Annotated in this window: 111 protein-coding genes and 1 pseudogene (1 of these 112 running past the window's edge); 55 read left to right on the forward strand and 57 right to left on the reverse strand. The window is 68.6% G+C overall.

The genetic code is table 11. From position 1 onward, the window contains the following. Positions 1-132 carry the 5' end (the start) of an MBL fold metallo-hydrolase gene (locus OIE13_RS29140; RefSeq protein ID WP_326646513.1) on the reverse strand. The gene continues 615 nt to the left of window position 1, outside the view, so only the first 132 of its 747 coding nucleotides appear in the window; it begins with the start codon at positions 130-132; the stop codon falls past the left edge of the window. 110 nt (positions 133-242) lie between these two features. Between OIE13_RS29140 and OIE13_RS29145 the strand changes: the two genes are divergently transcribed. Next, positions 243-1,073 carry a putative RNA methyltransferase gene (locus tag OIE13_RS29145; RefSeq protein WP_326646512.1) on the forward strand — a complete coding sequence of 277 codons (831 nt, stop codon included), beginning with the start codon at positions 243-245 and terminating at the stop codon, positions 1,071-1,073. Between the two features lie 176 nt (positions 1,074-1,249). After that, positions 1,250-3,016, forward strand: a complete 1,767-nt coding sequence (locus tag OIE13_RS29150; protein WP_326828996.1) for a S9 family peptidase — start codon at positions 1,250-1,252, stop codon at positions 3,014-3,016. A 160-nt stretch (positions 3,017-3,176) separates the two neighbouring features. On the opposite strand, the gene OIE13_RS29155 is transcribed toward OIE13_RS29150, so the two are convergent. Continuing rightward, entirely contained in the window at positions 3,177-4,715 is a 1,539-nt protein-coding gene (locus OIE13_RS29155; protein ID WP_326646510.1) for a PP2C family protein-serine/threonine phosphatase, read from the reverse strand. Between the two features lie 120 nt (positions 4,716-4,835). Here OIE13_RS29155 and OIE13_RS29160 point away from each other — a divergent pair, with 120 nt between their 5' ends. Both OIE13_RS29160 and OIE13_RS29165 read left to right on the forward strand, forming a co-directional pair. Continuing rightward, positions 4,836-9,011 carry a HAMP domain-containing protein gene (locus tag OIE13_RS29160; RefSeq protein ID WP_326646509.1) on the forward strand — a complete coding sequence of 1,392 codons (4,176 nt, stop codon included), beginning with the start codon at positions 4,836-4,838 and terminating at the stop codon, positions 9,009-9,011. Between the two features lie 3 nt (positions 9,012-9,014). Then, the gene (locus OIE13_RS29165) at positions 9,015-9,647 is read left to right on the forward strand and encodes a response regulator (RefSeq protein WP_326646508.1); all 633 of its coding nucleotides are present in this window, start codon (positions 9,015-9,017) and stop codon (positions 9,645-9,647) included. A 60-nt stretch (positions 9,648-9,707) separates the two neighbouring features. Here OIE13_RS29165 and OIE13_RS29170 read toward each other — a convergent pair whose 3' ends face one another. Then, on the reverse strand, positions 9,708-10,958 hold the full coding sequence (locus OIE13_RS29170) for an NYN domain-containing protein (RefSeq protein ID WP_326828997.1): 1,251 nt from the start codon (positions 10,956-10,958) through the stop codon (positions 9,708-9,710). Positions 10,959-11,281: 323 nt separating this feature from the next. After that, positions 11,282-13,633, reverse strand: a complete 2,352-nt coding sequence (locus tag OIE13_RS29175; protein WP_326646506.1) for a zf-HC2 domain-containing protein — start codon at positions 13,631-13,633, stop codon at positions 11,282-11,284. Between the two features lie 159 nt (positions 13,634-13,792). Between OIE13_RS29175 and pyrE the strand changes: the two genes are divergently transcribed. Then, on the forward strand, positions 13,793-14,329 hold the full coding sequence (gene pyrE / locus OIE13_RS29180; protein WP_326646505.1) for an orotate phosphoribosyltransferase: 537 nt from the start codon (positions 13,793-13,795) through the stop codon (positions 14,327-14,329). A gap of 144 nt (positions 14,330-14,473) precedes the next feature. On the opposite strand, the gene OIE13_RS29185 is transcribed toward pyrE, so the two are convergent. Next, complete coding sequence (locus OIE13_RS29185) at positions 14,474-14,896, reverse strand: hypothetical protein (protein ID WP_326646504.1); 423 nt, start codon at positions 14,894-14,896, stop codon at positions 14,474-14,476. Positions 14,897-15,228: 332 nt separating this feature from the next. Here OIE13_RS29185 and fbaA point away from each other — a divergent pair, with 332 nt between their 5' ends. The 4 genes from fbaA to OIE13_RS29205 all read left to right on the forward strand — a co-directional run bounded on the left by fbaA (position 15,229) and on the right by OIE13_RS29205 (position 19,387). After that, entirely contained in the window at positions 15,229-16,251 is a 1,023-nt protein-coding gene (gene fbaA / locus OIE13_RS29190; protein WP_326646503.1) for a class II fructose-bisphosphate aldolase, read from the forward strand. A gap of 168 nt (positions 16,252-16,419) precedes the next feature. After that, a complete protein-coding gene (locus OIE13_RS29195; protein ID WP_326646502.1) occupies positions 16,420-16,839 on the forward strand; it encodes a DUF3151 domain-containing protein in 420 nt (139 codons plus the stop codon). A 152-nt stretch (positions 16,840-16,991) separates the two neighbouring features. Further along, positions 16,992-18,275, forward strand: a complete 1,284-nt coding sequence (locus OIE13_RS29200) for an adenylosuccinate synthase (RefSeq protein ID WP_326646501.1) — start codon at positions 16,992-16,994, stop codon at positions 18,273-18,275. A gap of 185 nt (positions 18,276-18,460) precedes the next feature. Next, positions 18,461-19,387 (forward strand): glycerophosphodiester phosphodiesterase family protein, encoded by a 927-nt coding sequence (locus tag OIE13_RS29205; protein WP_326646500.1) that lies wholly within the window; start codon positions 18,461-18,463, stop codon positions 19,385-19,387. Positions 19,388-19,394: 7 nt separating this feature from the next. Here the strand turns inward: OIE13_RS29205 and corA are convergent, their stop codons facing one another. Next, the gene (corA, locus tag OIE13_RS29210; RefSeq protein ID WP_326646499.1) at positions 19,395-20,513 is read right to left on the reverse strand and encodes a magnesium/cobalt transporter CorA; all 1,119 of its coding nucleotides are present in this window, start codon (positions 20,511-20,513) and stop codon (positions 19,395-19,397) included. A 451-nt stretch (positions 20,514-20,964) separates the two neighbouring features. Between corA and purD the strand changes: the two genes are divergently transcribed. The 5 genes from purD to OIE13_RS29235 all read left to right on the forward strand — a co-directional run bounded on the left by purD (position 20,965) and on the right by OIE13_RS29235 (position 26,579). Further along, a complete protein-coding gene (gene purD / locus OIE13_RS29215) occupies positions 20,965-22,197 on the forward strand; it encodes a phosphoribosylamine--glycine ligase (protein ID WP_326646498.1) in 1,233 nt (410 codons plus the stop codon). Positions 22,198-22,228: 31 nt separating this feature from the next. Continuing rightward, positions 22,229-22,378, forward strand: a complete 150-nt coding sequence (locus tag OIE13_RS29220) for a hypothetical protein (RefSeq protein WP_326646497.1) — start codon at positions 22,229-22,231, stop codon at positions 22,376-22,378. 143 nt (positions 22,379-22,521) lie between these two features. After that, positions 22,522-23,790 (forward strand): UDP-N-acetylglucosamine 1-carboxyvinyltransferase, encoded by a 1,269-nt coding sequence (gene murA, locus OIE13_RS29225; protein WP_326646496.1) that lies wholly within the window; start codon positions 22,522-22,524, stop codon positions 23,788-23,790. Positions 23,791-24,015: 225 nt separating this feature from the next. After that, the gene (locus tag OIE13_RS29230) at positions 24,016-25,305 is read left to right on the forward strand and encodes a GTP cyclohydrolase IIa (RefSeq protein WP_326646495.1); all 1,290 of its coding nucleotides are present in this window, start codon (positions 24,016-24,018) and stop codon (positions 25,303-25,305) included. A 329-nt stretch (positions 25,306-25,634) separates the two neighbouring features. Next, positions 25,635-26,579 carry an EamA family transporter gene (locus OIE13_RS29235; RefSeq protein ID WP_326646493.1) on the forward strand — a complete coding sequence of 315 codons (945 nt, stop codon included), beginning with the start codon at positions 25,635-25,637 and terminating at the stop codon, positions 26,577-26,579. A 70-nt stretch (positions 26,580-26,649) separates the two neighbouring features. On the opposite strand, the gene hisC is transcribed toward OIE13_RS29235, so the two are convergent. Beyond that, entirely contained in the window at positions 26,650-27,711 is a 1,062-nt protein-coding gene (gene hisC / locus OIE13_RS29240) for a histidinol-phosphate transaminase (protein ID WP_326646492.1), read from the reverse strand. A gap of 62 nt (positions 27,712-27,773) precedes the next feature. Here hisC and OIE13_RS29245 point away from each other — a divergent pair, with 62 nt between their 5' ends. Beyond that, a complete protein-coding gene (locus OIE13_RS29245) occupies positions 27,774-28,436 on the forward strand; it encodes a Uma2 family endonuclease (RefSeq protein WP_326828998.1) in 663 nt (220 codons plus the stop codon). Between the two features lie 102 nt (positions 28,437-28,538). Here the strand turns inward: OIE13_RS29245 and OIE13_RS29250 are convergent, their stop codons facing one another. From OIE13_RS29250 to OIE13_RS29270, 5 genes are all read right to left on the reverse strand, one after another. Next, a complete protein-coding gene (locus tag OIE13_RS29250; RefSeq protein ID WP_326828999.1) occupies positions 28,539-29,207 on the reverse strand; it encodes an NUDIX hydrolase in 669 nt (222 codons plus the stop codon). A 19-nt stretch (positions 29,208-29,226) separates the two neighbouring features. Further along, positions 29,227-31,077: a DUF4434 domain-containing protein gene (locus tag OIE13_RS29255; protein WP_326646490.1), complete on the reverse strand. Its 1,851-nt coding sequence runs from the start codon at positions 31,075-31,077 to the stop codon at positions 29,227-29,229. Positions 31,078-31,137: 60 nt separating this feature from the next. Then, positions 31,138-32,226, reverse strand: a complete 1,089-nt coding sequence (locus OIE13_RS29260) for a glycosyltransferase (RefSeq protein WP_326646489.1) — start codon at positions 32,224-32,226, stop codon at positions 31,138-31,140. 19 nt (positions 32,227-32,245) lie between these two features. Then, on the reverse strand, positions 32,246-33,511 hold the full coding sequence (locus tag OIE13_RS29265; protein WP_326646488.1) for a nucleotide sugar dehydrogenase: 1,266 nt from the start codon (positions 33,509-33,511) through the stop codon (positions 32,246-32,248). 129 nt (positions 33,512-33,640) lie between these two features. Beyond that, entirely contained in the window at positions 33,641-35,272 is a 1,632-nt protein-coding gene (locus OIE13_RS29270) for a glycosyltransferase family 4 protein (protein WP_326646485.1), read from the reverse strand. Here OIE13_RS29270 and OIE13_RS29275 point away from each other — a divergent pair. The 4 genes from OIE13_RS29275 to OIE13_RS29290 all read left to right on the forward strand — a co-directional run bounded on the left by OIE13_RS29275 (position 35,229) and on the right by OIE13_RS29290 (position 40,849). Then, a complete protein-coding gene (locus OIE13_RS29275) occupies positions 35,229-35,696 on the forward strand; it encodes a hypothetical protein (protein WP_326829000.1) in 468 nt (155 codons plus the stop codon). The two genes, OIE13_RS29270 and OIE13_RS29275, sit on opposite strands and share 44 nt — an antisense overlap. 49 nt (positions 35,697-35,745) lie before the next feature. Next, positions 35,746-36,915, forward strand: coding sequence for a non-hydrolyzing UDP-N-acetylglucosamine 2-epimerase (wecB, locus tag OIE13_RS29280; protein ID WP_326646483.1), 1,170 nt, complete (start codon positions 35,746-35,748; stop codon positions 36,913-36,915). Positions 36,916-36,977: 62 nt separating this feature from the next. Beyond that, positions 36,978-39,035, forward strand: coding sequence for a glycosyltransferase family protein (locus OIE13_RS29285; RefSeq protein WP_326646482.1), 2,058 nt, complete (start codon positions 36,978-36,980; stop codon positions 39,033-39,035). Between the two features lie 815 nt (positions 39,036-39,850). Then, positions 39,851-40,849, forward strand: coding sequence for a Fic family protein (locus tag OIE13_RS29290; RefSeq protein WP_326646481.1), 999 nt, complete (start codon positions 39,851-39,853; stop codon positions 40,847-40,849). A 101-nt stretch (positions 40,850-40,950) separates the two neighbouring features. Here the strand turns inward: OIE13_RS29290 and OIE13_RS29295 are convergent, their stop codons facing one another. Continuing rightward, positions 40,951-41,478, reverse strand: a complete 528-nt coding sequence (locus tag OIE13_RS29295) for an NUDIX hydrolase (RefSeq protein ID WP_326830318.1) — start codon at positions 41,476-41,478, stop codon at positions 40,951-40,953. Between the two features lie 150 nt (positions 41,479-41,628). Between OIE13_RS29295 and OIE13_RS29300 the strand changes: the two genes are divergently transcribed. Beyond that, entirely contained in the window at positions 41,629-42,084 is a 456-nt protein-coding gene (locus OIE13_RS29300) for a helix-turn-helix domain-containing protein (protein WP_326646480.1), read from the forward strand. Between the two features lie 427 nt (positions 42,085-42,511). Here OIE13_RS29300 and OIE13_RS29305 read toward each other — a convergent pair whose 3' ends face one another. Beyond that, complete coding sequence (locus OIE13_RS29305) at positions 42,512-42,799, reverse strand: hypothetical protein (RefSeq protein ID WP_326646479.1); 288 nt, start codon at positions 42,797-42,799, stop codon at positions 42,512-42,514. Positions 42,800-43,026: 227 nt separating this feature from the next. On the opposite strand from OIE13_RS29305, the gene OIE13_RS29310 reads away from it, so the two are divergent. Together OIE13_RS29310 and OIE13_RS29315 are read left to right on the forward strand one after the other, a co-directional pair. Next, the gene (locus tag OIE13_RS29310) at positions 43,027-43,929 is read left to right on the forward strand and encodes a helix-turn-helix domain-containing protein (protein ID WP_326829001.1); all 903 of its coding nucleotides are present in this window, start codon (positions 43,027-43,029) and stop codon (positions 43,927-43,929) included. Between the two features lie 48 nt (positions 43,930-43,977). After that, positions 43,978-44,184: a DUF397 domain-containing protein gene (locus OIE13_RS29315; protein ID WP_326830319.1), complete on the forward strand. Its 207-nt coding sequence runs from the start codon at positions 43,978-43,980 to the stop codon at positions 44,182-44,184. Between the two features lie 203 nt (positions 44,185-44,387). Here OIE13_RS29315 and OIE13_RS29320 read toward each other — a convergent pair whose 3' ends face one another. The 3 genes from OIE13_RS29320 to OIE13_RS29330 form a co-directional block, all read right to left on the reverse strand. After that, on the reverse strand, positions 44,388-44,660 hold the full coding sequence (locus OIE13_RS29320) for a GlsB/YeaQ/YmgE family stress response membrane protein (protein WP_326646476.1): 273 nt from the start codon (positions 44,658-44,660) through the stop codon (positions 44,388-44,390). Positions 44,661-44,819: 159 nt separating this feature from the next. Continuing rightward, a complete protein-coding gene (locus OIE13_RS29325) occupies positions 44,820-46,313 on the reverse strand; it encodes an SPFH domain-containing protein (RefSeq protein WP_326646475.1) in 1,494 nt (497 codons plus the stop codon). Between the two features lie 28 nt (positions 46,314-46,341). Continuing rightward, positions 46,342-46,542 carry a hypothetical protein gene (locus OIE13_RS29330; RefSeq protein ID WP_326646473.1) on the reverse strand — a complete coding sequence of 67 codons (201 nt, stop codon included), beginning with the start codon at positions 46,540-46,542 and terminating at the stop codon, positions 46,342-46,344. 455 nt (positions 46,543-46,997) lie between these two features. Between OIE13_RS29330 and OIE13_RS29335 the strand changes: the two genes are divergently transcribed. Then, a complete protein-coding gene (locus OIE13_RS29335; protein ID WP_326646472.1) occupies positions 46,998-48,995 on the forward strand; it encodes an FAD/NAD(P)-binding protein in 1,998 nt (665 codons plus the stop codon). A gap of 5 nt (positions 48,996-49,000) precedes the next feature. Here the strand turns inward: OIE13_RS29335 and OIE13_RS29340 are convergent, their stop codons facing one another. Then, positions 49,001-50,029: an acyltransferase family protein gene (locus OIE13_RS29340; protein ID WP_326646471.1), complete on the reverse strand. Its 1,029-nt coding sequence runs from the start codon at positions 50,027-50,029 to the stop codon at positions 49,001-49,003. Between the two features lie 202 nt (positions 50,030-50,231). Beyond that, a complete protein-coding gene (locus tag OIE13_RS29345) occupies positions 50,232-51,038 on the reverse strand; it encodes an SDR family NAD(P)-dependent oxidoreductase (protein WP_326646470.1) in 807 nt (268 codons plus the stop codon). A gap of 159 nt (positions 51,039-51,197) precedes the next feature. On the opposite strand from OIE13_RS29345, the gene OIE13_RS29350 reads away from it, so the two are divergent. From OIE13_RS29350 to OIE13_RS29365, 4 genes are all read left to right on the forward strand, one after another. Continuing rightward, on the forward strand, positions 51,198-53,666 hold the full coding sequence (locus OIE13_RS29350; RefSeq protein WP_326646469.1) for a sensor histidine kinase: 2,469 nt from the start codon (positions 51,198-51,200) through the stop codon (positions 53,664-53,666). Further along, positions 53,663-54,070 (forward strand): roadblock/LC7 domain-containing protein, encoded by a 408-nt coding sequence (locus tag OIE13_RS29355; protein ID WP_326646468.1) that lies wholly within the window; start codon positions 53,663-53,665, stop codon positions 54,068-54,070. Before OIE13_RS29350 ends, OIE13_RS29355 begins: the two co-directional genes overlap by 4 nt. A gap of 67 nt (positions 54,071-54,137) precedes the next feature. Continuing rightward, positions 54,138-54,485: a DUF742 domain-containing protein gene (locus OIE13_RS29360; RefSeq protein ID WP_326646467.1), complete on the forward strand. Its 348-nt coding sequence runs from the start codon at positions 54,138-54,140 to the stop codon at positions 54,483-54,485. Then, positions 54,466-55,041, forward strand: a complete 576-nt coding sequence (locus OIE13_RS29365) for a GTP-binding protein (RefSeq protein ID WP_326646466.1) — start codon at positions 54,466-54,468, stop codon at positions 55,039-55,041. The genes OIE13_RS29360 and OIE13_RS29365 overlap by 20 nt, the downstream gene beginning before the upstream one ends. 72 nt (positions 55,042-55,113) lie before the next feature. Here OIE13_RS29365 and OIE13_RS29370 read toward each other — a convergent pair whose 3' ends face one another. From OIE13_RS29370 to xylA, 6 genes are all read right to left on the reverse strand, one after another. Further along, positions 55,114-55,482, reverse strand: a complete 369-nt coding sequence (locus OIE13_RS29370; protein WP_326646465.1) for a DUF742 domain-containing protein — start codon at positions 55,480-55,482, stop codon at positions 55,114-55,116. After that, positions 55,479-55,868 (reverse strand): roadblock/LC7 domain-containing protein, encoded by a 390-nt coding sequence (locus OIE13_RS29375; RefSeq protein ID WP_089210923.1) that lies wholly within the window; start codon positions 55,866-55,868, stop codon positions 55,479-55,481. Before OIE13_RS29375 ends, OIE13_RS29370 begins: the two co-directional genes overlap by 4 nt. 112 nt (positions 55,869-55,980) lie before the next feature. Beyond that, the gene (locus OIE13_RS29380; protein ID WP_326646463.1) at positions 55,981-58,197 is read right to left on the reverse strand and encodes a sensor histidine kinase; all 2,217 of its coding nucleotides are present in this window, start codon (positions 58,195-58,197) and stop codon (positions 55,981-55,983) included. Positions 58,198-58,338: 141 nt separating this feature from the next. Beyond that, entirely contained in the window at positions 58,339-58,998 is a 660-nt protein-coding gene (locus OIE13_RS29385; protein ID WP_326646462.1) for a DUF998 domain-containing protein, read from the reverse strand. A gap of 3 nt (positions 58,999-59,001) precedes the next feature. Beyond that, positions 59,002-60,465: a xylulokinase gene (xylB, locus tag OIE13_RS29390; RefSeq protein WP_326646461.1), complete on the reverse strand. Its 1,464-nt coding sequence runs from the start codon at positions 60,463-60,465 to the stop codon at positions 59,002-59,004. Further along, positions 60,462-61,613, reverse strand: coding sequence for a xylose isomerase (gene xylA, locus OIE13_RS29395; protein WP_326646460.1), 1,152 nt, complete (start codon positions 61,611-61,613; stop codon positions 60,462-60,464). The genes xylB and xylA overlap by 4 nt, the downstream gene beginning before the upstream one ends. A gap of 76 nt (positions 61,614-61,689) precedes the next feature. On the opposite strand from xylA, the gene OIE13_RS29400 reads away from it, so the two are divergent. Then, positions 61,690-62,838: an ROK family transcriptional regulator gene (locus tag OIE13_RS29400; RefSeq protein ID WP_326646459.1), complete on the forward strand. Its 1,149-nt coding sequence runs from the start codon at positions 61,690-61,692 to the stop codon at positions 62,836-62,838. 209 nt (positions 62,839-63,047) lie between these two features. Here OIE13_RS29400 and OIE13_RS29405 read toward each other — a convergent pair whose 3' ends face one another. The 3 genes from OIE13_RS29405 to OIE13_RS29415 are packed head-to-tail and all read right to left on the reverse strand — an operon-like array spanning position 63,048 to position 64,538. Then, on the reverse strand, positions 63,048-63,287 hold the full coding sequence (locus tag OIE13_RS29405; RefSeq protein ID WP_326646458.1) for a hypothetical protein: 240 nt from the start codon (positions 63,285-63,287) through the stop codon (positions 63,048-63,050). After that, positions 63,271-63,702, reverse strand: coding sequence for a hypothetical protein (locus OIE13_RS29410; protein WP_326646457.1), 432 nt, complete (start codon positions 63,700-63,702; stop codon positions 63,271-63,273). The genes OIE13_RS29405 and OIE13_RS29410 overlap by 17 nt, the downstream gene beginning before the upstream one ends. After that, a complete protein-coding gene (locus OIE13_RS29415; RefSeq protein WP_326829002.1) occupies positions 63,699-64,538 on the reverse strand; it encodes a hypothetical protein in 840 nt (279 codons plus the stop codon). The genes OIE13_RS29410 and OIE13_RS29415 overlap by 4 nt, the downstream gene beginning before the upstream one ends. Positions 64,539-64,769: 231 nt before the next feature. Between OIE13_RS29415 and OIE13_RS29420 the strand changes: the two genes are divergently transcribed. After that, positions 64,770-66,044, forward strand: a complete 1,275-nt coding sequence (locus OIE13_RS29420) for a helix-turn-helix domain-containing protein (protein ID WP_326646455.1) — start codon at positions 64,770-64,772, stop codon at positions 66,042-66,044. A 262-nt stretch (positions 66,045-66,306) separates the two neighbouring features. On the opposite strand, the gene OIE13_RS29425 is transcribed toward OIE13_RS29420, so the two are convergent. Then, complete coding sequence (locus OIE13_RS29425) at positions 66,307-66,501, reverse strand: DUF5999 family protein (protein ID WP_326646454.1); 195 nt, start codon at positions 66,499-66,501, stop codon at positions 66,307-66,309. 366 nt (positions 66,502-66,867) lie between these two features. Then, on the reverse strand, positions 66,868-68,178 hold the full coding sequence (locus tag OIE13_RS29430) for an ISAs1 family transposase (protein WP_326638736.1): 1,311 nt from the start codon (positions 68,176-68,178) through the stop codon (positions 66,868-66,870). Between the two features lie 164 nt (positions 68,179-68,342). Between OIE13_RS29430 and OIE13_RS29435 the strand changes: the two genes are divergently transcribed. Continuing rightward, positions 68,343-68,507 (forward strand): hypothetical protein, encoded by a 165-nt coding sequence (locus OIE13_RS29435; RefSeq protein ID WP_326646453.1) that lies wholly within the window; start codon positions 68,343-68,345, stop codon positions 68,505-68,507. Positions 68,508-68,948: 441 nt separating this feature from the next. Here the strand turns inward: OIE13_RS29435 and OIE13_RS29440 are convergent, their stop codons facing one another. Next, the gene (locus OIE13_RS29440; RefSeq protein ID WP_326646452.1) at positions 68,949-69,401 is read right to left on the reverse strand and encodes a MarR family winged helix-turn-helix transcriptional regulator; all 453 of its coding nucleotides are present in this window, start codon (positions 69,399-69,401) and stop codon (positions 68,949-68,951) included. Positions 69,402-69,473: 72 nt separating this feature from the next. Between OIE13_RS29440 and OIE13_RS29445 the strand changes: the two genes are divergently transcribed. Together OIE13_RS29445 and OIE13_RS29450 are read left to right on the forward strand one after the other, a co-directional pair. Then, positions 69,474-69,983 (forward strand): VOC family protein, encoded by a 510-nt coding sequence (locus tag OIE13_RS29445; protein WP_326646451.1) that lies wholly within the window; start codon positions 69,474-69,476, stop codon positions 69,981-69,983. A gap of 72 nt (positions 69,984-70,055) precedes the next feature. Further along, positions 70,056-70,202 carry a hypothetical protein gene (locus OIE13_RS29450; protein WP_326646450.1) on the forward strand — a complete coding sequence of 49 codons (147 nt, stop codon included), beginning with the start codon at positions 70,056-70,058 and terminating at the stop codon, positions 70,200-70,202. Between the two features lie 270 nt (positions 70,203-70,472). Here the strand turns inward: OIE13_RS29450 and OIE13_RS29455 are convergent, their stop codons facing one another. After that, positions 70,473-71,435 carry an asparaginase gene (locus tag OIE13_RS29455; RefSeq protein ID WP_326830320.1) on the reverse strand — a complete coding sequence of 321 codons (963 nt, stop codon included), beginning with the start codon at positions 71,433-71,435 and terminating at the stop codon, positions 70,473-70,475. 155 nt (positions 71,436-71,590) lie between these two features. On the opposite strand from OIE13_RS29455, the gene OIE13_RS29460 reads away from it, so the two are divergent. From OIE13_RS29460 to OIE13_RS29480, 5 genes and pseudogenes are all read left to right on the forward strand, one after another. After that, the gene (locus tag OIE13_RS29460) at positions 71,591-72,043 is read left to right on the forward strand and encodes a sensor domain-containing protein (protein WP_326646449.1); all 453 of its coding nucleotides are present in this window, start codon (positions 71,591-71,593) and stop codon (positions 72,041-72,043) included. Further along, the gene (locus OIE13_RS29465; RefSeq protein ID WP_326829003.1) at positions 72,028-72,384 is read left to right on the forward strand and encodes a histidine kinase dimerization/phosphoacceptor domain-containing protein; all 357 of its coding nucleotides are present in this window, start codon (positions 72,028-72,030) and stop codon (positions 72,382-72,384) included. Before OIE13_RS29460 ends, OIE13_RS29465 begins: the two co-directional genes overlap by 16 nt. Before the next feature lie 8 nt (positions 72,385-72,392). Next, positions 72,393-72,806 (forward strand): hypothetical protein, encoded by a 414-nt coding sequence (locus OIE13_RS29470; RefSeq protein WP_326646447.1) that lies wholly within the window; start codon positions 72,393-72,395, stop codon positions 72,804-72,806. A gap of 99 nt (positions 72,807-72,905) precedes the next feature. Then, positions 72,906-73,535 carry a TetR/AcrR family transcriptional regulator gene (locus OIE13_RS29475; RefSeq protein WP_326646446.1) on the forward strand — a complete coding sequence of 210 codons (630 nt, stop codon included), beginning with the start codon at positions 72,906-72,908 and terminating at the stop codon, positions 73,533-73,535. Positions 73,536-73,557: 22 nt separating this feature from the next. Beyond that, positions 73,558-73,799, forward strand: a pseudogene (locus OIE13_RS29480) (family 1 glycosylhydrolase); the annotation flags it as partial. Positions 73,800-74,016: 217 nt separating this feature from the next. Here OIE13_RS29480 and OIE13_RS29485 read toward each other — a convergent pair. The 3 genes from OIE13_RS29485 to OIE13_RS29495 form a co-directional block, all read right to left on the reverse strand. Further along, positions 74,017-74,562: a COG4315 family predicted lipoprotein gene (locus OIE13_RS29485; RefSeq protein WP_326829004.1), complete on the reverse strand. Its 546-nt coding sequence runs from the start codon at positions 74,560-74,562 to the stop codon at positions 74,017-74,019. 273 nt (positions 74,563-74,835) lie between these two features. Next, the gene (locus tag OIE13_RS29490) at positions 74,836-75,984 is read right to left on the reverse strand and encodes a hypothetical protein (protein ID WP_326646444.1); all 1,149 of its coding nucleotides are present in this window, start codon (positions 75,982-75,984) and stop codon (positions 74,836-74,838) included. A gap of 1,150 nt (positions 75,985-77,134) precedes the next feature. Then, positions 77,135-77,602, reverse strand: coding sequence for a hypothetical protein (locus tag OIE13_RS29495; RefSeq protein ID WP_326646443.1), 468 nt, complete (start codon positions 77,600-77,602; stop codon positions 77,135-77,137). A gap of 369 nt (positions 77,603-77,971) precedes the next feature. Here OIE13_RS29495 and OIE13_RS29500 point away from each other — a divergent pair, with 369 nt between their 5' ends. The 3 genes from OIE13_RS29500 (at position 77,972) to OIE13_RS29510 (ending at position 79,319) form a co-directional block, all read left to right on the forward strand. Continuing rightward, positions 77,972-78,172, forward strand: a complete 201-nt coding sequence (locus OIE13_RS29500) for a hypothetical protein (RefSeq protein ID WP_326646442.1) — start codon at positions 77,972-77,974, stop codon at positions 78,170-78,172. 239 nt (positions 78,173-78,411) lie between these two features. Continuing rightward, positions 78,412-79,050: an HNH endonuclease family protein gene (locus OIE13_RS29505; protein WP_326829005.1), complete on the forward strand. Its 639-nt coding sequence runs from the start codon at positions 78,412-78,414 to the stop codon at positions 79,048-79,050. Beyond that, positions 79,047-79,319 (forward strand): hypothetical protein, encoded by a 273-nt coding sequence (locus tag OIE13_RS29510; protein ID WP_326646440.1) that lies wholly within the window; start codon positions 79,047-79,049, stop codon positions 79,317-79,319. The genes OIE13_RS29505 and OIE13_RS29510 overlap by 4 nt, the downstream gene beginning before the upstream one ends. A gap of 25 nt (positions 79,320-79,344) precedes the next feature. On the opposite strand, the gene OIE13_RS29515 is transcribed toward OIE13_RS29510, so the two are convergent. The 9 genes from OIE13_RS29515 to OIE13_RS29555 form a co-directional block, all read right to left on the reverse strand. Further along, positions 79,345-80,520, reverse strand: coding sequence for an acyltransferase family protein (locus tag OIE13_RS29515; RefSeq protein WP_326646439.1), 1,176 nt, complete (start codon positions 80,518-80,520; stop codon positions 79,345-79,347). A 159-nt stretch (positions 80,521-80,679) separates the two neighbouring features. After that, positions 80,680-81,609, reverse strand: coding sequence for an urease accessory protein UreD (locus OIE13_RS29520; protein WP_326646438.1), 930 nt, complete (start codon positions 81,607-81,609; stop codon positions 80,680-80,682). Beyond that, the gene (gene ureG, locus OIE13_RS29525; protein ID WP_326646437.1) at positions 81,606-82,241 is read right to left on the reverse strand and encodes an urease accessory protein UreG; all 636 of its coding nucleotides are present in this window, start codon (positions 82,239-82,241) and stop codon (positions 81,606-81,608) included. The genes OIE13_RS29520 and ureG overlap by 4 nt, the downstream gene beginning before the upstream one ends. An 11-nt stretch (positions 82,242-82,252) precedes the next feature. Beyond that, on the reverse strand, positions 82,253-82,963 hold the full coding sequence (locus OIE13_RS29530) for an urease accessory protein UreF (RefSeq protein WP_326646436.1): 711 nt from the start codon (positions 82,961-82,963) through the stop codon (positions 82,253-82,255). Further along, positions 82,963-84,684, reverse strand: a complete 1,722-nt coding sequence (gene ureC / locus OIE13_RS29535) for an urease subunit alpha (protein WP_326646434.1) — start codon at positions 84,682-84,684, stop codon at positions 82,963-82,965. Before ureC ends, OIE13_RS29530 begins: the two co-directional genes overlap by 1 nt. 6 nt (positions 84,685-84,690) lie before the next feature. Then, positions 84,691-85,125: an urease subunit beta gene (locus tag OIE13_RS29540; protein ID WP_326646433.1), complete on the reverse strand. Its 435-nt coding sequence runs from the start codon at positions 85,123-85,125 to the stop codon at positions 84,691-84,693. Then, positions 85,077-85,847, reverse strand: a complete 771-nt coding sequence (locus OIE13_RS29545; RefSeq protein WP_326646432.1) for a sirohydrochlorin chelatase — start codon at positions 85,845-85,847, stop codon at positions 85,077-85,079. The genes OIE13_RS29540 and OIE13_RS29545 overlap by 49 nt, the downstream gene beginning before the upstream one ends. Beyond that, complete coding sequence (locus OIE13_RS29550) at positions 85,847-86,155, reverse strand: urease subunit gamma (RefSeq protein ID WP_326646431.1); 309 nt, start codon at positions 86,153-86,155, stop codon at positions 85,847-85,849. Before OIE13_RS29550 ends, OIE13_RS29545 begins: the two co-directional genes overlap by 1 nt. Positions 86,156-86,176: 21 nt before the next feature. Beyond that, on the reverse strand, positions 86,177-87,079 hold the full coding sequence (locus tag OIE13_RS29555; RefSeq protein WP_326646430.1) for an urea transporter: 903 nt from the start codon (positions 87,077-87,079) through the stop codon (positions 86,177-86,179). Between the two features lie 389 nt (positions 87,080-87,468). Between OIE13_RS29555 and OIE13_RS29560 the strand changes: the two genes are divergently transcribed. Together OIE13_RS29560 and OIE13_RS29565 are read left to right on the forward strand one after the other, a co-directional pair. After that, on the forward strand, positions 87,469-88,644 hold the full coding sequence (locus tag OIE13_RS29560) for an ammonium transporter (RefSeq protein ID WP_326829006.1): 1,176 nt from the start codon (positions 87,469-87,471) through the stop codon (positions 88,642-88,644). 401 nt (positions 88,645-89,045) lie between these two features. Then, on the forward strand, positions 89,046-89,558 hold the full coding sequence (locus OIE13_RS29565; RefSeq protein ID WP_326646428.1) for a hypothetical protein: 513 nt from the start codon (positions 89,046-89,048) through the stop codon (positions 89,556-89,558). Positions 89,559-89,573: 15 nt separating this feature from the next. Here OIE13_RS29565 and OIE13_RS29570 read toward each other — a convergent pair whose 3' ends face one another. The 5 genes from OIE13_RS29570 to OIE13_RS29590 form a co-directional block, all read right to left on the reverse strand. Further along, positions 89,574-89,720, reverse strand: coding sequence for a hypothetical protein (locus tag OIE13_RS29570; protein WP_326646427.1), 147 nt, complete (start codon positions 89,718-89,720; stop codon positions 89,574-89,576). 200 nt (positions 89,721-89,920) lie between these two features. Further along, on the reverse strand, positions 89,921-90,892 hold the full coding sequence (locus OIE13_RS29575; RefSeq protein WP_326646425.1) for an NAD(P)-dependent alcohol dehydrogenase: 972 nt from the start codon (positions 90,890-90,892) through the stop codon (positions 89,921-89,923). Further along, positions 90,889-91,122, reverse strand: a complete 234-nt coding sequence (locus tag OIE13_RS29580; RefSeq protein WP_326646424.1) for a helix-turn-helix transcriptional regulator — start codon at positions 91,120-91,122, stop codon at positions 90,889-90,891. The genes OIE13_RS29575 and OIE13_RS29580 overlap by 4 nt, the downstream gene beginning before the upstream one ends. Continuing rightward, the gene (locus OIE13_RS29585) at positions 91,116-91,544 is read right to left on the reverse strand and encodes a hypothetical protein (RefSeq protein ID WP_326646423.1); all 429 of its coding nucleotides are present in this window, start codon (positions 91,542-91,544) and stop codon (positions 91,116-91,118) included. The genes OIE13_RS29580 and OIE13_RS29585 overlap by 7 nt, the downstream gene beginning before the upstream one ends. 241 nt (positions 91,545-91,785) lie before the next feature. Then, a complete protein-coding gene (locus OIE13_RS29590; RefSeq protein ID WP_326646421.1) occupies positions 91,786-92,379 on the reverse strand; it encodes a leucine-rich repeat domain-containing protein in 594 nt (197 codons plus the stop codon). Positions 92,380-93,141: 762 nt separating this feature from the next. Here OIE13_RS29590 and OIE13_RS29595 point away from each other — a divergent pair. Continuing rightward, positions 93,142-94,659 (forward strand): hypothetical protein, encoded by a 1,518-nt coding sequence (locus OIE13_RS29595; RefSeq protein ID WP_326829008.1) that lies wholly within the window; start codon positions 93,142-93,144, stop codon positions 94,657-94,659. 193 nt (positions 94,660-94,852) lie between these two features. Continuing rightward, positions 94,853-96,061, forward strand: a complete 1,209-nt coding sequence (locus OIE13_RS29600) for a methyltransferase (RefSeq protein ID WP_326646419.1) — start codon at positions 94,853-94,855, stop codon at positions 96,059-96,061. Here the strand turns inward: OIE13_RS29600 and OIE13_RS29605 are convergent. After that, complete coding sequence (locus OIE13_RS29605; protein ID WP_326646418.1) at positions 96,051-96,221, reverse strand: pyridoxamine 5'-phosphate oxidase family protein; 171 nt, start codon at positions 96,219-96,221, stop codon at positions 96,051-96,053. The two genes, OIE13_RS29600 and OIE13_RS29605, sit on opposite strands and share 11 nt — an antisense overlap. Positions 96,222-96,223: 2 nt before the next feature. Continuing rightward, complete coding sequence (locus OIE13_RS29610) at positions 96,224-96,388, reverse strand: hypothetical protein (protein WP_326646417.1); 165 nt, start codon at positions 96,386-96,388, stop codon at positions 96,224-96,226. Between the two features lie 15 nt (positions 96,389-96,403). On the opposite strand from OIE13_RS29610, the gene OIE13_RS29615 reads away from it, so the two are divergent. After that, complete coding sequence (locus OIE13_RS29615) at positions 96,404-96,721, forward strand: hypothetical protein (RefSeq protein WP_326646416.1); 318 nt, start codon at positions 96,404-96,406, stop codon at positions 96,719-96,721. 29 nt (positions 96,722-96,750) lie between these two features. Here the strand turns inward: OIE13_RS29615 and OIE13_RS29620 are convergent, their stop codons facing one another. After that, complete coding sequence (locus OIE13_RS29620; RefSeq protein WP_326646415.1) at positions 96,751-97,701, reverse strand: helix-turn-helix transcriptional regulator; 951 nt, start codon at positions 97,699-97,701, stop codon at positions 96,751-96,753. 91 nt (positions 97,702-97,792) lie between these two features. Between OIE13_RS29620 and OIE13_RS29625 the strand changes: the two genes are divergently transcribed. The 4 genes from OIE13_RS29625 to OIE13_RS29640 all read left to right on the forward strand — a co-directional run bounded on the left by OIE13_RS29625 (position 97,793) and on the right by OIE13_RS29640 (position 100,323). Beyond that, entirely contained in the window at positions 97,793-98,200 is a 408-nt protein-coding gene (locus OIE13_RS29625; protein ID WP_326646414.1) for a VOC family protein, read from the forward strand. Positions 98,201-98,231: 31 nt separating this feature from the next. Continuing rightward, complete coding sequence (locus OIE13_RS29630) at positions 98,232-98,375, forward strand: YdeI/OmpD-associated family protein (RefSeq protein WP_326646413.1); 144 nt, start codon at positions 98,232-98,234, stop codon at positions 98,373-98,375. 307 nt (positions 98,376-98,682) lie between these two features. Continuing rightward, positions 98,683-98,988, forward strand: coding sequence for a hypothetical protein (locus tag OIE13_RS29635; RefSeq protein ID WP_326646412.1), 306 nt, complete (start codon positions 98,683-98,685; stop codon positions 98,986-98,988). A 1,083-nt stretch (positions 98,989-100,071) separates the two neighbouring features. Continuing rightward, positions 100,072-100,323: a GntR family transcriptional regulator gene (locus OIE13_RS29640; protein WP_326646411.1), complete on the forward strand. Its 252-nt coding sequence runs from the start codon at positions 100,072-100,074 to the stop codon at positions 100,321-100,323. 425 nt (positions 100,324-100,748) lie between these two features. Here the strand turns inward: OIE13_RS29640 and OIE13_RS29645 are convergent, their stop codons facing one another. Next, positions 100,749-101,534: an ABC transporter permease gene (locus OIE13_RS29645; RefSeq protein ID WP_326646410.1), complete on the reverse strand. Its 786-nt coding sequence runs from the start codon at positions 101,532-101,534 to the stop codon at positions 100,749-100,751. A gap of 24 nt (positions 101,535-101,558) precedes the next feature. After that, positions 101,559-102,488, reverse strand: coding sequence for an ATP-binding cassette domain-containing protein (locus tag OIE13_RS29650; protein ID WP_442816018.1), 930 nt, complete (start codon positions 102,486-102,488; stop codon positions 101,559-101,561). Positions 102,489-102,611: 123 nt separating this feature from the next. Here OIE13_RS29650 and OIE13_RS29655 point away from each other — a divergent pair, with 123 nt between their 5' ends. Further along, positions 102,612-103,361 (forward strand): TetR/AcrR family transcriptional regulator, encoded by a 750-nt coding sequence (locus OIE13_RS29655; protein WP_326646396.1) that lies wholly within the window; start codon positions 102,612-102,614, stop codon positions 103,359-103,361. A 117-nt stretch (positions 103,362-103,478) separates the two neighbouring features. Here OIE13_RS29655 and OIE13_RS29660 read toward each other — a convergent pair whose 3' ends face one another. After that, the gene (locus OIE13_RS29660) at positions 103,479-103,910 is read right to left on the reverse strand and encodes a hypothetical protein (RefSeq protein ID WP_326646395.1); all 432 of its coding nucleotides are present in this window, start codon (positions 103,908-103,910) and stop codon (positions 103,479-103,481) included. A 61-nt stretch (positions 103,911-103,971) separates the two neighbouring features. Here OIE13_RS29660 and OIE13_RS29665 point away from each other — a divergent pair, with 61 nt between their 5' ends. Continuing rightward, entirely contained in the window at positions 103,972-104,280 is a 309-nt protein-coding gene (locus OIE13_RS29665; protein ID WP_326646394.1) for a MiAMP1 family antimicrobial peptide, read from the forward strand. A gap of 178 nt (positions 104,281-104,458) precedes the next feature. On the opposite strand, the gene OIE13_RS29670 is transcribed toward OIE13_RS29665, so the two are convergent. Together OIE13_RS29670 and OIE13_RS29675 are read right to left on the reverse strand one after the other, a co-directional pair. Then, positions 104,459-105,961 carry an MDR family MFS transporter gene (locus OIE13_RS29670; protein ID WP_326646393.1) on the reverse strand — a complete coding sequence of 501 codons (1,503 nt, stop codon included), beginning with the start codon at positions 105,959-105,961 and terminating at the stop codon, positions 104,459-104,461. A 429-nt stretch (positions 105,962-106,390) separates the two neighbouring features. Then, entirely contained in the window at positions 106,391-106,930 is a 540-nt protein-coding gene (locus tag OIE13_RS29675) for a hypothetical protein (RefSeq protein WP_326646392.1), read from the reverse strand. 242 nt (positions 106,931-107,172) lie between these two features. Here OIE13_RS29675 and OIE13_RS29680 point away from each other — a divergent pair, with 242 nt between their 5' ends. The 4 genes from OIE13_RS29680 to OIE13_RS29695 all read left to right on the forward strand — a co-directional run bounded on the left by OIE13_RS29680 (position 107,173) and on the right by OIE13_RS29695 (position 111,617). Then, the gene (locus OIE13_RS29680) at positions 107,173-108,516 is read left to right on the forward strand and encodes an alpha/beta hydrolase family protein (protein WP_326829010.1); all 1,344 of its coding nucleotides are present in this window, start codon (positions 107,173-107,175) and stop codon (positions 108,514-108,516) included. Between the two features lie 339 nt (positions 108,517-108,855). Further along, positions 108,856-109,983, forward strand: a complete 1,128-nt coding sequence (locus OIE13_RS29685) for a sensor histidine kinase (RefSeq protein WP_326829011.1) — start codon at positions 108,856-108,858, stop codon at positions 109,981-109,983. A 64-nt stretch (positions 109,984-110,047) separates the two neighbouring features. Then, on the forward strand, positions 110,048-110,665 hold the full coding sequence (locus OIE13_RS29690) for a response regulator transcription factor (protein ID WP_326829012.1): 618 nt from the start codon (positions 110,048-110,050) through the stop codon (positions 110,663-110,665). Positions 110,666-110,945: 280 nt separating this feature from the next. Continuing rightward, positions 110,946-111,617, forward strand: coding sequence for a DNA alkylation repair protein (locus OIE13_RS29695; protein ID WP_326830321.1), 672 nt, complete (start codon positions 110,946-110,948; stop codon positions 111,615-111,617). Positions 111,618-111,759 lie beyond the last annotated feature (142 nt).

Raw genomic sequence — 111,759 nt, forward strand, 5'->3', positions numbered from 1 at the left:
GTCCGTCTCACCGTGGCGGCCACCGGGGAACATCTCCCGTATCGGGCGCCGGATCGAGTCGCCCATCGGCCCCACCCCGTCGCACAGCGGGAACACCTCGACCCCTGCGACCGTTATCGGCTGGTGAAGCATCCGCTCTCCTGTTCGATCGGGTGGTGCCTGCCCCCTCATGGGGACGTTGCTCGCATCGTAGGGACATTTCATGACAATTCGACTGCGGCGGAACGCGAGATGATGGAGCGATGCTGGACGATGTCGTCGAACACCTCGCCTGCCCGGTCTGCGGAGGTGCCCTGGCCCTTCACGACCGGGTCCTCGGGTGCGCCCTGGGGCACGGCTTCGACGTGGCCAGGCAGGGATACGTCAGCCTGCTGACCGGGTCGCGGGTGCCGGGGACGGCCGACAGCGCGGCCATGGTGGCGGCCAGGGACGTCTTCCTCGGCGCCGGGCACTACGCCCCCCTCGCCGAAGCGATCGCCGGCGCCTGCCCTCCCTGCGCGAAGGCGGTGGCGGACGCAGGGGCCGGGACGGGCCACTACCTGGCGCGGGTGCTCGACGAGCTGCCGGGGGCCGTCGGAGTGGCGCTGGACGTCTCCAAGCACGCGATCAGACGGGCCGCACGGGCGCACCCCCGGCTGGGGGCGGTGGTGGCCGACGTCTGGAGGCCGCTGCCGCTGAGAGGTGACACGATAGATGTGCTTCTGAATGTGTTTGCCCCAAGAAATGGGGCAGAGTTTGCCCGAGTTCTCAGGAGTGACGGTGAGCTTGTCGTGGTCACACCCACCTCGCGGCACCTCGTGCCACTGGTGGAGCGGCTAGGACTCCTGTCGGTGGACGAGTCGAAGGAGCGACGGATGGCGGAGAGCCTGAGCGAACACTTCGTCGAGACCGGCCGGAGCACCCATGAGTTCGAGATGACTCTGGGGCACGATGCGGTCAGGGCGGTCGTGGGAATGGGGCCCAGCGCCTGGCACACGGATAAGGAAGTTATGTGGAGAAAAATCCAGGAACTTCCTGAAATGAGCCTTGTAGAGGCCTCTTTCCGTATGTCTATCTTTAAGCGCCGCCTCTGAGCAAGCTGTGTGCTTGACAGCTACCTTCGGGACACCTGTTACTGATGTGACTTTTAGTCCGAAATTCCCGGACATTACTCAAGCAATTACCCGTTGAAGACGACATACTGGACCGCAATCCGGCGAGCCCGCGACTGAACGCGTGAAGCTGACGCCTTGACGGAGGGAAGCGCTCTATGAAGGCGGAGGAACGCTGGCAGTCCAGGTTCCGCGCGCCGCGCGCGACGCTGCCCGTGTGGGCGGTCCAGGCTCCCAGCCGGTCCGTCTACCGCAGCAACGCCTCGGGGGCGTGGGAGGTCTACGCCTGGGACCGCGCGGGCGGCTCAGCCCGCCAGGTGACCTCACGCCCCAAGGGCACCCGGTACGGGGCGCTCGACCCCACCGGACAGTGGATCTGGTGGTTCGACGACACCGACGGCGACGAGTGGGGCCGGTGGATGCGCCAGCCCTTCTACGGCGGCCCCGACGAGCCGATCGACCTCGCCCCCGGTTTCCCCTCCGGAATCGGGCTATCGGCGACGGGTGAGGCGGTCGTCGGCATGGCCAGGCCCGGCCGTGGCTTCACCGTCCATCTCGTCAGACCGGGTGAGCCCGCTCGGACGATCTACGAGCACGCCGAGGCCGCCGCCGTCTCCGCCGTCTCCCTGGACGGCTCGCTGATCGCGATCAGCCACAGCGAGCACGGTGACGCCCGGCACCCCGCGCTGCGCGTGCTCCGGCGCGGCGGCCAGGTCGTCGGCGACCTGTACGACGGTCCCGGCAAGGGGGTCTCCGGCCTGCGCTTCGCACCGCTGTCCGGAGACCGCAGGCTGCTCACCCTGCACGAGCGCAGGGGCCGCCGCGAACCCCTCGTCTGGGATCCGGAAACCGGCGACCAGCGGGAGATCTGGCTGCGTGACGCGGGAGAGATCACCGCCGACTGGTACGGCGACGGCCGTTCGCTGCTCGTCGTGCGGGGCAACCGCGGCCGCACCCACCTGAGCCGCTACGACCTTCCCGGCGGCGGGTTCTTCCCGATCGAGACCCAGCACGGCGTGATCGACGCCGCCGCGCCCCGCCCCGACGGCTCCGTCGAGTACTCCTGGTCCAGTGGTGCCCACCCGCCTCTGATCCGGTCAACCAGCGGTCACGTGGTGATGAACCACGGCGGCCCCACCTCACCGCCGTCGGTCCCGGTCGAGGACGTGGACGTGGAGGGTCCCGGCGGCCGCATCCACGCCCTGGTCTCGCGCCCCGAGCGCGGCTCCGGCCCCTTCCCCACGGTCTTCCTCCTGCACGGTGGGCCCACCTCGCAGGACGACGACTCCTTCGTGCCACAGGTGGCCGCCTGGGTGGACCTCGGCTTCGCGGTCGTACGGGTCAACTACCGGGGCTCCACCGGGTACGGCTCGAAGTGGCGAAACGCCCTCAGCGGCGACGTCGGGCACATCGAACTGGCCGACGTGGCCGCCGTCAGGGACGCCATGGTCGACCGCGGCGTCTGCGACCCCGACAGGCTGGTGCTGTCCGGTGCCTCCTGGGGCGGCTACCTCACGCTGCTCGGCCTGGGCACCCAGCCCAAGATGTGGGCGGCGGGCATCGCCACGGTGCCGATCGCCGACCACGCGGCCACCTACGCGGAGGAGCCGGAGGCACTGCGCTCCTACCACCGCGCGCTGCTCGGCGGCTCACCCGAGGAGCAGCCGGAGCGATACACGGGCAGCTCGCCGATCACCTACGTCGACCAGGTCGAGGCGCCGCTGCTGATCCTCGCCGGAGAGAACGACCCGCGCTGCCCGATCGGGCAGATCGAGGCGTACGTGGCCAGGCTCGCCGGGCGCGACCATGAGCACGAGGTCTACCGCTACGACGCGGGCCACGGCTCACTGGTCGTCTCCGAGCGCATCGCGCAGATGTCGGCGCAGCTGGACTTCGCCCGCAGACACGTGAAGACCGACATCTAACGCCTGCCCGGCGGACCTCGCCGTGGCGAGGACCGGTCGGACGGTGCCTCGCGAGCGGAGGGAACCACGGCGTGCCGCGGTGACCGATCGCGGTGGGCAAGAGATCCACAGGACGGTGCGGTCAGGCCCTGTCAGCGTGCTCGCAGGACCACGACCCCTGTCAGCGTGCTCGCAGGACCACGATCGCCATGTCGTCGGCACTCGGCTCGGGGGCGAAGTCCTGGACGGCGCGGCGGATCCGCTCCGCAACCGCCCGCGCCGACAGGCCCGCGCACTCGGCGAGCAGCTTGGCCAGGCCCGCTTCGTCGTCGAGCAGCCGCCCGTCCCTGCGGCGCTCGGTGACCCCGTCGGTCACCGCGAGGAGCACGTCACCGGGGTCGAGGTGGACGACCTCCGCCTTGAAGGTCGCCTCGGGGAAGACGCCGAGCAGCGGCTGGGAGGTCACCACCGTCTCCACGGCGCCGCTGGGCCGCAACCGCAGCGCCTCCGGGTGGCCTGCGGAGACCATCGACACGTTCAGGCCGCTCGGCACGGGCGTGATCTCCCCGTGCAGCAGCGTCAGGAAACGGGCGCGGTCGCCCTCCTCAAGGATGGCCTGGTTGAGGCGGTCGAGGACGGCGGCCACACCGTACCCCTCCCGGGCGAGCAGGCGCAGGGTGTGGCGGGCCAGGCCGGTGACCGCGGCGGCCTCGGGACCGGTCCCGCAGACGTCGCCCACCGCGAACCGCCAGGACTTGTCACCGGCCGCGAACAGGTCGTAGAAGTCGCCGCCGACCTCGTTGGTCTCCCCCGCGGGCTCGTAGACCACCGCGTAGTCGAGGCCGGGGATCTCACCCGGCTCGTCGGGAGGGAGCAGGCTGCGCTGGAGCGCCCGGTTGGCCGCCGCCTGGGTGGCGTACAGCAGGGCGTTGTCCAGGGCGAGGGCGGCACGCCGGCCGATGTCCTCGGCGTACTGGAGCACGTCCTCGGTGAACCGGTCGGGCCGTCCAAGGCACATCGCCCCCAGCGTGCGCCCGCGCGCGAGAAGCGGGATGATCAGCACCTGCGAGTCGGCGAGCTGCATGGAACCCCCGGTCTGCGGGATCTGGACGGCGGCGAGCTCCTCCCGGAGTTCGTCGATGCGCCGCTCATCGGTGTGCCAAAGGTAGGCTGGACGCTGCGGGCCGCCGCCGTTGCTCCATGTGTAGACGGCGCACCAGGTGGCCAGCCTCGGCACCACGATCTGCGAGATGATCGCGGGCACCATGTCAGGATCGAGGGTGCCCGCCAGCAGGTCGCTGGCGTCGGCGAGAAAACCCATCCAGATAGGCCCGCGGCTGGGCTCCTCGGCGGTCCACTCCGAGGACGGCCGCCCGGAGGAGCCGGGCAGCCGGAGCCTGGCCCAGTGCGTGCACTGCTGACCGGCGAAGGTGACACCCCACTCCTCCACCGGTACGGACGGAGCCACGGGGCTCGGTTCGGGGGCCCGCCGCCGGCGCACCTCGATCTGCAGCCCGTCCCCCAGATGGCTCCAGACGACCTCGAAAGAGACGTCGGTCACCTGCGACGACAGCTCGGCAGCCAGCCGCTCGGCGGCCGCCAGCACGGGCGCGGCGGCCCAGGCGGTCATCACCTCTATGGTGAACCGCCTGACGGCGGGGACGGCCGTGTGTCCCGGGGCGAAGGTCGCTGCCAGGACGGCGCGAGGAGCACTGGTCACTGTTCCGTGACTACCACACTTCCCGTTGACATGGGGTGAATCGAAGGTGGGACTACACAATGCGCACCGTGACAGACTGGGGTGACTCGCGGCTGCGCCCCCGGGAGTCAAGGAGGTCATATGACCACGGTCAACACCGTGCCCGACGTCGAGGAGCGACGTTACAGCGAATCGGACCTACGACCGATCCTGCAGACGCTGATCACCTGGCGCGACGGCGATTTCCGCCGCCGGGTGCCACACGCCCCGCCGGGAATCCTCAGCGAGATCCGGCTGCTGCTCAACGAAGTGGCCGACCGCCGTGAGCATCTGGCCAACGAGCTGCACAGGGTCCGCCGCGAGGTGGTGAAGGAGGGCCGCTTCGCCGAGCGCCTCAGCCCCGGTCCCGGCGTGGGCTCGTGGGCGGAGAGCGTCGATTCGGTCAACTCGCTGATCGAAGCGCTCGTCGGCCCGGTCAGCGGGGCGGCGGACGTGATCGACGCGGTGGCCAAGGGTGACCTGTCCCGCCGGATCGACCTCGACCGCGCTGCCAGAGGTGAGGTGCGCCGCCTCGGCAAGGCGATCAACGGCATGGTCGACCAGCTGTCGATGTTCACCTCCGAGGTGACCCGGGTCGCCCGCGAGGTCGGCACCGAGGGCCAGCTCGGCGGCCAGGCACAGGTGCGCGGCATGGCGGGAAGCTGGCGCGACCTCACCGAGGCCGTCAACACCATGTCCAGCCGCGTCTCGGCGCAGGTCCGCGACATCGCGGCGGTGACCACCGGGGTCGCGCGGGGCGACCTGAGCCGCAAGGTCACCGTCGACGCGGTCGGCGAGATGTTCGAGCTGAAGAACACCGTCAACACGATGGTCGACCAGCTGCTGGCGTTCGCCGAGGAGGTCACCCGGGTCGCCCGCGAGGTCGGCACCGAGGGCCAGCTCGGCGGCCAGGCCCAGGTGCGCGGCGTCTCCGGCGTCTGGAAGGACCTCACCGACAACGTCAACGTGATGGCGGGCAACCTGACCACCCAGGTCCGCGCGATCGCCGCGGTGTCCACCGCGGTGGCCCAGGGCGACCTGTCCAAGAAGATCACCGCTGACGCCCAGGGCGAGATCCTCCAGCTCAAGGACACGCTCAACACCATGGTCGACCAGCTGTCGATGTTCGCCGACGAGGTCACCCGGGTCGCCCGCGAGGTCGGCACCGAGGGCCAGCTCGGCGGCCAGGCCCGGGTCCGCGGCGTCTCCGGCGTCTGGAAGGACCTCACCGACAACGTCAACTCCATGGCCAACAACCTGACCTACCAGGTCCGCAACATCGCCGAGGTCACCACCGCCGTCGCCAACGGCGACCTGACCCGCAAGATCGACGTGAACGCCCAGGGCGAGATCCTCGCCCTGAAGACCACGATCAACACCATGGTCGACCAGCTGTCCTCCTTCGCCTCCGAGGTGAGCCGGGTCGCCCGCGAGGTCGGCTCGGAGGGCCAGCTCGGCGGCCAGGCCCAGGTGCCCGGCGTCTCCGGCACCTGGAAGGACCTCACCGACAACGTCAACGTGATGGCCAACAACCTGACCACCCAGGTGCGTCAGATCGCCGCGGTGTCCACCGCGGTGGCCCAGGGCAACCTGTCCAAGAAGATCACCGCTGACGCCCAGGGCGAGATCCTCCAGCTCAAGGACACGCTCAACACCATGGTCGACCAGCTGTCGATGTTCGCCGACGAGGTCACCCGGGTCGCCCGCGAGGTCGGCACCGAGGGCCAGCTCGGCGGCCAGGCCCGGGTCCGCGGCGTCTCCGGCGTCTGGAAGGACCTCACCGACAACGTCAACTCCATGGCCAACAACCTGACCTACCAGGTCCGCAACATCGCCGAGGTCACCACCGCCGTCGCGTCCGGCAACCTGACCCGCAAGATCGACGTGAACGCCCAGGGCGAGATCCTCGCCCTGAAGACCACGATGAACACCATGGTCGACCAGCTGTCCTCCTTCGCCTCCGAGGTCACCCGGGTCGCCCGCGAGGTCGGCTCGGAGGGCCAGCTCGGCGGCCAGGCCCGCGTCGAGGGCGCCGAGGGCATCTGGAAGCGCCTCACCGAGAACGTCAACGAGCTCGCCGCGCGCCTCACCACCCAGGTGCGCGCCATCGCCGAGGTCACCACCGCCGTCGCCACCGGCGACCTGACCCGCTCCATCACCGTCGACGCCGAGGGTGAGATCGGCGAGCTGAAGGACAACATCAACATGATGGTGGCGGTGCTGCGCGACACCACCACCGCCAACCAGGAGCAGGACTGGCTGAAGTCCAACCTGGCGAGGATCTCCCGCCTCATGCAGGGCCATCGCGACCTGATGGAGGTCGCCAAGCTCATCATGAGCGAGCTGACCCCGCTGGTGTCGGCTCACTACGGCGCCTTCTACCTCGCCGAACCCACCGGCGACCACGACCTGCACCTCATCGCCGGATACGGCATACGTCCCGGCAAGGGTCCTCGGCAGCGGTTCGCCACCGGCGAGGGCATCGTGGGCCAGGCCGCGCTGGAGGGCAGGGGGATCATCCTCGGCAACGTGCCCGCCCGCTACCTGACCGTCGGCACCGGCCTCAGCACCTCCACACCCGCGCAGATCGTCGTGCTGCCGGTCCTGTTCGAGACCCAGGTGCTCGGCGTACTGGAACTGGCCTCGTTCAGCGAGTTCAGCGAGATCCACCACGACTTCCTGAACCAGCTCGTCGAGACCATCGGTGTCACGATGAACACGATCATCGCCAACTCCCGTACCGAGGACCTGCTGACCGAGTCGCAGCGCCTGACCACCGAGCTACGAGAGCGTTCCGACGAGCTCCAACGCCAGCAGGAGGAGCTGCGCCGCTCCAACGCCGAACTGGAGGACAAGGCGGCGCTGCTGGCCAAGCAGAACCGGGCCATCGAGATCCAGAACTTCCAGATCGAGCAGGCCCGGCGCACCCTGGAGGAGCGTGCCGAGCAGCTCGCGGTCTCCTCGCGCTACAAGTCCGAGTTCCTCGCCAACATGTCCCACGAGCTGCGCACCCCGCTGAACAGCCTCCTCGTGCTGGCCAAGCTGCTCACCGAGAACGCCGACGGCAACCTCACCGCCCAGCAGGTGGAGTTCGCCAGGACGATCCACGGCGCCGGCTCGGCCCTGCTCCAGCTGATCAACGACATCCTCGACCTGTCGAAGGTCGAGGCGGGGCGGATGGACATCCATCCCCAGCAGATCTCCCTGCCCAAGCTCGTCGACTACTTCGAGGCCACCTTCGCCCCGCTGGCCCAGGACAAGGGCCTGTCGTTCACCGTCGAGGTCGACCCGTCGATACCGCAGGAGCTCCGCACCGACGAGCAACGTCTCCAGCAGGTGCTGCGCAACCTGCTCTCCAACGCGATCAAGTTCACCCCCAAGGGTGAGGTACGGCTGCACGTGATCCACGCCGGTCGCTCCGTCGCCTTCGTGGACGACACTCTGCGCGGCGCCGACGGCATCCTGGCCTTCGAGGTGGTCGACACCGGCATCGGTATCGCCTCCGACAAGCTGGAGGTCATCTTCGAGGCGTTCCGCCAGGCCGACGGCACCACCAGCCGGAAGTACGGCGGGACGGGTCTGGGCCTGTCCATCTGCCGCGAGATCGCCCGCCTGCTCGGCGGTGAGATCCACGTGGTCAGCAAGGTCGGCGAGGGCAGCACCTTCACCCTCTACCTACCGCCGTCCTACGGCGGCCCGCTGGCCTCACGCGACGGCGGGGCGAGCGCCCCCAGCGCCTCTCCCCGCAACCGGGCGCTCATCGGCGTGCTCGAAGGCTCCGACGACCTGCCGGAACTGACCCGGGGCGACGACATGCCCCTGCCGCACTTCCCGCAGGTCGAGGGTAAGCCGTGGAAGGGCGACGACCCGCTGACCGGGGCGAAGATCCTGATCGTGGACGACGACATCCGCAACGTGTTCGCCCTGACCAGCGTGCTCGAACGCTACGGCTCCACGGTGATCTACGCGGAGAACGGCCGCGAGGGCATCGAGCAGCTGGAACGCAACGAGGACGTCGCCCTCGTCCTGATGGACATCATGATGCCGGAGATGGACGGCTGGGCCACCACCTCCGCGATCCGCCGGATGCCCCAGTTCGCGGACCTGCCGATCATCGCGCTGACCGCTAAGGTCATGCGAGGCGACCGGGAGAAGAGCATCGCATCCGGCGCCTCCGACTACGTGCCCAAGCCGGTGGACGTCGACCGTCTGCTGGAACGGCTACGCGGCTGGCTGACCAGGGGCAAGCCGGCCGGCGACTCCAACGAAGGCGTGTGACCGATGCCGGACAGAGCCAAGATCCTCCTGGTGGACGACCGGGAGGAGAACCTGATCGCGCTGGAAGCCATCCTCAGCTCGCTCGATCTGATACCGGTCCGGGCGAAGTCGGGGGAGGAGGCGCTGAAGGCCCTGCTCGGCACGGAGTTCGCGCTGATCCTGCTCGACGTCCGCATGCCGGGCATGGACGGGTTCGAGACGGCGGCCCACATCAAGCGCCGCGAGCGCACCCGCAACATCCCGATCATCTTCCTGACCGTGGTCGACAGCGCGCCCGACTACGCCTTCCGCAGCTACGCGGCGGGCGCCGTCGACTACCTCACCAAGCCCTTCGACCCCTGGGTGCTTCGGGCCAAGGTCGCGGTGTTCGTGGAGCTCTACAACATGAACCGCAGGCTGGCGGAGCAGGCCGTCATGCTCCGCGAACGCCTCGGCACGGAGCTGCCGCCCGGTGAGGCGGCCGACCAGGCGACCGTGCTGCCCGAGCTGTCCAAGCGCCTGACCGCGGTCGAGGACGTGCTCTCCCGGGTCGCCGAGCTGGCTCGCAGGAACGGCGATTCCAGCCTCGCGGGCCCGGTGTCGGACCTGGCCAATCGCCTCAACCACCTGCGCGCCGGCTTCGACGCCCTCATCTGACGGGCGTTCCCCGACAGCGCGGCCGGGCGTTTCCGACGCGCGGATTCGATCCGGCCCGCCTCAACGGCGGGCGCGCTCCAGGGCGTCCCAGAAGCCACGGCGCAGGGCATGGCGGACCTCGTCGTGCAGCAGGAAGTCGATCGGCAGGGAGGAGCCCTGGAGCAGACGTGCCTCCAGGTCGGAGGGCATCCGGGGCTTGCGGGCGAGGACCGCCTCCAGCCACAGGGCGGGCGCGTCCTTGGCGACGGACTCGCCGAAGTCGTGGCCTTCCTTGTGCGCGGCCTTCACCGCGTCGGAAAGGGTCGTCGCGGCACCGGTTCCGGCGCTCTGCATGGGCACGGGGGCCGGTTGAGGGCCGGTGTAGGCACCCATCTGCGACGCCTGGTAGCTCGGCATGCCGCCGGTGTTGCCCAGCGAGTACTGCGGGGCCGGCGGCAGCGGGCCGGTCGAACCGTTGGCGGCGTGCGGCGGCGCGGAGGCGTGCGGGAGTGGGGGCGCCTGGAGTGGCGGCGTCTGCAGTGGCGGCGTCTGGAGTGGGGGCGTCTGGAGTGGGGGCGTCTGGAGTGGCGGGGCGATTGGGGTGGCCGGGGTGACCGGCGACTCCTGGGTGTAGCTCGAATAGGCCGACGGCAGCGCGTGCTGGGCGTGGGCCGCGCGGGGTGTCTGGACCGCGGGGACGGGACTGGTGACCGGGGAGCCGTTGCTGCCGCGGGCTGTGACGGAGCGGCCGTTGGTGCCGTGCTGATGGCCGTTGACCGCCTGGGGCGGTGCCTCGTCGCCGATCAGGCTGACGTGGGGCCGCAGCTGGCCGGCCCCGATCTCGATCAGGTCGTCGCACTCCTGGCGCAGCGTGCGGGAGACGGCCCAGCTGCCGTCGGCGCTGATGTGCACCACGGTGACCCGGACGCCGAGATCCTGGGCGTCGCAGACGACCTGCGCCAGGTCCTCGTCGCCGCTGACCACGACCGCGTCGCAGACCGCGCCGTTGCGGGCCAGCGTCATCAGGTCACGGTGGACCTGAGCGTCGACGCCCTCACGGCGGCCGGGGCGGATGCGCGACAGGCGGAGCTTGAGGCCGGGGATGTCGGCCAGCGTGTCGTGCTCGGGAGTGCGCCGGCCCTCCACTGTCGCCTCGTACCAGTAACAGCGGAGCAGCGGCAGGCCGGTGCGCTCTCTCGACAGCTTGTTGAGCAGTTGGAGCAGCCCCGGGTAATCCCAGGAGACCGCCTCGCGGTGGCGGGTTCCGTGCACCGCCATCGCGCCGTCGGCCAGCAGGTAACCGGCGTCCACGAACAGCGCGCAACGATCCACTTGACACCGCCCTTCCTACGTGGCCCGATCCTCTGGCTCAGACAAGCCCGAAAGAGCCCAGACAGACGGCCCTTCCTCAGGGTAATCAAGCGGCTGACCATCCGAGGGTGAATCCCCACGATTCCACCCGCGCTCGACCATACGCCGGACCATTTACGCAGACCGTACCAGTTTGTCCCGTTCGTCAACCCCCTCCGCGAGGTGTTACTCCGCCATCCATTTCCCGAAGTCCCGCACCAGGCCTCCGTCGCACAGGAGGCCTGGCATTTCTCCCCGTAGCCTGCGGGCCACACGCGCCGTCACGGAGCGGGCCACACGCGCCGTCACGGAGCGGTCCGCACGCTCACCACCGCCACGCCGAAAAGCAGGACGTCCTGGCGCGTGCCGAGCTCCAGCACCGGGGCGTGGCCGAGGCGTGCCCGGAAGTGATCCACGTCCGTGCCGAAGGTAGTGCCGGTGCCCCTCGCCCCGGCGGCGGATCCATCGAAGGGATTACCCGGGTCCCGTCCCCGTCCGGCGGGCCGCAGGGTCCGGCCACCGAGCCTCACCCGATCACCCGCGACGCCCGCGTCACCCTCCCAGGTCACCAGGGCCATCTTCACGGGCGCGTCGGTGGGCGTCAGCCCACCGAGCGGTATCCGCACCGAGCGATGCCCCGGGTCCAGCACCGTCGCGGTGTCGACCACGACGGCCTGGCTGTACGGTCTGCGCGGGTCGGCCACAATGACCACCAGGCTCCATCCGGCATGGCGCGAGATGCCCGGCCGTATCGAGGCGTCGGCCACCCAGTACGTCCCGCGAGCCCTGCCCAGCAGTCGCGTCACATCGGCGAACGCCTGGTAGCCCCGCCCCACCGGCAGCTCTCGCTCCACCACCCGCGCGGCCCTGACCTGCCGGTACTCCTCTTCCCCTGGCACCTTGAGCTTGATCCGCACGCTGGGGGGCGCGCTCGCCGACCAGTAGAGTCCCGCCCAGACCACCTTGCTGGCCGCCGGCAGGACGAGCCGGGCGGCGCTCGACGAGCTCGTCGACGGATCCCCGTCACGATCGAGGGGCCGCATCTCCCAACTGTTGTTGTCGCGTCTGTTGCCTTGCCCCGCGCGGGCGGCCTCGCATCCGGGCTCCGAGGGCGCGCAGCTCAGCAGGGTGTTTCCGATCGCGGAGACGGCCACCCGGCCGTCGGTGGCGAACCGTGCCGGGGCGCCCCGCGCCCGTACGCCGCTGCGCGACCTGGCCGCCACCCGCGTCCCCGCCGTGGAGACCGTGACCGAGGGCACCGCCCCGTAGGCCGCGTCGTCCGACACCAGGACTCTCAGGAAGACCGCCGTGGCCCGGCCCGGCGGCAGCGGACCGCGGACGCAGCGGGCACCTCGGTTCCACGCCCGGCAGGACCAGCCGTCGACCGTGCCGACCGGGGTGACGGCACCGGCGGAGTGTCCCCCGCGGGATCCGGACGGCAGCGTCACGCCTCGTGGCAGCCCGACGTCGGCGACGACCTCCTCGCTCTGTCCACGACCCGCGTTGCGCAGCCGCACCGCCACGATGCCGGCCTCGGACCTGATCAGGGCACCGAGCGCGTCGATCCTGGCCACCAGGCGGGGCGCGAGCCAGGAGCCCGACCGGCCACCCTGCGCCGTTCCCGCCGTTCCCGCCGTTCCTGGCCTGGCCTCGGACAACTCGGTACCGCTGCCCCCGCCGGTCGCCTGCGCCTGCCCGGAGGGGGGCGGTACGGCTCCTGGGATCTCCGGCGACGACTCCCGCGGGCCGTAGGGAGCCGGCGCCGGGGCCATGACGATCGGCTCGGAGGCCGCGCTCGGTGGGAGCACGGACTCTTCGGCCGACACCAGCACGAGTGCGGTCGCCACCGCGACCGCGGTGACGGCCGCACCGGCCACGACGGCACGCCGCACGGATCGGGGAACCTGCCGCCAGCGGCCGGGCAGCCCGCCCCCCGTCGTGACACCCATCCTGCCGAGCGCCGCCAGATAGGCGGGGAACGCGGGACCGACGATGAGCGGACCGATGACGGAGCGAATGCTCTGGCCGATGCCGGTCAGTTCCGTGAGCACCGCGCGGCAGCCCGAGCAGCCGTCCAGGTGCTCGCCCACTATCCTGCTCTGTTCCCCGGCCAGGTCACCGCGGATGTAGGGGCCCAGCCTGGCCAGTACTGGCCGGCACTCGGGTGCGGCCGTCTCGGCCAGGTGGATGCGCAGGCACGCCTGGCGCATCCCCTCCCGTGCCCGGTAGGCGAGCGCGGCCGCCCCGTTTACGGTCAGGCCGAGCAGGAGTCCGGTGTCGTCGAGCCTGGCCCTCTCGACCTCGGCGTGCCACAGGACGAGCTGCCACCTCTCGGGCATGGCGCGAAAAGCCCTGGCCACCGGCGAGCCTTCCAGATCCGCCGCGTCGGAGAGATCACCGACGATACGGCGGAGGGCGGTGAGCAGGTGGACGCGGAACGCCTGCTCCGGGCCGTCTCCCTGATCGATCACGTGGTGGACCGTCGCGAACGCCTCCTCCACGACCCCCTCGACCCCGCTCTCGCCGGGGAGGAGCAGACGACCCAGTGCGTACGCCGCGGGAGCGTGCCGCTGGTGGAGCACCCAGTAGGCGGCCACGTCGCCGTTCCTGGTGGCAGCCAGCAGTTCAGCGTCGCCTTGAGATGTTTTCACACTCATTGTGACCTCACCATTACCCGGAGTTGCCTGCCGGATAATCCCGCAGTCCGCGCCGTGCGTAAACCCGGATCGCACTTTTGCCACCCGGGGGCCGGATCGGCGCCGTTCCTCGGTGGCCCCGGATCCGGTGGCCTTCCGGACCGCCCTAACCTTGGTGCCATGAGCGATCACGAGAACCTGCTGACAGAGATCAAGGGCAAGGGCGTGGTGCACGGCAAGGTCGTGTTGTCCTCGGGCCAGGAGGCCGACTTCTACGTGGACATGCGCCGGGTGACCCTCGACGGGCAGGCGGCACCGCTGGTGGGGCGGGTCATGCTGGACCTCACCGAGGATCTCGACTACGAGGCGGTCGGCGGGCTGACGCTGGGCGCCGACCCGGTGGCGACCGCCATGCTGCACGCGGCGGCGGCGCGGGGCAGGACGCTCGACGCGTTCGTGGTCCGCAAGGCACAGAAGGCCCACGGCATGCAGCGCCGGATCGAGGGGCCGGATGTGGCGGGGCGTCGGGTGCTGGCGGTGGAGGACACCTCCACGACCGGCGGATCCCCGCTGACCGCGGTGGAGGCGCTGCGCGCGGCGGGCGCCGAGGTCGTGGCGGTCGCCACGATCGTGGACCGGGGAGCCTCCCAGGCGATCGCCGAGGCCGGGCTTCCGTACCGGACCGCCTACACCCTGGCCGACCTCGGCCTGGACTAGCCGACCGATTCTCGCCACAGCGAGAGCGGCTCCGACCTTCCGTCGCACGAGGGCGCCCTCTGAGCGCCCTCCGCGCCCCCTCTGAGCGCCCTCCGCGCGCCCTCTGACCGATTCTCGCCACCGCGAGATCCGCCGGAGGCGGGCCTAGTCGCGGGAGACCGTGAACTCCTGGCGCTTCCCCGCCCCACCGGGTGACCGGACGGCCCCGTTCACCTGGACACGGACCGCGGCGGAGTCGGCCAGGACGACGTCGACCTTGGGATCGAAGGACTGGAACCGCTCGTCCTTGACCATCTCCCGGTCGAGCAGCACATCCCCCCCGGTGACCTTCAGGAAGACCGTGGGGCAGCGCTCCCGCAGGCACTCGACGAGGACGGTCGGAACCCGTTCGGCGGAGGCGGAGGCGGAGGCGGCAGGAGAGACGTCCGGCGGTGACGCGGTGGTGGCCGACGGGGGCGTCTCAGTGCCGGAGCCGAGACCGCCGAACAGCGAGAGAACCCCCACCACGATCAGGACGACGAGCGCCAGCGCCGCCAGTCCGACGAGGGCCAGGCGGGCGATACCCATGGGGTCAGACCTGTGGCGTCCCACATAGTGGAGATTAGCGGTTCGTGAGGATATTTCATGACTGACCGGGCAGATCATCCCCGAAGACCTGGAAACCAAAGAGATCCGCTATATCCGCCCAGTTCACACCAGAGATCCCGCACCGGCGGGCATCCGGAGTCCTCTGAAAATCTCCTGCCGGTGGGCGCCGTAACCGCGCCGGGGACACATCTGTGCGGACCGAAGTGGTGGCGGAGCTATCCGGTTGGGAAAGAACCCGGAATACTGGTCCATGGGCAATGTCCGCATAGCCCCGTGCCAGCTGTTCACAGCCGTCTCCAGGAGATGACACGATGCCCATCGCGACCCCAGAGGTCTACGCCGAGATGCTCGACCGGGCCAAGGCGGGAGGTTTCGCCTATCCGGCCATCAACGTGACCTCGTCACAGACCCTCAACGCCGCGCTCAGAGGGTTCGCCGAGGCGGAGAGCGACGGCATCGTCCAGGTGTCGACCGGCGGTGCCGATTTCCTCTCCGGCACCACGGTCAAGAACATGGTGACCGGCTCGGTGGCACTGGCGGAGTACGCCCGTGTCGTCGCGGCCAACTACCCCGTGACGATCGCCCTGCACACCGACCACTGTCCCAAGGACAAGCTGGACGGTTTCGTGCGCCCGCTGCTCGACATCTCCCTGGAGCGGGTGGCCAGGGGTGAGGATCCCCTCTTCCAGTCACACATGTGGGACGGCTCCGCCGTGCCGCTGGACGAGAACCTTGAGATCGCCAGGGAGCTCATCGAGAAGACCGCCCGCGCGAAGATCGTCCTTGAGGTGGAGATCGGCGTGGTCGGCGGCGAGGAGGACGGCGTCGTCGGCGAGATCAACGAGAAGCTCTACACCACCCCCGAGGACGCCCTCGCGACCGCCGAGGCGCTTGGTCTGGGGGAGCGTGGCCGCTACATGCTCGCCGCGACCTTCGGCAACGTGCACGGCGTCTACAAGCCCGGCCACGTCAAGCTCCGCCCGAGCGTGCTCAAGGAGATCCAGGACGCGGTCGGCGCCAAGTACGGCAAGGAGAGGCCGTTCGACCTGGTCTTCCACGGCGGCTCCGGCTCGCTACTCGAGGAGATCCACGAGTCCATCTCCTACGGCGTGGTGAAGATGAACATCGACACCGACACGCAGTACGCCTTCACCCGCCCGATCGTCGACCACATGTTCAGGAACTACGACGGCGTGCTCAAGGTCGACGGCGACGTCGGCAACAAGAAGGTGTACGACCCCCGCTCGTACGGCAAGGCCGCCGAGACCTCGATGGCGGCGCGCATCGTCGAGGCCGCCCAGAACCTCAAGTCGGCGGGTACCAAGATCTCCTAATGGCCCGGTAGCGAACGTCGGCCGGGAATTCTCCGTAGGGAAAAAGTATCTTGATCCGGGTAAAACTGGTCGATGTTCGGAGAGTTCCCGCCAGGCCAAGATCGGCTTCCGGAAAGTCTTCGGGGCCGATCTTGGCCTGGCACGCGTTCACCAGATAGGACTGTCGCTATGGAATCGCACGAGAACCTTCTCGCCGGCCCGCCGCCCACCCTGCTCCCGGACCTGCCCGAAGCTCGACAGGCACTGGAGTCCGGCGCCCAACCATCCGATGTCGCCGCGCGTTTCCCCGCCTATCCGACCGCCTGGGCGGCGCTCGCGGACGAGTACTTCGCGGCGGGACACGCCGTGACGTCGTACGCCTTCGCCCGCACCGGTTACCACCGAGGCCTGGACCAGCTCCGCAGGGCGGGCTGGAAGGGGCACGGCCCGATCCCCTGGGAGCATCTGCCCAACCAGGGATTCCTGCGATGCCTGCACGCACTGGCCCGCGCCGCCCAGAGCATCGGGGAGAAGGAGGAGGCCGAGCGGTGTTTCCAGTTCCTCAAGGACTCCAGCGCCGAGGCGTTCAAGGAGCTGACCGGTCGCTGATCCGGCCCCGATCCACCCCTTGATCTGCCCGTGGGATCTCTCGCCCCGAGGTGGGAGATCCCCATTTCGGACGCCGTCGGGTATTCTCACCACGCAAGAGCCCCTGTAGCGATTGCGCCAGGGGTTTTCGTTTTTGCGGTGGGAGAATCACAATGCCGGCTGTCGTTCTCGTTGGTGCCCAGTGGGGCGATGAGGGCAAGGGGAAGGCGACCGACCTGCTCGGTGATCAGGTCGACTACGTCGTCAGATACCAGGGAGGCAACAATGCGGGCCACACGGTCGTCATCGGCGACCAGAAGTACGCGCTGCATCTGTTGCCGACCGGAGTGCTCTCACCGAACGTCGTCCCCGTGATCGGCAACGGCGTCGTCATCGACCCGGGTGTGCTGCTGAGCGAGATCGACGGGCTCAAGGCCCGGGGGGTCTCCTCCGAGCGGCTGCTGATCTCCGCCAACGCGCACCTGATCATGCCTCACCACAAGGCCCTCGACAAGGTCACCGAGCGCTACCTCGGCAAGGCCAAGATCGGCACGACCGGGCGCGGCATCGGTCCCGCGTACGGTGACAAGATCTACCGGATGGGCGTGCGGGTCCAGGACCTGCTGGACCCGGGCATCCTGCAGAAGAAGATCGAGGTCGCGCTGGGCGAGAAGAACCAGATCCTCACCAAGATCTACAACCGTCGGGTGATCGACGCGAACAAGGTCCTGGACGAGTATCTCGGCTACGCCGAGCGCCTGAAGCCGCACATCGCCGACACCTCGCTGATCCTCAACAGGGCCCTGGACGAGGGCAAGGTCGTGCTGCTGGAGGGTGGCCAGGGCAACCTGCTCGACATCGACCACGGCACCTACCCGTTCGTCACCTCCTCCTCCCCGACGAGCGGCGGCGCCTGCTCGGGTTCCGGCATCCCGCCGACCCGGCTCACCCGCGTGATCGGCATCCTGAAGGCGTACACCACCCGCGTCGGCTCGGGTCCGTTCCCGACCGAGCTCGACGACGAGATGGGCGAGTGGCTGCGCACCACCGGCGGCGAGTACGGGGTGACCACCGGGCGCAACCGCCGCTGCGGCTGGTTCGACGCGGTCATCGCCCGGTACGCCACCCGTATCAACGGCGTCACCGACTACTTCCTCACCAAGCTGGACGTGCTGTCCGGCCTGGAGAGGATTCCCGTCTGCGTCGCCTACGAGGTGGACGGCCTCCGGTATGACGAGATCCCGATGACCCAGACCGACTTCCACCACGCCAAGCCGGTGTACGAGGAGTTCCCCGGCTGGCAGGAGGACATCACCGGTGCCAGGAGCTTCGAGGACCTGCCCGCCAACGCGCAGGCGTACGTGAAGGCCCTGGAGCAGATGAGCGGCTCCAGGATCTCCGCGATCGGCGTCGGCCCCGGCCGCACCGAGACGCTCCAGATCCACCCGATGATCTAGGCCCTGCCCTGCGGATCTTTTGCCTACTGCGGTCGGTCAGGTGGTGTCTCGCAGGCGAGGCGCCACCTGACAACGGTGAGCAAAAGAGCCAATGGCCCGGTTTCGGCCGGTACGGCCTGCGGTCGGCGTCGCCGAGGCGCGAGCCGTACCGGGAGATCGGTACGCGGGATGGATAAGGTCCCTGTGTGCATGCCGAGATTCACGGTCACCGTGGGGCCCGTGGGCTCCGTCCCGAGAACACCCTGCCCGGTTTCGCCCACGCCCTGGAGCTGGGCGTCGACGCGCTGGAACTCGACGTCGCGCTGACCGCCGATCGGCGGCCGGTGCTCACACACGACCTCACCGTGTCCGCTGTGACCAGCGTCGACGTCCGGCCCGCCTTCCGCGACGACCCCGCCTTCCCGTACGTGGGCAGGCCCGTCGGCGAGCTCACGCTGGCGCAGCTGCGCACGCTGGAGTGCGGGGTGCGGGTGCCGCGTCACCCCGAAGACCGTTTCGCCCCGACCCAGCTGCCGGTGCCGAACACCCGGATGCCGACCCTGGGATCGGTCCTGGGGCTGCTGGACGCCTACGGAGCCGACGGGGTGCGGGTGCACGTGGAACTCAAGTCGGACCCGACCAGGCCCGATCTGAGCGCCGACCCCGGTGAGTTCACCGAGCTGGTGGTCGCCGAGCTCGACCGGCACCGCAGGCTCGACCTGGCGGCCATCCTCAGTTTCGACTGGCGCATCCTGCGGATCGCCCGCTCTCTGGCCCCCGCGACCGGGCGGTACGCCCTGATCGAGCGCGCCACCATGGACGACGCCTGGCTCGACGGCCTCCATCTGGAGGACTTCGGCGGCGACATCCCGGCCGCCGCCGCCGAGGCCGGGGGCACCACGCTCTCCCCCGACCATGTACTGGTCGACTCCGAGCTCGCCCTGCGAGCGGAGAAGGCCGGCCTGCCGCTGGCCGTGTGGACCGTCAACGAACCCGGCCGGGCGGCCGAGCTGCTCGATCTCGGGGTGGCCGCGATCGTCACCGACTATCCCGACCGGATGATCGCCCTGTGGGCCGAGCGGGGCATGCGTGTCCCTGAACCGGTCACCCCCGCCCGCCCGATGAGCGCCTGAGGGCTCGTCACATCCAGCCGTTGCGGCGGAAGCCCCGGTAGAGCAGCGTGCAGGCGATGACCATCACACTGAGCACCAGCGGGTAGCCGAAGACGGAGTCGAGCTCGGGCATGTGCTCGAAGTTCATGCCGTAGACGCCGGCGATCATCGTGGGAACGGCCATGATGGCGACCCACGAGGAGATCTTCCGCATGTCCTCGTTGGCGAGCGCGTTGGAACGGGCGAGCGCCGCCTGCAGTATGGAGTTGCAGAGCTCGTTGGACGACTCGACCTGCTCACAGACGCGGGCCAGGTGGTCGACGACGTCACGGAAGTACTCGCGCATCTCGGAGGGGATCATCCGGCGCTGGGCCAGCGTGGACATCGGCGCCTGGAGCGGCGTGACGGACCGCTTCATCTCGATCATCTCGCGCTTGAGGTTGTAGATCCGGCCGATGTCACGGGCGCTGACGTCGGCGAAGACCATAGCCTCGACGTCCTCCAGCTCGGCCTGCATCCGGTCGGCCACGGTGAGGTACTTGTCGACGACGTGGTCGGCGATCGCGTGCAGCACGCCGGTGGGGCCCCGGCTGAGCAGCTTGGGCTTGTCCTCAAGGCGCTCTCGCACCTCCGAGAGCGGGCAGTGCCGACCGTGCCGCACGGTCACCACGAAGTCGGTGCCGACGAACACCATGATCTCGCCGGTGCCGATGATCTCGCTGGTGGCGGTCAGTACGTCATGGTCAAGGTAGGCGACGGTCTTCAGGACCATGAACAACGAGTCGCCGTAGCGCTCGACCTTGGGCCGCTGATGAGCCTTGACGGCGTCCTCGACGGCGAGCGGGTGCAGGGCGAAGACCTCTGCCAGCCACTCGACCTCGGGGGCGTCGGGCTCGTGCAGGCCGACCCAGACGAAGGCGTTGTTCCCCTCGCCGGACGCGTTGTGCGCGCGGACGAGCTCCAGGGCGTCGGGGATGCCCAGGGCCTGGATCCTCTTGCCTTCGACATAGGCGGCGTACTCGACGAGCGAGTCGCTCGGTGGGACGCAGACGCCGGTCATCCGCTCACGGAGCGAGACGGCGGGCGCGTGCGGGGCACGGATCGTGCGGGCGTGCTTGATGCGGGGAAAAAGAAGCGAGGAGCGCATGGCGAGCCTTTCCCGCCCAACCTGGCGGGATTCCGCACGCGATGCGCTGTCACCACGAGTGGAGGCGACGATGCGTGCGGTGCCGGTCGGGCACCGAGATGGGGTGGTCGAGGGTGCGCACAGCAGGCGTGCGCGAGCACGTACTGCTGGGATCGCCAGAGGACATCCCGAACCACCTCCAATCAGCAAGAGACACGCAAAGCCACCCAAAACTTAACACGAATAGGGAGACGGCTCTCAGTTTACTCCCAGGTTCAAGCGTCGATCATGCGCAATCCGACAAAATTCACACCCCCTTTACCGGCGTCTACCGCGCGTACAGCTGCGCCGTGAACCCTCCAGGGTTATCCACATCCTGTGGATAACCCTGGAGGGTTCACCCTCGGCCGGATCCGGACGTGATGGGCACGTGCCCGAAGAGAGGTTCCGGAAGGACGATAGGCTCTGACAAGTGCGCGTTCTTGTGATTGGAACCGGCGGGCGTGAACACGCCCTGTGCCGGTCGCTGGCGGCGGACCCTCAGGTCACCGAGGTTCACTGTGCTCCCGGTAACGCGGGTATCGCACAGGTCGCGACCCTGCATCCGGTGGTGCCGACAGACCCGGCCGCGGTCACCGAGCTGGCGGAGAGGCTCCGAGCGGACCTGGTCGTGATCGGCCCCGAGGCCCCGCTGGTCGCCGGCGTCGCCGACGCCGTCAGGCAGACCGGCATCCCCTGTTTCGGCCCCTCACGGCAGGCGGCCCAGATCGAGGGTTCCAAGTCCTTCGCCAAGGACGTCATGGTCGCGGCAGGCGTGCCCACCGGGCGGTCGTACACCTGCGCCACGCCGGATGAGGTCGCCGCGGCGCTCGACGAGTTCGGCACGCCGTACGTGGTCAAGGACGACGGCCTGGCCGCGGGCAAGGGCGTCGTGGTCACCGACGACCGCGAGGAGGCGCTCCGGCACGCCGCCGCCTGCGGGCGGGTGGTCATCGAGGAGTTCCTCGACGGCCCCGAGGTCTCGCTGTTCGCGCTCTGCGACGGCTCCACGGCCGTGGCGCTCCAGCCCGCCCAGGACCACAAGCGCGCCTACGACGACGACCAGGGCCCCAACACCGGCGGGATGGGCGCCTACACGCCGTTGCCGTGGGCGCCGGACGACCTCGCCGACCAGGTGATGGCCGAGACCGTCATGCCTACCGTGACCGAGCTGGCCAGGCGTGGCGCGCCGTACACGGGGGTGCTGTACGTGGGGCTGGCCCTCACCTCCAAGGGGCCGAAGGTGATCGAGTTCAACGCCCGGTTCGGCGACCCGGAGACCCAGGTCGTGCTGGACCGGCTCCGGACGCCCCTCGCGGGCCTGCTGCTCGCCTGCGCGAACGGGACACTCGACCGGTTCGGACCGCTCTCCTACCGCGACGGCGCCGCGGTGACCGTGGTGATCGCGGCGGAGAACTACCCGGCGGAGCCGGTGCGGGGCGACGTGATCGAAGGGCTGTCCGACCCGGTCGAGGACGCCTACGTGCTGCACTCGGGCACCGCCTCCGACGGCGACAGGATCGTCTCAGCCGGTGGCCGGGTGCTCAGCGTGGTCGGCACGGGGCCCGACGTCCCCACGGCGCGAGCGGCGGCCTACGAGGCGGTGGGGCGCATCCGGCTGCGCGGTTCGCACCATCGCACCGACATCGCGGGCCGGGGCGCCTGAACGAGACGTAGCGCCTGATCGGCATGGCGCGATGGGAAATCTCGGTGAGAACGACAGGCCGCTGACGCAGTCGGTGCCGCGGGCCGCGTACACCGCGCAGGCGATGGGCACCGGGCACCCGCGAGGCCCGGAAACCACGGGCGAACGCATGATCGCCGCGCACCGCGACGGCGGCAGGTGACTTGGTGAATTATCGGCTGTTCCGGGGGTGGTTCACCCCCGAACTGGCCGGTTCAGGGGCATTCAACGGCTACTGTTGGCCGGTAACCTCGGCCGCCGCCCCGCCACACGAGTTACCCAAAACACTTCCAAGGAGCATGACGCATGGTCCGTTACCGCGTGCGCGGTGGCAACCCACTTCGTGGAACCGCCTTCATCCAGGGTGCCAAGAACGCCGTGCTGCCCATGATCGGTGCCGCGCTGCTGGCTTCCAAAGGTCGCACGGTCCTGCGCAACGTCCCCATCATCGAGGACGTACGGCGCGCGGTCGAGCTGGCCGAGACGGTCGGCGCCAAGGTCGAGCTCCACGAGGCGGAGCGCACACTGGTGATCGACGCCTCGGCGCTGAGCAGCCCGGTGCTGCCCGCGGAGATCGCCCGTCGCTTCCGCGGCTCGGTGCTGTTCGTGCCCGCCCTGCTGCACCGTCTCGGCGAGGCGATCATCGAGGGCGTGGGCGGCTGCAACCTGGGCAGCCGCAACCTCGACTTCCACTACCTGGGCTACAAGCGCCTGGGCGCGATCGTGGACGAGGGTGACGCGGTCATCCACGTCAAGTCGGCGGGCCTCACCGGCGCCACCCTGTACCTGGACACCCCCTCGCACACCGGCACCGAGAACCTGATCATGGCCGCCGCCCTCGGGCGCGGCACCACCGTGATCGAGAACGCGGCGCTGGAGCCCGAGGTCCTCGACGTGATCGACATGCTGACCCGGATGGGCGCGAAGATCAGCGGCGGCGGCACCGGGTTCATCACCGTGGAGGGCGTGGAGGAACTCCAGGCCGTCGAGCACACCGTGATGCCGGACCGCCTTGACGCGGGCGTGTTCGCCATGGCCGCCGCCGTCACCGGCGGCGAGGTCAATCTGGTCGGCGCCGATCTGGACCACCTCGGCGTGGTCCGCTACAAGCTGGAGCAGATGGGGGTGGAGTTCGCCGACCACGGCGCGGTGCTCCACGTGCGCAGGGACCGTCCGCTGCGCCCGATCAATGTGATCACCGACACCTATCCCGGTTTCGCCACCGACCTGCAGTCGCCGATCATGACGGTCGCCTGTCTTGCCGACGGCGCCAGCTACATTCATGAACGCATCTTCGACGGTCGTTTCGCTCTGGCCTCAGAACTGAACAAAATGGGCGCCGATATTGAAGTGAAAGAGAACAGCGCCATCGTTCGTGGTGCTACTCCGCTCACTGGAACACAGGTGACCGCTCACGACCTACGCTCGGGAATCGCCCTCGTGCTCGCCGGTCTGGCCGCTGAAGGGGAGACCGTGATCGGATCGGGATATCTCATCGACCGCGGGCACTCTTATCTCGCCGAGCGCATGCAGGCCCTGGGCGGCGATGTGCGCCGAGAGATTTCAACGTCATAATCAGCGGGTTTGAGCCGCTCAAAAACCGCTCTGACCTGTGTAAACGATGCCAGTCATAGGTATAACCCGGAAGTAGCTTCCGGAATTGGCCGCAAATCGGGCGTGACATTACGGCCCTCACCAGCGATCGTTCCAAAAGAGAGCCGAAAACAAACGGACGGCATGATGGGACGAACATTGGTCGAGCGGGCCGAAGAAGCGCCACGAGTGTCACGCCCGGGTGCCATGACACCGGACCTCACTATCGGTGTGGTGGGCCCCCATGACCTCGTTGAACGGGTGATGTTGATGGGGCACGCGGCGGCCCCGTTACCCTGCCGCCTGGTGGCGGCGGCATACCGTGACGAGCAGGAGGCCGCGGACAAGGTGACCCGATTGGGGGCAGGGGTGGACGCATGTCTGTTCGCCAGCCCGATCCCCTACGACCTGGCCCGGCGATCGGGGGTGCTGACGATGCCCGCGACGTATGTCCAGCTCGGCGGCGCCGCACTGATCGCCGCGCTGGCGAGGGCCGCGTTGGACGAACGGATAGATCCGCGCAGGGTCAGTATCGACACCCTGGGCAGAGCAGAGGTCGAGGAGGCCTATGGTGATCTGAGTCTTCCCTCAGGGGACGTACAGAGCCGCGACGAGCCGGGCGCCACCGGCACGATCGCGGCCTTTCATGAACGCCTCGCCCGCCAGGGCAGCACGAGCGGGGCGCTCACCTGTCTGCCCGCGGTCGCCGACCGCCTTCAGACGGCCGGGGTGCCCGTGGTCAGGATCCGCCCCACCTCCGCCGCGGTGCGCACAGCGCTGCACACGGCGGCGCTGCTCGGCGCACACCACCGGCTGGAGGAGTCACAACTCACCGTGGTCCTGGTGGAGGTGCCCACGTTGCGCGAGCCGGTCCGCCGGGCCGCGCCACGCTACTGGCGCGACGAGCTCCGGCTCTCCCTGCACCGCCTGCTGGTGCAGGAGGCCAACCGGATCAACGCGTCGGTCACCGCGGTCGACGATCACAGCTACATGGTCACCGCGACCCGAGGCTCGGTGGTCGCGGCCACCGAGGGATTCCGAGTCCTGCCGTTCGCCGCGCGGGTCCGCGACGAGCTCGGCCTGGCGGTCGAGGTCGGCGTCGGCATGGGCCGTACCACCCACGACGCCGAGTCGCACGCCAGGGCCGCTCTGGCGCGTACCCAGGCGGGCAAGCAGGCCCAGGGCTTCGCGGTCGACCGCGAGGGCAGAGCGCTGGTCCCGGCCCCCAGGATGCCTCCTCAGGGCACCGGACCGCTGAAGCCCAAGGGTGTGGAGGTGCTGGCCCGGCTGGCGGCCAAGCTTGATGGAGGAGACACGGTGGTGGACGCGGAGGGCGCGGGCAAGATGCTGGGCGTCACCCCGCGTACGGCCCGGCGATTGCTGCGCACGCTGGTAGACGAGGGACTCGCGTGGCCGCTTCCGCCGAACCGGACGCCGCAACCCGGCCGTCCCCGCCAGCTGTACCGGCTGATCGTGGAGAAGCTCGGCACCCGCTGAGCCCTCCAGGAGACCGCTTCTTCGACCTGAGGGCTTCCGCCGCACCCGGGCGGCGGAACCTCTCAGGTCACGGCTCGCCTGTCTCGGCGTGGCGTGACCGGCCTGGGCACGGTCACTCGCCCCGGCACGGCGGAAGTCCACCAGGTCGCGAACGCTGATCTCAGTGAAAGTCCACCAGGTCGCGAACGCTGATCTCAGTGAAAGTCCACCAGGTCGCGAACGCTGATCTCAGTGAAAGTCCACCAGGTCGTGAACGCTGATTTCAGCGTGGCCGAAAGGAGCGGACCCCGTGCGCAAAATGTCCGGCTCAGCCACTATTGTCACGAGCTATGCGTCATGACAGTGCTGACAGCCGTAAGGCGCTCCTCGTCTGGGGGGCGCTGGCGATCGTGTATGTGGTGTGGGGGTCCACCTACCTCGCGATCATGATCGCGATCGAGACGATGCCCCCGTTGCTCAGCGGTGCCATCCGCTTCGTCACGGCCGCGCTCATCCTCGGCATCGCGGTGCGCCTGCTGAAGGGGCGCGAGTCCTTCCGGATGACCTGGAAGGAGGCCGGTGGGGCCGCCCTGGTCGGCCTGTTGCTGCTGAACGGCGGCAACGGCATGGTCGCCGTGGCCGAGCAGCACATCTCCAGCGGGCTGGCGGCGCTGCTGGTGGCCTCGACGCCACTCTGGCTCGTGATCTTCAGGGTCCTGTTCAGGGACCGGCCGCAGGTACTGACGCTCACGGGGGTGCTCATCGGGTTCGGCGGTGTGGCGCTCCTCTCGCTGACCGGCGGGGGCAGCGCGGCCGACAGCACCGGAATCGTGATCATCCTGCTGGCGTCGCTGTCCTGGTCGGTCGGCTCGTTCCTGGCGTCCCGCATCCCGATGCCCGCGAACCCCTTCGCCGCGAGCGCCGTCGAGATGGCCGCCGGCGGCGTCGGGCTCGCCCTGACCGCCGCCGCGGTGGGCGAGCACATCGACCTCGCGGACGTCTCCACGCGCTCGTGGATCGCGCTCGCCTACCTGATCTTGGTCGGCTCGCTGGTCGGCTTCACGGCGTACGTGTGGCTGCTGGGCAACGCCCCGATCTCCCTGGTCTCCACCTACGCCTATGTCAACCCGGTCGTGGCGGTCGTGCTGGGCGCCCTCGTACTGAGCGAGGAGGTCACCGGTTCGATGATCGCGGGCGGCATGGTGATCGTCCTCGGCGTGGCCCTGGTGGTCTCCACGGAGCGGCGCAAGAAGAAGCCGGAGCCTGTCTCCGGCCCTGAGCCCGCGACCGTGTAGGCCGCGGGCTCGCCCACGTGAGGCGGTCATCCCGTCGCGGCCCCCTACCGGGAGTGCCACCGCGGAGCGGTCAGCTCCTCGGGAAGGCCGCCGCGGCCGCCAGGAAGGTGTCATTGGCCTCGGCGTCGCCGATGGAGACACGGACGCCCTCACCGGCGAAGGGCCGCACCGCGACGCCCTCGGCCGCGCACGCCTCGGCGAAGTCGAGCGTGCGCTCGCCCAGCCGGAGCCAGACGAAGTTGGCCTCGGTCGCCGGCACCGTCCAGCCCTGGGCGACGAGCGCCCCGCGGACCCGGTCGCGCTCCTTGACCACTGTGTCCACCCGCTCCAGCAACTCGTCCTCGGCGGCCAGCGAGGCGATCGCGGCGGCCTGGGCGAGGTGGTTGACCGCGAACGGCACGATCGTCTTGCGGACCGCCGACGCCACCGGCTCCGCGGCGATCAGATAGCCCGCCCGGAGCCCGGCCAGCCCGTACGCCTTGGAGAAGGTGCGCAGCACCGCCACGTTCGGCCGGTCACGGTAGACGGTGACCCCATCGGGGACCCCGGCGTCCCTGACGTACTCGTGGTAGGCCTCGTCGAGCACGACGAGCACGTTCTCCGGCACCCGGTCCAGGAATGCCTCCAGCTCGGCCGCCTGGACCACCGTACCGGTCGGGTTGTTCGGGTTGCAGACGAAGATCATGCGAGTGTGCGGGGTGATCGCGTCGGCCATGGCCTCCAGGTGGTGCCCCTCGCCCAGCAGCGGGACCCGCACCGAGGTCGCCCCCGCCAGGTCGGCCAGGAGCGGATACGCCTCGAAGGACCGCCAGGCGTAGATCACTTCGGCGCCCGGCTCGCTCACGGTCTCGAAGAGCTGCTGGGCCACCGTCACCGAGCCCGCGCCGAGCGCGATGTGCTCGGCCGGCACGCCGAACCGCTCGGCGAGCGCCTCGGTCAGCCCGGTGGCGGCCGGGTCGGGATAGCGGTGCATCTGGGCCGCGGCCCTGGCGACCGCCTCGACGACCGAGGGCAGCGGCTCGTAGGGGGATTCGTTCGAGGAGAGCTTGTAGGACCGGCCGTCGGCGGACACCACGGCCTTGCCTGCCCGGTAAGGGGGCATTGTGTCCAGGATCGCGCGGAAACGAGGCATGGCCTTACTTTATGAGCAGCGGGCGGATGGGGCATCATCCTGTAACACTGGAGGTGAGAGGCATGCCCGACCGGAAGGACGACATGAGCATCGCACCGCCGGCCGAGAGGCCGAGCACCGAGGCGCCGGACGCCGAGACGGAGTCGCCCGAACTGGAGCCGCTTCCCGCCTGGGTGTTTCCTCCCAAAGCGGGCTTCGTGGCTGAGGACCTCGACCGGCTTCGGGGCATCCCCGCACACACGGAACTCATCGATGGCACTCTCGTCTTCGTGAGCCCCCAGACCAACTTCCACTCTCTCGTCATATTTCTGCTGGAAAGTGTGCTGCGTCAAGCCATACCGGCTGACCTGCGCGTTCGCAGGGAAATGACAGTGACGCTCGGAAAGCGCCAGCGTCCCGAGCCCGATCTGATAGTGACCCGGGCCGATGGCGATCTCGGGCTGAAGCAGACCACCTACCAACCGGACGACGTCCTCCTCGCCGTCGAGGTGGTCTCCGCCGAGTCGGAGATCCGCGACCGGGAGCGCAAGCCCGTCCTCTACGCCCAGGCGGGCATCGTCCACTTCTGGCGGATCGAGGAGAAGGACGACCGCCCGGTCGCCTACGTCTACGAGTTGGACCCGGCGACCAGGACCTACGCGCTCATGGGGATCCACCACGACCGGCTGAAAGTCAGCGTCCCGTTCGACGTCGACATCGACCTGACGGAGATCGACAACCTCTGATCGGCCGCAGGCGAGGTCCACGGCTCACCACGGCGGCCCCGGATTCCGCACCCGCGACGTGATCGACCAGGATGTCCTGGCCCACGGCTCACTACGCCGCCCCTACTCCTTGAGGGAGCGGAGCATCGGAGGGTGGAGGAACGTGGCGGGCCCTCGGCAGTAGAGCTTGGCGGGGCGGCCGCCGTCGCGGGTGGTGGTCTCGCCGGTGGGCACCAGGAAGCCCTCGGCCCTGGTGACCTTGCGGTGGAAGTTCCGCGGGTCGAGAACCCGGCCCCAGACGATCTCGTAGACCCGGCGCAGCTCGGCGACGGTGAACTCCGGCGGGCAGAAGGCCGCGCCGAGCGGGGTGTATTCGAGCTTGCCCCGGGCCCGCTCGACCCCGTCGACCATGATGCGCCGGTGGTCGAAGGCCATCTCGCGCAGTAGCGCGGAGACCGGCTGCCAGTTCATGTGCGCCTCGGTGGAGGCGGGAAGGTCGGGGGCGAGACCGAGGTAGGCCACGCTCAGCACGCGCTGGCGCGGGTCGCGGTCGGGGTAGCCGTAGGTCTGCAGCTGTTCCAGGTGGACGGGTGCGCCCGGCAGGCCCGCCCGTTCCGCGAGAATCCGCTCTGCGGCGGCGGGCAGGTCCTCGTCGAGGTGGATGAAGCCGCCTGGCAGGGCCCAGCGTCCCTCGTACGGCGGGTTGTCGCGCCGCCAGACGAGTGCGCTCAGCGCCTGGAAGCGCACCGTGAGGACGACCAGGTCCACGCTGACGGGAATGCGCGGAACCATGGCAGGCACGTTACACCGGTCAGAGCCTCACCCGGACGTGCAACGGCTCGGAGGCGGCCCGCCCGTCGGCCGCGACGACCGAGATCTCGACCCAGGTGTCCTCGGGCACCTGGGACCAGTCGAACGGGATCCACGCCGTCTCCATCCGCACCGGCAGGCCGGGCGGCAGGTCCGTGAGGTTCACCCCGGCCACGTCGACGACGCGGGGCTCCTGCCGGCCCTCCCAGGTAATCGTGACCTTGGACCCCATGGGCATGTTGTAGCCGCGGATCTCCATACCGTCCTGGATGTCGCGTTGCATGCGGACCGCGTCGGCCGCGATGGGCCGGTTCCAGTCACGGGCGATCTCCTCGGCGAGGGACGGCGAGCCGCAGGTGTAGAAGTCGCTCCACATGTAGGAGACGACCTTGGAGACGTAGCGCCCGACCTGTGCCACGGCCGTGTCGAGCCGTTCCTTGTCGGTGCGTCCCCGCGAGGATCCGGCGGCGCAGGGCCCGTCGTCGGACAGCTCGTCGTCGGAGGGCTCGAACGCCTCGACATTGGCCCAGAGCTCCACGTTGTGGCCCTGCTCGGCCATCTCAGCCCGGACGGTTGACATCTCCCGGTAGTAGTCGCGGGTCGAGCCGTGGTAGGCGTCACCGTTGGCCTCGTCTCCGACGACCGGCCGCAGCCGCTTGTCGACCTTCTCCTCGCGCTGGTCGGGCCAGAACAACCCGACCTTCCCCGTTCCCCGGCTGTCCTGTGGCGCGATGATTCCGACCCCGGTTCTGACCAGGGCCTCGAAGCCCGTGGCCACCTGCTGGGGAGTGGCGCTGAACGGCTTCTCCTTGCGGGCGTCAAGGTAGGGGCTGACGAGGACGGGCCTGCCCGGCATCTCCTGCTCAACGATCTCGTGCTGCGAGGCGTACATCTTGAGCGTCGGGTGGTCGTCGTCCGCCTCGCCGGTGTACTTCATCTCACGCATCTGCAACTCGAACGGCTGGTAGAAGCCGCCCAGCGAGGGCCGGTCCCGGAAACGGGCACCGTAGTCCTGCATGACGCGCCGGGTGAGCGTGGTGAGCGTGTTCGTGCCCTGCTTGGCGGCCCGGGTCTGCTGCGCCGGGTCGCGGGGGGCCAGCGGCAGCGCGGGGAACACCTTCACCCCGAACTGGTCGCCGAGGTCGAGCAGCTCGGTGAGGCTGTCCTCGTGCGCGCCCGCGATCAGGATCACGTGGTAGCCACGCCCCTTGCCCCTGATGTTCTCGCAGCTCGCGTCGTCGCTGCCGTCGTCGGTGGCGACGATCCGGTAGAAGACGGCCTTCCTCGTGACGATCTTCCGCTCGAACTCGGGGCAGCGGAAGAGCTGGGAGCCGAACGCCTCGTCGGTCCGGTAGACGAACGTCCAGCTCACCCGGTTGCCCGGGTTGGCCGCTCTGAGGTCGTTCTCCGCCGCGGTCACGCACGGCACCCCGTTCTCCTCGCACGGTTCGTAGCGGGGATCGACCTTCCCCTCGCCGTCGAGGATCCGGCCGCCGTCGTCGACCCTGCGGGCCTGCAGGCCCCAGCCGATCCGGATCACGGTGTCGCCGCCCACCTTGTGGATGGCGGCGAACTGCCGTCGCCAGGTGCAGTGGTCGGCGGTCGGGACGAGCCAGTAGCCGGTGATCGCGTACGGCGCCCCCATGGCCGTGTCGAACGTGCCACACGGGTCGGTGAACTCGGTCGCCTCCGGCACCGGCACCGAGGGGGAGGACGAAGGCGAGAGCGAGGGCGAGAGGGCGAGCGGTGAGCTCCCACTGGTCGGAGAGCCGTCCTCGGCGGGCGTGATCACCACGAACGCCACCACTCCCGCGAGGATCGCCACGCCCAGAAGAGCGATGAGCCAGCGCACGTTCAGGACACTACCGTTCTTGTGATCTGGCAGACATAAGGAGCTTCGCCATGCCGGAAATCAGCTCTTGACGCCCGCCCACGCCTCCAGCTGGGCGACGAAACGACGGGCCGAGTTGGGCCAGTGGTGATTCGCACGGGCCGCCGCATACCCCCGAGCCCCCTGAGCATGCCTCTCCCTGACGTCGTCGCGGAGGAAGAGCACGGCCTGGGCCACGGCTTTGGGATCCTGCCAGGGCACGACCATGCCGCTGTCGTAGCGCTCGACCAGCTCCACCGCGCGGGGCGAGGGGGTGGTGATCACCGGAATGCCGTGGGCCATGTACTCCACGATCTTCGTGGGCATGGAGTGCCGGTAGTTGGGCTCGTCGTGCAGCAGGGAGAGACCGGCCAGCGCGCCGTCGAGCCGCTTGAGCGCCTCGTCGTTGGGCATGAAGTCGCGCCACTCCAGCACGCCCTCCGCCACGGCCTCGTTCAGCGTCGGCCGTGACTGCGGGTCGGCGTAGCCGATCAGCTCGACCGCCACCCGGTACGGCCGGAGCAACCGGGCCACCTCGATGGCCTCGCGCACCCCGCGTGCCTCCGACAGCCAGCCGAGATAGACGATGCGGTCGTCACCCGGCGGCGTCACCTCGTCGGGCACCCAGGTCTCGTTGGGCACCACCAGGTGCGCCTGGTGGAACCGTCCGGCGTAGGCGGTCTCGGCCAGCAGCAGGTGCAGGTGTCGCTCGGCGGTACCTTCGAGGAGGCGGGCCATGAAACGCACCGGCGGTCGGAGGAACGCCGGCAGCCAGGGCTTCAGTGACAGGGTCGCCGGAGTGTCCTCGTGCACGTCCCAGACCACCGGGGGCCGCTTGCGCACCCCCACCACCGCGAGCAGCAGCTCAGGGTCGTGGATGACCGCGAGATCCACCTGCCCGCGCATGCGCTTGAAGACCTTGCGCGCGGCGCGCACCGCCGACAGCCGCTTGCGCTCGGCGGCACGGGGGAGATCGACGCCGTTCACCCAGGAGCGGGCCATGACGCCCCGCGCCGTGTACGGGGCCGCGTACGTGACCTCATGACCGGCATCCACGAGCGCGCGGATCTGCCGGTGCAGGATCCGGGCGTCCTCGGGATGATGCACCACGGTCATGACGAGCACGTGCACTGCGCGCAGCCCTTCGTCACTAGAGCCGCTCGACGCGTTCACCCTCGGCGAGCACGCCTCGGGTGTCGAGCACGAGCTTGCCTTGGTCCTCGACAATCGACAGGTCGAAGGCGGCGTGTTGCTGAAGCAACAGCGTCACGTCGGCTTCGACGACTCCCTTGGCGAGGTCTTCCTCGCGCGGCACCTGGACTCCGTCGACCCGCCAGTCCTTGACGTACGGGTCGGCGAAGACCAGTTCCGCGCCCAGCTCCCGCAGCGCCCGCGCGACCGGCAGGGCCGGGGTCTCACGCTCGTCGGCGATGTCGGGCTTGTACGTGACACCGAGCAACAGCACCCTGGAGCCGTTGACCGGCTTCCTGTGCCGGTTGAGCAGGCGCTGCACGCGGGCCACCACGTACGACGGCATCCGCTCGTTGATCTCCTGGGCCAGTTCGACGAAGCGGAACGGGTAGCCCAGCTTGCGCACCGTGTAGGAGAGGTAGGACGGGTCGACGGGGATGCAGTGACCGCCGACACCTGGTCCGGGGAGGAACTTCTGGAAACCGAACGGCTTGGTGGCGGCGGCCTCGATCGACTCCCAGAGGTCGACGCCCAGCTCGTCGCAGAAGATCGCCATCTCGTTGACGAGGGCGATGTTGACGTGGCGGTAGGTGTTCTCCAGGAGCTTGGCCATCTCGGCCTCGCGGGTGCCGCTGACCGGCACGACCTGCTCGATGAACTGGGAGTAGAACCCGACCGCGCGGTCCTTGCAGGCGGAGGTGTAGCCGCCGACGACCTTCGGGGTGTTGCGCAGGCCGTACTTGGGGTTGCCCGGGTCGATGCGCTCGGGCGAGAAGGCGAGGTGGAAGTCGGTGCCCGCGACGAGGCCGGAGCCCGTCTCCAGGATGGGGCGGGCGACCTCGTCGGTGGTGCCGGGCCAGGTGGTGGACTCCAGGACCACCAGCGAGCCCGCGCGGAGGTTGCGTGCGACGGTGCCGGTGGCGCCCTCGACCGCGGACAGGTCGGGGCGGTGGTCCTCGTCGAGCGGGGTCGGCACGCAGATGACGATGGTCCGGCTGTCGGCCAGAACGGACTCGTCCCCCGTGGCGGTGAAGCCCCCCGCCAGCATGTGCTCAAGGTCGGCGTCGGTCAGGTCGTCGATGTAGGACCTGCCCGCGTTGAGAGCAGCGATCTTGCCGGAGTCGACCTCGAAGCCGATGACCCGCAGACCGGCTGCCGTGGCCTCCTTGGCCAGGGGCATGCCGACGTAGCCCAGACCGATGATGGCCAGGTCGTAGGCAGTCACTGGATGACCTTGGAACGCCGGAAACAACACTTCATGGTCGCAAAGGCTATCTCAAGTCCGAACGAGCTACGCCTAATGCGATTGAACGCATCACAAACGGCAGGTATCCCCAGTGCCATGACAAGGCCATCAATCGGCAATCGATCGGTAAATATCACGGTACGTCTCCGCGATGCGGCTCCAGGTACGCTTCGCGGCCACCTCTGCCCGTCCGGCCTCGCCCATCTCGGCCCTTCGCTCCGGATCGTCACGCAGTCCGGCGATCGCCTTGGCCAGTGCCTCGGGGTCCCCCGCGGGCACCAGAAGCCCGGCGCCGTCGGAGCCCACGAGCTCCGACAGGGCGGGCAGGTCGCTCAGTACGACCGGCTTGCCGAGAGCCATCGCCTCGACCGGTTTCAACGGCGTGACAAGTCGGCAGACGCGCAGGTCCTCCCGGGGACAGACGAAGATGTCGATCGCCGATTGGGCCTGCAGTGCCTCGTCGGGGCCGACCCGTCCCGGCAGGATCGCGATGTCGCCGAGCCCCAGCTCCTCGACCTGCTCCAGCAGTGCCGCCCGCTCCACGCCGTCGCCGACGAGCAGCATCTTGACCGGCGCGCCCTCGTCCCGCAGCAGCGCGGCGGCATTGATCATGGTGGCGAAGCCCTCGTAGGCCACGATGCTCGACACCGAACCCATGACGATGTCGCCGGGCTCGATGCCGTAGGCGGCGCGGAACGCCGCACCGTCGTACTCGGCGCTGAGCAGCGAGTCGTCCACCGCGTTCGGCGCCAGGTAGATCTTTTCCCTCGGCACCCCGCGCTCGACGATCTCGGTGGCCATGGTCTCCGCGAGGGTGACCACCGCGTCGGCGGAGCGCATGATGAACGCCTCGCGGTCGCGCTGGAGCACGTGCCGCTGGCTGCCGATGCGCTTGGGGTCGCGGGAGGCCCAGGTCTCCTCCAGAAAGCCCCGGACCTCGTAGACCATCGGCGTGCCGGTCCGCTCGCGCACCGCCAGCGCCACCGAGCCGTTGCGGTGATCCGTCGCGGCGTGCAGCACCTGCGGCCGCAGGGTCCTGACCAGCTCGGTGACCTCTCCGGCGCCCCGGATCATCCGCCCCTGGCTCTCGAAGGGCACCTCACCGCTCGGGATCAGCCGGTGGTAGGGAATCCCGTCGATCTCCTCGTACGGCATCGCGTCGGCGTGGCCCTGCATCATCGGCCAGCCCCAGCTGGTCACGACGTGCGGATCCAGCCCGGCGGCCTTCTGCGAGGTGACGATGCGGTGCGTGCGGACCGTGTAACCGGCCTGCGTGTACGGCAGCGCGTTGGTCACGCAGTGCAGCACCCGGCCGCGGAACCGCTCGCCCACGATCACCTTGGCCTTGGGCGGGATCGGGTTCGGCTGGATCGCGGCCAGTTCTCCGGCGTAGTAGGCGGCCCGGCGCTTGATGAAGGGGTAGCGGGTGTGTGCCCGGAGCACCTCGGCGGCCTCGCTCATCCGGCCGGCGTCGAAGTGCTCCTTCGCCTCGGTCCACGGGCCCTTGACCATGCGCATGCCGAGCTTGCGTACGACGATCTTGGCGCGGCGCGCGACCGGCCAGGCGAACCGGCCCACGATGGGACGGACGCTCGACGGGAGCGTCTCGGCAGCCGCCTGCGCCACGCGTACCGGATCTGACTTGACCTTTGTCGCCACGACCCGGGAGACGATCACCGGGTGCTGGACGAAACCCTTGATCAGTCCGCGCAGCCCGGCCCTGGCCGACTTCGCCGACACCGGAGCCTGTGACACCGGAGCCTGTGACACCGGCTCGGTCGGGGGCGTCGTCTTGACCGGGGGCGTCGTCTCGGTCGGGGGCGTCGTCTCGTCCGGGGGCGTCGTCGGAGCGGGGAGCGTCACAGAGGCCTGGGGCGTGTCCGAGCCGGGGAGAGTCTCCACGACCGGGGGCGTTTCCGCGCTCGGCGGCGGGGCCGGCTCAGTGGGCGTGTCCACGGCCGGAGGCATCTCCACGGCCGAGGTCGTCTCCGGCTCGGAGTGCGTCTCCGTCTTCGGGGTCGTCACCGTGCCCGAGGTCGCCAGCGGCTCCGCGTCAGGCTCGGTGGCCGGAGACGTCACCGCTGAGGAGGGTGTCGTCGGCACCGAGGGCTTCGCCGGAACCGAGGGGGAGTCTGGCCTGTTGGCATCGGATACCACGCCGTGACCGTACCATAGGCAAGGTTTGCCCCACTGCCGCATGAAAGGCGAGGTCAATGAGGGACTTCGACCGTCCGGGTGCTGCTCAGGGCCCGGAGAATCCCCTTGTCCTGCACGTGCTGGGCGCACGGCCCAACTTCGTGAAGGCCGCTCCCGTGGTGCGCGCGCTCGCCGAACTGGGCGTGCGGCAGGGCATCATCCACACCGGTCAGCACTACGACGCGCTCATGTCGGACGTGTTCTTCGCCGACCTCGGCCTCCCCGAGCCGATCGCCAACCTGGCCGTCGGTTCCGGCTCGCACGCCCGCCAGACGGCGGCGCTGCTCGTCGGCCTTGAGGACGTGGTGCTTGAGCAGCGGCCGACGCTGGTCGTCGTCTACGGCGACGTGAACTCGACGCTGGCCGCGATCCTGGTGTGCGCCAAGCTCAACGTGCCGACCGCGCACGTGGAGGCGGGCCTGCGCTCCTTCGACCGTGGGATGCCCGAAGAGGTCAACCGGGTCATCACCGACGGTCTGTCCGACATCCTCTTCGCCACCTCCCCCGACGCGCTCTCCCACCTGGCCGCCGAGGGGATCGACCCGGCCCGGGTGCACCTCGTCGGCAACCCGATGATCGACAGCCTGTTCTCGGCGCTGGACCACCTCGACCCCGCCCCGGTCCGCTCCCGGCTCGGTCTTCCCGAGCGGTACGGGGTCGCCACCCTGCACCGTCCCGGCAACGTCGACGACCCCGCCTCCGCCAAGGAGCTGGTCGAGGCGGTGCTGTCGGTGAGCGAGCGCCTTCCGATCATGGTGCCGCTGCACCCGCGCGGCCGGACCCGCCTGGCCGAGGCCGGGCTGGTGGACGGGGAGAATCTGCGCATCGTCGATCCGCTGGGCTACGTGGACTTCCTGTCGCTGGTGCGGGGCGCGACGCTGGTCGTCACCGACTCCGGCGGCGTCCAGGAGGAGACGACCATGCTGGGCGTCCCCTGCCTTACCGTGCGGCCCAACACCGAGCGGCCGATCACCATCACGCACGGCACCAACCGGCTGGTCACCCCGGCGCAGCTGCCCGCCGCCGCCGACCTGGCGCTGGCGGACGGCGCGGCGACGCCGTCGGGCGAGCTGCCCCCGCTCTGGGACGGCAAGGCCGGCCCTCGGATCGCCCGGGTGATCGAGAGCTGGTTGCGTGGCAACAACCTCTCCCCGGCTGGGCAGTCCGTACCGCCCAAATCCCTTTAAAACGATTATTTCGGCACGGCTTAGGCCGTAGCCTGGCACGACCCAGGACGAAGGCGATCCCCATGAGCGATGAGACCCCCGAAGAGCCGAAGTTCCAGCGTCTCGGGCCGATCAACTGGCTGCCCGAGGAGCGCAAGGTCGTCGAGCGCTTCGAGGAGCGCGTCCGGGACCTTGAGCGGCGGCTCGCCATCGCCGAGGCGAAGGCCGACTACGCGCAGTGGAAGCTGGAGTCGACCAAGGTGCAGCGCCCGTACCGGGTGGCCGAGGCGCTGACCGCGGCCAAGGGGTCGGGGGTCACCGCGCTGCCGGGCAGGCTGCGCTCCGCGATGCAGGCGCGCAAGGGCCCCAAGCCGCCCCGCCCGGTGGCCGAGGTGATCGCCGAACTCAACCAGCAGGGGCCCGTGGTCGACGTACCGCAGGTCAAGTGGCCGACCGGTCCCATCGTCCGCCCGGACATGAAGGTCGCTGTCATCCTGGACGACTTCTCCCGGATGGCGTTCAAGTACGAGTGGGACCAGATCGAGTTCGGGCTCCGCGACTGGCCGGAGATCTTCGCCGAGCGCCGGCCCGAGCTGCTGTTCGTGGAGTCGGCCTGGCACGGCAACCAGGGCCGCTGGCGCTACCAGATGACCGGGACGAACGCCCCCAAGCCCGAGCTGCGCGCCCTGATCGACTGGTGCCGCGTCGAGGGGATCCCCACGGTCTTCTGGAACAAGGAGGACCCGCCGAACTTTGACTTCTTCATCGACACGGCCAAGCTGTTCGACTACGTCTTCACCTGCGACGGCGACATGGTTTCCCGCTACCGCGAGGTGCTGGGCCACGACCGGGTCGACGTCCTGCAGTTCGCCGCTCAGCCCCGGGTGCACAACCCGATCCAGGAGAAGCGCGGGCGCCTGAACGACGTGGTCTTCGCGGGCATGTACTTCAGGGACAAGCACCCCGAGCGCCGCGAGCAGATGGAGACCGTCCTCGCTCCGATCCGCGAGCTCGGCCTGCACATCTTCGCGCGCAACGGGACCGTGGACGAGAAGTACGCCTGGCCTGCCGAGTACGTCCCGCACATCGTGGGCGAGCTCCCGTACGACCAGATGCTGGCCGCGTACAAGATGTACAAGGTCTTCCTCAACGTGAACTCGGTGCTCGACTCGCCGACCATGTGCGCTCGCCGGGTCTTCGAGCTGTCGGCCTGCTCGACGTCGATCGTCTCGGGCTGGTCCCGGGCCATCGAGGAGACCTTCGGGTCGCTGATCCCGATCGCCCGTGACGAGCTGGAGTCGTACAACCAGGTCCTGCACCTGATCAACAGCCCCGAGCTGCGCGCCCGCCAGGGGCATCTGGCGATGCGCGAGGTCTTCGACAAACACCTGTTCTCGCACCGGGTGGACCAGATCCTGGAACTGCTCGGCAAGCCGGTTCAGCGGCGGACCCGGTCGATCTCGGTGGTGCTGCCCACCAACCGCGCCACCCAGATCGAGCACGCGATCTCCTCGGTGGCCAAGCAGACCCACCGTCCTGTCCAGCTCGTCATGGTCCTGCACGGGCTCGACATCGACCCCGTCGTGGTGGCCGACAAGGCGCGGATGGCCGGGATCACCGACGTCGTGGTGCTGCCCGCCGACTCGTCGCTGTCACTGGGTGCCTGCCTCAACCTGGGCATCGCCACCGCGGAGGGCGAGCTGATCGCCAAGATGGACGACGACAACCTGTACGGCGAGCACTACCTGTCGGACCTGGCCCGCGCCTTCGACTACTCCGACGCCGAACTGGTCGGCAAGGGCGCGCACTACGCCTACTTCGAGGGCAGCAACACCACGATGCTGCGCCTGCCGGGTCTGGAGCACCGCTACGCCTTCCTGGTGCAGGGCGGCACCTTCCTCGGCAAGGCCGACATGTTCCGGCACTACGGCTTCGAGGACGTGACCCGGGGCGAGGACACCCGTCTGGTCCGCCGGCTCAAGGAGGATCGGGTCAAGATCTACTCCGCGGACCGGTTCAACTTCGTCTACTGGCGCAGCGGCGACGCGGGCATGCACACCTGGCAGGCCGACGACATCAAGCTCACCCGCAACGCGCAGTTCTCTTTTGCGGGGCATCCGGACGCGCATGTGATGATCTGATTTTTTGGCCGGGCCGTCGCGGGGGTTCCGGCGTGCTTGATGGCGGGTCGGCTGTTCTCGGGGACGCGTTCTCTCGGGGACGCGTTCTCTCGGGGACGCGTTCTCTCGGGGACGCGTTCTCTCGGGGACGCGTTCTCTCGGGGACGCGTTCGCGCTCCGGTGGGCGGGTGCTCCGGGCGGCCGTTGTTGGTGGCGGGTCTGGGGGTTCAGGCCTCCGGCCTGGCGGGCGCGCTGGTTGCGGATTCTTATAAGCCGCCCGGAGCACCCGCCCACCTCCGCGCACCCCTTGCCTCGCCGTACGCCCTGCGGGCCGTAGCCGCTTTCCTACGGGCCGCCGATTGGGCTCTTCGACGCTGAAGCAATCCGTACGGGGGTCGTCCGAGGTCCAGCGCCGTAGCTGAAGCATCGGTGCGGAAAGGAGCGCAGGGAGGCTCACCGTAGTTCATCAGACCCGTCGTGATTCGCCGTCGCCGGTCAGCTTGCTGCGGCTTGTCGTTGCCGGTCATGGCTTGGCTCAGGGGCGAGTGTGATCGGTCTGGCAGGGCACACCGCGACTCGGGCCGCCACCGCGACCGGAGGGTACCTCGCTCCACTCCTCTACCGTGGTCCAACCGGACAGGCACACCGCGACTCGGATCGCCACTGTGACCAGAGGGAGGGGTACGCCTCGCTGACGTCTTGTCCTCCTTGGTCGTGGCGCCGGATCGCCAGGCCAGTTGTTCGGTTCGCTTCTTTCGGTGAAGGCGAACAACCCAAGTCGACTTTGTTCGGTACAGTTAATTCGACCCAGCCGAACAAAATTATGGGGAGCATCGGTGTCAGGACCGGGCAGGCCGTCCAGGGCGACTGTGTATCAGCGCCTCGACGAGGCCGTTCGAGAACTCCGTGACCGCTTGGGTGGATTGCCCTCGCCCGCTGAGGCAGAGGACATCTGGTCTGACATCTGGCACCAGGAAGCCCACAACAGCACTGCGATCGAGGGCAACACGCTCGTACTGCAAGAGGTGGAGAAGCTCCTTGAGGAGGGCCGGGCGGTAGGCGCGAAGCCGCTCAAGGACTACATGGAGGTAAGGGGATACGGCGACGCCGCGAAGTGGGTGTATGGGCAGGCGCTGGAGCCGGGAGACTGGCAAAACGGAGATCTCATCACGCTCCAGGAGGTTCGTCAGATACACCACACCGCCATGTCGCTCGTGTGGGCTGTAGACCCCCATCCTCATGCCACCCCCGCCGAAGGCCCGGGGAACTTCCGGCAGCACGAGATCGCCAAGTTCCCGGGAGGTATGAAGCCGCCGCCATGGCCGGAAGTCGACCCCCGGATGCGAGACTGGGTGAAGGCTGTCGACGACCTTCGCGGTGAGTCCGAGGAACCCCTCCCCGAACGCTTGGCCCACGTTCATAACCGGTTCGAAGAAATACACCCGTTCCTTGACGGCAACGGACGGACGGGCCGTTTGGTGCTCAACCTGATACTTTCCAGGATTGAATATCCACCAGCGATCATCTACAAGCGTGACCGTGACAAGTACCTTCAGGCGATGCGTCGAGCCGACAATGACGAGTTCGGCCCATTGGGTGAACTCATCGCACGCAGCGTGACGACGAATCTGTACCGCTTCGTTATGCCGGCGGTGGCCGGCCCGGTCAAGCTTGTCCCCCTACCTGCTCTCGCGACGCGCGACGTCACCGAAAATGCCCTCCGGGTAGCTGCCGCACGGGGACGACTCCGTGCGGTCAAGGGGGACGACGGTATGTGGCGTAGCAGCAAGAAGTGGGTGAACGACTATCTCAAGTCGAGGCATCGCCGGTCGTGATGTCTCTGCCATGGATAAAATATGACTTGAGCAGCAGGAATACCACCAGCAGTGCCTTTACAAGATACCGAACGGCTACTGCGGCATCGGTGGCACCAACGTCAAGCCGGGTGACCCGTCCGGGTGGGGCGCCTGCCAGACGGGCCTAGTTCCGACCAAGGAGTAACTCCACAGATCTCGCTGGACGGCTCGCGCTCAATTCCCGGGCGCGAGCCGTCATACTGTCCGGCCACAGTTGATCCGCTGATCGTCCGCCGTGTCGGCTGTCCGGATCTCAGCCGCCGCCTACAACTCGGTGAGGACGTATACAGCAGCGCGGCCATGCCGGTGCCGCTCACGATGTCACCCTTGCCGACTGGCCAAGGGATGTCGCCCAGCGGTACCCACTCGACACGCTCGGCCTCCCATCCCTCGGTGGGCGGGCCGATGTAAGTGGTGCTGTCGGTGCGGAAGATGTGGTGAACGGAGTCGGAGCTGCCGTTAGTGGGCTGCTTCACCAGCGGGCGCAGTGGCCCAGGTCGCCAGCTGGTCTCCTTCTCGACCTCGCGCGCTGCGGCGACTGCCGGCTTCCCCGTCCTCGATCTTCCCGACGGGGATCTCCCGCCCCCAGGAGTCGGTGATGAAGCGATGCGGCCAGATCAGAAGCACCCGGCGCCGCTCATCGGTGACCACGGTACCGGCTCCGGGCGCGGTGCGGATCAGCCGGTGTTCCAGATACCTGCTGTCATCGCTTGCGTTTATTTCGTTTGTTGCGGATACTGTGAGAAGGAGGTACGGCGATGACAGATGTGCAGGCCAAGCGGGTACAGCCCGGAAGCATTGATGCCGAGATGGCTGGCCGTGCTGTGCGCCGCATCAAGGACTACCTCATGCGATCTCACGAGCAGTCGGCCATCCGTGTTGTCGTGGAACACGGTGCTGAGGACCCATTGATCTTGCCTCGGGAAGCTGTGAGCCTGTTGGCCTTCATCCTTGCCCAGGCGGCTGAAGGGCGAGGGGTGACGGTCATCCCCTCTCAGGCTGAGCTGACGACCCAGCAGGCGGCGGACATGCTGAACGTCTCGCGCCCCCACCTGATCAAGCTTTTGGAGGAAGGAGGGATCCCCTTCCGCTTGGTTGGCAAGCACAGGCGTGTTACATACGAGGACCTTCAGGAGTACAAACGTCGCGATGGCGCCAAGCGCCGTACGGCTGCCGATCAACTTGCTGCGCTAGGCCAGGAGCTGGGCATCTGAGCATGAGCTTTGTGGTGGTCTATGACGCGAACGTGCTCTATGGCAACACACTTCGCGACCTGCTCATCCGCCTGGCCATGACGGGACGGCTCCAGACCAGGTGGACCAGCGGGATTCGCGACGAAATGCAGCGCAACGCGGGTCGCCGAGGCGAGGGTGACAGTGAGAACGATGTGTCGGCTGAAGCGAACCACTACCACCAGCGATACCTGTTCAAAGTACCGGACGGCTACTGCGGCATCGGGGGCACCAATGTCAAGCCAGGCGACCCGTCCGAGTGGGCCGCCTGGAAGACGAGCGTGGTTCTGGCTGAATCCGGATCGCACAGGCGGTTCTGGTGCAGGCGAAGTGGACTCAGCAGATCTCGGATGAGGCATTTGGGGCGATCGGACGTAGCGGCAGGTCGCCTGTTCGTAGGCGTTCACGTTCATGCGATCGCCGCCGAGACGATGACGTCGGCGGCGTTGTCGGCCCCGGCCCAGACCCCTTCGCCCGGCCGCCACACCCTGGCCCACCAGGGCCGCCAGACGAACACCCACCCGCAGGCGCGACGGATGACGGCGATCCGGACCCGGGTCTCGCCCACCGCCATGACCTCCAGCACCGGCTGCCCCACCTGGGGCAACACCAGCGAGGTACTCACCCCCAGCCCCCGCAGGTCCCACCCCAGCCGCACCAGGTGAATCAACTGCTCTTGTGAACCACATTCCTTCATCTGCTGTCTGTCCTTTCAGTCGTACGGCTTGTGGGTGCATTCGTTGGTGTCATGGACCGTTCGCAATAGAGGAACGACCTGACTGATTCGCAGCTCGCCATCGGACGGTTGCGCCAAGTAGTTGGACTTTGACGTCTGAAGCCTTGAACCATGGAAGCATTGCAAGTGTGTTCCCGTAGCTGCTTTTTGGCAACTGCCAGCAAGCAACTGCCCAAAAAGAGATCATTATGAAAATGCGGCCGACTTATACCGATAGTGAGGATTTGGGATTGGTTCGTCAGGCACACAGCCCAACCGTCAGGCGGCGTCGGCTTGCCGCCGAACTGCGTCGAATTCGGGAGGAAAAGGGGCTGACTATCGATCAGGTGGCCGAACAGCTCGATTGGCACGCCACCAAGCTGAGCCGTTTCGAGACTGGCCGCAGGGCGGTGCAACCCAGCGACGTGCGAGCCTTGCTCGCTGTCTACGAGGTCCAGGACAGGGAGCGCGACGCGTTGCTCACCTTGGCCCGGGAAGCTCGGCAACGCGGCTGGTGGCATGTCTATGGGCAGGCTGTGCCTGAATGGTTCGAGGTCTACGTCGGCTTGGAGTCAGAAGCCTCGGCACTGCATCTTTACGAATCCGAGTTCGTGCCGGGGCTGCTGCAGACCGGGGACTACATACGTGCGGTGCATCGTGCCGCACAGATCAGAGCATCCGAAGAAGAGGTAGATCAGCGAGTAATGGTGCGCGTCGCGCGCCAGAAGCTGCTGGAAAACGATGACCCACCACACCTGTGGGTGATCATCAACGAAGCGGCCATCCGGCGTCCGGTCGGAGGCGTCCAGGTGATGCGTACCCAGCTCGAATACCTGGTGCAGGCCGCCACACTGCCACACGTGACCCTTCAGGTTCTGCCGTTTTCAGCTGGAGCGCATCCGGCGATGGGCGGAGGATTCCACGTACTCCAGTTCGGCCCGAACGATCCTGATGTGGTCTACATCGAGTACCCCACCGGAACGATTTATCTGGAAAAGCAGTCCGAAGTAGAGCGGTATACGCTGATGTTCAACCACCTGCGTGCTGCTGCCCTGCCTACCGACTCTTCGGGGGAGCTCATCGCACGAGTGGCGAGCGAACTTGGGAAGTGACGACCGATTCAAGAGAAAACGGAGTGCGGGACGGTGGAGAACCAGCCTGTGGACCTATCCCATGCGGAGTGGCGCAAGAGTTCGTGTAGCAATGGCAACGGCGGAGCGTGTGTCGAGGTGGCAGGTAATCTGTCTGGGATCGTGGCCGTCCGGGACAGCAAAGACGCCCACGGCCCGGCGCTGATCTTCTCACCTGACGAGTGGCGAATCTTCCTTGGTCGTATCAAGGCTGGAGACTTCGACACACGTCCCTGATCGCGTGACTGGTCGGGGAGGGTTTCCAAGCGTGAGTTGGGCATCCGTGTTCGAGGCGTATGACGTGTTCTGGGCGGTGGCCATGCGTGACGACGGCCCCGGTCCGGAGGGTTCCGGGCCGGGGGCGTCGTGGGTGCCGGGGCGCCGGTCTCCGGCTTCCCGGGTTTTTCCGGGAACCCGGCTCCGGGCACGGGTGGACTTGGTTACCGGACGCCTCGCCTGCCGTACAGGCTCACCGCCAGAAGGACGCCGACGGCGGCCAGGGCGATCTGGATGATGAGTTCGACCCAGTCGATGCCCGACGTGGTGGCGACTCCGAGGGCTCCGGCGATCGCGGTGCCGATGAGGGCGGCGACGATACCGATGACGATGGTCAGCCAGATCGGGATGCCCTGCTTGCCGGGCACGACGAGCCGACCGAGGGCACCGATGACGGCGCCGATGACGATGGCGGTGATGATGCCGGTGACTGTCATGTTCCACGCTCCTGTCTGCTCAGCTGCCAGGCGTATGCCCTGAGGAAGGGCGACAACACATAACGGAGTGCCCCGAATTAGTGGCCACGGGTCACGATCCTGTCTTGAAGTGGTCGTATACGGGTTCCGGCCTGTGATCGTCCCCGGGGATTCCCGGTGTCAGGGGGTCGGGTCGACGGGCTTTCCGGGGGTTTCGACAGCCGTGGTGCCGTTGGAAACGGCGGGGGTGGCGGGGGCTCCGGGGGTGCTGCCGGGGGTGGTGCCGCTCAGCAGGGAGCGGGCGAGTCCGAGACCGGCGCCGCCGAGGGTGAGAGCCTTGGCGAGCATCTCCTCGACGCCCTGAGCGCCGTTGAGCACGACCATGTGGTCGACGTTGCCGAAGGCCCTCGCCCCCGCCTCGACGATCTGCGGCCAGTTCTCGGCGAGCTGCTGGGCGATGACCGCCTCCTGGTTCTCGGCGAGGGCCTCGGCACGGGCCCGGATCGCGTCGGCCTCGGCCAGGCCCTTCGCCTTGGCCGCCTCGGCCTCCGCGAGTCCCTGTGCCCTGGAGGCCTCCGCGGCGGCCAGACCGGTGGCCTTCGTCGCGTCGGCGGCGGCGAGGCCGCGCAGCCGCACGGACTCCGCCTCGGCCGCGGCGGCCTGCTTGACCTGCGACGCCTGCGCGGCGGCGCGAAGCTCGGTCTCGCGGGCCTCGGCCTCGGCCTGGGCGATGCGGGCGTCGCGCTCCGCCTGGGAGGCCGTCACCGTCTCGTACGCCCTGGCGTCGGCGGGCTTGCGGACCTGAGCCTGGAGTCGCTGCTCGGCCAGCGCCGCCTCAAGCTCCGCGGCACGGGTCTCCTGGACGACGACCTCCTGGCGGGCGGACGCCTCGGAGAGCGGCCCGGCCTGGCGGGACCTGGCCAGGGCCTCGTCGATCTCGGCCTGGTAGGCGGCCTGCTTGATCTGGGAGTCGCGCCAGGCGGCGGCCTTGTTGGCTGCGGCGACCTGTTCGGCCTCGGTGGCCTCCTGGTCGCGCTGGGCCTCGGCGATGCGTGCCGAGGCGGCGATTCTGGCGGCGTGCGGCTTGCCGAGGTTGGTGATGTAGCCCGTCTCGTCCTCGATCTCCTGGATCTGCAGGGAGTCGACGATCAGGCCGAGCTTGATCATCTCATCGGCGGCCGAGGCGCGGGTCTCGCCGGTCAGCCGCTCGCGGTTGAGGATGAGGTCCTCGACCGTCAGGTTGCCGATGATCGACCGCAGGTGGCCGGTGAACAGCTCGTGGATGGCGCCGTTCATCGAATCCTGTTGGTCCAGGAAACGGCGGGCGGAGTTGGCGATCGAGTGCAGGTCGTCGCCGACCTTGTAGATCACGACGCCGCGTACGACCACCGGGATGCCCTGCTGGGTGACGCAGGAGACCTGGAGGTTGGCGGCACGGCTGTCCAGGCGCAGGCGGCGCGCGGTCTGGAATCCGGGGAGCACCGAGGTGCCCTTACCTGTGATGATCTTGAATCCGAGGCTGTCGGCCTCCTCGGCCCTGCCCCGGGCGCCGAGCCCGGAGATGATCAGCGCCTCGTTGGGCTCGGCCACCCGCCAGATGGCCTTGAACAACAGGACGATGACGAGAAGGGCGACGAGGACGACGCCCCCGATGACGAAGTACTCCGTAGGCATCGCGGCCTCCACGATGGGGGATGAGGTGTCAGGCGAGCGCTCGGGCGACGTAGACGGTGCGCGGCGGGAAGAAGGTGACGACCACGACGATCGAGCCGGTGGCGATCTCCTCGTCGGGAACCGTGGGATACGCGTAGAACGCCTCGACACCGCCGCGGACCGCCACCATCACCTCCCCGACCAGGCCGGGACCGATCTTTCCGGTGACCCTGCCCTCTTTACCGACCACGCGATACTCCCCGGACCAGCTGTCAGAGGGAAAACGAATGCCTACCATGCCGCGGCATGAGCTCTGCCGGACTTCCACCGTTAATCCCCGTGCTTCACCTTATACAGGTAACGAGCCGACTCACCATAACGTTCCGGCTTATCCCGACAATCCATACAGCAGGCGCCCCTCGCATCCACGTCGCCTCCTGACCCGCGGAATCCGAGGTCAGTGCCGGAAAGGCGCGGAGCGGGCGGAGCGGTGCGTGCCGGCGCGCCGGGATGCTCCCGGCTAGGGCTGTTTTCCCCGGACCGGATAAGCCGGCGTGACGTCGATGCCCTTTTCAATTCCCGTCGACCACGACATGGCTCTCATGCAGGAGATATCGTGACAGCGCGCTAATGGCATGGGTAAAAAGTTCCCGAAAACGCAGCGCGGCGACCGCGGCGATCCATTCACATCGTGATGATCGCCCCATGACCGATCCTCATGAGATCAATCCACTTAAGGCCCTGGAACTCGGCATGGACCGGCCCATCTCCCGCCGGGACTTCTTCGACGGGATGATCGCGGCCACGGGGATCGCGGCGGCGTGCTCGCTGCCCGGAGCCGGCGGATGGGACGCCTCCCCCGCCGAGAGCGCGGCGAAGGCGTCCCGCCTCGCCGACGCGGAAGATCTGGAGCTTTCGCCCGACACCTCCTACCCGCCGTCCCTCACCGGGCTGCGCGGCGACACCGCGGAGGCGCTGAGCGTGCCCCACGCCCTTCGCGACCAGCGGTTCTGGGCGTACGCGGGCATGCCCGAACCCACCGGCGAGCGCTATGACCTGGTCGTGGTCGGCGCGGGGATCAGCGGTCTCAGCGCGGCCCACCGGTGGCTGGAGCGCGACCCCGGCGCGCGGATCCTGATCCTGGACAACCACGACGACATCGGCGGGCACGCCCTGCGCAACGAGTTCCGCCCGAGGGCCAGGAAGGGGCCGCTGGTCGCGTACGGCGGGTCACGGGCGATCATCAACCCGGCGGCGTGGACCCCCGAGGGGAAGGACCTGCTCGCCAAGCTGGGCATCCGCCCCGAGAGGCTCGCCGGGGAGCGGCGGCTGTACGCGGACCTGGGGATGCACGACAGCGTCTTCTGCGACCGGGAGACCTTCCCGGCCGAGAGGCTGGTCGTGTTCACCCCCGGCAAGCGGGCACCGCGGTGGATCGCCGAACTGCCGGTCGCGGAGCAGGCCGGAAAGGACCTGCTCATGCTGTACGGCGCCCCTCCGGACTGGTTTCCCGGCCTGTCCGGTGAGGAGAAACAGGAACGGCTCGCCCGGCTCACCTACTCGGGTTTCCTCGCCGAGGTCTGCGGGGTCCACCCGGACGTGCTGAAGTTCGTCCAGACCATGCCGAGTGACGAGTGGGCCTACGGCTCCGACGCCTTCGGCGCGATCGACGCCTGGGCCGGCGCCGACGAGTACCGGTACCCAGGGTTCCAGGGGCTCGGGCTCGATGCCTCCAAGCCGTCCAGATACAACTCCCCGACCGTGATCAAGGAGTGGGACACGGACGAGCCTCGCGCCTACCGCTTCCCCGAGGGCAACCAGGCGATCGTCCGGATGATGGCCGCCCGGATGATTCCCGGCTTCGCCACGACGGGCGACATGGCGGGGATCACCACCGCGAGCTTCGACTACGGTCTGCTCGACCGGCCGGGCAACCGGGTCCGGGTACGCCTGTCCAGCCCGGTGGTCTCGGCGGTCAACGACGGCCTGCCGGAGGCGGCCACCGGTGCCACGGTCGGCTACTTCGACGGCAAGTGGGTACGGACCGTACGGGCCGGAAGCGTGATCATGGCCTGCTGGAACTCGATGATCCCCTACCTGGTCGGCGACCTGCCGTCCGCGCAGCGGGCGGCGCTGTACCGGGCGGTCAAGGTGCCCGTGCTGTACGCGACGGTCCAGCTCCGTGACTGGCGGGCCTGGCAGGAGATCGGGATCAGACGCGCCAGGTTCACCGGCGCCCGCTGGTGCGTGGCCGAGCTCGACGACCCGGCCGACGTCGGCGGCTACCGGTGCCCGAGGACACCCCGGGAGCCGATCGCGGTGCACATGGTCAGCACGCCCGTCACCCCCGGCGTGTCACCCGCGCGCGGCTCGATCGCCGGTCGGTACGCCCTGATCGAGACACCGTACGGGCAACTGGAGTACAGCATCCGCGACCAGCTCACCCGGCTGCTCGGCCCGGGAGGCTTCGACGCGGCCCGCGACATCGAGGCGATCACGATCAACCGGTGGGGGCACGGCTACACACCCGAGTACGCCACCCCGTGGGACCTCGACTTCTACCCCGACGGGAACCCGCCGGCGGCCGTTGCCCGCCGGCCGCACGGCCGGATCGCGATCGCCAACTCCGACTCCGTACCCGCCGCCCGCGCCGACGCGGCCGTCACCGCCGCCTACCGCGCGGTCGCCGAGCTCCAGCGCTGACGGGGTCAGGCGGGTTTTCTCAGTCTGGTGAAGGCCCAGCTCATCCTCGGCTCGACCGCCCAGCGGGTGACGCGCCGCACCGGCCCCGTGCACAGCAGGGCGGCGAGCCCCACCCCGAGGAGCGCCACGGCCGTCACCCCCGGCAGGGTCTGGGCCCAGTCGCCGTAGAACCGCTCGGCGACCTTCACCACCAGGCCATGGAGAAGGTAGGCGTACATCGTCGCCGTGCCGAGCTCCGAGTACCAGGTACGCCGGGCCGGGGTGACCGCCAGGAACGCCGCGACGAGCAGCGCACCGGCGGCCAGCATGCCGAGGCGGATCAGGCTGCCGGTGAGGTCGTCGACGCCGATCACGTCGTTGGCGTGCCGCCACCGGATCCACTCTGTCCTCACCTGGGTGTGCACGGCGAGCGTCAGGGCGCCCCCCGCGGCCAGCACGATCGCCCCCGCGGCCCGTACCCACCGCCGCCTGAGCCACTCGAAGTGCTCCGGACGGAGCATCAGCCCGAGCACGTAGAACGGGAGCAGGCCGAGGGTCCGGTTCATCGACAGCTCGTCGGGCAGCCTGCTCACCCCCGACAGCAGCGACAGCCCGACCGCGACCGTCAGCGGCCACCGCAACTGCTGCCAGACCGGTGTGGACAGCCGCCACAGGAACAGCGACATCAGGAACCAGGTCAGGTAGTACGGGTCGAGGAGGCTGATGTCGAGCTTGCCGTACAGGATGAGGCGCGGCAGCGAGTAGAGCAGTTCGAAGATCACGTACGGGACGGCGAGCGTGCTGATCAGCTTGCGCGCCTTGCCGGAGGAGAAGGTGAAGTTCCGCGACAGGTAGCCGCTGAGCACGATGAACAGCGGCATGTGGAACGTGTACACGTAGAAGTAGGCCGCGTGCGCGACCGGCACGTCCCGCAGGTCCTCGATCAGGTGGCCGGAGACGACCAGGGTGATCGCCAGGAACTTGGCGTTGTCGAAGAACGGGTCCCTGCCCGCGGCGTGCGGGAGAACGGCCCGCAGCGGGGTTGCGACACTCACAGCCGGACCGTAACCGGACCCGCCCAACGCCCGGCGAACAGCCGGTGACAGCCGGGGAAATCCCCGCCGCGCCCCCGGCGGGGAGCGGCGGGGACTTCCCCGCCGCGCCCCCGGCGAGGGCGCGCGGCGGAGCGGCGGCTACGCGACGGCGACGGCGACGGCGACGCGACGGCAACGGCGGCGCGGCTAGGCGACGGCGCGACTACGCGACGGCGGCGGCGCTGGCGTCCCAGAGTGCGCGTGCCAGCGCGGGGTCGGCCATTCTCCTGGGGACGGCCGCCGGGGCGCTTTTGGCGAAGTAGCGGCCCGGGTGGGCGGTGCCGTCCGGGTGGGTGGCGAGGTGGACCATGGTGCTCGCACCCTCCTCGACGGTCTGGCCCATGCCGGGGATGTTCTTCACCATCCACATCATCAACGTCGCCTGGGCGAACTCGGTCCTGATCACACCGGGGTGGAAGCAGGTCGCGGTCACCCCGGTGCCCGCGAGGCGCCGGGCCAGCTCCACTGTGAAGAGGGCACCCGCCTGCTTGGAGTCCCCGTACTGGAGCCAGCCGCTCCAGCGCCGCCGCTCACGGTCGAGGTCGGACGGGTCGAGGCGCCCGGTCTTGCCCGCCCGGGAGGAGGTGGTGATCACACGCTCCCCGACCCGCTCAAGCAGCAGGTTCGTCAGCAGGAAGGGGGCGAGGTGGTTGACCTGGATCATCGTCTCGTGGCCGTCGCGGGTGAGCGTGCGCTCGCTGCTCATGACGCCCGCGTTGTTGATGAGAATGTCGATCCGCTCGTAGCGGGACAGCAGCTCGGCCCCCAGCCTGCGCACATCGTCCAAGGAGGTGTAATCGCAGGTGAACGTATCCGGGACCGTTCCGGAGACGGCCGTCACCCTTTCCGCCACGCGAGTTGTCTTATCGGGATTACGGCCGACCAGAACAACCCGCTGCCCGCGCCTCGCGAGCTCTACCGCCGCTGCCTCGCCAATTCCGGCACTGGCCCCGGTAATCACACTAGTCATCCGATCCTCCACTGCGCAGAAAGCATATTCGGTGCTAGTCTCCTATGCGATCTTCCGGAGGCCTATCCATCCCTAAACCGGCACGAGCCTCCACACGCTCAGAGGTTGGGACGAGTGGACATGGGCTCTGGAAACCGCTCGATTCGGTTCAAGATTTTCTTGCTGTTGCTCCTGCCGCTGCTGTCACTGAGCGCACTGTGGGGCTTCGTGCTCAACCTCACCATCGGTGACGGGATCGCACTGCTGAATGCGAACAGCATCTACCAGTCGGTGGGCATGACCTCCACGGAGCTGGGACTACAGCTTCAGGCGGAGCGGATGCAGTCGTCGGTGGCGATCAGCTCCCGGGTCCTCACCAGCGGTATGGGCGAGCAGCGCTCCCGGACCGACCGCGCGGTCCAGGCGTTCAAGAAGGCCACCGCCTCCGATGATTCCGGCAGCCCGGAACTTCGCAGTTCGCTGGACAGGCTGCTCAGCCGGCTCGACACCCTCTCGAACGTCCGCTCGGGTATCGACAGCGGGCAGCAGTCACGGCTGGAGGTGCTGTCGAACTACAACCATGTTCTCGACGCCGTCTTCCTGGTGTACGACCAGATGGCCGCGGTGCCCGATCTGGCGATCTTCCAGCAGGCCACGGCCATGCAGGGCATGGGCAACGCCTACGAGATGCTCGCCAGGGAGAACGCGCTGGTCAGCGGGGCTCTGATCGACTACCGGCTGTCAGAGGGGGAGCGCAAGGCCTTCGGCGAGTACGTCACCACCCGGAAATTCCTGCACACCAAGGGCGCGGCCTCACTCGATCCCGAGCTGGGCACGGCGTACCGCGACACCTTCAAGTCCGCGGCCTTCGTGAGGTTCACGAACCTGGAGAAGGCCATCGCCGGATCGACCGGCAACCGGCTGGCTCCCGAGGCCGGCCGGTGGAAGGCGAGCGTGAACGAGATCTCGACCTGGCTCGACAAGGTCAATCTCGCCGCCTCCAAGGAACTGGCGGACCGGGCGCAGACGATGGCCACCGGCGTCCTGCTCCGGATCGTGATCGCCGGCGGCGTCGGCCTGATCGCGGTGGTCGCGTCGATCATCTTCTCGGTCCGCTTCGGCCGCCGCCTGGCCGCCGAGCTCGCCGGGCTCCGTTCGGCCGCCCTGGACCTGGCGGACGTGCGGCTTCCCCGCGTCGTGGACCGCCTGCGGCGCGGCGAGGAGGTCGACGTGCAGGCCGAGGCGCCGCCGATCCAGGCGTGCGGCTCGGCCGAGGTGCGCGACGTGGCCCACGCGTTCGGCTCGGTGCAGCGGACCGCGGTCGAGGCCGCCGTCGGCCAGGCCAACCTGAGGCGTGGCGTCAGCCAGGTCTTCGTGAACCTGGCCCGGCGCAAGCAGAGCCTGCTCCACCGCCAGCTCACCCTGCTCGACAGCATGCAGCACCGGGCGACCGACCCCGACAGCCTTGAGGACCTGTTCCAGCTGGACCACCTGACCACCCGCATGCGGCGGCACGCCGAGGGCCTGATCATCCTGTCCGGTGCGGCGCCCGGCCGGTCGTGGCGCAAGCCGGTGCCGGTGATCGACGTCCTGCGGGCCGCGATCGCCGAGGTCGAGGACTACACCCGGGTCAACGTGATGCCGGTGGCCGACGTCTCGCTCGACGGGAGCACGGTCGCCGACATCACCCACCTGGTGGCCGAGCTGGTCGAAAACGCCACGATCTACTCCCCGCCGCAGGCCATGGTGACCGTACGCGGCGACGTGGTGGCCAACGGGTTCGCCGTCGAGGTCGAGGACCGCGGCCTGGGCCTGGGCCCCATGGAGTACGCGGCCATCAACGAGCGGCTGGCCGGCCCGCCGGAGTTCGACCTGGCCGACAGCGACCGGCTGGGCCTGTTCGTGGTGGGCCAGCTCGCCTCCCGGCACGGCATCCAGGTCATGCTGCGCAACTCGCCGTTCGGCGGCACCACGGCCATCGTGTTCATCCCCCGTACGGTGATCGCCCAGCAGGGGTCGCCGCTCGCCCTCACCGTGGAGCAGGCCTCCTCCAGCACCGAGCACGCCGCCAAGCGTCCGGGAGAACTGTTCGCCCCCTCCTCGCCCGACACGTTCTCGCCCCCCGTCAACGGCAACGGCCTGCCCCGCAGGACGAGGCCGGCCTCCCCCGCCCAGTCCACCGCCGCGCCGTCGCTCAGCGTGGTGACCAACCTGCCGGCCCGTGCCCCGTCCGCCGGGCAGGAGAGGCATCCGGGCGGGTCCGTGGGCCAGGAGACCGGCCGGGCCCGCGCATCCTTCCCCGCGCCGCATCAGGAGTCGCCACGGGGGTCCCGTGAGTCTCACCAGACGCCTCACGAGATCGAGCGTGGCAATGACGCTCCGGCGCGTAGGACGGCCTCACAGCCTGCTACGGGGCCGGGCGGCCTGCCCCGCCGGATCCGGCAGGCGAACCTGGCGCCTCAACTCCGCCAGGAGGCCGAGGCGACGGAGTCCGCCGAGCCGGAGCCGAGGGCGGAACCGCGCGAGGAGCGTTCACCCGACGAGGTCCGCGCGTTGTTCTCCGCCTTCCAGGCGGGTGCACGGCGCGGACGCGAGGAGCAGGACGATGCCCTCGCGCACCATACAACAGGCGACAAGGGGGACACATGACCGGAAAATTGACCAACACCGGCGAGCTGAACTGGCTCCTCGACGACCTGACCAGCAGGGTGAGCGCGGTACGCCAGGCGGTGCTCCTCTCCACCGACGGGCTGGCCGTCGGTTTCTCGAAGGGGCTCAACCGCGAGGACGCCGAACATCTGTCCGCGGTCGCAGCCGGGTTCCAGAGCCTGGCACGCGGCGCGGGGCGCCATTTCGGCGGTGGTGAGGTGCGCCAGACCATCGTGGAGATGGAGTCGGCGTTCCTGTTCGTCACCGCTGCCGGACAGGGAACCTGCCTGGCCGTGCTGAGCAGCTCCGACGCCGATGTGGGCCATGTCGCGTACGAGATGGCGATGCTGGTCAAGCGGGTGGGCCAGCACATCTCCACCGGTCCGCGCCAAGGTCTCTCATGAGCGGGGGAGCGGGTGGCGACGCCGTCCACGGCCCATTGGACCCCCGAACCCGGTGCCGGAGGTCCGGATGACACGCTGGATGGACGAGGAGGCCGGACCGGTCGTCCGGCCCTACGCGCTCATCAGGGGTCGCACCCGCTCCTCCGGTGACACTCTGGATCTGGTCGCGATGGTCACCTCGACCCGCGCCGGGCCGTCCGGGGGATTCGTCCCCGGGCCGGAACAGGAACGCATTCTCGCCATGGTCACCACCCCGACCTCGGTCGCCGACGTCGCCTCGGACCTCAACCTGCCACTCGGCGTGGTCAGGGTCCTTCTCGGCGACCTGCAGGACCACAAGCTCATCTCGATCGGGCGCGCCTCCGCGAGCGAGCGCATTCTCAAGGAAGTGATCAATGGACTTCGGGCCCTCTGACGAACCCGTCGCCCTCAAGATTCTCATCGCGGGCGGCTTCGGGGTGGGCAAGACCACTCTCGTGGGCGCCATCAGCGAGATCCGGCCGCTCCGCACCGAGGAGGTGCTCTCCGACCGCGGTATCGGCATCGACGACGTCGACGGCGTGGAGGGCAAGACCACCACCACCGTCGCGATGGACTTCGGCCGCATCACGATCAGGGAGGGCCTGGTCGTCTACCTGTTCGGCACCCCCGGCCAGGAGCGATTCTGGTTCATGTGGGACGAGCTGTCCTACGGCGCGCTGGGTGCCGTGGTACTGGCCGACACCCGGCGGCTGACCGACTGCTTTCCCTCGATCGACTACTTCGAGCAGCGCGGCACACCGTTCATCGTGGCCGTCAACTGCTTCGACGGCGCCGCCCAGCACGAGGCGGACGACGTACGCGTCGCCCTGGACCTCGACGTGGACGTACCGGTGCTCCTCTGCGACGTGCGGCGCCGCGTCTCGGCGAAGACGGTGCTCGTGACCCTCGTGGAGCACTCGTTGAAGGTGCTGACGGCCAGCCAGAGCTGAGGAACGGGCCGGGGGTGGCTCCCGGCCCCGGTGCCGGGGACCGGACATGGGCACAGCCGCCCCGGCGGGAGGTCACAGTGCCCGCAGGCCGCTGATCAGCTCCCTCAGCAGGCTCTCCGGTGGCACGGAGGCGGCGGGAATCGGCGATCTCACCAGGATCAGGCCCTGGTCGAGCAGGTCGCCCAGCAGGACTTTGATCACGCCGACCGGCAGGTCGGCGTCCGACGCGATCTCCACGATCGGGCGTGCCCGCCTGACCAGTTTGAGCAGCCGCCGGTGTTCGGAGCCCAGGTACGCTCCCGGGGAGATCGGCGTCCCCGTCGCCACCGCCATCGAGAGCAGGTCGAGCGAGGACGACGCCCTGGTGCGTCCCCCGGTCATCGCGTAGGGGCGGACGACGGGACCGGCCTCCTCGTCCACCCACTCGACGTCGTCGCTCATTGGCCGGCCATCCGGGGTCCGGTGGCCAGATGCTGTCCGACACGGGTGACCAGGCGGGCCATCTCATAGGCGATCAGGCCCACGTCGGCGGCACCGGTGGTCATGACCGACAGGCAACTCCCCTGACCGGCTGAGGTGACGAAGAGGAACGCGGAGTCCATCTCCACCATCGTCTGGCGTACGGCGCCGCCGCCGAACTGCAGGCTGGTGCCCTTCGCGAGGCTCTGGAAGCCGGAAGCCACCGCCGACAGGTGATCGGCGTCCTCCTTGCTCAGCCCTCTGGACGAGGCCATCATCAGCCCGTCGTTGGACAGGATCAGCGCGTGCGAAACGTCCGCCACACTCGTGACGAAGTCATCCAGCAGCCAATAAAGCTCACCCGGCACGTGGTTAAACCCCTTCCCCTCTGATGATCATGTTGATTTTTCCCCCCACCGGCGCGGCGAATCCGGTCTTGTGGACCCGTCTCCGCCCGCGCTCCCGCTCTCGCGGCCCGGCTCAACGCTCGGCATCGCCGTCCTCGTCGGCGGCCCGGCCACGCCGCCAGCCGGACTGCATGGCGCTCATCAGCGCCCTCGCCTCCTCCGGCGACCGCTCCTCGATCTCGGCGTCGGGCGGGCGTGACTCCCTGACCTGCCTCGGCGGCGTGTTGGCCTGCCGTACCCGGCGTGGCAGACCGCCGACGCGCCGCAGCGGCCTCCACAGGTCCACCGGAATCGGCACCGCCGGCTCAACGGGTTCACCGGACCCGGCGGCCCGTTCCGACCGTCCCTCAGGCTCGGGCCGGACGCTGATGACCGTGAGCACCGGCGGCTCCGGGAACTGCTCGACGGGCTCCGGCTCTCCGAGCGGTTCCTCGGGGATGAGGACGACCACCGCGGTGCCGCCGTACGGCGAGGAGTGCAGCACGACCTCGGCCCCGTACCTGGCGGCCAGCAACCCGATCACGGCGAAGCCCAGCCGGTCGGTGTCGGCCGGGTCGAACTCCGGCGGGCTGGCCAGGCGCTCGTTGATCGCGGCACGCCTCTCCGCGGTCACCCCGAGCCCTCTGTCCTCGATCTCGACGGCGAAGCCGCGGCCCACGAGCTCACCCCGGACCGAGACCTGGCTGTCGGGCGGGGAGAAGACCGTGGCGTTCTCCAGGATCTCCGCGAACAGGTGCATCATGTCCGCGACGGCGTTGCCGACCAGGGTGGTGCCGCCCATCGGGTAGATCCGCACCCGGGCGTAGTCCTCGACCTGGGCGGCGGCCCCGCGCAGCACGTCCTCCATCGGCACCGGCGAGCGCCACGTGCGGCCCGCCGCCCCACCGGACAGGATCACCAGGCCCTCGGCGTGGCGGCGCATGCGGGTGGTGAGGTGATCGAGCCTGAAGAGGTTCTCCAGCGCCTCGGGGCTCTCCGCCCGCTTCTGCATGCCGTCGAGCAGCTTCAGCTGGCGCTGCAGCAGCGACTGGCTCCGGCGGGCGAGGTTACGGAAGGACTGGGCGGTGCCCTCGCGCAGCCTGGCCTGTTCCACGGCGGCGTCCACGGCGCTGCGCCGGACGCTGTCGAAGGCGGCGGCGACATCGTGGATCTCGGCGGTACTGCCCAGCGGTTCCAGCGCGGGCGCCTCGGTCGTCACGTCCACCTTCTCGCCGCGGCGCAGCTTCTCCATCATCCCGGGAAGCCGCACCTCCGCGAGGTCGGCGGCGGCCCGCCGCACGGCGGCGAGTTCCCTGGTGACCCCGCTGCCGATCCGGTAGGAGACGAGCAGCGACGCGACGACCGCGACGAGGCCGAGCACGCCGACGAGGTCGGCGCGGACGTAGACGCCCGTGGTCGCGGGCTTGGCCCGTGCGACGAGCATGGGACCGACCTCCGCCATCGACCGCTGGTAGGCGGCGTCCAGCGCGTCGCCCGCGGCACGCCACTCGGCGGCCGAGACGCTGTGGCCGCGCAGCAGGCGATACTCCACGGCGGTGAACCGGGCGTACGGCGAGGAGGCGATCAGTTCTGTGAAGGGGGCGCGCAGCGAGGGCTCCAGCTCGGGGAGCGCCTGTTCCATGAGGAAGGTCCGGCTACCGGCGAGCCGGGTGAACATTCGCATCTCGCCCGCCGTCATCGGGCTCTCCAGCGCCAGCGGTCCCGTGGCGAGCGCCCGCTCGCGGCTGAGCATGTTCATGGCCTGGTCGACCGCCACGGCGCCGCGCAACTGGCGGTAGATCGGGATCTCGTTGCCGGGACTCAGGGTGTTGTAGAGCCGGTTCAGGGCATCCGGCACCCTCGCGAACTCCTCTACAAGCCCTACCGGGCCGATCCGCCCGGAGTCGATCCTGGCGCGGATCGCGTCGAGCCCTTCCACCTGCCTCGTCAGCTCGGCGTAGCGTGTCCTCATCTCGTCGGACATCTCCGATTGCACCGCGTCCCCGTCCATCTCCTGGCGGAGACGGTTACGGACCTGATCGGTGACCGCGCGCTGTCCGGTGAGGGTCTTGTGGTCGGAGTCGAAGCGGGTGGCCAGGTACTCGGCCGACAGGATGTGCTCGCGTTGGACCGCGTTCTTCAGGTCGGCGGTGGGCTTGCCGATGGATTCGTACAGTGTGCCGATGGAGCGCAGGCTCATCGAGTCGCCGACCGTGACGGCCGCGGCGAAGCCCCATACCGCCACCAGTGAGGTGAGAGGGATGGCCAGCAGCACCGAGACCTTGAACCGGATGGACTTGCTCGATGCCATGTCACCTCAACGGCTCGCTCACGGAACGCCAGGGGGAGCCCCCGGACGATCTCTAGATCGCCGACGAGAATAGCACTGGCTACTCCTGCCATTTGTAGCCTATTTGTGACATGTCATGAAATAGTCATGAGAAGTGACAAGTCAGCCCAGAGCGGCGCGTGATGCGGGAGCGGCGCTCCGCGCCCAGGTAAGTCGCGCGAGCCGGGCGGCCAGCACACCGACCAGCGCGACCTCGGCGCCGAGCAGGATCCGCTCGGCGAGACCGGCGAGCACCCCGTGCCCGGGAAGCGCCACGTAGGTGATCACCAGCAGGCCGAAACCTCCGGCCAGCGCCAGCCACTCCACGGTCCCGGCCACCGGCCGCCACCGCTCGTCCTCCCTGAACCGCGCCACCAGCAGGCCACCCGCCGCGGGTATCGCCACGAACACGGCGATCGACACGTAACGGTAGGTCTGGCCGACCAGGTCCGTGCCCGTGCCGGGAAGGACCGCGGGCAACACCCCGAGGACGATGAGCCCGGCGCCCCACACCCACATCAGCCGCTCGGCCAGGACACCCATCGGCGCCCCCGTCGCACGCAGCCCGGCGACCAGCGCGAGGGAGGCGACCCCCAGCGACGCCATGACGAACCCGGTGATCCCGCTGCGGTCCAGCGCGACGTACTCACTGATCGTCAGATCGAGCGGGTCCGGGTACGAGACCGGGTCAGGCTGCCCCACGACGGCGGCCAGGGCGGCCGCGGCGGCCGTCACGATCCCGGCGCATGCGATCAGGGGGTAGAGCCTCTTCGACGCGAGCATGGATCAAGCCTGCTCCCCGGAGGGGATCTCAGGCATCCGGCGGCATCCCTGATCCAACCCTGAGCCGTCCCTGAGACGAGCGGACCGAGAGGGGCCCGAGACGGGCCCGCGGACCTCGGCGTAGCGGGCCCTGATCCCGGGCGCGGGATCGGCCTCGTACCGCTCGGCCCTGCCCGCCTCCCAGGCCGGGGGCTCGTCGCCGCCGAGCAGCCAGGCGGCCTGCCTCGCCGCCCCGTCCGCGACGTACTCCCCCTGCTCGGGAACGAGCACGGGCCGCCCGAAGACCGCGGGGGCGATCCGCCGTACGGCCTCCGACCTGGCGCCGCCTCCGATGAGCAGCACCCTGGCCGGGTCGAGCCCGAGGGCGTCGAAGGCGTCGGCGAGGTGGCAGAGCAGGCCCTCCACCGCCGCCCTGGCCAGGTGGGCCGGGGTGGAGGTGCCCAGCGTCAGCCCGTGCAGCGAACCCGTGGCCGAGGGCAGGTTCGGCGTGCGCTCGCCTTCCAGATACGGGACGTGGACAAGGCCGCCGGCCCCCGAGGGTGCCTCCAGGGCCAGCCGGTCGAGCTCGTCGAGACCGACCCCGAGCATCCGCGCGGTGGCGTCGAGCACCCTGGCCGCGTTGAGCGTGGCCACCAGCGGCAGGAACCGCCCGGTGGCGTCCGCGAACCCGGCCACGGCGCCGCTCGGGTCCGCGCTCGGGCTGTCGGCGACCGCGAAGGCCGTCCCCGACGTCCCGATCGACACCACCACGTCCCCCGGCAGGGCTCCGACTCCGAGGGCCGCCGCCATGTTGTCGCCCGTCCCCGGCGCGAGCCGCACCGCCCCGGTTCCGGACACCCTGACCTCTCCCGCGCCGTCACGGGGCCCCAGCACCGCGGGGAGTTCGGGGAGAGCGCCGAAGGCCGTCCGCAGCAGGTCGGTCCGGTAGGCCCCGGTCGCGGGCGACCAGTATCCGGTGCCCGAGGCGTCACCCCTGTCCGTGACGAACTCCCCACCAAGCCGCCAGGTGAGCCAGTCGTGTGGCAGGCACACCCTCGCCGTACGACGGGCGGAGTCCGGCTCGTGCTCCGCCAGCCAGCGGAGCTTGGTCACCGTGAACGACGCCACCGGCACGCTGCCGACCGCCTCGGCCCAGCGCTCGGGGCCGCCCAGCTCCCTCACCAGGTCGGCCGCCGCCCCGGCGGAGCGGGTGTCGTTCCACAGCAGCGCCTTCCTGACGACGTCGCCGGAGGAGTCCAGGCAGACCATGCCGTGCTGCTGCGCGCCGATGCTCATCGCCTCGACGCCGTCCAGCCCACCCGCCCGGGCGAGCGCCTCCTGGAGCGCCTCCCACCAGGAGGCGGGGTCGACCTCGGTGCCCTCCGGGTGGGGCGCGCGCCCCTGACGGACCAGGGCGCCCGTGCGGGCGTCCCTGATCACCACCTTGCAGCTCTGGGTCGACGAGTCGACCCCGGCCACGAGCGTCATCCGCGGACCCCGAGGAGGTGGTCCATGGCGAGCTGGTTCAGGCGCGTGAAGTGGAATCCGCGCGCGGCCGCCGCTTCGAGGTCGAAGTCGTCGCGGTCCAGGTCCGCGATCGTCTCGCCCGGGGCCAGCGTGGGCTCGGAGAGCTCGGCGACCCTGCTCGCGGCGAGCGCCTCGATGACCTCGGGATCCGCGCGGAAGGCCCTTGCCTTCTCCTTCAGGATCAGGTACGTGCGCATGTTGGCCGCGGCGGAGGCCCAGACGTCCTCGGAGTCCTCGGTACGCAGCGGCTTGTAGTCGAAGTGCCGGGGTCCCTGGTAGCCGCCGTTCTCCAGCAGGTCGACCAGGAAGAAGGCGTTCTTCACATCGCCGTGGCCGAAGATCAGGTCCTGGTCGTAGCGGGGGCCGTGCTGGCCGTTCAGGTCGATGTGGAAGAGCTTGCCGTGCCAGAGGGCCTGCGCGATGCCGTGCGCGAAGTTGAGCCCGGCCATCTCCTCGTGGCCCACCTCGGGGTTGAGTCCGACGCGGTCGGGGTGTTCGAGCTCGTTGATGAACGCGAGCGCGTGGCCGATGGTCGGGAGCAGGATGTCACCGCGCGGCTCGTTCGGCTTGGGCTCGATGGCGAACCTGATGTCGTAGCCCTTCTCGATCACGTACGAGGTGAGCAGGTCCATGCCCTCCTTGTAGCGGCTGAGCGCGGCCCTGATGTCCTTGGCGGCCCCTGACTCGGAGCCCTCGCGCCCACCCCAGCAGACGTAGGTGGTCGCGCCGAGCTCGGCGGCCAGGTCGATGTTGCGGATGACCTTGCGCAGCGCGTGGCGGCGGACCTCACGGTCGTTGCTGGTGAACGCGCCGTCCTTGAAAACCGGGTGGGTGAACAGGTTGGTGGTGGCCATCGGGACCTTGAGCCCGGTCTCGGCCAGCGCCCTCTTGAAGTTCGCGATGGCCTTGTCCCTGTCGGGCTCGACGGCGAGCAGGTCGTCGTCGTGGAAGGTGACGCCGTACGCGCCGAGCTCGGCGAGCCGATGAACGCTCTCCACCGGGTCCAGCGGGGCCCGCGACGCGTCCCCGAAGGGGTCACGGGCCTGCCAGCCGACGGTCCAGAGCCCGAAGGTGAAGCGATCTTCGGGCTTGGGGGTGTAGGCGCTCATCCGTTCCTCCGATTTAATCCACTTTATGGACTTAATATGGATCGGAGTGGTGAGATCGTCAAGAGGTGGATGTTTCATGACACAGGCCGTACGCCACGACTCGATGCGTGCCCGCAACCTCGGCGTGATCCTCGGTGAGATCCGCAGGAACGGCCCGGTCACCCGGGCGGCGCTGGCCGAGATCACCGGGCTGACGAAGACGACGGTGTCGAAGATGGTCGGCGACCTGATCAAGGCGGGCATGGTCACCGAGTCCGGCGCGCTGCGGGACGGCGAGCGGGGACGGCCGGGCACGGCGGTCGTACTCAGCGGGCGGCGGGTCGCCGCGCTCGGCCTGGAGATCAACGTCGACCACCTGTCCGCCTGCGTGGTCGACCTCACTCTCGCGGTGCGGCTCCGATATGCACAGGCTGTGGACAACCACGCGGCCTCCCCTGTGGAAACCCTTTCCAACCTGGCAAAACTTGCCCGCAGGGCTGTGGACGAAGCCCGCCGGGATAGCCTTTACATCGCCGGAACGACCCTCGCGGTGCCCGGCCCCGTGGACGGGGGACTCGTGCACACCGCCCCCAACCTCGGCTGGCACGACGTCCGCGTCTCCGACCTGCTGGACTTCCCCGTCGAGGTGGACAACGAGGCCAACCTCGCGGCCCTGGGCGAGCTCTGGTTCGGATCGGCCCCCGGCGACTTCCTGCACGTGTCGGGGGAGATCGGCATCGGCGCGGGCCTGGTGGTGGACGGCACCCTGTTCCGCGGCGCCCGCGGCCTCGCCGGGGAGCTGGGACACGTGGTCGTCCACCCGGACGGGCCGGCCTGCCGCTGCGGCGGCCGGGGCTGCCTGGAACAGTACGCCGGACAGGAGGCCCTGCTCCGGGCCTGCGGCCTGACCGGCATCCCCGAGCTGCTGAAGAGCCTGCGCGCGGGCGAGCCGGACGCGCTGGAAGCGTGCGAGCGTGCCGGGCAGGCACTCGGCATCGCCCTCACCTCGGCGGTGAACCTGATGGATCCCGGCATGATCGTGCTGGGCGGCATCTTCGCCCCGCTCTTCCCGTGGATCCGGGATCCGGCGCACCGGACGATGACCGCCCGGCTGGGCGCGATGCGCCAGGCGGTCCCCGAGTTGTCCGTCTCACGGCTCGGCGGCGACGCCGCGACCCTGGGCGCCGCCGGACAGGTCATCCACCAGGTCATCAATGCTCCCATTGCGACGCTGGCGCGTATCTAATGCGTATCCAATGCGACGCTGCGCGTCGCGGTGAGGCCGCTCAAACCCGGCTCCTTCCCTCGTCGACCGGGGCCGCTCGTTCCTCACGAGTCGCCGGCGCGGCCTCACAACCCCGCTCTCCTCAGTCCAGTCGCCGGCGCGGCCTCACGGGTCGTCCCCACCGGCAAAAGCTGAGGGCTCGCCGTACCACCGCGCCGCCCAGGGAGGGGTCATCGGTTCGGTGTAGTGCTTTCCGAGTCGTCCGGCGATGCGGCGTGCGACGCCTGCTCCATGAGATCCCACAGCTCAGCGGCGCTGGTCGCGTGGACGATGCGGCATTCCTGCGGGTCGGTGCACTGCCAGGCCTCGAACCGGCGGTGTCGCAGGCTCCACATGACCAGCCAGGTAGGCGCGTGCTGTTGGACCTGCTGGGCGGCTCGGGCCGCTTCGAGGTCAGCGAGGGTCAACATGCTCTGCCTCGATCACGTCGGCGAGCAGGGGCAGCCCGTTGCGCACCACGTCGGTGGCCTCCCGCGCGCTCAGGATGGCGTGGTGTTCGGCGAGTTGCCCGGCGGCGGCGAGGAGTGTCGGCGTGGAGCTGAGGAGTGGGCTGCCGGCGTGGTTGAGTTCGGGGCTGGTCCACCAGAAGCTTTCGCCGTCGGTGTAGGCCAGCAGTCCATGGTGCAGGGACACGAGGGCGTTGCCGGAGACGAGCTGGTGAACATCCGCGTGGATGTGGTGAACCTCGGCCAGTACGGCGGCCAGGTCCTGGGCGTACCCCACTGCGGTCGGCGGCGCGGTGGTCGTCGGGAAAGCGGATTCGTCGCCGCACCTGCACTCGCATCCGCACGCCAGGGTGCCGTCTCGCTCGGGGGTCGTGTTCATGCCGCGATCTCCTGCCGGTGCGGGTGCTGCCGCCAGGACGAGGAGGTGTCCGGTGAGCGGCCCCGGCCAGAAGCGACGGCGAACCCCGGCCGGGGAGCCTGGTAGGCCGGGCGTTGGTCTTCGGTGCCAGGGCTGATGTCCGGTAGCACGGTGAGCATCCGCTGAACCAAGGTCATGACGTGCTTGCGAGGGTCGGGGTTGGTGTCTGGCGGTACGGCAAGCGTTCGCTGGATCGTGGTCGTGAGGTGCTTGCGAGGGTTGAGGGTGATGTCCGGCGGCCCCGTGAGCGGCGGCTGGTCGGGCAGCTCTGCGGGGTGTGGGTGTCGCGTCGGACGGCCTATGTTCTGGGATGGGTGTTCGGGGGTGCGGGCCGCGAGCAGGGCTCGGCGCCGGGTGAGTGGATCGTGGGCGAGTGCCAGGCGGGCCGTGCGTTCCTCGCGGGGCTCGACCGGCCGGTACGGGCGGCCGGTGCCGGACAGCGCCGGGCGGCGTGCGTCCGTACATCCGGCGGACCGGGTACGGGTCGGCGTTGTCTCGGGCTCGGCCTGGCGGGGGGCGGGCACGACCGCAGCGGAGTACGCGGTGACCTCGTGGGCGGGATGGAAGATCGGCAGGGTCCGGCCCAGGCCGAGCCGGCGGCGCACGTGCAGGCGCTCGGCCATCAGTTCACCGGATGGTTGCGCGTACTCGTGGTCAGCGGCCTGGCCGGGGCAGCCGTGCGCGTACGGCGCGTGCCCGCAGACGGCGCACCCCATCGGCAGCGGCGGGCTCTCAGCGAAACAGTCGCAACCGCTTGCCATGGCCCGGTCGAGAACCAGAGCATTAGGGTTATGCATCGGGTCAGGACTCCATTCCTGATCAAGGACCCGTCCCGGTGTCGGCTACCGGTGGCGGGTCCGCCATTTCACGGGGCTCGTTGCCACGTCGATGTAATAGTGGGATCGACCAAACGAGATATCCAAGAGGTTCGTAGGGGGAGGACGTATATCCCCCAACGTCCCCCAACCTTGGAGTACGGCATGCCGCGTACGCCCCAACCGGTTAATCCAGCCGATTCCCCATGGCACTTGCTCGGCGCCACCATGCGCCAATGGCGGGACAATGCCCACTTATCACAGCGCGATCTCGCCGAAATTGTCCACGTGGACCACACGATGATCTCTGCGTGGGAACGGGCCGCATCACGCCCGGATGCCGCCAGCGTCCGGGCGATTGATATGGCATTAGGGGCCAATGGGCAGCTTGTGGCGCTCCACGCTCTCATTGTGGAAATTGACCGGTTCCGAGGAAGTAAGCTCGATACAAAGCCCTCAGTGCGTAATGAGGATGATGTGGAGCGTCGTACTCTTCTCCAGCTCTTGACGATGATGGGTGCCGGGGCCGGTATCCCCGCTTCCGCCGTAGATGCTCTGCACGCGGGCCTGGGGCGGATCACGGGTCAGGCGGCCGAGAACAGCGTGAACGACTGGGAGCAGGTCGCGTGGGATTACGCACAGGGCGTGTGGACCGAACCGTCGGGTTCCAGGATCGCCGACCTGGCGGGTGACATCCGCGACCTGGACCAAGCCTTGACGTACTCCCAGCCCCTGACAGAACGGGCCACGTTGCTGCGCGTCTACGCTCACTTGGCAGCGTTCATGGCACTCGACCTGGCTGAAAGCTCCAGCCCTCGCGCGTGCTGGCGTTCATGGCGTGCGGCTCGCTTGGCCGCCGACGCCTCAGGTGACCTCGATCTGCGTGTCTGGGTCCGTGCCGGCGAAGCCTCCCAATCGTTCTATCTGCGTCGCCTTGGACCCGCTACGGACACCCTGATCGAGGAGGCCGTACATCTTGCCGATGGCCGCCCGCGCCTTGGCTTGGCGGAGGCGCTGAAAACCCGTAGCCGCGTCCTCGCCACAGACGCACGGACAGACCTCGCCCACGAGGTCCTCAACGATTTCAGGGATGTCTACGAGGGTCTTCCCGCCCTCGTGACCAGCGACCGCATCTCTGTGTGGGGCATGCCTCCGGAAGGGGTCCAGTACGCCGAGGCTTTCGTACTCACCATGCTGGGGGACAGCAAGGCGGCAATGCCCATGCTGGAGCAGGCTCTCGCAGCGTGCCCGCGCGAGAAGGCCGGAGGAAGGGCCAACATCGGCCTCCTCCAGGCATGGGGACTGGTCCAAGATCGAGATGTGACCGAAGGGCTCGGTCATGCTCTCGACATCACGGCATCTCTTCCCGTCACAGCCGCCCGGCGCAAAATCGTACGAGAGATCGTGACCGCACTGCCCGAGGGAGCTCGAACTCTGCCCGCTGCCCGCGAACTACACGCGCTGACGGCAGGCGATCGATCGACATGACCCCCGCCATCGCACTCAACACCCCGCCGATCAACGTCTGATCAGCGGGCGCCGCTCCCCCGCATCGACTAAGGAAATCCCTCGCCGCGCGACCGCTCGGGCAGGCACCTCGTCCGGCAGGGAACTGGATGTGACCGCCGCCGGCCACGGCGCCGAACGTAGTCGGCGCCATCCCCCCGGACAGCCGTTCCCTGGCCGGCCCGGGGAAGCGTACCGGACGGGCGCCGCATACTCCGCCGCAGGACCCCGGCAGCACGCGAGTTCAGGCCGCCTGCACATAGAACTCCCTGTGAGCGGGGATGCTGCGCCCATCGGGCAGAAGCTCGCCGGTGTCGTCGAACACCACCACACCGTTGCAGAGCAGTCCCCATCCCTGTTCCGGGTGGAACGCCACAAGACGGGCCGCGTCGTGATCAGAGGCGTTTGCGGACGGACACGGTGGCTTGTGCTGACACATGACCATTACCTCGATCCTTGACGATCGTGGGAGAGTCTTCGAGAGCCACCACTTCCGGGTTGACGGTCATCGTCGGCGTTCCGGTCCGGTGAGCTGCTTTCACTCCCTACGATGCCGCGCCCGCCGCCCGTTGTCTGCGCCGGCAGCACCCGTTCTGGCCCCATGCCAACGACACTCCCGGCATACCCGCTAACTGCAATGCGCCGGCAACGTGCCGAACCTGCCCGAATAGATCCGGGGTCCGCCGGGTGTGTTTATCGGTGGCCCTCGGAGGAGTGCGGACACGGCCCCGCAGGATTTGGCGCGGTCTCGGGGTCCTCCCAGGGCCCCGGCGTTGAATTGTTATGTCCAAGTCCGTCCTGTTGATCAGATGTTGTAGACGGCGAATGCGGCATCGTGGTCGAGGAGATCGCGGCGAGCGTGGGCGATGTTGGCCCGGCCGGCCAGACGGATGGTGCTGATCGCCAGATTCCGGAGGCTGGCTAGGGTTCTGGGTGCGGTACCCGTCCTGACCTGGGAATGATCCTCCGCGAATGTGACGTCCCTGACCCAATTCAGCCGGTTTTCCACCCCCCAGTGCGCCCTTTCGTAGTGGTTGAGGTGCGCGGGGCCTGCCAATTCAACGGGCAGGCTGGTGATGCCGAACACGATCTCCTTGCTGGTCCAGGCGCCATCCAATTCGCCGACGTCGCGGCGGAGCCGGAAGGCTTGCCGGGCGCCGGGGAAGAGGCCGTCATCGGCAGAGGCGGTGCGGATGGTGCGGCGTTCCCTGCGGCCGTGCCCGTGATCGTCATCGACCGCGGTGGTTTGCGTCCAGTCGGCATCCGGCCCGGACAACAGCGCGTGCGCGGCGGCGCGTGCCAGCGGTTGATTGCCCTTGAGGATGAGGACGTAGTGGCCGCCCAGCTGGGTGATCAGACGGGCGGTGGTCTTGGTGGTGTGCAGGGCGTCCAAGGTCAAGACCATCCCGGCCACCCGCAGGTGGGGCAGCATCGCGCGGGCGGCGGGACCCTCGCCTTTCTTGCCGGCGACCTGACACTGGCCCAGGATCACGCCGTGCTCGTGGCTGATCGCGCCGACCAGGAAGACCCTCCCGTCTTCGCTGGTGCGTGCCCCGCGCAGGGCCTTGCCGTCCAGCGCCGCTGCGGGCAGCAGCCCGGCCGGGGCGGGATGGCTGAGCCGGCGTCGTGCCGCGCGGCGCTGTTCCCGTTCGGCGGGGCCGGGAGTGTCGGGCAGTTGTGGCGTCAGAGCCTCCTGCCGTATCACCTCGGCGACATAGCCGCTGATCGCGGCGTCCAGCGCATCGGCGTCCAGCTCCGCCAGAACACGGCGGAAGGTACGCTCACTGGGCACGAGGAACAACCCGGTGAACAGATCACGGTAGGCGCCCAGCCGCTCCAGCGCCGCTTGCGGGCTTCGGGCGGCCCACTGCCAGATCGCCGCGACGCTGTCGCCGCCGACGACCAGGGTCGCGCACGCGGCCAACGTCAAGATGGCCACCAGCGGATGGCGCAGACCGCAAGCAGACCGCCGATCGGGAACCGTCGCCAACCGGCGCATCAACGCCGATTCCACCACGACCGGATCGGGTGCCAGTTCGGACTCCCACAATGCCAAGTCGGCGAGCTGGTCAAGACACGAGACATGCGGGGAACTGGTCAGAGAAGATGGGGACACGAGCGCGACTCCTGCGATGATCTCCGGATTTCGACACCCGAAAGATCAGCAGAAGTCGCGCTCTTTCGCGTTCCACCTGGCCAAACGCTCAACGTCGGCATACCGCATCAGAACCCGGGAACGCCGGGGCCCTGGGTATCAGCGATTCCTGTCTGCGGAGTTGGATGCGCCAGGCCGACACCGATGACAACGGCGGCGCGAAGCTGACCAGCGCGGAGAAGAAGGAACTCTCCGATCTGCGGCGTCGAACCCGGCAGCTTGAGCTGGAGAATGAGATCCTCAAGCGGGCTGCTGCGTATTTCGCCCGGGAGAACGTGCTCCCAAAATAGGGTACGCGCTGGTCCGTGAACTCGCCGATGATGACTTTCCTGTCGCGGTGGCCTGCCGGGTGTTGAACATTTCCAGATCGGGTTACAAAGACTGGGTTGGCCGGCCGCAGTCTCCACGCGACCAAAGAAACACCGAACTATTGAAGCTGATCCGTGACATCATGCCGTTAGCCTCGCGCTTAGGTTTCACCCTGGCCTGCGCGATCTTCCCTCCCTCAGACGACCGGCTGATTTCCGACGCCGCCCTGGTACGGCAGCTGCCATTCAGGGTTTGACCAGGTCTGATGCGCGGCAGGTCGATGCGATCTTGTGATCGGATAGAGGCACAGCGAGAGCAGCCGCTCGTGATCATGCCTGTGTGACGAGAACAAGACGGGACAGGAAATCATGGTCCGACGCGGCGAACGACGAGGGCTGTGGACGCGTCCCCGCGAGGTTTGGTCACGAGGGGTTCGAGGTGGGGAGGATCGCGGCGCAGATCTCTCGTAGTTGACGGAGCTGGTCGGGGGTCAGGCGGTCGAAGAGGGTTTGGCGTACGGCCTCGACGTGGCCGGGGGCGGCGGCGGTGAGGGCCGCGAGGCCCTGGTCGGTGAGGATCGCCCAGCTCACGCGCTTGTCGGCGGCGCACGGCTCGCGCCGCGCCCAGCCGCGTTCCTCCAGCCGCTTCATCGCGTGCGACAGGCGGCTCTGCGAGGAGTTGAGCTCCATGGCCAGCTCGCTCATCCGCATCATCCGGCCGGGTGCCTCGGAGAGTTTCACCAGCATGGCGTAGTAGGCGTGCGGCATGCCGGAGTCGCGCTGCAGCTGCCGGTCAAGCTCCTCCTGGACGAGCTGCGAGGCGGCCATGAACGCACGCCAGGTGTGCTGCTCGTCATCGTCCAGCCATCGCGTCACGGCGCAAGCTTACTTGAACTCTCAACAAAGTGGGAGTAATCTACTTGAGAGTTCAAGTTTTTGGGAGGAACCATGCCGGTCCAGCGGCTCAACCACGCCGTTCTCTTCGTGCGCGACGTCAAGCGCAGCGTCGCCTTCTATCAGGAGACGCTCGGCTTCAAGGTGGTCATGGGCATGCCGGGCGCCGCGTTCCTGCAGGCCTCGGGGTCCAGCAACGACCACGACCTCGGCCTCTTCGAGATCGGCGCGCAGGCGGGCCCCTCGGGAGCCGGGCGCTCGACCGTCGGCCTCTACCATCTGGCCTGGGAGGTCGACACGCTGCGGGAGCTGGAGCGGATCGCCGGCAAACTCGGCGAGCTCAACGCCCTCGTCGGCGCCTCCGACCACTCCACCACCAAGGCCCTGTACGCCAAGGACCCCGACGAGCTGGAGTTCGAGGTCTCCTGGCTGGTCCCCGCCGACCTCCTCACCGAGGAGACACTGAGCGGGCGCGCCGGTATCAAGCCTCTCGACATCGCCAGGGAGAAGGAGCGCTACGGCGCCGACACCCGCGGCGGCCTCGGCGTCTCGATCCCCGTCTGATCGTCGAACGGACATCTCCGTCCGCGCGGCTCCGGAGAACGTACCCTGGAAAAAAGATGACCAGGAGGCGCTGTGGAGCGGAAAGCGTCAAAGAAGTGGCAAGACCTTCCTGAGCGAATCGCCGTCGAACAGATGACGACCAGCCACCCCGCCGGGGGCGCGCCCGACCTCCCGACGGACCTCGACTCCGAGCTCAGGTTCATCCTCTACGGGCTCTGACGGCCTTCCTTCCCCTACCGTACCGTCACGGTCTCATCTCCTGGCTCCGGCGCGACCGACGCGAAGGCCCCCCCGCCTGATTCACACGCCGATCGCGCACCTGGGGTGGCACGGGGAGAAGACCTGGGGTGGCATGGAGAGAAGGGGGTGATCCGGCGGAGGCCTCCCCAGCCCTCCGCCGGATCACGGACTCCCCCGACCTGCCCGCCCAGCTCGGGGATACTCCCCCTTTTTACGATTTTCACCCGGCTGTAAATTCCCTCGCGGGTGTCAGAGCCTGCCGAACCAGTCGCGTACGGCGTCGATCCCGCCGGTCCCGAGGGCGACCATCAGCGCGCACCGCGCCTTCGAGGGGGCCAGGCCGCGGGCTCCGATCGCCCCGACGCCGGCGGCGAGCCCCGTACCGAGGCGCATCTCCTCAAGCGGGACCGCACCGGTACGGCACCTCGACGCGACGACCACCGGGATCCCCCACTCCGTCAGCTCGGCGATCGTCGTGAAGAGCCCGACCGGCACGTTGCCCAGCCCGGTCCCCTCCAGCACGACGCCCTGCGCTCCGGCGTCCACCAAGGCGGTGAGCAGCACGGGGTCGATCCCCGGATAGGTCTTGATCAGCGCGACGTCCGACGCCGGATCCCCGCTGAACGCGGGCGGCCGGTGCGGCGGGGCGGACAGCGTCTCGACCCGGCCGCCGACCACCCGGCCCAGCACGGGGAAGGGCGCCGACGAGAACGCCGCGATGCTGGTGGCGTCGACCTTGGTGACCCAGCGGGCCGCGTGGATCTCGTCGTTGACGCACACGACGGCCCCGGCGCCCCGCAACGCGCCGTCGGCGGCGGCCACGAGGGAGGAGGCGAGATTGCGCGGGCCGTCGGGGGAGAGCTCGTCCAGGGAGCGGACGGCACCGGTCAGCACGATGGCGCCCTGCTCGGCCGCCCGGCCCGCGAGCAGGTCCACGAGGTAGGCGGTCTCCTCCAGCACGTCGGTGCCGTGAGTGATCACGACCCCGTCGAAGCCGCGTTCCAGGATGGCCGAACGCGCCCTGCGGGCCAGTTCCAGCATGGTCGAGGGGGACATGTCCCAGCTGGGTTCCGCCATCACGTCCTCGGCCACCACGTCCGCCGCGACCGCGCCGGGCGGGAGTACCCTCAGGACTTCGGCCCCTGACGCGACGCCCGGACGGACGGCGTCGTAGGAGTGGGCGATGGTGTCACCGGTCGCCAGCAGCAGCACACGCTTCAAGGGCGGGATCCCTCCGACCACCGTCGCCCCCGAGCGCGCGTCAGCGCGGAGAGACCCGGCCCGACCGAGGATGGTGGGGTTTGCCCCACCTTTTCCAGGATACCTCGCCCATGTGCCCGGGTCGCCGCAATCTCTACGGTGGTCCCATGAGCGGCATCGAGGCGACCACCCCCTGGGCGAGGATCAGCGCCCACTGGTCGGCGTGGACCTGGCTCCGCACCGCGCACCTGGTGACGGGCCTGCCGATCGCCCTGCTGGGCGCGGCGGCGATCGTGGGGCTGACCGTGGCGTCGGTGCTGTTCGTGTGGACCGTGGTGGTCCCGGTGGTCGCGCTGCTGCTGTGCTTCTGGGTCGTGCGGCTGCTCACCCGGGTGCAGCGGTCCCGGTTCGCCGCCTTCCTCGACGTCGACATCCCCTCGGTCCCGCACCGTCCCCTGAGCAGGAATCCCTTCAGGCGGCTGCTCCAGGAGGCCAGGACGCGGAGCACCTGGCGCCGGCTCTCGTACCACCTGCTGGCCCCGCTGATCAGCGGCGTCGGCGCCGCATCGAACGGGACCTGCACGACGGCACCCAGCAGCGGCTGGTGTCGCTGGCGATGAACCTGGGCATGGCCCGCGCGACCCTCACCGACCTGCCGGAGCCCGCCCGAGAGGTGATCGTGCAGGCACACGAGGAGGCCAAGCAGGCACTGAAGGAGCTGCGCGACTTCGTCCGGGGGCTGCACCCGGCCGTGCTCAACGACCAGGGTCTGGACGCGGCGCTGTCCGGCCTCGCCACGCGGTCGCCCTCACCGGGCGCCACCTCACCAAGGCCGCGGGGGTCGCGCTCGGCCTGTCCTGCGCCGAGGTCACGGTGGAGCGCAGCGGCGACCATCCAGGCGGCAACCGTCCAAGCGACGACCGTCCAAGCGGCCCGAACTGCCGGGCCGACTACACCCTGAGCCTGCCCGTGACCACCGACGTCGAGGTGACGAGCCGCTTCGGGACCGTGTCGGTCAACGGCATCTGGGGCGACCTGCGCCTCTCGACCGCCGCGGGCGACGTGGTCGTGGACGGCGCGCGAGGTGCGCTGCGAACGCGGACGGAGGTGGGGAACGTGAACGGCACCGGTCTGAGGTCCGCCGGGGCCGATGTCGAGACCGGCATCGGAAACGTCGACCTGGAGTTCGCGAGCCCGCCCGGCGACGTCAGGGCCGTGGTGCGGACCGCCGGAAACGTGGAGGTCAGGGTGCCGGGTGAAGACGATTACGATGTGCGGGCCGACGACGGGAACGCGATCGTCCAGGTGCGGCGCGACTCCGCCGCCCCTCGGCGGATCACCACCGTGACCGCGGCGGGCAGGCTCCGTATCCTTCCCTCGTGACCCGCACCCTCACCGGCGGCACATTGCACACATAGGTTTGACCGGATCAAAACCAGTACGTGGCCGTCTCCGCCCTCATGCGGGACTTGAATTGGATTCATGATTCCCTCCGACGACCCGCGAAGCCAGGCGGTCATCGACATCGCGATGCGGCTCTTCGCCGCGTTCGGTTACGACGGCACGTCGCTGCACGACATCGCGGAGGCCGCGGGGACGAACCTGGCGTGGTTGCAGCAGCGGTTCGGCGACAAGTATGAGCTCTACCTCACCGTCATCGACCACAGCAGCCGGATGGAGCGCGGCATCGTGGAGGATGTGCTCGGCGCGCTCCCCGCCTCCGACTCCGCGGGGGTCCGCGCCGTCGTGCGCAGGCTCCCGGAACGTTATCTGGAGCTCTTCCTCACCAACCCGCGAATCCCCGCGCTGTGGGCACACCGCTGGCTCGGGGACGCCGCCGACATCCCCGACCTTGAGGAAACCTACAAGGACCCCATCATCGACCTCATCTGCGACGCGTTGCGCCCCGCCGCTCAGGCCGGTCTGATCGACGACCGGGTGAACCTGAAGCTGACGGTGCAGACGTTGATCTGGAGCGTGTACGGGTTCATGCACGGCGAGGCGGTCGCCGACGCGAACCACTCCCTCGCCGCCGACCCGCAGGCACAGCAGCGCTTCCTCTCCCATCTCCACCAGCTGGTCGACCGCATGCTGACACCACGCGACGGCTGAAGGGCTTACTCCCCGCCTGTTGTCGGTGGCCTGGCCCCGGATCCAGCCGTCGGGCTCCGGACCCGCCAACGCCGCCGGACTCGACTTCTACGACCGGCTGGTGGACGAGTTGCTGGCGGCCGACACGCGCCGTACGTGACGCTCTACCACTGGGATCTTCCCCAGGCGCTGGAGGACCTCGGCGAGTGGACCAACCGCGACACGGCCTACCGCTTCGCCGACTACACGCGGGTCGTGCACGACCGGCTCGGCGACCGCGTCAGAACGCACTCGGGGTCTCGCACACTGGACAAACAATCTCTCCGATCGGGCGTAGGGGATCGGCCTCATGACGCGCGCGCGGGGCTCGCCGTCGGTCCGGCGGGCCCCGCTTCGCGCTCCAGGCGTGACGAGCTCGGTCGTGCGCCTTCTGCCCATCCGCGTCGACCGCGTGACGTACGGGGGGCTCGCCGTCGATCCGGGCGGGGCGAGCTCGGTCGGCTCAGTCGTGCGCCTTCTTCCCATCCGCGTCGACCGCGTACCAGTCGGCGCCGAAACCCTCGATGTCCTGCCCGTTCGTCTCGCCGGCCATGGTGTCCTTGATGAAGTAGTAGAGCGGGTGGCGGTTGTAGGTCACCTGGGTCGTGCCGTCATCCCGCTTGGTGGTGCCGAGCAGTTTCTCCTTGACGCCCTTGCCCGCTTTGGGCTTCCCTTCCGTGACGTACGGCGGCCACGCCTGCGCGCAGGGTCCGGAACACGACGACTTCCCGTCCTTGTCCTTCTCGAAGAGGTAGAGCGTGTGGTCCTCCTCGCCGACCAGCACCTCTCCGATCTTCGTCTTTCCCAGCCGGACCTCGGCCCTGGCCGCCGGCGAGGTGGGGGGCGAGGACGAGGTGGAGGGGGTGGGCGAGGTGGGCGACGCCTTGACCTGGTTCGCGACCATCGGCTCGGTCGTGCTCCCATCGTCGGCGGCGCCGCACCCGGCCACGAGCACCCCGACCGCGAACGCTCCGAGCGCGAGCACGCCGGTATGAAGCAACTTCCCCATCTCCGACCCTCCAGGTAAGCGGTGTCACTGCTGCTGCACAGCAGACACTCCGCGGCACTGGTTCAGAGTCACGACACGGACTGCTTGGCCATGCCTTTGCCCACCGCCGACACCCACCCGGCAGCGGCCGAACCGATTCACCGACCACCACCGTCTCACCACACCGGCCCACCTCCGTCTCACCACACCGGCCCACCTCCGCCAACCGCAAGGCGCGGTCGTTCAACTGGGCGGCGTGAGCCAGGAATCCCCGTCTTCGGGTCGGGGAGGATGTCAGGCCCAGGCCAGCATGCGGCGCATGTCCTGGGCCAAGTCCGCCAGCGTCGACGTCGGACCCGTTCCGGCACGCTCGATGCGGTCGGCGACGCGGAGCAGCAGGTTGGACGTACGCGCCGAGCCGATTTCGCTCGCCTGTGCCATCACGTCCACGACGATCGGCTCGGCCTCCTGCCATGCCTGCGCGTGCACAAGGCCATTGAGCAGGCTGGCCCCGAAGTTATAGCGAGAACGCCCCCGGGTCGATCCGTAGGCGTCCATGAGCGGGGCGACGGCCTTTCCCCACTCGCCCAACTCCGCGTGCGCCAACCCTTGATGCCCGGCCAACTCGGCCTCGTCCATCCACCACGCCCAGTACGGATCGCGGATGCTGATGCTCTCGGCAAGTGCGGACCGTGCCCGCTGAAGCGCGTCGAACCCCCGCGCCCTGTCGCCCAGAGCGGCGAGCGCCCGCCCCCGCCGTACCTCGAATATCGCTTTGACACGAGGAGGAAGAACGCTGTCGGTGAGTACGTCGTCGGCGATGCGCAGCGTCTCGTGCGGGCGATGCTGGGCCAGGGAAAGCATCGAGAGGTGGGCCAGTTCGAACAGTTCCATGTCACGATCTCCCGCGAGGCGCGAGAGCATCATCGCCTCGTGAATGATCTGGCGTGAGGCATCCTGTCGATCGGCGTCATACGCTATCCACGCGGCGACCTCTCCGGCCTCTCCGGTGGCGGCTTCAAGATCTCGCTCGACGGCCGTCGTGAAGCTTCCCGCGGCGAGTTTGGCACTGGCGGTCCGGAAGATCCGCAAGGCAAGGGGAAAAATCTCGTTTCCCCCGTACACGGTGTCCAGTGAGACAAGCGCCTGCCCAGTGGTCCGGAGCGTCATCACATAGTCCGCGTCAGCCAGTCGGCCATCAGCGGCAAACGGATCAAGCGCACCGATGCCCACCACCGCTGATGCATCCGGACTAATGGAGATGTTCTCCTTGAACAGCTCCGCTTCACTGAAGCCGAATACCCGGCAGTACAGGGTGATATATGGCTCCCCGGGCCGGTGTTTTCCCGCTTCCCATCCCTTGATCGAGCGCACCAGCGATTCCCTGGTCGGGAGGCGTTCGCGGGTCCAATCGTCAGCCGAATCGGCCAGGCGTTTGGCCATCTCCTTTTGCGACCAAAGCCGGGCGCACCGCTCATCACGGAGCCGAACAGCCCATACAGGAAGCTTTTTCATCGTGTACCTCGGGCCGAGGGGGAAAAGCCAACTCCCTCATTTTCCCCAACGCCACCTGCCGATACATAGTTTTACGCTGTGTGATGGGAAGAGGATTCAAACAAGCGGGACCCGTAGGCGCTCGCAACGCCGTACGGGTCCCTTGACCAGGAAGTGAGTCCTGATCCGTGAACAACTCTAGTGCGCCGATTCTCGATAGGGCCATGGCAGGCGTCTGCGATTGTTTCGCCGATGCGCCGCCGCTGCCGATGGGGTGCGCCGTCTGCGGGCACGCGCCCTACGCGCACGGTTGCCCCGATCGGCCCGCCGATCACGAGTACGCACAGCCGTCCGGTGCGTCAATGGCCATTCGCCTGCAGGCCTGTCGCACCGGGGATCGCTCCCTGCCCTGCTTCGAGCAGCCCGCCCCCGTGGCCCCAGTCGAGACGATCCCGCTGGTACCCGCGCAGCGCCGTCCCGAGCAGACCCCGGCCGCCGCACCCGCCATACCGGCGCCGTTGTCCCGGCGGGTGCCCTGCCGTCTTCGGCCGGCGATCCCGCCCAGAGCCGCCCTCACCAGACCACCCCGGTTCGGCAACGCGCGTCGCCTCGCGGCCCGCCCCAGGCGATCGGCCATCTGCGCCCCGCGCCGCGTGGCGGTCACCCCGTCTCCGTACCGGCCACCCGGCCCGTACGGCGTACCCCCGCACGTCCCTACCCGCTCCACAGAGCGGGCTCGTCCACCGCTGGAAACGTCCGGACGGGCCCTTGATCGGATCGAGGTCCAATCTATGACCGATGTTAGATCCACCACCCCTGGGCCTACCAGGCCCGAGTCGACGATCCCCGGCCGGCGGCTCATCCTCGGCGACGCCGGACGGCTGTGGGCCAGCCGGGCCGGGAGGGGGACAGCCCCCGGCCGGGCCGCCGAGCGCGGTGACGTCGACCAGATCGCGGCGAGCGCGTGCGACGCGCTGGGCAAGGGCCGCTTCGCGGCCGGGTTCGAACGCGGCGGGCCGAAACCCGACGAGGCCCGGTCGATCATCGACCGGGCCCCTGTGACCCCCTGCACCCCCGTGCGAGGAGACGCTCATCAGATTCAGAAGGCGTCGCCCCAGCGACCGCAGTCGTCGAATTTGTCGGTGCCCTCGCACACCCGGATCTTGAAGTCGTCGAAGCCGCTGCTGCCCTTGAACCCGCCGAACCGGTCGATGTCACTGTGACCACGGGTCTTGAAGACCTTGGTGTGCGAGCCGAACCGGTCGTGCCACTTGAACCACACGTAGCTGTAGGAGCGGTCGCGGTCACGGTCGAACAGGTCGCCGTAGAACCAGTAGCGGCCGCTCTCCTTGGTCCAGTAGCCCTTGTAGTAGGACCGGTGGCCGAAGTCCTCGCCCTGCCCGAAACCGGAGTAGTACGGGCCGAAGAAGTTCTTGCTGGAGGTCTGCGCCTGCTGCGTGGCGGTCGCGGTGGAGGCCGAGGCCATCGCCGCGGGGGCCACGGCCACACCGGCCAGCAGTGAACCGGCCAGGGCCGCTCCGGCAAGAAGTGCGCGTGTCGTGCTCATTTTCATGCTCCCGTGAGTGCGGTGTGGAGACGTTGTCGTTCGGACACCACAGACATTAGGAAGATGCGAAGAACCCTTCTGCGTACGAATCCACACTCATCCCCGAGGGTGCACTATTACACATTCCACCCTTTTCCTGATCACGCTCTCCAGCAACTGCCCGCTACCGGGCGAACGGCTGTGGCGACGTGTCTGGTTTGATCGCTTGTTGACAACGGACGGGCTGGTCGGCGACGGTGAACCCCTGCGAACGGGACCGTACCGGGAGTGGCGAAAGCTTGGACGAGGTCGGGGAAGAAAACGCGGCACTCGCGCCCAGGCAGGTCAGGACCCTTTTCGCGAAGGCGAACGGACAGCGTCGACCAGCGCATGCTCGACATCCTTCGCAGCAAGGCCAGGCTCTTCGACACCTACGCCCGCCGCAGTGAACTGGCGGAATCCACCCCCGACGCGATCGACATCTCCGAGCAGGCACTGGCCCGCCAGATCGTCGAGGAGGAGCAGCGGCGCCTTGCCGTAGGACCCGTGTCCGAAGTCGCGGCACCCGCGGCGGCGCTTCCGGAGTCATGATCCGCTGCGCGTCGGGGTCACGACTCACCGCGAGAGTCATAGGCGCGGCGGGCCGTCGCACCCGGCAGATCCGTCATCAGAGGGGCCGTATCTGATCGATCGCCTTCGCCGCGATCTCCACAATCACCTCGACCGTCGGCGCCGCCCAAGTCATGATCGCGTCATCGTGCATGCAGGGATCTCCATGGGGGCGCGCCGACGCGGGCAGGCGACGGTATCGATCATTACGGTGCCGGTGCGTGAAGATCCTCATGCTGACGGGCGCCGTGGCGTCCGCCCTCGCCCTGTCCCTGCCCGCACTCGCCACCACGGCACCGGCCGCGCTGCCTGAGCCGCCGTCCGTCACCATCGCCCGAGCCGAACTCGACCAGTTGAAGACGGCGGAGCCGCGCCCGATGGCAGGCTACTCCCGCGCCAGGTTCCCGCACTGGTCCGCTCAGGGCAGCGCCTGCAACACGCGCGAGAAGGTCCTCGCCAGGGAGGGCTCGTACGTCCTCCAGGACGGTCAGTGCCGGCCCGTCTCCGGCACCTGGAGCTCGGCCTACGACGGGAAGACCATCTCTTACGCGAGCCACGTCGACATCGACCACATGGTCCCCCTGGCCAACGCGTGGCGCTCCGGAGCAGGCGACTGGACGACGGCGAAACGAGGCGAGTTCGCGAACGACCTGAAGAACTCCCAGCTGATCGCCGTTTCCGCCGCGTCGAACAGGAGCAAGGGCGACCAGAGCCCCGACCTGTGGCGCCCGCCGCTGGTGAGTTACTGGTGCACCTACGCGCGCGCCTGGACCGATGTGAAGTTCGACTACGGCCTCACCGTGACCGAGGCCGAGCGGGCGGCCCTGAAGGAGATGCTCGACACCTGCGGCGCGGAATGAGCGAGCGGTACCGGTCCGAGGTGACCACCGGTCCCGGTGGCGTGATGACCGACGAGGTCGGAGTCGTCACCGGGGACCTCACCGTGGTCACCGAGGTGGCCGACGGCCAGGCCGCCGTCCGCGTGCAGTACACCGGCGCGGAGGAGCGGTACATCGCGACGGGCAGCCCGCTTCCCGTTTCGGCGGGCAACGGTGAGGGGATCCACGAGGCGGTGGTGGCGATGATCCGGCACGGCGCCCCCGAGGGCGTCGCCGGGGCGACCGGCTGATCCCGCAGCCTCTTCCAGCGCCAGATCATTCGTGGCGTCGCCCGCACAGGTCTGGCGGGGGAGCGACAGAGGGGACGGCGGGGGGAGTGAGTGAAGGCCGGCCCAGTCGTCTGCCGAGGCGCTGGGCCGGGGCCTCGATCAGCCGATGGGTCAGGTAGCAGAGCGGCAGCAGCACGAGGAAGAAGAACGGAAGGTTCGGGCTCACCCGCAGCAGGAGCGGATGGAGCAGGTAGAGGGAGAAGCTGATCACCCCGAGATGGGCGAGCCAGCGGGGAAACGACCTGTGCCGCAGCGCGAACGCGCCGCCGAAGAAAACGGCGGCCAGCAGGAGCGCGGGTGCCCAACCGGGATCGTCCTTGGCGAGGGCCCCGCAGGCCAGGACCGTCAGCACGGCGGCGATGGCGTCGGGCCATCGGATCGTCCCCTGCTCGGCGCGGTAGACGGCCGTACCGGCGAACATCATGGCCGGCACGGTCAGCCCCTGCCAGGCACCGATCCTGCTGCCCAGGACCACCAGCGCCAGGCCGAGGAGGCCGCCCGTCACCGCGGCGGCCGCGCGCGCCCCGCCGCGCGCGGTCGCCGACACCACGATGACCACGACGACCACGACACTGAGGAGCGCGGCGAGCAGGTCGGCGCGGCCACCGATGACCGGGCGGGGCAGCAGGAGTCCGAGGGGGACGGCCGACACCGCCAGGACGATCGCGACCGTCACCGACCGATGCGCCTGCCGCACGGTGAACAGCCCGACCGCCATCAGGTAGAACGCCATCTCGTAGGAGAGCGTCCACATCACGTCGATGACGGCGGGCACGCCGAGCAGCTCCTGCAGCATCGTCAGGTTCCCCAGCGCGACGAGCGGCGCCGGGCGCGTGCTCACGCCCGGGTGCAGGACGAACGCACCGGCGTACGCGAGCAGGAGCGCCAGACCGAGTGCGGCGAGCAGCAGGGGCAGGAGGCGGCAGGCCCGGCCGATCCAGAAGGCCCGCAGGTCGCCGCGCCGTTCCAGCGAGGCGGGGATGATATAGCCGCTGACCAGGAAGAACACGAAGACGCCCCAGGTGCCGACGTCGATCCTGCGGTCCACCTCGGCCCAGAGGTCCGGGATGAAGGTCCACCCGGAGTGGTGCAGCGTGACGGCCAGCGCGGCGGGTCCCCGCAGGGCGTCCAGCCAGGCCAGCCGGGAGGGAGTCGGGGCCATTCGCCCGACTTTAGGGGATGAATATTAGTTCTCGGGCGTCCCCCGGCCCTCGGCGCCATCGGATCGGGCGGGAATCCTCACCTTCGCGGGGGAGGCTTCGAGGGTGCCCGGCCGGTGAACCGCGAACCGGCGAATCCGGCCGTCCAGCCGGGGAGGACGTCACTGCTTGTGGCGATCCGGCGCGGGCACTCCCAGCAGCAGCTCGCGGACCGCGCTCCAGGTCCGGTGGAAAGCGGCCTCGACCTCGGGGGACCGGTCCCCGAGGATGCGGGCCCAGGCACCCCGGTCTCCGGGCAGGACGCTGGCACCGGCCCGCAGCCCGGTGCGCGCGAGCACCGCGTGCATCGTGTCGGCCACGACCTGCGCGGGCTCCGCGGCGGTGATGACGTACAGGGAGGACAGGAGTCCGAATCCGGCCATCACCGCGGGTCCGGTCACCGGCCGTTCCCCCGGCACCAGGCGGAGCGGGTCGGCGAAGAGCAGCCGTCCCCCGGTGTCGAGCACCTCGACGTCGCTGCAGTACGCCGCGTACGCGTGCCGCTCCCCCCGTGCCAGCCTGCCGGCCATCAGCGTCTCGCCCAGCACGACCGTCGCGTCCGCCGCGACGGTGACGCGGAGCCGCTGGTAGTACCGCGAGTCGACGAACGGGATCGTGGTGTCCGGCAGGTATTCCAGGTAGCCGCCCGGCCCCGCGACGAGGTTGACGAGCTGGGTGGCGTAGTCCTGTTCCATCCGGTAGAGCCGGGTGGCGGCCTGGGTGGTCAGGTGGACGGACGAGCCCGCACCGCAGGAGACGTCGATGCGGTAGCGGTCGCCCTGGAGAACGCCGCCACCGGACGACATGAACATGAGGTACGGCATGTCCGGGCGCTCGGGGTCGTAGTACAGCGGGCGGGCGATCTGCAGCGGTGTCTTCTGGTAGTGGCCGGTCAGCTCGGTCCGGCCGCCGACCCGCTCGAACGCCAGGTGCAGGATCCCGACCTTGCCGGGGCTGCCGACCGGCAGCATGTCCGGGTCGGCGGCATGGCGCGCCACCGAGCCCGGCAGCCACTCCGGCTGGTAGCGCTCCGGGGCCAGATGGTCGATCACCGCCCCGGAGTGCACACCGCCTCCAGCCGCGCCTCGATGAAGTCGGCGACCTCGGTGACACCGGTGCCGGCCAGGCAGTCGGTCAGCACGACCGGGCCGGTCCCGCGCACCATGCGCGCGTCCCGTTCCATCACCGACAGGTCGGTGCGCACGTACCGGGCGATGTCAATCTTGTTGATGACCAGCAGGTCGGAGTCCGTGGTGCCGGGGCCGCGCTTGCGCGGCATCTTCTCGCCCTCGGAGGTGTCCAGGACGAAGATGTAGACGTCGGCGAGCACCGGGCTGAAGGTGAGCGTCAGGTTGTCGCCGCCGCTCTCGAACAGCAGCATGTCGATGTCGGGGAACCGGTCGAGCAGTTCGGCCGCCGCCGCCAGGTTCATGGTCGGATCGTCGCGGACCGCGGTGTGCGGGCAGGACCCCGTCTCGACCCCGACGATCCGCTCGGGGTCCAGCACCCCGGCCAGCGTACGGCGGACGTGCTCGGCGTCCTCCTGCGTGTAGATGTCATTGGTGATCACGCCGGGGCTGTGCCCCCTGGCTGCCAGGATGGGGACCAGCATCTCGATCAGGGCTGTCTTGCCGGATCCGACGGGCCCCCCGATACCGACCTTGAACACCTTCCGCAGTTCCATCTCGGGTCCCTTCAGGTGATGAACAGACGGGCCGCCGCCCGCTCGTGCGCGGCTGAAACCGTGTCGGCGACGGGTACCGAGCCGTTCAGGTCCCTGGGGTCCTCGGCGCCGAGCGCCGCCCGCGCGACCCGGGCGAGATCCGGCCGGACCTCGCCCAGGATCTGCTGGGCCCGACGGAAGTCGGTGCGGCCCAGCCGCACCGCCGCCGCCGTCCAGCCTGCGGCGAAGGCGTAAAGGTCACCGGCCACCGCGTGGGCGACGGGCACGCCCATGCCCGCGTGGATCGCGCCGACCACGACCGCGTGGTTGCCCGGCGTGGCCTTCTCCGCCACCAGGGCCGCCAGCCGGGCGGCCTCCGGCGAGGCGAACGCCCATACCGCCGTGTCCAGGACCTGCCGGCCGGTCCTGGCCGAGGCGGAGCGCTGCTCGCGGTTGAGTTTGATCGCGTGCAGCCGCCGGTCGACCTCGACCAGCCGGTCCCAGTCGCCCGCCCCGACGGCGCGGTGCGCCAGCACCAGGGCCGTCGCGTCCCCCGGCCCCACCGAGTTGTACAGCAGATCGGTCAGCAGGCCACGCAGGTCCGCCGATCCGGCCGCCCCGATCTGGACGTACCCCTCCAGCCCGTGCGAGAGCGTGTACAGCCCGCTCGGGAAACCGGAGTCGGTGAGCTGGAGCTGGGCGAGCAGCGGGTCCAGGTCCTTCGTGTCCTGCGCGAGGCTCATCAGACGAAGTACAGCCGGTTCAGCGGCAGCTTGCCGGCCGGCTCGATGCTGACCGTCTTGCCGTTCACCGAGACCTTGTAGGTCTCCGGATCGACCATGATGTCGGCCAGCGTCGAGTTGCGCAGCATGTGGCGCTTGTCGACGGTCCGGCACTGGCGCACCCCCCGGATGAGCCGCTCCAGGCCGAGCTTCTCGGGCACGCCCTCGTTGATCCCGGCCTGCGACATGAAGGTGACGCAGGTCTCCTTCAGCGCGGTGCCGAAGGCGCCGTACATGGGCCGGTAGTAGACCGGCTGCGGCGTCGGCAGGGACGCGTTCGGATCGCCCATCTGGGCCCAGCCGATCATGCCGCCCTTGACGACCATGAAGGGCTTGGCCCCGAAGGAGTGCACCTGCCAGAGCACGATGTCGGCCAGTTTCCCGTCCTCCAGCGAGCCGATCGTGTCCGCCATCCCGCAGGTACGGGCCGGGTTGATGGTCAGCTTTGCCAGGTAGCGCAGCACCCGGAAGTTGTCGTTGCGGGAGGAGTCCTCCGGCAGCGCCCCCCGCTTGTCCTTGCAGTGGTGCGCGATCTGGAAGGCACGGGTGAACGACTCGCCCACCCGGCCCATCGCCTGCGAGTCCGAGCCGATCATGCTGATGATGCCCAGGTCGTGCAGGACCGTCTCGGCGGAGATGGTCTCGGCACGGACCCGGCTCTCGGCGAACGCCACATCCTCGGGGACGTCGTAGCTGAGGTGGTGGCAGACCATCGTCATGTCCAGCAGCTCGTCCACCGAGTTGACGGTGTAGGGCAGCGTCGGGTTCGTGGAGGCCGGCAGCACGTTGGGCTCCCCGGTCACCCGCAGGATGTCGGGGGCGTGCCCGCCACCGGCGCCCTCGGAGTGGTAGGTGTGGATCGCGCGGCCGTTGATCGCGCTGATGGTGTCCTCGACGAACCCGGCCTCGTTCAGCGTGTCGGTGTGGATGGTTATCTGGATGTCGTACTCGTCGGCGACGGACAGCGAGCAGTCGATGACGGCGGGCGTGCTCCCCCAGTCCTCGTGCACCTTCAGCCCGCAGGCGCCCGCCCGGATCTGCTCCTCCAGGGAACCCGGCAGGCTGCTGTTCCCCTTTCCGTACACCCCGACGTTGATCGGGATGCCCTCGTACGCCTGCAGGATGCGGGCGATGTTCCACGGCCCCGGGGTGCAGGTGGTGCCGCGGGTGCCGTCGGCGGGACCGGTCCCCCCGCCGACCAGGGTGGTGATCCCGTTGCTCAGCGCGTTCTGCGCCTGCTGCGGGGAGACGAAGTGGACGTGGGTGTCGATCGCGCCGGCGGTGGCGATGAGGTTCTCGCCGGAGATCACCTCGGTGCCCGCGCCGATGACGAGCCGCCGGTCGACCCCGTTCTGGGTGTGCGGGTTGCCCGCCTTGCCGATCCCGGCGATCCTGCCGTCCTTGATACCGATGTCGCCCTTGACGATGCCCAGCATCGGGTCGATGACCACCGCGTTGGTGATCACCACGTCCAGGGCGACCGTGAGGTTCCGCGAGGCCGGATCGGCCGACATCCCGTCGCGGGCCGTCTTGCCTCCCCCGTACTGGGCCTCGTCCCCGTAGTGCCCCTCGGTGTGGTCCTTCTCCACCTCGACGACGAGGTTGGTGTCCCCGAGGCGGATCCGGTCGCCCACCGTCGGGCCGTACATGCTCGCGTACTGTTTACGACTGATCGTGGTCATCGGGATTCAGCCCTTCTTCGCGGAGCCTGAGGAGCCGTTCTTCTTTGACGAGGCGGCCGCGGCCCCGCCCGGCTCGTCGAGATAGCCGCGTTCGCGCATTCTTTTCAGCGCCTCGCGGTGCGCCTCACGTGAACGGACACTTCCGTTGAGCAGCCCGCCGAAACCGTAGATCCGCAGGCCCCCGCCGTACTCGACCAGTTTCACCTCTTTGGTGTCTCCGGGTTCGAACCGGACGGCGGTGCCGGCCGGAATGTCCAGGCGCTTGCCGAACGCCTTGTCGCGATCGAATCTCAGCGCCCGGTTGGCCTCGAAGAAATGGAAGTGCGAGCCGACCTGAACGGCCCGGTCACCGGTGTTGTGCACGGTCAGCTTCGCCCTGGGCTGACCGGCGTTCAGCTCGATCTGTCCCTCGCCGTAGATGTAGACGTCGTCATCCGACATGTGATGTCGCCCCCTTTTAGGTTCGCCGCCGCCCGGAAGCCCTGGTGATGGTCGTCGTGGTCGTGGTGATGTCCGGGCGCCACGGCCGGCAGCCCGTCGTCACCGTGCCGGGCCCACCGCCGTTCCGCCTCGGCCACCCGTTCGTGGATCAGCGTGGTGAGCGCGGCCCGCCCCAGCAGCGGCCCGGCGGTGCGGGCGCCGGCTCGTACCGGCGCGGGAACGAACGAGGCGGGCACCAGTACGAAGTCGTCGGCGCCCAGCCTGCGGCAGCGTTCCAGGCCCTCGTCCACGTCCGGCTCGCCGCCCATCAGGGCGACCTCCACCCAGCGCACCTGCTTGTACTGCCACACCAGCCGTGCCACCCTGAACAGTTCCGCGTCCGGCCCGGGCCCGGCGGCGGGCGCCACCAGCAGCATCGCCTGCCGCGATGACCCGCCGCGCGACGCCTGGCCCACCGCGGACCTGATCCAGCCGACCAGGTGCTCGGTCGTGCCCAGCGGTCTGGCCAGTAGCAGGTCTCCGGGGGCGCGGGCGCGCGCCGCCCAGCTCAGGGTCTGCGCGGCGACGGCAGCCGGCCCCGGATCCCGGCCGAGCGTCATCGGCACCGTCACGGCCCGCGCGTGGTCCTGGAGGGCGGCGTGCAGGCCGCAGGCGTCGAGACCGCCGGATCCGGCCGGGCTCTCGTGCCCGCCGAGCAGCAGGACCGCGCGTTCCCCCGGCATCACTTCCCACCGACGGGATCATGACAGGAGACCAGCTTGGTACCGTCGTCGAAGGTGGCCTCGACCTGCATCAGCTTCAGCATCCCGCGCACGCCGGGCAGCACGTCGTCGGGCCCGACCACCTGTTTGCCCAGTTCCATGCACTCGGCGACCGTCTTGCCGTCCCGCGCCGCCTCCACGATCGCTGAGCTGATCAGCGCCACCGTCTCGCCGTAGTTCAGCTTCAGGCCGCGCTTGCGGCGCTGTTCGGCCATCTGGGCGACGAGGAAGATGAGCAGCTTGTCCATCTCGCGTGGTGTCAGATTCATCGGGATCCTTTCTCCGCACGGCTACCCGGCGCGCTGAATTTTCTTGAACATCGGGATGGCCGCCAGAAACACCCAGGACACGAGCACGAACGGCCAGGTGAGGGTGTGTCCGCCGGTTACCGCGAACAGGTTTCCGATACCGGCGGTCAGGGCCGCCGCGGACACCACGCCGATCACCGCGTAGACCGCACTCACCCGGTTCACCAGGACGAACGTGCCCCACAGCGCGAGCCCGGTCAGCACGGCGTTGTAGCCGTACAGGCCGGCCCCGAGGTCCGCGGCCTGCGCGCCCAGCACCCAGCCGGTGAGCAGGCCGACCAGGCTGGAGGCGAGCGCCACCATCCCGGTCACCCAGCCGGCCACGAACAGTCCGATCAGGAAGATCAGGCCGACGTACCACTGGTTCTGGAAGAACACCTGACCGACGCCACTGAGCGTGCCCTGCCAGAGGTCGTGCCAGGTCACCGCGGTTTCGGGAGCGGTGGCCGTCGGTGGGGCCGAGCGCGCGTGCTCCGCCCAGATCCGTCTGAAGGACGGGCCGCCGATCACCATCACACTGGTGATCACGCAGAAGGGCGCGGTGAAGGTCGGCAGGTTGTACGGGGTGAGCAGCACGTTCAGCGCCGAGGTGAGCACGCTTCCGGCGATCGCACCGGCGATGACCAGGACCACGGTCATCCACCGGGCTTCCAGGTAGAGCACCAGGCTGACACCGATCAGCGTGCCGCAGAAGCCCTCCAGCCCCACCGAGACCCGGTCCCAGGTGACACCGAGCAGGTGCGCGGTGACCGTGGCGACGACCGTTCCCAGCAGGCCGAAGGCGCCGAACCGCCAGCCGCCGGCGAACAACGCGACGATGAAAATCAGGCCCGTCCAGTAGTTGGGCTGTAAATCGACCTGCGCGACTCCACGGGGAATCGTCAACAGGTATTCAAGTGCGCGCCGCCCTGCGGCAGGGTGCCCGCCTCCGGGTGCGTCCGACGGCGAAGACGCCGATGCCATGAACGTCGCCCTTCCCGTCGCCGGTGTGTGTCCTGCCCATGAACGGCCGTCAAAAATGAATACGCGGTGTGGGCACACAGCACTACTTTCCATGTACCGAACCGGCGAAAATCCGCCAAGGCCAGCATTTGGTCAAATATCGAAGGCTCTGCGGTTAACCCCCTACTTGGACGCCAACCATGTGAGCTAGGGCATCTCCGTCGGCAGGCGTGAACGGAGCCGAAGGAGCAAACAAGACGAAGGGGCCCATGATGTCGGCCGGACTGAACACCTGGATATCAAGCGGACTGAACACCGGTGATTCAGCCTGGATGCTGACGAGCACCGCGATGGTGCTTCTCATGACTCCAGGGCTGGCCTTCTTTTATGGCGGCATGGTCCGTTCCAAGAATCTGCTGACAACGCTTTACATGAGCTTCATCTCGATCAGCCTGGTGACCATCGTCTGGTTCTGCTACGGATACGGGCTGGCCTTCGGAAAGGACCTCGGCGGCGCCGGGATCATCGGCTGGAGCAATTTCCGGTTCGCGAACATCACCCCCGAGACGCTGCACCAGCAGATCCCCACGTACGTCTTCGCGCTGTTCCAGTCGACCTTCGCCATCATCACGGTCGCGCTGATCAGCGGCTCGGTCGCGGGACGGACCCGGTTCGGCCCGTGGATGCTCTTCGGCGTCCTGTGGATGACCCTGGTCTACGCGCCGGTCGCCCACTGGGTGTTCTCCGACTCCGGCTGGCTCAAGACCTGGGGCGTGCTGGACTTCGCCGGCGGGCTGGTCGTCGAGTTGAACTCGGGCATCTCGGGGCTGGCCCTGGCACTGGTGCTGGGACCGGGTCTCGCCTTCCGGCGCAAGGACGCCCCTCGGCCCGAGAACATTCCCATGGTCCTGCTGGGCCTGGCCCTGCTCTGGTTCGGCTGGTTCGGGTTCAACGCGGGCTCCGCGCTGACCGACGGCCCGCTGGCCGCCAGGGCGTTCCTCAGCACGATGATCGCGGGCTGCGCGGGGATGCTGACCTGGCGGCTGGTGGAGTGGATCCGCTTCCGGCACCTGACCAGGATGGGCTCGGCCAACGGCGCCCTGGCCGGCCTGGTGGCCATCACCCCGTCCTGCGGGTTCGTCAACGTCGAGGGCGCGCTCGTCGTCGGCATCGTCGCCGCCCTCGTGTGCACGTACGCGGTCGAGATGAAACTGGTCCTCGGCTACGACGACACGCTGGACGTGACCGGCCTCCACGGGGCCGGCGGCATCACCGGCATCCTGCTGCTCGGGTTCTTCGCCACCGGCGAGCTCGTCGGAGCCCCCGGCCTCTTCTACGGCGGGTCGGCCGCGCTGCTGGGCAAGCAGGTGGTCGGCGTCCTGGCCGTCGGCCTGTACAGCTTCGTCGTCACGTTCATCATCGGAAGGGTGGTCGACGGGCTGTTCCGGATGCGGGCGACCGAGGAGGAGCAGCGCGTCGGCTCGGACGCCGGCTTTGCCGAGGGATGAGGCCGAACGCCGGCCTTGCCGAGGGATGAAGGCGCGACGCTGATCGGACTGGCACTGCTCATCCACCGCGACCGGGTGCAGCCCCGGTCTGCCTGCTGCCCTTCCGAATCAACATATAGCCGACACTAATGGCTCTTCCAGAGAAGGATGCGACCTTTCATGCCATGCGTTACTTATGGCCGAATTTAAGTGTCACGTCATAAGCCGATTTGAGTGTCACGCCCGACAGTTGGGCCGCCCGAATTGACATGATATTTCCGGCGAAAATGTTTAGCGCCCAGAATCACTACCTAATTCTTCGCAAGCCATCCGACTTGCTTATGGTCGCTTTGCCGTCAGCAGGAATGGTCGGTGCGAGCATCACCAGAGAGGCAGAACCGATCATGATATCTGGGGGAAAAATGCTTCGAAAACTGATTCTGGCGCTGGCCCTGGTCACACTGACCGGATCACCAGTCGCCACGACCGCGGCCTGGGCGGACAGAGCGTCCACCGCCCCGGCGGCACAGGCTGCCGCCGCCGCGCCGGCCGCGCAGGCGGCGGGTAAATGCGATCCCGGATCGCCGTGCGCGGCGGTCAACTGCGGTCCCGGCCGCGTCTGCGTGCCCTCGCCCAAGCAGTGCTTCACCACACCGTGCCCGCAGTACGACTGCGTGCCCATAGGCAGCACGGTCGGTCAGCCGTCCTACCCGGGCTGGCGGCCTCCCTACCCGGGCTGGCGACCCCCGTACCCGGGCTGGCGGCCCCCGTACCCGGTCGGCTACCCGATCCCGCAGTACCCGGGCTGGCGACCCCCGTACCCGGGTTGGCGGCCTCCGTACCCGGGTTGGCGGCCCCCGTACCCGAACTCGTACCCGGTCCCGCCGTGGCGGCCTCCGTACCCGCCGCAGTGGCCTCCCTACCCGCCCCGCTGACGTGCGGCGAACCGCTTAGGGAGACACTCCTGCCGGCAGGCTCCTCGCCTTGACGACGGCGAACACCTCGCGGGCCATGGGCCGCGGCAGTTCGTCCACGCCGTACGGGATGGAGTCGAGCAGGCGGGCACCCGAGTCGCGAATATGAGAAGCCCAGGTCATCGACTGGTGGCCTGGGCCTTGCCCGGTCAGGTTCCAGGGTGAGCCGACGGCCCACACGTCAGCGTGACGGAGGTGCCTCAACCGATTCCGGCGCCCTGGCCTCCGTCGACCGGCGGTGACCGCGGTTCCGCCAGACGGGGATCAAGTCAGGCGACACGACCTGACGGCGCATTGGCGAACGGGCCGGCGCCGGTCGCGCCTCACACGGTGATGACGACCTTGCCACGCGCGTGGCCCTTTTCCAGGTAACGGATCGCCTCGGGTACCTCGCCCAGCGGGTACGTCCTGTCGATGACCGGCGTGACCTTACCCTCCTCGATCATCTCCCTCAACGACCGAAGGTCCTCCTCGCGCGGCATCGAGAAGAGCCCACGCAGCCGCTGCCCCACGAACGGTGCGAGCATGAGCGCCCGGAGCTGGCGATCGTTGCCTCCGATCCACCGCCCTCCCCGCTCGCCTCCCACGATGACGAGGGTTCCCCGAGGGGTGAGGGCGCGCCGCAGGTGTGACAACGGGCGGTTTCCGGCGGTGTCGAGGATGAGGTCGTAGTGGCGTGCCCGGTCCGCGAAGTCGTCGCGGGTGTAGTCGATGACGTCGTCGGCGCCGATCGATCGGACCAGGTCCGCCTTCGTCGTGCCGCACACGCCGGTGACCTCCGCGCCGAACGCCTTGGCCAGCTGCACCGCGAACGTCCCCACGCCTCCCCCCGCACCGATGATCAGGACCTTCTGCCCCGGCTGCACCCTTCCCGCGTCGCGAAGACTCTCCAGGGCGGTGCAGGCGGAGACGGGGACGGCCGCCGCCTGCTCGAAGGTGAGGTTCGCCGGCTTCGGCGCGAACCTGTCCTGCCGGGCGGAGGCGTACTCGGCGAAGGCTCCGTCGCAGGTGCCGAACACCTCGTCACCCGGTTTGAACCGGGTCACGTTCCCGCCGACCGCCTCGACGTGCCCCGCGACGTCCATGCCCCGAACGCGGACCTTGGGCCTGCGGAAACCGAAGCCCATGACCCGCGCCAGGTACGGCAGGCCCGTCATGAGATGCCAGACCCCCGGATCGACGGCGGCCGCGCGCACCCGTACGAGCAGGTCGTCGTCCCCCATCACCGGCCTGTCGATCTCCCTGAGTTCCAGGACATCGGGTGAGCCGTACGTGTCCTGGACGATGGCCTTCACCGTGTCTCTCCCTCACTGTCGGCGTACTGGAAGACGTCGTCGAGCGAGACGTCGAACACCCGGGCGATCTGAAAGGCCATCTCCAGCGAGGGTGAGTAGCGGGCCTGCTCGATGGCGATGACGGTCTGGCGGGTCACGCCGATGCGCTCTGCCAGCTCCGCCTGCGTCATCTCCCCGTGCGCGAACCGGAGGGCACGGATCGTGTTGGTGACCCTGGTCGGCTTCACCATGGCCAGAAGCCCTTGCGGTAGGCGAAGATCTTCGCCGTGGATCCGAGGACCGCCGACAGGACGAACGCCAGGTAGATGGTGTTGGCGATCCAGAAATGGTCCAGCTCGGCCAGCGACATGCCGAGCGCCGCCACCCCGCCCACGACGACGAACGACTGGCCGGCGTATTCGCCGAACCTGTAGATCTCCCGGTCACGCTGGTCCTTCTTGCCGGCGTCCTCGGGTGAGGCGATCGCGACCGCGACGTGGAGCACGATCGACGCCGCGATCGCGGCGCCGACGCTCCACAGCAGCGTCGACACGTACGGCACCTCGGTGAGGGGGACGCCGTCTGCTCGCCCGAGAACGATGACGAGGTAGGCCGCGTACGCGCACACCGCGACCACCCCCATGATCCACGCACTCTTCTCTTCGGATGACATGCCACGAATGTAAGGCAAAGCCGACACCATGTCTAGTTTTCTTAACATTCGCCCGCGTCGGGCATCCCGATGAGGTCACCTACCGCAGAGCCGCCCAACGGCGGCATGGAGCCGCGCGTCGACGCTTGTCCACCACCCGGTCGAAACGCGGTGGGCGGACCCTCCCCGGCGGAAACGGACGGCCTGCGGGAGAGCAGACGGCCTGCGGGGGAAGCGAACGGCCTGCGGGGGAAGCGGACGATCAGCGGTTGCGGCTCGCCAGGAAACGGCGCCACTGCGGTGAGGTCCGGGCGAGCAGGCGCAGGGAGGCCGGGACCGTGGGCCGCGGGTCGTTACCTCCGAGACGGAGGGTGGTCAGCGCGGTGAGGTCCGGGAGCCATTCGGGGACCTCCGCCAGCCGGTTGCCGCGCAGGTCGAGCTCGGTCAGCGCGGTGAGGTTCCGTAGTGGCTCGGGAAGCTCGGTCAGCCGGTTGCCGCGCAGATCGAGACTGGTCAGACCGGTGAGGTTGCCCAGCAACCCGGGGATTTCGGCCAGTTCGTTGTCCCACAGGTAGAGCCAGGGGACACCAGTGAGGTTACCGATCGACTTCGGCAGGCTCGTCAGCCGGTTGTCCCACAGCGAGATCCTGGTGAGCGCGGTGAGGTCGCCCAGCCACTCGGGAAGCTCGGTCAGCTCGTTGAAGGTCAGGTCGAGCTCGCGTAGATGCGTCAGGTCTCTCATCCGCTCGGGCAACTCCGTCAGCTTCAGCCCGCTCAGGCTGAGCGTGGGCGCCCCTTCCCGCCCGCACTTGTTGATCCGGGTCAGGGCAGCTTTCGGACCGTTCTTGACCACCATTGAGAGATCCCCTTTCCGAGATGACCGGTGTGACCAAGGTGACCAAGGTGACCTGAGTGACCAAGGTGACCTGAGTGACCAGGGTGACCTGAGTGACCGAGGTGACCTGAGTGACCGAGGTGACCTGAGTGACCGAGGTGACCTGGGCGGCTCACCGGCGAGAAGCCTAGGGACCGGCACTTGTGGACGGCTTGTGCCCGGTCAGGGGTGGCCTGTTCCTTCTGGATCACCCGCCGCTCGGGTGGCACGGGCGCCCAGCGCGCGGAGGTACACCAACCGAACGGCTCCGCGAGCTGCTCGACGCCGGGCGCGGAGGCGACGCCGTACCTCTGTTCATGACGAACGTCGGCGTATCGGACGGTCACCTGAACGGGGGAGAGGCTCCCTCGCCCTCGCCGGCCTGTCCTCGGCCGCGGGAACCCCGGCGTTCGCCGCCGGGGCGGGGCACTCCGCCGTCGTGTGCCGTCGTGTGCCGTCGTGGGGAGACACCGAGCGCAGGCAGGGAAATCGGGGTGGCCCCCCAAGGCATCCCCCGTGAGCATATCGGCCCGCCCTAAAAGGGCCCAAATTTCCGGCCAGGCCGGAAAGCGCGATATTTATCGACTTTTTGTTATAAATCGAGGGCTTGGTCAGCCCGGCGGGTAGCCGACCACCCATGATGTGGAATGGTCCAAAATCCCGTGACCTCCCACTTCACCAATCAGGCCACTTGTCGTAATTTTCCCACTTCTCTATCTCAAATCCCCGCCATAAAGTTCCACCGTGTCCCAACATATCGAGTGTCACCACAACCGGATCTACGAGATTACAGGCCTCGACGTCGTACCCCTGCCCGGAGAGGTCGACGCCGCGCAGGTGACCGCGAAGATCAACGCCGGCTACCTCAAGGGCAAGCTGGTCAAGGTCACCGGACCCGGAGTGCGGCCCGCGCTCACGGAAGCCGAGACGAGAGCGCTGACGTGGCAGCTCGCGGCGCTGGCGACCGGCCGCGACCTGCGACTCAAGCAGTACCGGCTGCTCGTGCCCCTCGACCCCGAAGGCTCCCTCGGGCAGGTGATCCTCAGCTTCGACCAGAACTACAACGCGGAGGCCACGCTCGTCGGCCGCGGCCTGCCCGTCAGCGGTCCGGCTCTCGCCGGCAACCTCGGAGTGCTGAAGAAACAGCTCGTCGACACCTACCACCTCAGCGCGATCACCGGCGAATGGACCGTTCCCGACCTGACCAAAATCCACCACGCGCTGGCCCTCGTCCCCGCGGCGGACCGCGTGGCGCTGTACGGCCTTGAGCTGGCACGTGTCACCCAGCTGGCGGCCAAGGCCGACGACACCGTGGGCGGCCACATCCAGGCCAGGCTCACCGAGATCCTCAGCCCGTACTCGGGATCCTGGGGCAGGCTCACCGTGACGGACGTCACCTTCATCGACGACGAAAAGGGCTTCTATGGCGGAACCGCCGGCGCGCCCGCCCGGCCGCCGAGCCTCCAGGTCATCCTGCACGAGGTCGGCCACGCCCTCGACTCCCTGAACCGCAGGACCCTGTCCCGCCGGACCGCGGAGAAGGCCCTGACCGGCATCGGCGAAGGCGCCGGGGTGGGCACGCCCGCGCCACTGCCGCAGGACAGGATCGACCACGCCGTCGAACGGAAGATCATGAGCACCGCCCCGTGGCGGGAACTCGCGGTGCTGGCCTTCGACACAGTGGACGCGACGCAGAAGAGGACCGCCCAGGCCGACGCCCTGGCCGCCTCCTGCACGGCCAAGGGCGGGGCACTGGCCGACCTGGCTCAACTGCTGAAGTCCGGGCAGCAGAACAACGCCATCCAGCTGTACAAGCAGATCGAGCAGGAGTTCAACACCCTCAACACCGCCTACGACGCGATCGTGGCGCTCCTCAGGGCGCAGGGCCAGGGCGCCAAGGTGCCGCCCACCGAGTTCACGAACATCATCGGCAAGCTGCCACCGCAACCGGCCAATGTGATCTGGGCGGACCTGCACAACGAGATCATCAGGTTCTGCGGCATCCAGGCCGACGTCGCCCTGTGGCGCAGGAAGTTCATGGACGGCAAGGAATTCTTCACCGACCGTGGGAGCAAGTTCGTCGGCGCCGTCAACGAGGGCCAGATCTCACTGGGCCTGACGACCTACTCACACGCCACGCAGGACCCCACCGAGCTGTACACGGAGGCGTACGCGATCTGGATCCTGGACCCCGAGGAGATCAGGAAGCACAGCGCCGCCCTCTTCACCTACTTCGACACGGCGCAGTACCGCCTCCCCTGACCACTCTCACCTGGCCGCGCCGACCTCTCCTTCCACCGTCTTTAGAAATCATGATCGGGGTGCTCCGAGGCGGTGTGGGAGCAGCATGCGGGTCGCGGCGCGGCCGGCATGGTCTTCGCCCGGCGTACGCGACCGGTCCAGGCGGGGCGGGGATGTGACCAGCTCATCGCGCGACTCGCTAGCCTATGGCGCGATGAACCGTTTAACGACGTCGAGAGGTGAGTTCGACCTCACCCGCTTCCCCGAGGATCCCCGCGACCCGCTTCGCGCCTGGGACGCCGCCGACGAATATCTACTGCGGTACCTCGACGGAATCGACGGCGGCCCCACGGACCTGTCGGGCACCGTGGTCGTGCTGGGCGACCGGTGGGGTGCTCTGGTCACCGCGCTCGCCGATCACCGTCCCGTGCAGATCACCGACTCCTTCCTCGGCCGGCGGGCGACCCTGGCGAACATGGAGCGCAACGGGGTCACCGGGTACTCCGGGGACTCCAGAGATGCCGGGGACTCCAGAGATGCCAGGGACGCCGGGGACACAGTGCGGCTCCGTACGACCAGGGACGCACCCGTCGACCGGATCGACGTGCTGCTCATCCGAGTGCCCAAGAGCCTCGCACTCCTTGAGGACCAGCTGCACCGCCTTGCACCGCACCTACACTCCGGCACGGTGGTCGTCGGCGCCGGGATGGTCACCGAGATCCACACCTCGACGCTACACCTGTTCGAACGGATCCTTGGGCCGACCAGGACGTCGCTGGCGGCGAAGAAGGCACGGCTCATCTTCTGCGCACCGGACCCCGGGCTTCCCCGGAGCGACAACCCGTGGCCGCGAAGCTACCCGCTGCCCGCCGGTGTCGGAGCCGTCTCGGGGCTGACCGTCACCAACCACGCGGGCATCTTCTGCGCCGACCGCCTGGACGTCGGCACCCGCTTCTTCCTGAAGAATCTGCCGCAGCGCCGTGGGCGCGAACATGTCGTGGACCTGGGCTGCGGCAACGGGGTGGTCGGGCTCGCCGCCGCACTGGGCAACAGCGAAGCCCAGGTGACGTTCATCGACGAGTCCTATCAGGCGCTGGCCTCGGCGGAGGCCACCTTCCGGGCGAACGTGGCGGCGGGCACCACTGCGGAATTCCTGGCGACCGACGGCCTGTCAGGCGTACCCGCCGGGACGGTGGACCTGGTGCTGAACAACCCGCCGTTCCACACACACCGCGCGACGACCGACGCGACGGCCTGGCGCATGTTCAACGGCTCCCGCGCCGCGCTGCGCCGCGGCGGCGAGCTGTGGGTGGTCGGCAACCGGCACCTCGGCTACCACGCGAAGCTGCGCCGGCTCTTCGGCAACTGCGAGGTCGCCGCGAGCGACCCCAAATTCGTCGTCCTGCGAGCCGTCAAGCGCTGACCGCACACCCACCGTCCCAGGGGAATGCTGACCGCACACGGGCCAGCCTCGCCTGACCGTCCCCGGTGAAACGCACCGCGACCACGTGCGGCGAGCCGTCGGGACGCGAGGTGGTCAGGGTGGCCACGTGCGGCTCAGCGAGGAAATACTCGACCGACATGCTCACCGGAAGGCTGCGGCGCTGCGCTCGGCCCAGGCGGCGAAGGTGCCCGGCGCCCGGCCCAGGACGCGTTCGACGTCGGGGCTCACCCGCTGCTCGCCCTCGGTCGGTTCGCCCAGGATGGCCAGGGTGCCCTCGACCACGGGCAGCGGCATGAACCGCGCCATCAGCTCAAGGGTCTCGTGGACGCGTGGGTCGGTCAGCGCGACACCACGGCCCGCTACGGCTGTCCCACGGGCACCCTTGCCGTCGAACTCGACAAGCGAACCGAGAGTGGCCTCGACCTCGCGGCGGGCCATGTCATCCGCCGGCTGCTGGACTGGGTGGAACAGCAGTACCGCCAGATGGGCGTGGCCGACCCCGAGGGCCTCACGCTGACGCTCGTCGGCGCCTACCAGGGCATGTCCCTGCTCTCCAATGCTCTGCGCGACCCGGAGATCATGACCCGAGAGGGAGCCCGCCTCGTTCGCGAGCTCGACAGCCTGGACAGCCTGGCGTGACACGCGCCGCCCCAAGGCCGAACTCCGTGTCAGTGTCCGCTGGTGTAGCGGCCGGCGAGTTCGGCGCCGATCCGCGCCAGTTCGGCCTGGACGGAGTGCGGTTCGACCACCTCGATCATCGCGCCCCAGCCGGCCAGGTGCCGAGCAATGTCCAACGGGGTCGGTGCGGCGAGGCGGACCCGGACACGCCCGTGGTCGAGCTCGCCGTCGATGTGGCAGTGCCGTCCGAAGTGCGTTCGCAGTACCGGCACGAACCTGGCCTCGATGAGCACGGTGGCCCAGGTGCGTGAACGCCGCCGCTCCACCTCACCGACGACCTGTCGCCACGCGGTGGCGAGCGTGAAGTCGTCCGGGCGCTCGGCGGGCTGGTCGGTCGGCTCGGCTCCGATGACTCGGTCAACTCGGAAGGTTCGCCGCCCTCGTTCGGTCCCGGCGAGCAGGTACCAGATGTCGTCCTTGTCGACCAGGCCCCACGGGTCGACCAGCCGTTCGGTCCGCTCCCGGGCGCTGTCGGTGTAGGTCAGACGGACCTTTCGCCTGCGGATCACGGCGGTCTGCAGCAGATCGACCATCTCTGGCCGGTGGCGATCACGCTCGCCCCACCGGGTGGGGTCGATCATCGTGGCGTCGGCGGCGGCCTCGGCCTCGGCACGGAAGGTCTGTGGCAGCGCCCGCACGAGCTTGCGCAGCGCCGCCCTGGCCTCACCCGAGACGGCCGCGGCCGGGCCGACGAGCAGGAACAGTGCCTGCGCCTCGATCGCCGACAGGCCGCTGAGATCGGTGCGGGCACCACCGACGAGCGACCAGCCGCCGCCGCGTCCCGGCTGCGGGTACACCGGGATGCCGGCCGCGGACAGCGCCTCCAGATCGCGGCGAGCGGTGGCGACGGACACCTCCAGCTCGTCGGCCAGCTCGGCGGCGGTCACCCGGCCACGGGCCTGCATGAGCAGGAGGGCTGCGACGAGGCGATCAGCGCGCATGTCCCCCGGTTTCTCCAACAAAGTAGTCAGTTGGTGAGCACTTTAGGGGCGGAAAATGGTCACTGTCACCGACCGGAAGAAGGGATCTCCGATGTTGCGAGGACTGGCCACCGTCAGCTTCTGGGCCGACGACCTGGAGGCCGCCAAGGAGTGGTACGTCGAACTGCTGGACGTAGAGCCGTACTTCGAGCGTCCGGGTAACGGGCAGCCGGCCGCCTACTACGAGTTCAGGATCGGCGACTACCAGGCCGAACTCGGCCTCATCGGCCGGCGGTACGCCCCGCCGAGCGCGCCCGCCGCCCCCGGGGGCGCGATCATCCACTGGCACGTCGACGACGTGCGGGCCGCCCTGGACCGGCTGCTGTCCCTGGGGGCCATGCCGCACACGCCGCTCACCGAGTACGGCCCCGGTTTCGTCACCGCGTCCGTGGTCGACCCGTTCGGCAACGTGCTGGGCATCATGTACAACCGGCACTACCTGGAGGTCCTGGGCCGATGATGCACTTCGCGGACGCCGCCCAGTGGGAGTCGTGGCCAACCCGCAGGCCGCCGCCCGCTTCAAGGCACTCGACAAGACCGGCCGCCACCTGCTGATCCTGCCGCTGCTGAAGACCAGGACCCCGGCCGGCCGCGCGGCCCGCCTGCAGAAGACGATCTCCGGCTTGCTGAAGTGAGAAAGCCGCCGATACTCGCCGCGTTGTGGAAGGTGTTTCAGGGACCGTGAGCGTCAACGCCGGGCCGGGCGTAGCGCTTCACGTCGGAGACGTCGCAGCCATGTCCCTTCCGCCGGGCGGCTACGGTGCATGCCAGGTCAGCGGGATCGGCGATGACGGCTCAGCAACAGGTACGCACAGCTGTCGGGAAATCACCACAAACAAAAAATGCGGCCCCTCGCAGGGCCGCCCAGTTGGCCGTAACCAACTTCGTGTACCTCCATCGTAGCTACCATCGGCGAGGCTGGCCAATGTCGGAGGTGTCCTGGTGGACGTGGTCGCGTACGTCGATGGCTTCAACCTGTACCACGGGCTGAAGAGCAAGTACGGTCGCGCCTATTTGTGGCTTGACCTCGTCGAGTTGGTGCAGCAAATCCGCCGGGATGACGTAGTGCTCAAGGTGAGGTACTTCACCGCGATCGTCAAAGGCGAACCTGACGCTGCCCTGAGGCAGGAGACTTACCTGGCCGCCCTGGGCGCGTACCGTCCCGAGGTGGAGATCATCCGCGGCCACTTCAAGAAAAAAGACCGCACGATGCAGGGACTGTGGTTCCCGGTGGACGTGTGCGTGTGATCCATCCCAGACGTTCCATACATACGAGGAGAAACTGACAGATGTAGCACTCGCAGTGGCCATGACCATGGATGCGGCATCCGGCTGGCCCACAGCCGTCCGGCGTCGCTGAGGATCAGTCGCCGGCCGGGGATGGCCGGTTCGGGGGTGCTGGATCTAACATCGTCCATTGATTGGACCTCCATCCGATCAAGGGCCCGTCCGGTCGTTGGTAGCGGTGGACGGGCCCGCTTCATGGGGCAGGGCAGGACGCGGAGGGGTGCGCCGTACGGGCCGGGCAGCCGGTACGAAGACGGGGTGACCACTGCGCATCGCAGGGCGCGGGTGGCCGTTCGCCTGGCGCTAGGCGTGAGACGACGCCGGTGGCCAAGCCGGGGCGGTCTGGTGAGGACGGACCTGGACGGGCGCGCCGGACGAAGACGGCAAGGCGCCCGCCGGGGCAACGGCACTGGTAGGGCGGACTTGGTAACCGGGATCTGCTCGGGACAACACTGAACGGACACTGGTGGTGTCACCTCGGCAGGCCACTGCGCGGGCGCCGACGCCGACGCCTCAGCCGATGTCTGCTCACCCGGCCGCCGAGCAGGTACCGGTACGGCCTCGTCAGCCGGGGCCTGACCGGCAGATCTCTGAGCGGGTACCAACGGGATCATCTCAGCCGGGGTCACGGACGCGGACGGCTCAAAGCAGGACACGGAACGGTCTCCAGTGCGGCGGGCCTCCAGGCGAACGGCCATCAGCGCGCCGGAGGGCTGCGCGTACTCGTGATCGGCGGGCTGGTCGGAGCAGCCATGCGCGTAGGGCGCGTGCCCGCAGACTGCACAGCCCATCGGCATCGGCGGTGCGTCAGCGAAGCAACCACAACCGCTCGCCATGCTCTGGTCGAGCACCGGAGTACTAGGGTTGTTCACGGGTCAGGACTCACTTCCTGATCAAGGCCTCGGTACGGCGTTACAGCGCCTGCCGGGGCCGTTGCTTTGAGTGACTGCGGCAATACTGTACGTCTATCTCGTCCTACTCGTACAGCCCGTTCAATACGGACCGTCCGCCTTGGCCATCTGGCCTGTCCGTAACGTTTCATCCATGACGGTCGACCAGCTCAACCCCGAGCCCCTGTGGGATCAGCTCGCCGGGATCATCACCGCGAAAATCAAAGCGGGCGATTACCGGCCGCGGCAGGTGCTGCCCTCGGAAACCCGGCTACAGCAGGAGCACGGCGTGAGCCGGGGCACCGTCCGCCGGGCGATGCGGCACCTCGGCGAGCAGGGATGGACGGTGACCGTGCAAGGTCGCGGCACGTTCGTCAACGAGCGGGAGAACTGGCCGACCGACTGATCGCGGCGGCGGTCGCTTGGAAAGCGGGTCCGTCGCCAGGCGCGACCCACCTACCATCTTGCATGGGCGAGGAACCCCCAGGAGCGAGTGGGGTCTGATCCGGACCATGGTCGATATCGATCCGCAGGCGGAGCTCTCGCGTTTGGACGATGTTCCGCCGACCGACTGATCAGCGCAGCGGTCACATGAGAAGCGAGCCCGTTCCGGGCCGGATGGCCGGACCTGACCAATGCGGAGCTGGACCGCCGTGTGGATGCTCGTAAAGCAAGGAAGATCACCCCTCTCGGATCGAAGCCACCGGTGCCGTACGTCCTCACAAATGTCGGATCAAGGTGGCCGAACCGTCGTGGTGCCGGGTGCGCCCTCGTGCAGCAGCTTCTCGAACGTGGCCATGCAGCCGGCATCACATCGGGTGCAATGCTTTCTCAGCCGCGGGTACGGCGGCGGAACAGCCAGGCGGCGAAGGTGAACGAGCAGGTCAGCAGGCCGACGCACCAGGCGAGTGCGATCCAGCCGGTGTTGCCGATCGGGGTCCCGGTCAGCAATCCCCGGACGGTCTCGATCACCGGGGTGATCGGCTGGTTCTCGCTCACCGCGTGCAGGAACGACGGCATGGTGTTCGTCGGCACGAACGCACTGCTGAGGTAGGGCAGGAACAGCATAAGGAAGCTCAGCGTGCTGGCCGACTCCACGGACTTCGCGATCACGCCGAGCCCGGCCGCCAGCCAGGACAGCGCGAGCACGTAAAGCAGGAGCAGACCGGCCGCCAGCACCCAGTCGGTGACCGTCGCGTCCGGGCGGAAGCCCATCGCGATGGCCGCGCCGATGACAACGGTGGTGGACAGCAGATTCCGGGCGACGCTGGCAACGACGTGTCCGGTGAGGACGGCGGAGCTGCGGATCGGCAACGAGCGCAGCCGGTCGATCATGCCGCTGGTCATATCGTCCGTGACGGACATCGCGGTGGACGCGGCGCCGTAGCCGGTGCACAGCAGGATGATGCCGGGCACCACATAGTTGATGTACTGGGTGCCGGTGTTGATGGCCCCGCCGAAGACGTAGACGAACAGCGACATCATCAGCAGCGGCAGGACGATCGACACGACCAGCGTGTCGACGTTGCGGCGGCTGAGCCGGATGCTGCGGCCGATCATGGTCAGGGAGTCGGTCACGGCGTTGCGGGCGCCGCCGTGCACAGCGGTGATGGTCATGGTCATGGTCCTTTCAAGAGCCGTTCAGACCTGGACCGAGGTCCGGCCAGCGGTGGTCAGGGACAGGAAAACGTCGTCCAACGTCGGCCGGTGCGACGACACCTTGACCACCGGCACGCCCGCGATCCGCAGGTCGTCCAGCACCCGGTGCAGGTGCTCCGCGCTGCCGTCGGACGGGATGCCCAGAACGAGCGGGTCGGTGCCGCGCGGCGCGTCGAACAGCGCGGCGGCGCGGGCCACGTCAGCCTCCACCGCGAACCGCAGGTCGAGTCGATCTCCGCCCACCTGGGACTTCAGCGCGTCGGCCGTGCCGGACGCGGCGACCTTGCCACCGTTGATCAGCACGATCCGGTCGGCCAGCCGGTCCGCCTCCTCCAGGTACTGCGTGGTGAGGACGATCGTCGTCCCCGACGAGACCAGGTCCTTGATGGCGTCCCACATCGTCGTCCGGCTGGACGGGTCGAGACCGGTGGTCGGCTCGTCCAGGAAGATCACCCTCGGCTGCGAGACCAGGCTCATCGCCAGGTCCAGCCGTCGGCGCATGCCGCCGGAGTAGGTCTTCACCCGCCTTTTCATGGCGTCCACCAGGTCGAACCGTTCCAAGAGGTCCATGGCACGACGGCCGGCGGCGGGTCTGCCCAGGTGCATCAGGCGGCCGATCATGACCAGGTTCTCCCAGCCGGTCTGCTGGTCGTCCAGCGCGACGGACTGACCGGTCAGGCTGATGACGCCGCGCACCTTGGTCGCTTCGCGCACGACGTCGTACCCGGCGATCCGCACGCTGCCGAGGTCGGGCCGCGACAGGGTGGTCAGGATGCGGATGGTGGTGGTCTTGCCGGCACCGTTCGGGCCCAGCAGTGCGAAGACCGTGCCCTCTGCGACGTGCAGGTCCACTCCGGCCAGAACCTTGGTGGATCCGAAGGCCTTGTGCAGGCCGGTTGCCTCGACGATCACTTTCACTCCTCAGGCACGACGACTTTAATGCGTATGGTCTACACCTAATAGCGTAGCTCATACGCATCGGAGCGTGGAGGGGTGTTCCTAGACTGTGTCTGTGTTCGTGATGAGAGGGACCGGATGACCGACGAGATCGAACTGCCCGCCGAGGTGGCCCTCCTCTGGGGGTTGCGCGAGACGGTGCGGCGGGGGCGCAAACCGTCCCTCACGGTTGCTGACATCACGCGGGCCGCGGTCGAGGTGGCGGACGCGGAAGGGCTGGCCGCGGTGTCGATGTCCAGAATCGCCACCCAGCTCGGCAACGCCACGATGGCGCTGTACCGCTACGTGAAGAGCAAGGACGAGCTGCTCCTGCTGATGTCGGACGCGGCCCTGGACAGGCCACCGGACCTGCCGGACGACGTGGACTGGCGGACCGGGCTGACGTTGTGGGCACGGAGCGTGCTGAAGGCGCAGCGACGGCACCCGTGGACCGCGCAGATCCCGATCAGCGGGCCCCCGCTGGGGCCCAACAGCCTCTGGTGGTTCGACCGTGCGCTGCATGCGTTGGGCGACACCGATCTCAGCGAGGAGGACAAGGTGGGCGTCGTGATGGGCCTGCTGACCTTCGTGCACGGCGAGCTCCGGCTGAGCACCGATCTGTCCAGGAGTTACGCGGAGAACCCTCAGGCCTTCGGCCGCCAGTACGGCGTGGCACTCGCGCGGGTGGTGGATGCGCAGCGGTTTCCCGCGTTGAGCAAGGTGATCGCCGCCGGCGTCTTCGAGGGTGAGATCCCCTACGACGAGGAGGCCGAGGTGGAGTTCGGGCTGGGCCTGTACCTGGACGGCGTGGCCGCGTTCATCGAGCGCAGAACCGCAAGGCAGGGGTAATACCGAAGCCACTCGGATCTGTCGGCGGCACCTGTCTCATTGAGCGACATGGAGGGCGGCCTCCTCACTCCTGAGATCATCCACCTGACCTACTGACGCAGAAGATCAATCTGACACCTACTCCACCCACCACCAGCCGTCTCCAAGATCGCGTGTGGCACTGCCGAGGTCACCGCTTGCCGTCTGGATCGTCGTGCCTCGACCATCGGAACCCGGTATATGGGCAATGCCCCTGCCGCTCTCCGCCCGCCAATCTTCGAACACCGGCAGGTAGAGAACGTCGCGTTGTGGCCGTACCTGACCGTCTATCGACAGGTACTCCATCCACCCGGGCACGGCGAGCGTCCGGTGGTGCTCGTGGTCGGCGGCGAGTTCAGCGAATGCGTCCCTGTGCAACCAGACCTGGCCCTCCGCATACACCCTCTGCGGTGTCATCAGCGGCTCCACATATGGCCTGTCCAACTTGCAGGACCTCGCCATCAGCGCGGACGGCGCCATGGTCTTCTCCGCTTTCGGCGAGCGGTCCAGACCATGTGCGGCATGCTTCATTCACTCAGAGTAGTTATATGTATACTCTCGGTGGATCATTGAGGTCATCGGGAGGATCATCGTGAAGCGAATCGCCCTCGTCCCCGTCATCTCCGCCGCCATGGTCGCGATCATGGGCAGTGCCGCCTACGCCTCACAGTACGTGGCCTACGAAGGGCCGGGCTTCACCGGCCGGTCGGTGGTCATCGACCGGTGCGGCCCGTCCAACATCCCCTTCCACGGGTCGTACAAGTGGTACGGCGACGGCCAGAGCGGCCGGATGTACAACCAGCCCGACACGCAGGGTGTGATGCACTTCGAGCTGCCGTCCAACCGCAACGCGGAGCAGAGGACGCCCGTCGGCTGGAAGAGCATCTTCATCGTGTGCTGACGCCCGGAAGGCGGACGGGCCGGCCCTCCGGTCAGCACTCACTGAGGCCGACAGGTTCCGCACCGGCCCCTCTCCGTCAGACTTCAGCAAGACATGGGATGAACAACTCCTTTTGATATGAGGCAGGGCGAGACAGGACGATCGAGACAGTGACGATGACCGTCATCGACCAGCGTCGTCACGCCGGTTTCATCGGCCGGGTCCCCCTCGAACTCGCCGGCGCTGTCCCCTCGATCTCGTCGGCGCTGTCCGCTCGGGCGGGTAGGAGCAGGGCGGTGATGACCACGGCCACGGACAGCACCGCGCCGATGATGAAGGCCAGCCGCATGCCGTCGAGGTTGGCGAGCGCCTCCGTGGCTCCCGCGGCTCTCAGGGCATCGGCTCGCGCGCTCATCACGGTGATCACGAGCGCGGTGCCGACGGCTGCGGAGACCTGTTGCAGCGTGCTCAGGATCGAGCTGGCGTGGGAGTAGAGCGGCGGTGGAACCGCTCCAAGCCCGAGGGTGAATACCGGGGTGAAGGTCGCGGCCAGACTCACCATCAGCAGCGCGTGCAGACCGAGGAGCTGCCAGAACGGCATGGTCATCGTGACCTGGGTGAAGCCGGTGAGCGCGAGCGTGATCCCGATCGCGCCGGGGATGACCAGAACCCGGCCGCCGAACCGGTCGAACAGGCGGCCGACGGTCGGACCGAGCAGCCCCATCGCGAGGCTGCCCGGCATCACGAGGAGTCCGGTCTGCAGGGCGCTGAGCTCGCGGACGTTCTGCAGGTACAGCGGCAGCAAGATCATCGAGCCGAGCATCGCCATGAAGGCCACCGACATCAGGATCAGCGCGACCGTATAGGTGCGGTGGCGCAGGGTGCGCAGGTCCAGCAGCGGCACGCCGCGCTTCTGCAACGACAGCTGGCGAACGACGAAGACGGCGATGGCCACCAGGCCGGCCGCCACGATCGCGGCGGCGACGCGGACGTCACCGCCCTCGAACCGGCTGAGCCCGTAGACCAGGCCGCCGAAGCCGGCAGCGGCGGTCACCGCGCTCAACCAGTCGATGGTGCTGATCTGGGGCTCTCCGACGTTCTTGAGCTGCTTCAGGCCGCGCCATGTGATCACGGCGGCGATGGGGAGCACCACGGCGAACAGCAGCCGCCAGGACCCGAATTGGAGGATCACCCCCGAGACCGTCGGGCCCATGGCGGGCGCGACCGAGATGGCCAGGGAGACGTTGCCCATCACCCGGCCCCGGTCCTCCTCGGGCACCACCTGCATCAGCGTGGTCATCAGCAGCGGCATCATCACAGCCGTCCCGGATGCCTGGATGATGCGAGCACCCAGCAGCACCTCGAAGGACGGCGCGACGGCGGCCAACGCCGTACCGAGCAGGAACAAGCCCATCGCGGTGGTGTACGCGCTGCGGGTGGACACCCGCTGCAGGAACCATCCGGTGATCGGGATGACAGCGGCCATGGTCAGCATGAAGGCGGTCGAGAGCCACTGCGCGGTCTGCTCGGTGATGTGCAGCGCGCTCATCAGCCGCGGGATCGCGTTGATCATGATCGTCTCGTTGAGGATGACCACGAATGTGGCGAGCACCAGCAGCCGGATCACGGCCGGGGTGCGACCTGAAACGGCGGTCGCGGGCTTGGCGGGTGAGTCGAGCTTGTCGAGCTGTGGGCTGGACACGGCACCTCAATCGGGGTTGTCGGACAGGACGTGGTCATGGCCGGCGTCCCAGCCTTGGGTCTCACCAGGAGTTGTGGTCATGCAAAGACTGACCGACACCACCGACAAAACTCATCGCCCGTCCCCAGCCTTCCGGCAAGTGATGCGAAATGTCACCCGATTTTCACCGGCGGACGACGATCTCCAGATCACGCGAAGGAGCACCGAACCGCTCTACTGATCAAGAAGGTCTGGGGTTACGACAGCTCGGGCTCAGGCTGGTCTCGGCGATGAAGGCCGGTCTCGGCGATGAAGGCATCAAGCGATCCGGGCTGGCACTACATGCGCTTGAGATGGCTTTTTAGCAATACGGCGAGTGCGTCGACGCGTGGATGGCGGGGCGGCATGCCTTCTCCCCCGGTCGGGCCGACGAAGTTCTTACGGGACGGGTTACGAGGCAAGTAGATCGAAATGAAAGCCGGTAATCAGAAGTACGGTCGCCACGACACGAATGTGAACCACGCGAGGATGCATGAAGATCGCAGGTAGCTTCGCGCACACCTTGTCGATGAGGAGTACGGTCCCCGCCACGGCCAGGGGGGCCAGACAGAGCAGCGTGACGACGACGACAACCTTGAGGAGGCCGACGAGCACGTTCAAGCCGGGGACACCGGCCGGTACGGGAAGGTCGATGCTCCATATCTCCCATATGACGACCCAGCTGAACGCCAGGACAAACGCGCCGACCGAAAACGAGTAGGCCAGCGCGCGGTTCCAGAGAGCCTGGATGAGGGCGTGTAGCCGGTCTGCGAATGACACGAGACGCTCGGGTCCCGCGATGTCGAGCAGGATCGTCATGCCGCTGACGAAAGCCGCGATCTTCCCCGCCCTGCCCCACCAGATCATCGGCAGACCGAACATGTCGTTTCCCAAGGTGGACCTGCCGTCCAGCCACATCTGCCATGCCTCGAAGTAGCCGATGTCCGCCACGATCGGAGGGTATGGCCGAGTCCACAGCTTGACCAGCGTTCCGCACCAACCAGCCTGGAAGGTTCAGGTGAACGGGGTACGGGCAGTCGCGGGGGAGAAAGGTGAATGTCCAGGCCGGCCGCCTGGTGCGGGCCTCACCCGCGCTGCCCGTGAGATTTGTCATCGGCCGGCGGGGAAGAACGCATCTGAGCCGGTGAGTGTTGGCACTACTTCATAGCCGGGCAGCATCGGACGCTGGAATCATGATGATGCCTGATCGATTCTCCCCGATCTTCCGGCCCCGACCGGCTGATTCGGCTCCACGAGAGGTCGGCTCGCCCCGGCGAGGAGTCACAGCGCTCTACCGCGCCACGCTGGCGTCGGTGCTGGGGTTGGCGCTCGTGGCCGGTCCCGCACTCGCCGGCCCCAGCGTCGCCCGCCCCGCACTCGCTGGAACGACGTCGGCTGAGGACGGTTCTGACCTCGGCGCCAACCAGGTGGCACCCGTCCGGCTCACGCTGCCGAAACCCACCGGCCCGCTCCAGATCGGGACCGTGTCACTCCACCTGGTCGACCCTGCACGGCCCGACCCATGGGTGCCCGCCAAGTCGTCCCGAGAACTCATGGTCCAGCTGTGGTATCCGGCACAGAAGGCGGCGGCGTATCCCCGGGCGCCATGGCTCTCGCCCAAGATGGCGGAGGCCGTCCTGGCAGGTGTTCCGGCGGGAACCGTACGCCTGCCGGTCACGCACGGGCGAGTGGGGGCGCCGGTGTATCGAGGGCGGGGGCCACGACCGGTGTTGCTCTTCTCACACGGCTTCGCCGCCGACCGTGCCTCCAGCACCGCCTTGGCGGAGGATCTCGCCAGCCACGGTTACGTGGTTGCCGCCATCGACCACACCTACGATGCCGGAGCGGTGGAATTTCCGGACGGGCAGGTGGAGATCCACGCGGCGAGCTCGCCACCACCGAACTTCGACGAGCAAGATGATCCCGTCGCCACCAAGGCAGTGGCCGCCCGCCTCGCCGACACACGTTTCGTCATGGACCAGTTGACCGCGCTCAATCGCGGACGCGTCATCGACGCCGAGCGTCGGTCTGCGCCCAAGGGGCTGCGCGGTGTGCTTGATCTGTCCCGCATCGGCATGTTCGGGCATTCGCTGGGTGGTGCCACCGCCGCCGCGACCATGCATGCGGACTCGCGAGTCAAGGCCGGCATCAACCTGGACGGCGCGATGTTCGGGCCGGTCCTGCAGGAGGGACTGGACCGGCCGTTCCTACAGGTCGGCAGCTCGGAGCACGGCCGGGGCAACGACCCGAGCTGGGCGGCGCTGTGGGCCCGCCTGCGAGGCTGGCGGCTGGAACTACGGCTGGACGGTACGGGCCACACTTCGTTTACCAACCTTCAGGTGCTGCTCCGGCAACACTCGCTGGGACTGCCGCCGGATCAGGTCACCGAGATGATCGGCAAAATCGACGGCCCTCGTTCGGTGCTGATTCAACGCATCTACATTCGTGCGTTCTTCAACCGCCATCTGCTGGGACAGCCAAGCCCACTGCTCGCCAAGCCGTCCAGGCGCTGGCCGGAGATGCGGTTCGCGCCGTAGCGGGCCACACGGTCGGAACGAGCTGTGGACGAGCGGCCTGGGCGCCACCCGGGCCACACGGCCACGGCGTCCACAGTGGCCAAGAGCGCCAGAACGCCGGAGCGTCAGGGCGGCCGGGTAGCGCGACCCGGAACAGGGGCGCCGGGATCGGGGCCGGAAGCGTTCGCGGGAGCATTCCGCGAAAACGGGTGCGATCATGACGGGGTGGGTGAGATGGGAAACAGGCTCACGGACCGGTTGTGGCAGTGGCGTCGGCATGGCCAGGCGGAGCACTGGGACCTGTGGACCCGCGTTTCGCTCTCCGGGGCGTATGTCCTTGAACCGGCGTGGACCGCCATCATGATCGGCCCAGAGGTGGGGACGCTCGCGCGGTGGGTGATGTTGGCCTATACCGCCCTACATTCCATCACCTGCGCGCTGCTCGTTCACGCGGGTCTGAATCACTACTTGGGGCGTCGGTCCCGGCCGGTGGGGCTGATCGCCCTCACCGCCGGGCTCACGGTCGTGGGCGTGGTGATCGGGACTGTGGCTTATCCCGACGCGCAACCCGGTCACCCCGACGGTCCGGCCTCGGGCCTGGTGGTCGTCCTTGCGATCGCGTTCGTCACCGCTGTGTCATCGGTGGTGCCGCTCTCCGTCGCCATGGGCGTGCTGGCGGCGGCCGTGGCGACAAAGTTCGCGGTGTCCCGGATAGAGGGCGCTCCCATGTCGATCGCTGTCCCGGCCGCGATCGGCCTGGGCAGCCTCATGGTTGCTTGGCTGCTCACCTACCGTGCCTCGATGTGGGGGCTGAAGAACGTCTGGGAACTGGATCACTCCAGGAAGGCGCATGCTCGACTCGCAGTGGCCGAGGAGCGGCTGCGCTTCGCTCGCGATCTGCATGATGTGATCGGCCGCAACCTGTCGGTGGTGGCCCTCAAGAGTGAACTCGCGGCGCGGTTGGTCGAGCGTGGCCGGTCCGGGGCGGTGGACGAGATGCGCGAAGTGAGCAAGATCGCGCATGAATCGCTGGCCGAGATGCGTGCGGTGGTGCGCGGGTACCGTACCGCTGACCTGGACATGGAACTGGCCGGTGCCAGGTCGGTGCTCGCCTCAGCCGGGGTGCGCTGCCAGGTGATCGGCGACGGGCGCAGCCTGTCCGCCGAGGTACAGAGCACGCTTGGCTGGGTGGTACGAGAAGGTACGACAAACGTGCTGCGGCACAGCGAGGCGCGGATGTGCACGATCTCTTTACACCGGTCGACGACCGGCGGCACCGATCGGCTTACGCTGAGTATGGAGAATGACGGAGTGACGGGTCCGGAATCTCCCGATGTCCACCAGCCGACCGGCAACGGTTTTCCCGGCGTGGCGGAACGTCTCGCGGCGCTTGGCGGGAGTGTCGTCACCAAGCGGAAGCCACCCGACCGGTTCCGTCTCACCGCCGAACTGCCATTGCCCGTGGCTACCCAGGAGGAGACCCGGTGACCGCTGTGGTGCTGCCGCCGCACATGACCACCAGGCAGCTCCCGGCTTGGTGGAAGGACGTCCGGTGAGCAGCGCGCCGATCCGGATCTTGCTTGCCGAGGACGAGCACCTCATCCGAGGTGCCCTGGTGGCGCTGCTCGCCCTCGAAGAGGATCTGAGCGTGGTGGCTCAGGCGGCCACCGGCGCCGACACGATCGCCATGGCCCGCGTCTTCCAGCCGGACGTGGCCATGATCGACTTGCAACTGCCCGATCTGGACGGCGTGACCGTGGCCCGCATGATCCATGAGGAGTTGCCGGGTTGCCACACCATGATCGTTACAAGCCATGGCCGCCCCGGGCACCTGAAGCGGGCGCTTTCCGCCGGTGTACGGGGTTTCCTTCCGAAGACCGTCTCCGCCGCCGTGTTGGTCGACGTCGTGCGCACGATTCACGGCGGGGGCCGCTACGTCGACCCGCAACTCGCCGCCGAAGCGATCGGCGCGGGCGACAGCCCGCTCACTCCACGCGAGGCCGACGTGCTGGAACTGGCCGCCGAGGGGGCGCCGGTGGAGGAGATAGCCCGCAGGGCGGCACTGTCATCTGGCACCGTACGGAACTATCTTTCCTCCGCGGCCGGGAAGATCGGCGCTGCGAACCGTCATGAGGCCGCGCGCATCGCCCGCCAGTACGGCTGGATCTGAATTTTGAAACCCTCAGTGAGGCGCCGCAGACCGTCACACACCGCAACCGTCACATTGCCGAGAAGACTTCAATCACTCTCCTAACCGGGTTAGCCAGGAGTTGGATGGCTGCTCGGAGTGAAGGCGAGGGCCAGTGCCGAGAACTGCTGCAAATTTGTGAAGACGCGGGATTTCGTGTCGGTGGCTGTCGTCGAACCGGCGTGTGCGGCAGGAGGCCGACTTCCGTCGTAGGCTGAATCTCGCACGTGATGGACAGGAGTCTGAGGTGGCCGAGACGACGCTGACCGAGACAGTGGTGGCCGAGGTGGTGGCCGAGCTGGCCGAGCTCGAGGACCCGAAGATACGCGAGGTGAACGAGAAACACGGTGACGATCACGGTGTGAACCTCAGCAAGCTGCGCGCGCTCGCGAAGCGGCTGAAGACGCAGCAGGAACTCGCGTGCCGGCTCTGGAAGACGGATGACACCGCGGCGAGACTGCTGGCGATCCTGATCTGCCGCCCGAAGGCGTTCGAGCGTGACGAGTTGGACGTCATGTTGCGCGAGGCTCGCACACCCAAGGTGCACGATTGGCTCGTGAACTACGTGGTGAAGAAGAACCCGCACTCCGAAGAGCTGCGCCGAGCCTGGTCCGCCGATCCGGATTCAGTGGTCGCGAGTGCCGGCTGGGCGCTGACCACCGAACGCGTGACGAAGAAGCCCGAGGGCCTCGACCTCGCAGGACTGCTCGACGTCATTGAGGCGGAGATGAAAGACGCCCCGGATCGCCTGCAGTGGGCGATGAACCACTGCCTGGCTCAGATCGGGATCGAGCATGCCGAGCACCGCGCCCGTGCAATCGGCATCGGTGAGCGCCTGGAGGTGCTCAAGGCCTACCCGACTTCCCCGGGCTGCACGTCTCCGTTCGCGCCCATCTGGATCACCGAGATGGTGCGCCGACAGCACGATAAGTAGGAAGGTTCGCGCTCACGCTCGTGCCGTCAAGCATCATCCGACGCCAAAGCGTCAAGCATCGTCATATCGCCGATTCGACCTTGGACGACTACGAGGACACGGTGCGGCTCCATCTCAAGCCGGGGCTCGGGCGGCACAAGCT

The organism is Streptosporangium sp. NBC_01810 (assembly GCF_035917355.1).
In the GTDB taxonomy this organism is placed as follows: Bacteria; Actinomycetota; Actinomycetes; order Streptosporangiales; family Streptosporangiaceae; genus Streptosporangium.

Bases quoted from the DNA above. Each gene is read 5' to 3' on its own strand.
- ureG (WP_326646437.1), bottom strand. From the start codon at position 82,241: ATGGAACTGCGGAAGGTGTTCAAGGTCGGTATCGGGGGGCCCGTCGGA.
- OIE13_RS29370 (WP_326646465.1), bottom strand. From the start codon at position 55,482: ATGAGCGACGACGTCGAGTGGGTGGACGAGGAGGCCGGTCCCGTCGTC.
- OIE13_RS29510 (WP_326646440.1), top strand. From the start codon at position 79,047: ATGAGCGAGCGGTACCGGTCCGAGGTGACCACCGGTCCCGGTGGCGTG.
- OIE13_RS29165 (WP_326646508.1), top strand. From the start codon at position 9,015: ATGCCGGACAGAGCCAAGATCCTCCTGGTGGACGACCGGGAGGAGAAC.
- xylA (WP_326646460.1), bottom strand. From the start codon at position 61,613: ATGAGCGCCTACACCCCCAAGCCCGAAGATCGCTTCACCTTCGGGCTC.
- OIE13_RS29530 (WP_326646436.1), bottom strand. From the start codon at position 82,963: ATGAGCCTCGCGCAGGACACGAAGGACCTGGACCCGCTGCTCGCCCAG.
- OIE13_RS29560 (WP_326829006.1), top strand. From the start codon at position 87,469: ATGCTGACGAGCACCGCGATGGTGCTTCTCATGACTCCAGGGCTGGCC.
- OIE13_RS29620 (WP_326646415.1), bottom strand. From the start codon at position 97,701: ATGCGCGCTGATCGCCTCGTCGCAGCCCTCCTGCTCATGCAGGCCCGT.
- corA (WP_326646499.1), bottom strand. From the start codon at position 20,513: ATGCGCTCCTCGCTTCTTTTTCCCCGCATCAAGCACGCCCGCACGATC.
- OIE13_RS29150 (WP_326828996.1), top strand. From the start codon at position 1,250: ATGAAGGCGGAGGAACGCTGGCAGTCCAGGTTCCGCGCGCCGCGCGCG.
- wecB (WP_326646483.1), top strand. From the start codon at position 35,746: ATGAGGGACTTCGACCGTCCGGGTGCTGCTCAGGGCCCGGAGAATCCC.
- OIE13_RS29360 (WP_326646467.1), top strand. From the start codon at position 54,138: ATGACACGCTGGATGGACGAGGAGGCCGGACCGGTCGTCCGGCCCTAC.
- OIE13_RS29580 (WP_326646424.1), bottom strand. From the start codon at position 91,122: ATGGTGAAGCCGACCAGGGTCACCAACACGATCCGTGCCCTCCGGTTC.
- OIE13_RS29285 (WP_326646482.1), top strand. From the start codon at position 36,978: ATGAGCGATGAGACCCCCGAAGAGCCGAAGTTCCAGCGTCTCGGGCCG.
- OIE13_RS29410 (WP_326646457.1), bottom strand. From the start codon at position 63,702: ATGAACACGACCCCCGAGCGAGACGGCACCCTGGCGTGCGGATGCGAG.
- OIE13_RS29565 (WP_326646428.1), top strand. From the start codon at position 89,046: ATGCTTCGAAAACTGATTCTGGCGCTGGCCCTGGTCACACTGACCGGA.
- hisC (WP_326646492.1), bottom strand. From the start codon at position 27,711: ATGCCTCGTTTCCGCGCGATCCTGGACACAATGCCCCCTTACCGGGCA.
- ureC (WP_326646434.1), bottom strand. From the start codon at position 84,684: ATGACCACGATCAGTCGTAAACAGTACGCGAGCATGTACGGCCCGACG.
- OIE13_RS29345 (WP_326646470.1), bottom strand. From the start codon at position 51,038: ATGACTAGTGTGATTACCGGGGCCAGTGCCGGAATTGGCGAGGCAGCG.
- OIE13_RS29405 (WP_326646458.1), bottom strand. From the start codon at position 63,287: ATGTTGACCCTCGCTGACCTCGAAGCGGCCCGAGCCGCCCAGCAGGTC.
- OIE13_RS29460 (WP_326646449.1), top strand. From the start codon at position 71,591: ATGAGCGGCATCGAGGCGACCACCCCCTGGGCGAGGATCAGCGCCCAC.
- OIE13_RS29310 (WP_326829001.1), top strand. From the start codon at position 43,027: ATGAAAATGCGGCCGACTTATACCGATAGTGAGGATTTGGGATTGGTT.
- OIE13_RS29425 (WP_326646454.1), bottom strand. From the start codon at position 66,501: ATGTGTCAGCACAAGCCACCGTGTCCGTCCGCAAACGCCTCTGATCAC.
- OIE13_RS29185 (WP_326646504.1), bottom strand. From the start codon at position 14,896: ATGGGTATCGCCCGCCTGGCCCTCGTCGGACTGGCGGCGCTGGCGCTC.
- OIE13_RS29320 (WP_326646476.1), bottom strand. From the start codon at position 44,660: ATGACAGTCACCGGCATCATCACCGCCATCGTCATCGGCGCCGTCATC.
- OIE13_RS29195 (WP_326646502.1), top strand. From the start codon at position 16,420: ATGGAATCGCACGAGAACCTTCTCGCCGGCCCGCCGCCCACCCTGCTC.
- OIE13_RS29250 (WP_326828999.1), bottom strand. From the start codon at position 29,207: ATGGTTCCGCGCATTCCCGTCAGCGTGGACCTGGTCGTCCTCACGGTG.
- OIE13_RS29485 (WP_326829004.1), bottom strand. From the start codon at position 74,562: ATGGGGAAGTTGCTTCATACCGGCGTGCTCGCGCTCGGAGCGTTCGCG.
- OIE13_RS29475 (WP_326646446.1), top strand. From the start codon at position 72,906: ATGATTCCCTCCGACGACCCGCGAAGCCAGGCGGTCATCGACATCGCG.
- fbaA (WP_326646503.1), top strand. From the start codon at position 15,229: ATGCCCATCGCGACCCCAGAGGTCTACGCCGAGATGCTCGACCGGGCC.
- OIE13_RS29300 (WP_326646480.1), top strand. From the start codon at position 41,629: ATGACAGATGTGCAGGCCAAGCGGGTACAGCCCGGAAGCATTGATGCC.
- OIE13_RS29235 (WP_326646493.1), top strand. From the start codon at position 25,635: ATGCGTCATGACAGTGCTGACAGCCGTAAGGCGCTCCTCGTCTGGGGG.
- OIE13_RS29605 (WP_326646418.1), bottom strand. From the start codon at position 96,221: ATGTCGGTCGAGTATTTCCTCGCTGAGCCGCACGTGGCCACCCTGACC.
- OIE13_RS29660 (WP_326646395.1), bottom strand. From the start codon at position 103,910: ATGAAGCATGCCGCACATGGTCTGGACCGCTCGCCGAAAGCGGAGAAG.
- OIE13_RS29680 (WP_326829010.1), top strand. From the start codon at position 107,173: ATGATGATGCCTGATCGATTCTCCCCGATCTTCCGGCCCCGACCGGCT.
- OIE13_RS29365 (WP_326646466.1), top strand. From the start codon at position 54,466: ATGGACTTCGGGCCCTCTGACGAACCCGTCGCCCTCAAGATTCTCATC.
- OIE13_RS29540 (WP_326646433.1), bottom strand. From the start codon at position 85,125: ATGTCGGATGACGACGTCTACATCTACGGCGAGGGACAGATCGAGCTG.
- OIE13_RS29435 (WP_326646453.1), top strand. From the start codon at position 68,343: ATGCGCCAGGCCGACACCGATGACAACGGCGGCGCGAAGCTGACCAGC.
- OIE13_RS29590 (WP_326646421.1), bottom strand. From the start codon at position 92,379: ATGGTGGTCAAGAACGGTCCGAAAGCTGCCCTGACCCGGATCAACAAG.
- pyrE (WP_326646505.1), top strand. From the start codon at position 13,793: ATGAGCGATCACGAGAACCTGCTGACAGAGATCAAGGGCAAGGGCGTG.
- OIE13_RS29570 (WP_326646427.1), bottom strand. From the start codon at position 89,720: ATGACCTGGGCTTCTCATATTCGCGACTCGGGTGCCCGCCTGCTCGAC.
- OIE13_RS29500 (WP_326646442.1), top strand. From the start codon at position 77,972: ATGCTCGACATCCTTCGCAGCAAGGCCAGGCTCTTCGACACCTACGCC.
- OIE13_RS29490 (WP_326646444.1), bottom strand. From the start codon at position 75,984: ATGGCCAAACGCCTGGCCGATTCGGCTGACGATTGGACCCGCGAACGC.
- OIE13_RS29640 (WP_326646411.1), top strand. From the start codon at position 100,072: ATGACGGTCGACCAGCTCAACCCCGAGCCCCTGTGGGATCAGCTCGCC.
- OIE13_RS29610 (WP_326646417.1), bottom strand. From the start codon at position 96,388: ATGGCGCGGTTCATGCCGCTGCCCGTGGTCGAGGGCACCCTGGCCATC.
- OIE13_RS29685 (WP_326829011.1), top strand. From the start codon at position 108,856: ATGATCGGCCCAGAGGTGGGGACGCTCGCGCGGTGGGTGATGTTGGCC.
- OIE13_RS29220 (WP_326646497.1), top strand. From the start codon at position 22,229: ATGGGAAATCTCGGTGAGAACGACAGGCCGCTGACGCAGTCGGTGCCG.
- OIE13_RS29200 (WP_326646501.1), top strand. From the start codon at position 16,992: ATGCCGGCTGTCGTTCTCGTTGGTGCCCAGTGGGGCGATGAGGGCAAG.
- OIE13_RS29655 (WP_326646396.1), top strand. From the start codon at position 102,612: ATGACCGACGAGATCGAACTGCCCGCCGAGGTGGCCCTCCTCTGGGGG.
- OIE13_RS29415 (WP_326829002.1), bottom strand. From the start codon at position 64,538: ATGCATAACCCTAATGCTCTGGTTCTCGACCGGGCCATGGCAAGCGGT.
- OIE13_RS29400 (WP_326646459.1), top strand. From the start codon at position 61,690: ATGACACAGGCCGTACGCCACGACTCGATGCGTGCCCGCAACCTCGGC.
- xylB (WP_326646461.1), bottom strand. From the start codon at position 60,465: ATGACGCTCGTGGCCGGGGTCGACTCGTCGACCCAGAGCTGCAAGGTG.
- OIE13_RS29645 (WP_326646410.1), bottom strand. From the start codon at position 101,534: ATGACCATCACCGCTGTGCACGGCGGCGCCCGCAACGCCGTGACCGAC.
- murA (WP_326646496.1), top strand. From the start codon at position 22,522: ATGGTCCGTTACCGCGTGCGCGGTGGCAACCCACTTCGTGGAACCGCC.
- OIE13_RS29355 (WP_326646468.1), top strand. From the start codon at position 53,663: ATGACCGGAAAATTGACCAACACCGGCGAGCTGAACTGGCTCCTCGAC.
- OIE13_RS29545 (WP_326646432.1), bottom strand. From the start codon at position 85,847: ATGCCGGGGGAACGCGCGGTCCTGCTGCTCGGCGGGCACGAGAGCCCG.
- OIE13_RS29145 (WP_326646512.1), top strand. From the start codon at position 243: ATGCTGGACGATGTCGTCGAACACCTCGCCTGCCCGGTCTGCGGAGGT.
- OIE13_RS29335 (WP_326646472.1), top strand. From the start codon at position 46,998: ATGACCGATCCTCATGAGATCAATCCACTTAAGGCCCTGGAACTCGGC.
- OIE13_RS29585 (WP_326646423.1), bottom strand. From the start codon at position 91,544: ATGTCATCCGAAGAGAAGAGTGCGTGGATCATGGGGGTGGTCGCGGTG.
- OIE13_RS29625 (WP_326646414.1), top strand. From the start codon at position 97,793: ATGTTGCGAGGACTGGCCACCGTCAGCTTCTGGGCCGACGACCTGGAG.
- OIE13_RS29380 (WP_326646463.1), bottom strand. From the start codon at position 58,197: ATGGCATCGAGCAAGTCCATCCGGTTCAAGGTCTCGGTGCTGCTGGCC.
- OIE13_RS29325 (WP_326646475.1), bottom strand. From the start codon at position 46,313: ATGCCTACGGAGTACTTCGTCATCGGGGGCGTCGTCCTCGTCGCCCTT.
- OIE13_RS29550 (WP_326646431.1), bottom strand. From the start codon at position 86,155: ATGAATCTGACACCACGCGAGATGGACAAGCTGCTCATCTTCCTCGTC.
- OIE13_RS29385 (WP_326646462.1), bottom strand. From the start codon at position 58,998: ATGCTCGCGTCGAAGAGGCTCTACCCCCTGATCGCATGCGCCGGGATC.
- OIE13_RS29160 (WP_326646509.1), top strand. From the start codon at position 4,836: ATGACCACGGTCAACACCGTGCCCGACGTCGAGGAGCGACGTTACAGC.
- OIE13_RS29495 (WP_326646443.1), bottom strand. From the start codon at position 77,602: ATGAGCACGACACGCGCACTTCTTGCCGGAGCGGCCCTGGCCGGTTCA.
- OIE13_RS29600 (WP_326646419.1), top strand. From the start codon at position 94,853: ATGAACCGTTTAACGACGTCGAGAGGTGAGTTCGACCTCACCCGCTTC.
- OIE13_RS29230 (WP_326646495.1), top strand. From the start codon at position 24,016: ATGACACCGGACCTCACTATCGGTGTGGTGGGCCCCCATGACCTCGTT.
- OIE13_RS29245 (WP_326828998.1), top strand. From the start codon at position 27,774: ATGCCCGACCGGAAGGACGACATGAGCATCGCACCGCCGGCCGAGAGG.
- OIE13_RS29305 (WP_326646479.1), bottom strand. From the start codon at position 42,799: ATGAAGGAATGTGGTTCACAAGAGCAGTTGATTCACCTGGTGCGGCTG.
- OIE13_RS29175 (WP_326646506.1), bottom strand. From the start codon at position 13,633: ATGAGTGTGAAAACATCTCAAGGCGACGCTGAACTGCTGGCTGCCACC.
- OIE13_RS29445 (WP_326646451.1), top strand. From the start codon at position 69,474: ATGCCGGTCCAGCGGCTCAACCACGCCGTTCTCTTCGTGCGCGACGTC.
- OIE13_RS29515 (WP_326646439.1), bottom strand. From the start codon at position 80,520: ATGGCCCCGACTCCCTCCCGGCTGGCCTGGCTGGACGCCCTGCGGGGA.